General features: G+C 70.3%; 108 protein-coding genes, 1 tRNA gene and 1 pseudogene (1 of these 110 running past the window's edge). 43 read left to right on the top strand and 67 right to left on the bottom strand.

What is annotated here, in order from left to right:
• On the bottom strand, positions 1–951 hold the 5' portion of the coding sequence (locus ACFQU4_RS16155; RefSeq protein WP_377493621.1) for a hypothetical protein. Its footprint begins 3,798 nt before the window's first position; only the first 951 of its 4,749 coding nucleotides appear in the window; it begins with the start codon at positions 949–951; the stop codon falls past the left edge of the window.
• A 236-nt stretch (positions 952–1,187) separates the two neighbouring features.
• Here ACFQU4_RS16155 and ACFQU4_RS16150 point away from each other — a divergent pair, with 236 nt between their 5' ends.
• Positions 1,188–1,799, top strand: a complete 612-nt coding sequence (locus tag ACFQU4_RS16150; RefSeq protein WP_377493619.1) for an ATP-binding protein — start codon at positions 1,188–1,190, stop codon at positions 1,797–1,799.
• 51 nt (positions 1,800–1,850) lie between these two features.
• Complete coding sequence (locus ACFQU4_RS16145; protein ID WP_377493617.1) at positions 1,851–2,072, top strand: hypothetical protein; 222 nt, start codon at positions 1,851–1,853, stop codon at positions 2,070–2,072.
• Between the two features lie 609 nt (positions 2,073–2,681).
• On the opposite strand, the gene ACFQU4_RS16140 is transcribed toward ACFQU4_RS16145, so the two are convergent.
• Genes ACFQU4_RS16140 through ACFQU4_RS16130 form a run of 3 tightly spaced genes read right to left on the bottom strand, consistent with a single transcriptional unit; the run spans position 2,682 to position 5,304 of the window.
• On the bottom strand, positions 2,682–3,944 hold the full coding sequence (locus tag ACFQU4_RS16140; protein WP_377493615.1) for a VOC family protein: 1,263 nt from the start codon (positions 3,942–3,944) through the stop codon (positions 2,682–2,684).
• Positions 3,941–4,690 (bottom strand): DinB family protein, encoded by a 750-nt coding sequence (locus ACFQU4_RS16135; RefSeq protein ID WP_377493613.1) that lies wholly within the window; start codon positions 4,688–4,690, stop codon positions 3,941–3,943. The genes ACFQU4_RS16140 and ACFQU4_RS16135 overlap by 4 nt, the downstream gene beginning before the upstream one ends.
• Positions 4,687–5,304, bottom strand: a complete 618-nt coding sequence (locus tag ACFQU4_RS16130) for a GNAT family N-acetyltransferase (protein WP_377493611.1) — start codon at positions 5,302–5,304, stop codon at positions 4,687–4,689. The genes ACFQU4_RS16135 and ACFQU4_RS16130 overlap by 4 nt, the downstream gene beginning before the upstream one ends.
• An 86-nt stretch (positions 5,305–5,390) precedes the next feature.
• On the opposite strand from ACFQU4_RS16130, the gene ACFQU4_RS16125 reads away from it, so the two are divergent.
• Positions 5,391–5,954: an ArsR/SmtB family transcription factor gene (locus ACFQU4_RS16125; protein WP_377493609.1), complete on the top strand. Its 564-nt coding sequence runs from the start codon at positions 5,391–5,393 to the stop codon at positions 5,952–5,954.
• A 2-nt stretch (positions 5,955–5,956) separates the two neighbouring features.
• Here ACFQU4_RS16125 and ACFQU4_RS16120 read toward each other — a convergent pair whose 3' ends face one another.
• The 4 genes from ACFQU4_RS16120 to ACFQU4_RS16105 form a co-directional block, all read right to left on the bottom strand.
• Positions 5,957–7,072 carry an alkaline phosphatase family protein gene (locus ACFQU4_RS16120; RefSeq protein ID WP_377493607.1) on the bottom strand — a complete coding sequence of 372 codons (1,116 nt, stop codon included), beginning with the start codon at positions 7,070–7,072 and terminating at the stop codon, positions 5,957–5,959.
• A 5-nt stretch (positions 7,073–7,077) separates the two neighbouring features.
• The gene (locus ACFQU4_RS16115) at positions 7,078–7,656 is read right to left on the bottom strand and encodes a DUF5998 family protein (RefSeq protein WP_377493605.1); all 579 of its coding nucleotides are present in this window, start codon (positions 7,654–7,656) and stop codon (positions 7,078–7,080) included.
• A gap of 65 nt (positions 7,657–7,721) precedes the next feature.
• Positions 7,722–10,370: a GNAT family N-acetyltransferase gene (locus ACFQU4_RS16110; protein WP_377493603.1), complete on the bottom strand. Its 2,649-nt coding sequence runs from the start codon at positions 10,368–10,370 to the stop codon at positions 7,722–7,724.
• 10 nt (positions 10,371–10,380) lie between these two features.
• Positions 10,381–11,325, bottom strand: coding sequence for a peptidyl-tRNA hydrolase (locus ACFQU4_RS16105; RefSeq protein WP_377493601.1), 945 nt, complete (start codon positions 11,323–11,325; stop codon positions 10,381–10,383).
• 51 nt (positions 11,326–11,376) lie between these two features.
• Here ACFQU4_RS16105 and ACFQU4_RS16100 point away from each other — a divergent pair, with 51 nt between their 5' ends.
• On the top strand, positions 11,377–13,047 hold the full coding sequence (locus ACFQU4_RS16100; RefSeq protein WP_377493599.1) for a methyltransferase domain-containing protein: 1,671 nt from the start codon (positions 11,377–11,379) through the stop codon (positions 13,045–13,047).
• Positions 13,048–13,079: 32 nt separating this feature from the next.
• On the opposite strand, the gene ACFQU4_RS16095 is transcribed toward ACFQU4_RS16100, so the two are convergent.
• The 7 genes from ACFQU4_RS16095 to ACFQU4_RS16065 all read right to left on the bottom strand — a co-directional run bounded on the left by ACFQU4_RS16095 (position 13,080) and on the right by ACFQU4_RS16065 (position 21,185).
• Complete coding sequence (locus ACFQU4_RS16095) at positions 13,080–13,793, bottom strand: NAD(P)-dependent oxidoreductase (RefSeq protein WP_377493597.1); 714 nt, start codon at positions 13,791–13,793, stop codon at positions 13,080–13,082.
• 48 nt (positions 13,794–13,841) lie between these two features.
• Positions 13,842–16,142, bottom strand: a complete 2,301-nt coding sequence (locus tag ACFQU4_RS16090) for an FdhF/YdeP family oxidoreductase (RefSeq protein ID WP_377493595.1) — start codon at positions 16,140–16,142, stop codon at positions 13,842–13,844.
• An 18-nt stretch (positions 16,143–16,160) separates the two neighbouring features.
• Positions 16,161–17,045, bottom strand: coding sequence for a phytanoyl-CoA dioxygenase family protein (locus ACFQU4_RS16085; RefSeq protein ID WP_377493593.1), 885 nt, complete (start codon positions 17,043–17,045; stop codon positions 16,161–16,163).
• 134 nt (positions 17,046–17,179) lie between these two features.
• Positions 17,180–17,521, bottom strand: a complete 342-nt coding sequence (locus tag ACFQU4_RS16080; protein ID WP_377493591.1) for an iron chaperone — start codon at positions 17,519–17,521, stop codon at positions 17,180–17,182.
• 18 nt (positions 17,522–17,539) lie between these two features.
• Positions 17,540–18,838 carry a cytochrome P450 gene (locus tag ACFQU4_RS16075; RefSeq protein WP_377493589.1) on the bottom strand — a complete coding sequence of 433 codons (1,299 nt, stop codon included), beginning with the start codon at positions 18,836–18,838 and terminating at the stop codon, positions 17,540–17,542.
• Positions 18,839–18,882: 44 nt separating this feature from the next.
• On the bottom strand, positions 18,883–20,403 hold the full coding sequence (gene glpK / locus ACFQU4_RS16070) for a glycerol kinase GlpK (RefSeq protein WP_377493587.1): 1,521 nt from the start codon (positions 20,401–20,403) through the stop codon (positions 18,883–18,885).
• Positions 20,400–21,185, bottom strand: coding sequence for an IclR family transcriptional regulator (locus ACFQU4_RS16065; protein WP_377493585.1), 786 nt, complete (start codon positions 21,183–21,185; stop codon positions 20,400–20,402). Before ACFQU4_RS16065 ends, glpK (ACFQU4_RS16070) begins: the two co-directional genes overlap by 4 nt.
• Before the next feature lie 149 nt (positions 21,186–21,334).
• Here ACFQU4_RS16065 and ACFQU4_RS16060 point away from each other — a divergent pair, with 149 nt between their 5' ends.
• Genes ACFQU4_RS16060 through ACFQU4_RS16035 form a run of 6 tightly spaced genes read left to right on the top strand, consistent with a single transcriptional unit; the run spans position 21,335 to position 29,052 of the window.
• The gene (locus ACFQU4_RS16060; protein WP_377493583.1) at positions 21,335–22,108 is read left to right on the top strand and encodes an MIP/aquaporin family protein; all 774 of its coding nucleotides are present in this window, start codon (positions 21,335–21,337) and stop codon (positions 22,106–22,108) included.
• A gap of 30 nt (positions 22,109–22,138) precedes the next feature.
• Positions 22,139–23,647 (top strand): glycerol kinase GlpK, encoded by a 1,509-nt coding sequence (gene glpK, locus ACFQU4_RS16055; RefSeq protein WP_377493581.1) that lies wholly within the window; start codon positions 22,139–22,141, stop codon positions 23,645–23,647.
• A gap of 14 nt (positions 23,648–23,661) precedes the next feature.
• Positions 23,662–24,651 carry a class II fructose-bisphosphatase gene (gene glpX / locus ACFQU4_RS16050; RefSeq protein WP_377493579.1) on the top strand — a complete coding sequence of 330 codons (990 nt, stop codon included), beginning with the start codon at positions 23,662–23,664 and terminating at the stop codon, positions 24,649–24,651.
• Between the two features lie 54 nt (positions 24,652–24,705).
• On the top strand, positions 24,706–26,424 hold the full coding sequence (locus ACFQU4_RS16045; protein WP_377493577.1) for a glycerol-3-phosphate dehydrogenase/oxidase: 1,719 nt from the start codon (positions 24,706–24,708) through the stop codon (positions 26,422–26,424).
• A 42-nt stretch (positions 26,425–26,466) separates the two neighbouring features.
• Positions 26,467–28,215, top strand: coding sequence for an AMP-binding protein (locus ACFQU4_RS16040; protein ID WP_377493575.1), 1,749 nt, complete (start codon positions 26,467–26,469; stop codon positions 28,213–28,215).
• Between the two features lie 21 nt (positions 28,216–28,236).
• Positions 28,237–29,052, top strand: a complete 816-nt coding sequence (locus tag ACFQU4_RS16035) for a CHAD domain-containing protein (RefSeq protein WP_377493573.1) — start codon at positions 28,237–28,239, stop codon at positions 29,050–29,052.
• Positions 29,053–29,110: 58 nt separating this feature from the next.
• On the opposite strand, the gene ACFQU4_RS16030 is transcribed toward ACFQU4_RS16035, so the two are convergent.
• Positions 29,111–29,686 carry a hypothetical protein gene (locus ACFQU4_RS16030; protein WP_377493571.1) on the bottom strand — a complete coding sequence of 192 codons (576 nt, stop codon included), beginning with the start codon at positions 29,684–29,686 and terminating at the stop codon, positions 29,111–29,113.
• A gap of 186 nt (positions 29,687–29,872) precedes the next feature.
• Between ACFQU4_RS16030 and ACFQU4_RS16025 the strand changes: the two genes are divergently transcribed.
• Positions 29,873–30,859, top strand: a complete 987-nt coding sequence (locus tag ACFQU4_RS16025; RefSeq protein WP_377493569.1) for a hypothetical protein — start codon at positions 29,873–29,875, stop codon at positions 30,857–30,859.
• Here the strand turns inward: ACFQU4_RS16025 and ACFQU4_RS16020 are convergent.
• Positions 30,840–32,129, bottom strand: coding sequence for an amidohydrolase family protein (locus ACFQU4_RS16020; RefSeq protein WP_377493567.1), 1,290 nt, complete (start codon positions 32,127–32,129; stop codon positions 30,840–30,842). The genes ACFQU4_RS16025 and ACFQU4_RS16020 overlap by 20 nt on opposite strands.
• Before the next feature lie 186 nt (positions 32,130–32,315).
• On the opposite strand from ACFQU4_RS16020, the gene ACFQU4_RS16015 reads away from it, so the two are divergent.
• The 3 genes from ACFQU4_RS16015 (at position 32,316) to ACFQU4_RS16005 (ending at position 36,025) form a co-directional block, all read left to right on the top strand.
• A complete protein-coding gene (locus ACFQU4_RS16015) occupies positions 32,316–34,751 on the top strand; it encodes a DNA topoisomerase (ATP-hydrolyzing) subunit A (RefSeq protein WP_377493565.1) in 2,436 nt (811 codons plus the stop codon).
• Between the two features lie 116 nt (positions 34,752–34,867).
• Entirely contained in the window at positions 34,868–35,449 is a 582-nt protein-coding gene (locus tag ACFQU4_RS16010) for an HdeD family acid-resistance protein (protein WP_377493563.1), read from the top strand.
• A gap of 57 nt (positions 35,450–35,506) precedes the next feature.
• Positions 35,507–36,025, top strand: coding sequence for a beta-class carbonic anhydrase (locus tag ACFQU4_RS16005; protein WP_377493561.1), 519 nt, complete (start codon positions 35,507–35,509; stop codon positions 36,023–36,025).
• A gap of 1 nt (position 36,026) precedes the next feature.
• Here the strand turns inward: ACFQU4_RS16005 and ACFQU4_RS16000 are convergent, their stop codons facing one another.
• Genes ACFQU4_RS16000 through ACFQU4_RS15990 form a run of 3 tightly spaced genes read right to left on the bottom strand, consistent with a single transcriptional unit; the run spans position 36,027 to position 39,497 of the window.
• On the bottom strand, positions 36,027–36,785 hold the full coding sequence (locus ACFQU4_RS16000; protein WP_377493559.1) for an isocitrate lyase/phosphoenolpyruvate mutase family protein: 759 nt from the start codon (positions 36,783–36,785) through the stop codon (positions 36,027–36,029).
• The gene (locus ACFQU4_RS15995) at positions 36,782–37,345 is read right to left on the bottom strand and encodes a hypothetical protein (protein WP_377493557.1); all 564 of its coding nucleotides are present in this window, start codon (positions 37,343–37,345) and stop codon (positions 36,782–36,784) included. Before ACFQU4_RS15995 ends, ACFQU4_RS16000 begins: the two co-directional genes overlap by 4 nt.
• Before the next feature lie 58 nt (positions 37,346–37,403).
• Entirely contained in the window at positions 37,404–39,497 is a 2,094-nt protein-coding gene (locus ACFQU4_RS15990; RefSeq protein ID WP_377493555.1) for a type IIA DNA topoisomerase subunit B, read from the bottom strand.
• Between the two features lie 263 nt (positions 39,498–39,760).
• Between ACFQU4_RS15990 and ACFQU4_RS15985 the strand changes: the two genes are divergently transcribed.
• Positions 39,761–39,958: a hypothetical protein gene (locus tag ACFQU4_RS15985; RefSeq protein WP_377493553.1), complete on the top strand. Its 198-nt coding sequence runs from the start codon at positions 39,761–39,763 to the stop codon at positions 39,956–39,958.
• Between the two features lie 89 nt (positions 39,959–40,047).
• Here ACFQU4_RS15985 and ACFQU4_RS15980 read toward each other — a convergent pair whose 3' ends face one another.
• The 3 genes from ACFQU4_RS15980 to ACFQU4_RS15970 all read right to left on the bottom strand — a co-directional run bounded on the left by ACFQU4_RS15980 (position 40,048) and on the right by ACFQU4_RS15970 (position 43,633).
• Positions 40,048–41,580 (bottom strand): RNA polymerase sigma factor, encoded by a 1,533-nt coding sequence (locus ACFQU4_RS15980; RefSeq protein WP_377493551.1) that lies wholly within the window; start codon positions 41,578–41,580, stop codon positions 40,048–40,050.
• Positions 41,581–41,747: 167 nt separating this feature from the next.
• The gene (locus tag ACFQU4_RS15975) at positions 41,748–42,155 is read right to left on the bottom strand and encodes a universal stress protein (protein ID WP_377493549.1); all 408 of its coding nucleotides are present in this window, start codon (positions 42,153–42,155) and stop codon (positions 41,748–41,750) included.
• The gene (locus ACFQU4_RS15970) at positions 42,152–43,633 is read right to left on the bottom strand and encodes a glutamate-cysteine ligase family protein (RefSeq protein WP_377493547.1); all 1,482 of its coding nucleotides are present in this window, start codon (positions 43,631–43,633) and stop codon (positions 42,152–42,154) included. The genes ACFQU4_RS15975 and ACFQU4_RS15970 overlap by 4 nt, the downstream gene beginning before the upstream one ends.
• 67 nt (positions 43,634–43,700) lie before the next feature.
• Here ACFQU4_RS15970 and ACFQU4_RS15965 point away from each other — a divergent pair, with 67 nt between their 5' ends.
• From ACFQU4_RS15965 to ACFQU4_RS15955, 3 genes are all read left to right on the top strand, one after another.
• Positions 43,701–44,489 carry a thioesterase family protein gene (locus ACFQU4_RS15965; protein WP_377493545.1) on the top strand — a complete coding sequence of 263 codons (789 nt, stop codon included), beginning with the start codon at positions 43,701–43,703 and terminating at the stop codon, positions 44,487–44,489.
• Between the two features lie 34 nt (positions 44,490–44,523).
• A complete protein-coding gene (locus ACFQU4_RS15960) occupies positions 44,524–46,677 on the top strand; it encodes a S9 family peptidase (protein ID WP_377493543.1) in 2,154 nt (717 codons plus the stop codon).
• Between the two features lie 161 nt (positions 46,678–46,838).
• Entirely contained in the window at positions 46,839–47,789 is a 951-nt protein-coding gene (locus tag ACFQU4_RS15955) for an RNA polymerase sigma factor RpoD/SigA (RefSeq protein ID WP_377493541.1), read from the top strand.
• Positions 47,790–47,865: 76 nt separating this feature from the next.
• Here the strand turns inward: ACFQU4_RS15955 and ACFQU4_RS15950 are convergent, their stop codons facing one another.
• Complete coding sequence (locus tag ACFQU4_RS15950) at positions 47,866–48,726, bottom strand: acyl-CoA thioesterase (protein WP_377493539.1); 861 nt, start codon at positions 48,724–48,726, stop codon at positions 47,866–47,868.
• A 166-nt stretch (positions 48,727–48,892) separates the two neighbouring features.
• Here ACFQU4_RS15950 and ACFQU4_RS15945 point away from each other — a divergent pair, with 166 nt between their 5' ends.
• Complete coding sequence (locus ACFQU4_RS15945) at positions 48,893–49,621, top strand: alpha/beta hydrolase (RefSeq protein ID WP_377493537.1); 729 nt, start codon at positions 48,893–48,895, stop codon at positions 49,619–49,621.
• Here ACFQU4_RS15945 and ACFQU4_RS15940 read toward each other — a convergent pair.
• Entirely contained in the window at positions 49,549–51,027 is a 1,479-nt protein-coding gene (locus ACFQU4_RS15940; protein WP_377493535.1) for an MFS transporter, read from the bottom strand. The genes ACFQU4_RS15945 and ACFQU4_RS15940 overlap by 73 nt on opposite strands.
• Positions 51,028–51,111: 84 nt before the next feature.
• Between ACFQU4_RS15940 and ACFQU4_RS15935 the strand changes: the two genes are divergently transcribed.
• Entirely contained in the window at positions 51,112–51,531 is a 420-nt protein-coding gene (locus ACFQU4_RS15935; protein WP_377493533.1) for a winged helix-turn-helix transcriptional regulator, read from the top strand.
• Positions 51,532–51,659: 128 nt separating this feature from the next.
• On the opposite strand, the gene ACFQU4_RS15930 is transcribed toward ACFQU4_RS15935, so the two are convergent.
• From ACFQU4_RS15930 to ACFQU4_RS15920, 3 genes are all read right to left on the bottom strand, one after another.
• On the bottom strand, positions 51,660–52,550 hold the full coding sequence (locus ACFQU4_RS15930) for a proteasome assembly chaperone family protein (RefSeq protein ID WP_377493531.1): 891 nt from the start codon (positions 52,548–52,550) through the stop codon (positions 51,660–51,662).
• Between the two features lie 10 nt (positions 52,551–52,560).
• Positions 52,561–56,376 (bottom strand): ATP-dependent RNA helicase HrpA, encoded by a 3,816-nt coding sequence (hrpA, locus tag ACFQU4_RS15925; RefSeq protein WP_377493529.1) that lies wholly within the window; start codon positions 56,374–56,376, stop codon positions 52,561–52,563.
• 67 nt (positions 56,377–56,443) lie between these two features.
• A complete protein-coding gene (locus tag ACFQU4_RS15920; RefSeq protein WP_377493527.1) occupies positions 56,444–57,040 on the bottom strand; it encodes a chorismate mutase in 597 nt (198 codons plus the stop codon).
• Positions 57,041–57,130: 90 nt separating this feature from the next.
• On the opposite strand from ACFQU4_RS15920, the gene ACFQU4_RS15915 reads away from it, so the two are divergent.
• Positions 57,131–57,391: a hypothetical protein gene (locus ACFQU4_RS15915; protein WP_377493525.1), complete on the top strand. Its 261-nt coding sequence runs from the start codon at positions 57,131–57,133 to the stop codon at positions 57,389–57,391.
• Here the strand turns inward: ACFQU4_RS15915 and ACFQU4_RS15910 are convergent.
• The 3 genes from ACFQU4_RS15910 to ACFQU4_RS15900 are packed head-to-tail and all read right to left on the bottom strand — an operon-like array spanning position 57,328 to position 60,618.
• On the bottom strand, positions 57,328–58,299 hold the full coding sequence (locus tag ACFQU4_RS15910) for an alpha/beta fold hydrolase (protein WP_377493523.1): 972 nt from the start codon (positions 58,297–58,299) through the stop codon (positions 57,328–57,330). The two genes, ACFQU4_RS15915 and ACFQU4_RS15910, sit on opposite strands and share 64 nt — an antisense overlap.
• Before the next feature lie 21 nt (positions 58,300–58,320).
• Positions 58,321–58,905, bottom strand: coding sequence for a TetR/AcrR family transcriptional regulator (locus ACFQU4_RS15905; protein WP_377493521.1), 585 nt, complete (start codon positions 58,903–58,905; stop codon positions 58,321–58,323).
• 27 nt (positions 58,906–58,932) lie between these two features.
• Entirely contained in the window at positions 58,933–60,618 is a 1,686-nt protein-coding gene (locus ACFQU4_RS15900; protein ID WP_377493519.1) for a methylmalonyl-CoA mutase, read from the bottom strand.
• 125 nt (positions 60,619–60,743) lie between these two features.
• Between ACFQU4_RS15900 and ACFQU4_RS15895 the strand changes: the two genes are divergently transcribed.
• Positions 60,744–62,147 carry a cytidylyltransferase domain-containing protein gene (locus tag ACFQU4_RS15895; RefSeq protein WP_377493517.1) on the top strand — a complete coding sequence of 468 codons (1,404 nt, stop codon included), beginning with the start codon at positions 60,744–60,746 and terminating at the stop codon, positions 62,145–62,147.
• 49 nt (positions 62,148–62,196) lie between these two features.
• Here ACFQU4_RS15895 and ACFQU4_RS15890 read toward each other — a convergent pair.
• The 6 genes and pseudogenes from ACFQU4_RS15890 to ACFQU4_RS15865 all read right to left on the bottom strand — a co-directional run.
• Positions 62,197–63,210 (bottom strand): annotated as a pseudogene (locus ACFQU4_RS15890) (DUF6716 putative glycosyltransferase); the annotation flags it as partial.
• 16 nt (positions 63,211–63,226) lie between these two features.
• On the bottom strand, positions 63,227–63,736 hold the full coding sequence (locus tag ACFQU4_RS15885; RefSeq protein WP_377493515.1) for a MarR family winged helix-turn-helix transcriptional regulator: 510 nt from the start codon (positions 63,734–63,736) through the stop codon (positions 63,227–63,229).
• Positions 63,737–63,810: 74 nt separating this feature from the next.
• The gene (locus ACFQU4_RS15880; protein ID WP_377493513.1) at positions 63,811–64,353 is read right to left on the bottom strand and encodes a PH domain-containing protein; all 543 of its coding nucleotides are present in this window, start codon (positions 64,351–64,353) and stop codon (positions 63,811–63,813) included.
• A 4-nt stretch (positions 64,354–64,357) separates the two neighbouring features.
• Positions 64,358–64,522, bottom strand: coding sequence for a hypothetical protein (locus ACFQU4_RS15875; protein ID WP_179757933.1), 165 nt, complete (start codon positions 64,520–64,522; stop codon positions 64,358–64,360).
• A 130-nt stretch (positions 64,523–64,652) separates the two neighbouring features.
• Positions 64,653–65,606 carry a methylmalonyl Co-A mutase-associated GTPase MeaB gene (gene meaB, locus ACFQU4_RS15870; RefSeq protein ID WP_377493510.1) on the bottom strand — a complete coding sequence of 318 codons (954 nt, stop codon included), beginning with the start codon at positions 65,604–65,606 and terminating at the stop codon, positions 64,653–64,655.
• Positions 65,603–66,802 (bottom strand): acetyl-CoA C-acyltransferase, encoded by a 1,200-nt coding sequence (locus ACFQU4_RS15865; protein WP_377493508.1) that lies wholly within the window; start codon positions 66,800–66,802, stop codon positions 65,603–65,605. The genes meaB and ACFQU4_RS15865 overlap by 4 nt, the downstream gene beginning before the upstream one ends.
• Positions 66,803–66,954: 152 nt before the next feature.
• On the opposite strand from ACFQU4_RS15865, the gene ACFQU4_RS15860 reads away from it, so the two are divergent.
• From ACFQU4_RS15860 to ACFQU4_RS15850, 3 genes are all read left to right on the top strand, one after another.
• Entirely contained in the window at positions 66,955–68,961 is a 2,007-nt protein-coding gene (locus ACFQU4_RS15860) for a hypothetical protein (protein WP_377493506.1), read from the top strand.
• A gap of 97 nt (positions 68,962–69,058) precedes the next feature.
• Entirely contained in the window at positions 69,059–70,126 is a 1,068-nt protein-coding gene (locus ACFQU4_RS15855) for an AI-2E family transporter (protein WP_377493504.1), read from the top strand.
• Positions 70,127–70,359: 233 nt separating this feature from the next.
• Positions 70,360–71,376 carry a hypothetical protein gene (locus ACFQU4_RS15850; protein ID WP_377493502.1) on the top strand — a complete coding sequence of 339 codons (1,017 nt, stop codon included), beginning with the start codon at positions 70,360–70,362 and terminating at the stop codon, positions 71,374–71,376.
• Between the two features lie 164 nt (positions 71,377–71,540).
• Here the strand turns inward: ACFQU4_RS15850 and nucS are convergent, their stop codons facing one another.
• Complete coding sequence (gene nucS, locus ACFQU4_RS15845) at positions 71,541–72,242, bottom strand: endonuclease NucS (RefSeq protein WP_377493500.1); 702 nt, start codon at positions 72,240–72,242, stop codon at positions 71,541–71,543.
• Between the two features lie 110 nt (positions 72,243–72,352).
• On the opposite strand from nucS, the gene ACFQU4_RS15840 reads away from it, so the two are divergent.
• Genes ACFQU4_RS15840 through ACFQU4_RS15830 form a run of 3 tightly spaced genes read left to right on the top strand, consistent with a single transcriptional unit; the run spans position 72,353 to position 73,563 of the window.
• Positions 72,353–72,625 (top strand): hypothetical protein, encoded by a 273-nt coding sequence (locus tag ACFQU4_RS15840; RefSeq protein WP_377494243.1) that lies wholly within the window; start codon positions 72,353–72,355, stop codon positions 72,623–72,625.
• Complete coding sequence (locus ACFQU4_RS15835; protein WP_377493498.1) at positions 72,622–73,410, top strand: alpha/beta fold hydrolase; 789 nt, start codon at positions 72,622–72,624, stop codon at positions 73,408–73,410. Before ACFQU4_RS15840 ends, ACFQU4_RS15835 begins: the two co-directional genes overlap by 4 nt.
• 24 nt (positions 73,411–73,434) lie before the next feature.
• The gene (locus tag ACFQU4_RS15830) at positions 73,435–73,563 is read left to right on the top strand and encodes a hypothetical protein (protein WP_377493496.1); all 129 of its coding nucleotides are present in this window, start codon (positions 73,435–73,437) and stop codon (positions 73,561–73,563) included.
• Here the strand turns inward: ACFQU4_RS15830 and ACFQU4_RS15825 are convergent, their stop codons facing one another.
• The gene (locus tag ACFQU4_RS15825) at positions 73,564–73,983 is read right to left on the bottom strand and encodes a hypothetical protein (RefSeq protein WP_377493494.1); all 420 of its coding nucleotides are present in this window, start codon (positions 73,981–73,983) and stop codon (positions 73,564–73,566) included.
• Here ACFQU4_RS15825 and ACFQU4_RS15820 point away from each other — a divergent pair.
• Together ACFQU4_RS15820 and ACFQU4_RS15815 are read left to right on the top strand one after the other, a co-directional pair.
• Entirely contained in the window at positions 73,982–74,980 is a 999-nt protein-coding gene (locus ACFQU4_RS15820; RefSeq protein WP_377493492.1) for a hypothetical protein, read from the top strand. The two genes, ACFQU4_RS15825 and ACFQU4_RS15820, sit on opposite strands and share 2 nt — an antisense overlap.
• 20 nt (positions 74,981–75,000) lie before the next feature.
• Positions 75,001–75,834 carry a GNAT family N-acetyltransferase gene (locus ACFQU4_RS15815; RefSeq protein ID WP_377493490.1) on the top strand — a complete coding sequence of 278 codons (834 nt, stop codon included), beginning with the start codon at positions 75,001–75,003 and terminating at the stop codon, positions 75,832–75,834.
• Here the strand turns inward: ACFQU4_RS15815 and ACFQU4_RS15810 are convergent.
• Positions 75,831–76,712, bottom strand: coding sequence for a peptidylprolyl isomerase (locus ACFQU4_RS15810; protein WP_377493488.1), 882 nt, complete (start codon positions 76,710–76,712; stop codon positions 75,831–75,833). The genes ACFQU4_RS15815 and ACFQU4_RS15810 overlap by 4 nt on opposite strands.
• A gap of 68 nt (positions 76,713–76,780) precedes the next feature.
• Between ACFQU4_RS15810 and ACFQU4_RS15805 the strand changes: the two genes are divergently transcribed.
• From ACFQU4_RS15805 to ACFQU4_RS15795, 3 genes are all read left to right on the top strand, one after another.
• Entirely contained in the window at positions 76,781–77,797 is a 1,017-nt protein-coding gene (locus tag ACFQU4_RS15805; RefSeq protein ID WP_377493486.1) for an NAD(P)H-dependent flavin oxidoreductase, read from the top strand.
• Between the two features lie 78 nt (positions 77,798–77,875).
• Positions 77,876–78,502 (top strand): cob(I)yrinic acid a,c-diamide adenosyltransferase, encoded by a 627-nt coding sequence (locus ACFQU4_RS15800; RefSeq protein WP_377493484.1) that lies wholly within the window; start codon positions 77,876–77,878, stop codon positions 78,500–78,502.
• A 5-nt stretch (positions 78,503–78,507) separates the two neighbouring features.
• Positions 78,508–79,563 carry a sugar phosphate isomerase/epimerase family protein gene (locus tag ACFQU4_RS15795; protein WP_377493482.1) on the top strand — a complete coding sequence of 352 codons (1,056 nt, stop codon included), beginning with the start codon at positions 78,508–78,510 and terminating at the stop codon, positions 79,561–79,563.
• 86 nt (positions 79,564–79,649) lie between these two features.
• Here ACFQU4_RS15795 and ACFQU4_RS15790 read toward each other — a convergent pair whose 3' ends face one another.
• The 3 genes from ACFQU4_RS15790 to ACFQU4_RS15780 all read right to left on the bottom strand — a co-directional run bounded on the left by ACFQU4_RS15790 (position 79,650) and on the right by ACFQU4_RS15780 (position 82,651).
• On the bottom strand, positions 79,650–80,555 hold the full coding sequence (locus ACFQU4_RS15790; RefSeq protein WP_377493480.1) for a siderophore-interacting protein: 906 nt from the start codon (positions 80,553–80,555) through the stop codon (positions 79,650–79,652).
• Between the two features lie 13 nt (positions 80,556–80,568).
• Complete coding sequence (locus tag ACFQU4_RS15785) at positions 80,569–81,033, bottom strand: methylglyoxal synthase (protein ID WP_377493478.1); 465 nt, start codon at positions 81,031–81,033, stop codon at positions 80,569–80,571.
• 607 nt (positions 81,034–81,640) lie between these two features.
• Positions 81,641–82,651: a glycoside hydrolase family 5 protein gene (locus ACFQU4_RS15780; RefSeq protein WP_377493476.1), complete on the bottom strand. Its 1,011-nt coding sequence runs from the start codon at positions 82,649–82,651 to the stop codon at positions 81,641–81,643.
• A 105-nt stretch (positions 82,652–82,756) separates the two neighbouring features.
• Between ACFQU4_RS15780 and ACFQU4_RS15775 the strand changes: the two genes are divergently transcribed.
• Complete coding sequence (locus ACFQU4_RS15775) at positions 82,757–83,530, top strand: endonuclease/exonuclease/phosphatase family protein (RefSeq protein WP_377493474.1); 774 nt, start codon at positions 82,757–82,759, stop codon at positions 83,528–83,530.
• Positions 83,531–83,609: 79 nt separating this feature from the next.
• Here ACFQU4_RS15775 and ACFQU4_RS15770 read toward each other — a convergent pair whose 3' ends face one another.
• The 16 genes from ACFQU4_RS15770 to rpmE all read right to left on the bottom strand — a co-directional run bounded on the left by ACFQU4_RS15770 (position 83,610) and on the right by rpmE (position 97,211).
• Positions 83,610–84,092, bottom strand: coding sequence for a DUF2550 domain-containing protein (locus tag ACFQU4_RS15770; protein ID WP_377493472.1), 483 nt, complete (start codon positions 84,090–84,092; stop codon positions 83,610–83,612).
• A gap of 93 nt (positions 84,093–84,185) precedes the next feature.
• A complete protein-coding gene (locus ACFQU4_RS15765) occupies positions 84,186–84,587 on the bottom strand; it encodes a F0F1 ATP synthase subunit epsilon (protein ID WP_377493470.1) in 402 nt (133 codons plus the stop codon).
• Between the two features lie 2 nt (positions 84,588–84,589).
• Positions 84,590–86,041: a F0F1 ATP synthase subunit beta gene (atpD, locus tag ACFQU4_RS15760; RefSeq protein ID WP_377493468.1), complete on the bottom strand. Its 1,452-nt coding sequence runs from the start codon at positions 86,039–86,041 to the stop codon at positions 84,590–84,592.
• Positions 86,042–86,080: 39 nt separating this feature from the next.
• Complete coding sequence (locus ACFQU4_RS15755) at positions 86,081–86,992, bottom strand: F0F1 ATP synthase subunit gamma (protein WP_377493466.1); 912 nt, start codon at positions 86,990–86,992, stop codon at positions 86,081–86,083.
• A gap of 6 nt (positions 86,993–86,998) precedes the next feature.
• Positions 86,999–88,633: a F0F1 ATP synthase subunit alpha gene (gene atpA, locus ACFQU4_RS15750; protein WP_377493464.1), complete on the bottom strand. Its 1,635-nt coding sequence runs from the start codon at positions 88,631–88,633 to the stop codon at positions 86,999–87,001.
• 58 nt (positions 88,634–88,691) lie between these two features.
• Entirely contained in the window at positions 88,692–89,504 is an 813-nt protein-coding gene (locus ACFQU4_RS15745) for a F0F1 ATP synthase subunit delta (protein WP_377493462.1), read from the bottom strand.
• On the bottom strand, positions 89,501–90,055 hold the full coding sequence (locus ACFQU4_RS15740) for a F0F1 ATP synthase subunit B (protein ID WP_377494241.1): 555 nt from the start codon (positions 90,053–90,055) through the stop codon (positions 89,501–89,503). Before ACFQU4_RS15740 ends, ACFQU4_RS15745 begins: the two co-directional genes overlap by 4 nt.
• Before the next feature lie 22 nt (positions 90,056–90,077).
• Positions 90,078–90,299, bottom strand: coding sequence for an ATP synthase F0 subunit C (locus ACFQU4_RS15735; protein WP_179757907.1), 222 nt, complete (start codon positions 90,297–90,299; stop codon positions 90,078–90,080).
• A gap of 44 nt (positions 90,300–90,343) precedes the next feature.
• Positions 90,344–91,144 carry a F0F1 ATP synthase subunit A gene (gene atpB / locus ACFQU4_RS15730; protein WP_377494239.1) on the bottom strand — a complete coding sequence of 267 codons (801 nt, stop codon included), beginning with the start codon at positions 91,142–91,144 and terminating at the stop codon, positions 90,344–90,346.
• A 55-nt stretch (positions 91,145–91,199) separates the two neighbouring features.
• Positions 91,200–91,517 (bottom strand): hypothetical protein, encoded by a 318-nt coding sequence (locus ACFQU4_RS15725; protein WP_377493461.1) that lies wholly within the window; start codon positions 91,515–91,517, stop codon positions 91,200–91,202.
• A gap of 21 nt (positions 91,518–91,538) precedes the next feature.
• Positions 91,539–91,976 carry a hypothetical protein gene (locus ACFQU4_RS15720; RefSeq protein ID WP_377493459.1) on the bottom strand — a complete coding sequence of 146 codons (438 nt, stop codon included), beginning with the start codon at positions 91,974–91,976 and terminating at the stop codon, positions 91,539–91,541.
• Between the two features lie 214 nt (positions 91,977–92,190).
• On the bottom strand, positions 92,191–93,321 hold the full coding sequence (locus tag ACFQU4_RS15715) for an MraY family glycosyltransferase (protein WP_377493457.1): 1,131 nt from the start codon (positions 93,319–93,321) through the stop codon (positions 92,191–92,193).
• A gap of 27 nt (positions 93,322–93,348) precedes the next feature.
• Positions 93,349–94,923, bottom strand: a complete 1,575-nt coding sequence (locus ACFQU4_RS15710; protein WP_377493455.1) for an L-threonylcarbamoyladenylate synthase — start codon at positions 94,921–94,923, stop codon at positions 93,349–93,351.
• A complete protein-coding gene (gene prmC, locus ACFQU4_RS15705; RefSeq protein ID WP_377493453.1) occupies positions 94,920–95,810 on the bottom strand; it encodes a peptide chain release factor N(5)-glutamine methyltransferase in 891 nt (296 codons plus the stop codon). Before prmC ends, ACFQU4_RS15710 begins: the two co-directional genes overlap by 4 nt.
• Before the next feature lie 14 nt (positions 95,811–95,824).
• On the bottom strand, positions 95,825–96,901 hold the full coding sequence (gene prfA, locus ACFQU4_RS15700; protein WP_377493451.1) for a peptide chain release factor 1: 1,077 nt from the start codon (positions 96,899–96,901) through the stop codon (positions 95,825–95,827).
• Positions 96,902–97,001: 100 nt separating this feature from the next.
• A complete protein-coding gene (gene rpmE, locus ACFQU4_RS15695; protein ID WP_377493449.1) occupies positions 97,002–97,211 on the bottom strand; it encodes a 50S ribosomal protein L31 in 210 nt (69 codons plus the stop codon).
• Between the two features lie 235 nt (positions 97,212–97,446).
• Here rpmE and ACFQU4_RS15690 point away from each other — a divergent pair, with 235 nt between their 5' ends.
• On the top strand, positions 97,447–98,043 hold the full coding sequence (locus ACFQU4_RS15690) for an AAA family ATPase (RefSeq protein WP_377493447.1): 597 nt from the start codon (positions 97,447–97,449) through the stop codon (positions 98,041–98,043).
• Between the two features lie 27 nt (positions 98,044–98,070).
• Here the strand turns inward: ACFQU4_RS15690 and ACFQU4_RS15685 are convergent, their stop codons facing one another.
• Positions 98,071–98,736, bottom strand: a complete 666-nt coding sequence (locus ACFQU4_RS15685; protein ID WP_377493445.1) for a hypothetical protein — start codon at positions 98,734–98,736, stop codon at positions 98,071–98,073.
• A 375-nt stretch (positions 98,737–99,111) separates the two neighbouring features.
• Here ACFQU4_RS15685 and ACFQU4_RS15680 point away from each other — a divergent pair, with 375 nt between their 5' ends.
• On the top strand, positions 99,112–99,342 hold the full coding sequence (locus tag ACFQU4_RS15680) for a hypothetical protein (protein WP_377493443.1): 231 nt from the start codon (positions 99,112–99,114) through the stop codon (positions 99,340–99,342).
• Between the two features lie 252 nt (positions 99,343–99,594).
• On the top strand, positions 99,595–99,795 hold the full coding sequence (locus ACFQU4_RS15675; protein ID WP_377493441.1) for a hypothetical protein: 201 nt from the start codon (positions 99,595–99,597) through the stop codon (positions 99,793–99,795).
• Between the two features lie 75 nt (positions 99,796–99,870).
• Here ACFQU4_RS15675 and rho read toward each other — a convergent pair whose 3' ends face one another.
• From rho to lysA, 5 genes are all read right to left on the bottom strand, one after another.
• Positions 99,871–101,784, bottom strand: coding sequence for a transcription termination factor Rho (rho, locus tag ACFQU4_RS15670; RefSeq protein ID WP_377493439.1), 1,914 nt, complete (start codon positions 101,782–101,784; stop codon positions 99,871–99,873).
• Between the two features lie 402 nt (positions 101,785–102,186).
• Complete coding sequence (gene thrB, locus ACFQU4_RS15665) at positions 102,187–103,089, bottom strand: homoserine kinase (RefSeq protein WP_377493437.1); 903 nt, start codon at positions 103,087–103,089, stop codon at positions 102,187–102,189.
• A 6-nt stretch (positions 103,090–103,095) separates the two neighbouring features.
• Entirely contained in the window at positions 103,096–104,181 is a 1,086-nt protein-coding gene (thrC, locus tag ACFQU4_RS15660) for a threonine synthase (protein WP_377493435.1), read from the bottom strand.
• A complete protein-coding gene (locus ACFQU4_RS15655; RefSeq protein WP_377493433.1) occupies positions 104,181–105,497 on the bottom strand; it encodes a homoserine dehydrogenase in 1,317 nt (438 codons plus the stop codon). The genes thrC and ACFQU4_RS15655 overlap by 1 nt, the downstream gene beginning before the upstream one ends.
• 100 nt (positions 105,498–105,597) lie before the next feature.
• Positions 105,598–106,998, bottom strand: a complete 1,401-nt coding sequence (gene lysA / locus ACFQU4_RS15650) for a diaminopimelate decarboxylase (RefSeq protein WP_377493431.1) — start codon at positions 106,996–106,998, stop codon at positions 105,598–105,600.
• 163 nt (positions 106,999–107,161) lie between these two features.
• Here lysA and ACFQU4_RS15645 point away from each other — a divergent pair.
• From ACFQU4_RS15645 to ACFQU4_RS15630, 4 genes are all read left to right on the top strand, one after another.
• Positions 107,162–107,236: transfer RNA gene (locus ACFQU4_RS15645), tRNA-Arg, on the top strand.
• 113 nt (positions 107,237–107,349) lie between these two features.
• Positions 107,350–107,577, top strand: coding sequence for an AbrB/MazE/SpoVT family DNA-binding domain-containing protein (locus ACFQU4_RS15640; protein ID WP_377493429.1), 228 nt, complete (start codon positions 107,350–107,352; stop codon positions 107,575–107,577).
• Positions 107,567–107,989, top strand: coding sequence for a type II toxin-antitoxin system VapC family toxin (locus tag ACFQU4_RS15635; RefSeq protein WP_377493427.1), 423 nt, complete (start codon positions 107,567–107,569; stop codon positions 107,987–107,989). Before ACFQU4_RS15640 ends, ACFQU4_RS15635 begins: the two co-directional genes overlap by 11 nt.
• A 108-nt stretch (positions 107,990–108,097) precedes the next feature.
• Entirely contained in the window at positions 108,098–108,595 is a 498-nt protein-coding gene (locus ACFQU4_RS15630) for a DinB family protein (protein WP_377493425.1), read from the top strand.
• 2 nt (positions 108,596–108,597) lie between these two features.
• On the opposite strand, the gene ACFQU4_RS15625 is transcribed toward ACFQU4_RS15630, so the two are convergent.
• Together ACFQU4_RS15625 and ACFQU4_RS15620 are read right to left on the bottom strand one after the other, a co-directional pair.
• Entirely contained in the window at positions 108,598–109,695 is a 1,098-nt protein-coding gene (locus tag ACFQU4_RS15625; RefSeq protein WP_377493423.1) for a Gfo/Idh/MocA family protein, read from the bottom strand.
• Positions 109,696–109,750: 55 nt separating this feature from the next.
• The gene (locus ACFQU4_RS15620) at positions 109,751–110,734 is read right to left on the bottom strand and encodes a TetR/AcrR family transcriptional regulator (protein WP_377493421.1); all 984 of its coding nucleotides are present in this window, start codon (positions 110,732–110,734) and stop codon (positions 109,751–109,753) included.
• A gap of 91 nt (positions 110,735–110,825) precedes the next feature.
• Between ACFQU4_RS15620 and ACFQU4_RS15615 the strand changes: the two genes are divergently transcribed.
• Together ACFQU4_RS15615 and ACFQU4_RS15610 are read left to right on the top strand one after the other, a co-directional pair.
• Positions 110,826–111,725, top strand: a complete 900-nt coding sequence (locus ACFQU4_RS15615; protein WP_377493418.1) for an ATP-binding cassette domain-containing protein — start codon at positions 110,826–110,828, stop codon at positions 111,723–111,725.
• A complete protein-coding gene (locus tag ACFQU4_RS15610) occupies positions 111,722–112,513 on the top strand; it encodes an ABC transporter permease (protein WP_377493416.1) in 792 nt (263 codons plus the stop codon). Before ACFQU4_RS15615 ends, ACFQU4_RS15610 begins: the two co-directional genes overlap by 4 nt.
• Positions 112,514–113,156 lie beyond the last annotated feature (643 nt).

Genomic DNA, 113,156 nt, shown 5'->3' with positions numbered 1-113,156 from the left:
CGTGACCAGTGGACGCAGCCGGCGCAGCAGCTCGTCCCGGATCCGCCGGGACCGCGGCGTGGCCGGGAATCGCTCCACGAACTCCAGGACGTCGGTCACCGGCCGGTTGATCAACTCCGGCAGCGTCAGGCCGGCGATCCGGTGCGACGAGGTGTCCGTACCGTCGCCGAACGCCGCCGGTCCGAGCGGCCGAACCCAGGCCCCGCAGCCCGGGCAGACCGGGGCCCGCAGAATGGGGGTGCCGCCGAGCCGGACCTCGGGCCGGCCCAGCCCATCGGCCTGCTCCAGCGCGGCCCGGACCTCCGCGACCGCCATCCCCCGCCGCAGGGTCGTCACCCGGACCGCCACGTCGTGCGGTGCCGCCGGGTCGAGCCGGGCCCGGCTCGTCTTAGGCCACGGCCGGCCGTCGACCGTGATCACGTCGAACCGGTCCCGGAGCCCCGCGAGCAGCCGGGCGTGGCTGCCGGTCAGGCCCCGGACCACCGCGACCTCGACGTCCAGCCCGTCGGTCTCCTCGAGCAGGTCGAGCGCCACGGCGAGCCGCTCCTCATCCGACACCGCCCGCACCGCCAGCCCGCACCGCGGACAGCCGACCTCGGCGAACCGCGCGTACAGGATCCGCAGGAACGGATGCAGCCCGACCGACGACGCCACGGTCGAAGAAGGGTTGCGATTGAGGACGTTCTGGGCGACCGCCACCGCCGGCCCGAGCCCGTCGATGCTCCGAACCCGTGCGGCCGGCACCCGCACCCGGTTCGCCCCGAGCGCCAGCGACTCGACGAACCGGCGCCGCGCCTCGGCGTAGACGACATCGAACGCCAGCGACGACTTCCCCGACCCGGAGACCCCGACGACCGCGGTCAGCCCGGGCCCGAACGTCACCTCGAGGTCACGCAGATTGTGCTCCGCCGCACCGCGCACCTCGAGGACGCGCCCCCTCGGGCGCGTCATCCGGTCCCTCGCGGCCGGTCGCGATCCATCCGCACATCCTGGCAGCAACCGCCGACACCGCTCGCGGGACAGACCTGCGCCTCCGTCCCCGGCCGAGATCCGGGCCGCAGTCGGTACGTCGTTCATCGCGCGTACCTTCCACAACGGCGAACGCAGCAACGAGATCACCGCGTGAGTCCGACCGGCGCCGGTCACGACGAAGGTGCACCCGAGCGCCGATTCCTAAACTTAGGGGCGTGGACAACAACGCTGCCTGGGTCGTCACAACTCACGACTGGGCCATCTCGGTCGACGAGGACCACCTCGAGCACATCCGCCAGAATCCCGCCATCTATGCCCAAGGCGGTCTACGGCACATGATGCTGGAGGTGCTTGCCTACGCCGCCGACGAAGCAACCGCAGCCGGTCGAGTGGGCACGGCCACCGTCACCGTTCGACCAGACGGGTCGGTGTCGATCCGCGACGACGGCAGGGGAACCGACACCCGGCGAACCCCTCAGGGACACATCATCCGCAAGCCCGTCATGGCGACCAGAGACGTCCGCTTCTTCGACAACCCGGATCGCTCGGTACTTCCCGACGGACTCCCGCGATGGGGAATGTCCGTCGTCGCGGCGCTGAGCTCCACACTGATCCACCAGAACCGCCGGGCTTCAGGCGGCTGGATCCAGACCTATCACCACGGGATGCCCGCAACCGAGCTCATTGAGATCGCCGACGACGGCACGACAGGCACGACCGTCACCTTCACCCTCGAAACCCCGACCGATACCCACCGGTCCCTCCGGCCGTCAGACCGCTCGGCATTCAGCTCATTGCGAGTCTCACTCGACGACGCACCCAGCTGAGCCACCTCCCACACCGGTTCCTGGGCCATTCGGGGTGACACAGTCAGCCAGGTGCACTCAGCCGCCAGCAGCGCCCACGCGTACAGCCCGAACTCGAGCCCGATGATCGTCGCGACCGCGTGCCGCCGGCCGCGCAGCGCCGACCGCCGCACGATCAGTGCGAAGGCCGGGCCCGGCGTCGCGGTGATCACGACGACGGACAGCAGGAACGCCGGCAGCACCGGCCAGAGTTCGCTCATTCCGCCGATGGCCCATCCTGGCAGTCGGCCCTGACAGCCGCGCTAGCCTCGATATTTCGTGATCTTGGTGGCTACACCTGGGGTTGAAAGCACGGAAGTGCCTGTCCTGCTTGGAAGACTGGCGATTGTCTAAGTCGTTAAATCGTCCAAGAGGTAGGCACTGCGCAGGTGAAGGGTAACCGAGGGCCGGTTGGTTCTTGATTCGGCTCGTCAGTCGTGGATTTCGTCGTCGGGCGTGCTGCTGCTGCGGGAGACGATCCTGGCTGTGGGGGCTGGATCCGGGGCTTCGCCCTTCGACAGGCTGAGCTCAGGGACGTCTTCGGAACCCGCGAACCCGCCGCCGCGAGTTCGCCGACCGCGCGACCGCAGGATCTCCTACGGCCGGGAAGCAAGACTCGCCGAGTGGACGGAAAAACCGCCGCTGCGGCCCTGGCCCGGCCCAAATCGTCCACTCAGTGAAGGCCTGATCGGGACGCCCGACACGTAACCGCAAGATCTTCGGTTGGACGTGACATGGGGCGCTCCGGCCTTGAGTCGAAGCCCTGAGATCGAACTCCAGGTCCAGCTGCGCGAACGGAACCCGGTCTTCGACTCCAGTTAGCCAGCCTCGATCTTTCGCCACCAAGATCACGAAATATCGGGGCTAGCCGGGCGTCGGGTCGGCGAGGCGCCGGCCGATGTCGACCTCGTTACCCTCGGGATCCGCGATGGTGCCGCCCGGCTCTCGGGTGAACCGGCCGCCCGCCGCCAGGGCGGCGTCGATCCGGGCGGCGACCTGATCATGGGGCAGATAGAGGTCGAGGTGGATCCGGTTCCGTTGCTCCCGCCGGGCGGTGTCGTCCGGATCCATCTGCTGGAAGATCATCGGGTGGTTCAGCCGGCGCGGGTCGCCGATGTCGGTGACGAACTCGCGTGGGTCGTCGACATAGCCGAGCACGGCCCGCCAGAACGCCCGTACAGCAGGGATGTCGACCGCGTCGATGCAGACCTGGAAGAACCGCAGCCGGGTCGGATCCGCGGCCAGGCCGAGCTCACGGGCGTGCGCCTGGACCCGGCGCGCCGTCTCGGTGAACCGTTGGTCCTCCCACTGGTCCTTGCCGGTGTCGATCATGACTCCACTCGGCCGCAGGTCGATCAGCAGCGGCAGCCCGACCTCGTCACACGTCGAGGCGACCCGGCCGGCCAGGTCCACCGCCAGCCCAAGATCATCAGTCGGGTAGAACACCATGCCACCGAACGGCAGCCACCAGTCCGCAGTGTCCGGATCGAGGCCGAGCCCGCCGGCCGGGATGTAGTCGACCTCGTTGCCCTCGGCGTCCCGGAGCAGGGCCTTTCCATGATCAGGTGCGTAGTCCGGGCCGGCCTTGATCGCGGCGGCCCGGTCCCGTGCGACCTCGCGCGGTACGGCGACGTCGAAGTGGATCCGATTGCGCAGCGGCCGCGGTGCCGCCTCGTAGAACCACACCCGCGGATCCCGGCGCAGCGGGTCGACCAGGTCGTCCAGCTCGATCTCCTCATAGCCGAGCAGGGTCTGCCAGAACGGCAGCAGAGTCGGCTTGTCCAGCGTGTCGATCCCCCACTCCAGGTTCTGCGGCACCGACGGGTCCGAGGTCAGGCCGAGCTCCCGGGCAGCCGCCGAGATCCCTTGTGCGAAAGAGAGTTTGGCAGTGTCCAGGCCCTCGCCGTACGGGATCCACACCTGCACTCCGGACGCCCGCAGGTCAAGGCTCGGAGTGACGCCGCAGGAGTCCGCGAAGTCCACGATCCGCCGCGCCAGGGCGATCCCGCCGTCATACGAGGGCGCGTCGAACCACGCCCCAGTGCCCGACATGCTGAGCACCCGCCAGTCCGGGGCCGCGTCCTGGAAGTCCCAGCCGCCCACCCGTCGCGGCTCGTCCACGCTCATGCCGGTGCGCCCTGCTCGATCCGATCAAGATCACGGACCGCATAACGCTGGTGCTCCCACTCCTCCTCGAGGATCGTGTGCAGGCAGGAACGTACGGTCTCGGCGTAGTCGGGCTCGTGCGGATTCGGGCGCTGCTCGGCCAGCTGCTCCGCGGTCACGTCGGCGAGGAAGTCGCAGACCATCCCGACCCGGTCCGCCCGGGCCGCGAGCACCTCGGGGTAGCTCGGCTGCTCGGTCGCGAACACGCCGGGGAACTCCTTCGCGGAGTCGGCGTTCATCAGGCCGAGCCGGTGGAACGGCTGCTCCCGCTTCAGCACGGCCTTGCCGAGCCACATGTCGGTGGCCAGCACCAGGTGCCGCAGTGTCTCGGCGAAGGACCACTCGTCGTCGACCGAGATGTCGACCGTCCCGTCGGGCATCGTCGCGACCCGTTCGATGATCACTGCCCAGGCCTGTTCGAGGGCGGCCCAGGCCGCGCGGAGCCCGTCGGGATCGGCGGCCCGGCGCTCGGCCCGGCCGGGGAACCGGCGGCAGAGTTCGGCCTCGACCAGCGGCACCACGTCGACGTCGTTGATCATCAGCGTGCCGTCGTAGAGCCAGGGCGCGTCGATCTCCGCACCGTCGACGTTCACCGCCCGCATCACCACCCCGGCCAGGTCGCTGCGCCGGATCCTGGCGCCGGACAGCTTCACCTTGTGGAAAAGGGAACCCTGCAGGTCCTCGCCGTCGAAGTCGGTCATGATCATCCCCCGTTCTGGTTGGTCGCTGCGACGTCCCGGCTGACGATCCAGCGGTGCTTGCCGATCTGGCGGACGCGCCGGAAGCCGTACTCCTCGTACAGTTCGACGACCATCTGGTACAGGAAGCGGCCGTGCGCGACGCGCCCCGCCGTCGCCTCGGGCAGCGCCTCGACGAGGCCGCCGCCGTCCGCCGCGATCAGCTCCAGGGCGCCGGCCAACGCGGCCCGGCCGATCCCCTGCCGGCGATGCCGCTTGTCCGTGTAGTAGCAGGTGATCCGCCAGTCCGGCGCCGGCGGCGGATCGGCCTGGTACGCCGGCCGGTTGTGCTCGATGATCGGCAGCTCGGCCAGCCGGCCGTACTTCGCCCAGCCCTGCGCCAGTCCGTCCGCGTCGAAGACCAGTGCGGCGTGGGCCCGGCCGGACCGGACCAGCTCCTCCTTCTTGGCCCGCTTGTCGTACCGCTGGTATCGGTAGGTCTCGCCGTTCTCCATCGCATGGTGGCCCATGCACCAGCAGCCGCCGAACACCCCGCCGTTGCGCTCGACCAGTTCGGCGAAGGCGTCCCAGGTCGTGCCGTCGAGTGCGCGGACCGTGTACGGCAGGGCCGGTTCGTCTGGCATCGAGTACCCCTCGGTAGCGGATCCGTCCTTGGACCCGGTACTGTTTGAACTCTTTCAAACAGTGATCGTAGTGGAGTCATCGCGACGTGTCGACCAGTCAGCAGGTGCCGGATTACGAGCTCGACGAGGTACGGATCGTCACGTCGAACCAGGAGCTCCGGGCGATGTTCGACCCGTTCCGGAGCACCCTGCTGCAGCTGCTGCTCGACCGCGCGGCCTCGATCCAGGAGCTCGCCACCGCGGTCGGCCGGCCGAAGGGCACGGTCGCCTATCACGTCCGGCTCCTGACCGAGGCCGGAATGATCAAGGTCGTCCGGACCCAGACCGTACGGGGCCAGCAGGAACGCTTCTACGGAAGGACGGCCCGGCTCTTCGGGGTCGGCCGGATCACGCCCGAACAGACCGCCCTGATCCCCAACCCGATGGCCGACTGGGCCGCCGAGACGACGCCCGCGCATGCCGCCGACGCGCTCCGGGCGATCCGCCGCCACGCCTGGATCGACGAGGCCGACGCCGAGGCGTTCTGGGACCGCGTGCTCGACCTGGTCAGCGAGTTCTCCCAACTCCCCCGCAGCGAGCAGGGCACGGCGCACGCCTTCCTGGTCGCGTTCTATCCGACCGAGTTCCCCAGACTCCCCGAAGGATCCTGAGGTCAGTCGACGAACAGCGGCACGACCATCTCGGCCTCGGTGAGGGAGCCGTGCATGCCGATCAGGCCCATCTCGCGTTCCATCCGGCGGGTCATCGCGGCCCAGTCGTCCCGGAAGGCGGCGACGACGTGGCCGTACCGTTCCTTGATCAACGGATCGACCTGTCCGAACCAGCCCTCCTCGATCGCCTCGTCCCGGGTCCGGACCCAGGCCCGGTCGCCGAGCCGGTCCCGCCAGCGGGCCGCCACGGCCTCCGGCCGATCATGATCGACATAGAGCTGCCGGAACCGGCCCTCGCCGGCCACGTCGGTCACGCCCGCGTCCAGCTCCGGGTCGTCCTCGATCACGATCCGGTGATCATTCGGGACGTCGATCATGCCGTGATCACCCGTGATGATCACCCGGACGTCGTCGTCCAGCCGGTCCCGGATCGCCCGGCACAGCGCGTCGGCGTCGGTCAGCGCGCCGTGCCAGTCGTGCGAGCTGACGCCGTGCGCGTGCCCGGCATGGTCCAGCCGCCGTTCGTACGCGTAGACCAGGCTCCGGTCGCCGCGCCGGGCCGCCCGGGCCACCAGCTCGGCCCGGCCACGAAGATCATCTTCATCGCGGAAGCCGCGGAACTCCGCACCGCGCAGGGCGGCCCGGGTCAGTCCGCTGTCGGTGAAGCGGTCCAGCGAGACGGTCGTCGTCGCCACCCCGGCCGCGCTGGCCCGGTCGAAGATCGTCGGCAGCGCCTGGTACGACTCCGGGTCGACCGCCGACTCCCAGAACAGGTGGTTCAAGATCTCCCCGGTCTGCGGCACCCGCGCCGTCCAGCCGACCATGCCGTGCTGGCCGGGCGGCCTCCCGGTGCCGAGGCAGGTCAGGCTGGTCACGGTGGTGCTCGGCACCCCGGAGGTGATCGACCGGGCCCGGTCCAGCAGCCCGGCCAGGTACGGCGCCTGCCGGATCGCCCGCCGGACCAGTTGATCACCGAGCCCGTCGACGACGATCAGCACATAGCGCTGCGCGTCGGGCAGGTCCAGCGGATCGCTGTCATAGGAGGGAACGCCGAGGTGGGCGGCCAGCCCGGGAAGCAGCTCGGCGAGGGTCGCGGAGCCGTAGCGCGGAATGATCATCGAGCTCAGGAGGTCGCTCGCTGCAGGTTGGTGGCGAACTGGACCAGCCGGGCGACGCTCTCCGACCCCTCGATCGCGGCGCTGATCCGGACCGTCAGGTCGTCCGAGGTCAGATTGCCGGTGTAGCCGTGATCGGCCTCGCAGTTGGGATCGTTGCATCCGGCCGGCTCCAGGTCGAGCCGGTTCATCGCGCCCCAGCCGATGGTCAACCAGGTCTCGACCACCGCGTCCGGAGCGCCGTGGTAGTGCTCCGGCCGGGACACCACCCGGGTCACCACCACGTTGTTGATCTTGGTCAGCCGGATCGACTCGGTCGACGCCGACGCGTACGCCCCGTCGGTCGGCGGGTCCGCCGGATGATCATCGGTGTGCCCGACGATCAGCCGGGTCGGGGTCAGCGCCAGGACGGTGACGTGGCGGTGGATCTCGTCGCCGGAGAACGTGGGCGCGTGGTGCACCACGAAGTCGATGAGCTCCTCGTCGCCGAGTGCCAACAGGACCGAATCCTCGACCAGCTCTGGAAAGTACCCACTGGCGTCGATCTCGGCGCGCAGGCCCTTTCGGGTGCCGGAGTTCACCTTCATGGCGGTCATCCTGCCATGGATCCGCGGCGGCCTCGGACCGGCCGTCGGGCTGGGAGAGGTCGGACTCAGAGAGTCCGCGCCATCGGATCGCGCTGATCGCTGGTCGGGGCGATCAGCACCCGGGCGCCGAGCACGTGGACGCCGGTCACCGACGCGATCACCGGGCTGAGCCGGACCGAGGCCAGCTGCGGTACGTCATCGGCGAGCTGGGCCAGCCGGTGCAGCAGGTCCTGCACCGCCGTCACGTCGACGGCCTGGGTGCCGTCCCGGCCGAACAGGGTCGGCGCCGCGCGCAGGTCGCGCACCATCGCTGCAGCGTCGGCGGTGGTCAGCGGCGGCACCCGGTAGACGGTGTCGCCGAGCAGTTCGCTGGCGATCCCGTCCAGGCCCAGCGACAGCATCGGCCCGAACGCGGCGTCCTCCCGGCTGGTCATGATCAACGGGACCCCGGGCGGCGCCATCGCCTGGATCACCGGGTCGGCCACCACCGGGTCGCCGCCGAGACCGAGCTCGGCGGTCAGCTCGCCCAGCTCCGCCCAGGCGTCCCGGAGCGCCTCCGGAGTGTCCAGGTTCCGGTAGACCCCGGCCAGGTCCGGCCGGCCGCGGACCGCCTTGGAGCGGGCCTTCAGCACGACGTCCCAGCCGAGCCGGGCGGCCACCTCGGTCGCCTGGTCCAGGCTCTTCACCCGGTGCCGCGGCACCAGCGAGATCCCGTACGTGGACAGCAGCGCGGTCGCCTCCGGCCCGGTCAGCTCCCGGCCGGCCCGGTCCCGGGACAGCACCCGGTTGACCACCCGCTTGGCGGCCAGTTCGTCGACGTCGAGCAGCGGCACCGCGCCCGGATCCCGTTCCCGCCAGTGCGCGTACGCACTCAAGGCGGACAGCGCCTGCACGGCGTCGGCCGGCGCGTCGAACGTGGGCAGTCCGCCCGGCTTGTCGTCGTCGCCGCCGTCGTCCAGGTCGGAGTGTTCGTGGAAGTCGATCAAGACGCCGACCAGCGGCTTCTTCGCCTCCGCCGCCAGCTCGGCCAGGGCGCCGTGGATCGCGTCCGTACCGCTGTCGAAGATCGCCACCGCGGCACAAACGACGGCGTCGCAGCCGTCGTCGGCCAGCGCGGCCCGGGTGGCCTCCGCGTAGCGTTCCGGCCCCGCGTCGCCCGGCAGCACGACCGGGTCGCCGCCGGCCAGCAGCCCGACCGCGGTCACCGTATGGGTCAGCTGCTGGACCAGGGTCGCCGAGTTCGCGATCACCCGGACCCGCGGCCCGGCCGGCAGCGGCTGCCGGGCGGCGATCTTGGCGATGTCGAACATGGCACCGCGGCGGTGCACGACGATCACGCCGGCCTGCCGGAACAGGGCGTCGACCGCCTGCTCCGGTGCGTGGCCGAGGCCGCCGCGGACCCCGATGTGGCTGGACCGGCGGGCCTGGCCGGGCGCGAACACGACCACCGGCTTGGTCCGGGTCAGCTGCCGGATGATCCGGAAGAACTTGCGCGGGTTACCCAGCGAGTCCAGCGTCAGCAGGCAGGCCCGGGTCGCGCCGTCGTCCTGCCAGAACTGCATCACGTCGTTGCCGGTGACGTCCGCGTACGCCCCCGAGCTGATGAACGAGGACAGCCCGATCTGCTGCCGCAGCGCCCGGTTGATCAGCGCGACGCCGACCGCGGCCGACTGGCAGAACAGGCCGACGCCACCGGTCCGCGGCATCGGCCCGGGGCTGGCGTTCAGCCCGACCGCCGGGTCGGTGTTGATCAGGCCCAGCGCGTCCGGGCCGAGCGCGCGGACGCCGTAGGCCCGGGCCAGGCTGACCACGGTCCGGTTGTCCTGGGTGGAGTCGGTGCCGGTGAGCACGACCATCGCCGTGGCGCCCTTGTGCGCGGCGTCGATCACGACCGCGCCGAGTTCGTTGGTCGGGATGGACACCAGGACCAGGTCGATCGACCCTTCGATGGTGGCGATGGACGTCGCGGTACGGACGCCGGAGACGGCCGTGGCGTCCGTACTGACGGCGATCACCTCACCCCGGAATCCACCGCTCAGCAGGGAATTGACCAGGCCCTGCACCCGCTTGCCGCGGCCCAGCACGACCACCCGCTCCGGGGTCAGCAGCCGCCGCATCGACGCCGCCTCGGCCCGGTGCTCGCGCCGCTCCATCACGCCGACGGAGGTGTCGGTGGGCAGGATCGGGAACTCGACGGACAGCACGCCGTCCTCGACGTCCTTGGAGACCCGGTAGCCGGCGTCGGCGAACACCTGCGCCATCCGCCGGTTCTCCGGCAGCACCTCGGCGATGAACTTGGTGATCCCGCGCTCCCGGGCTGCTTCGGCCAGGTGCTCCAGCAGCAGCTGCGCGATCCCCCGGCCCTGGTGCGCGTCCTCGATCAGGAACGCCACCTCGGCCTGGTCGTTCTCGATCCGGTCGTACCGGCCGACGCCGATCATCAGCTCGCCCAGGGTGAGGATGAATGCCACCCGGTCCACGTAGTCGACCTCGGTGAACCGCTGCACGTCGCGCTGACTCAGGCGCGGGTACGGGGCGAAGAACCTCAGGTACTTCGATTCCGGCGACACCCGGTCGTAGAACTCGACCAGCAGGTTCGCGTCACTCGGCTTGATCGGGCGCAGCCGAGCCACCCGACCGTCGGTGAGCAGCACGTCGGCCTCCCACTGCGTGGGGTAACCCGGCGGATTGCCGCTCTGCTGTGCCGCTGACACATCGCTGAGCCTATTCGCCTCCACCCGGATCACGAGAGTCGGCGAGGGAGATCTGGCTCTCATCCTCGAACTGGGCGATCACGGTGATGGTCCCGGGCGCGATCTCGGTGAACCCGGCGTCGCGTACGGCGAGCAGCCGATGGTCCTGCCAGGCCGATCCGGCGTCGGCGCACCGCTCCAGCAGCTTCTGCCACCCGGCGGCGTCGACCCGGCGCGCCGTGGCCGGGCAACCGGCGGCCGCCCATGCGGCCAGCGTCTCGGGATCCTCGTCGGCGAGCAGTGCCGCCGCGATCATCCCGGCGTGCCCGGTCTGCGCCATCGTCTTGCCCAGCGTCATCACCGGCTCCGGCGGCACCCACAACCGCAACCCCACGCGCCCTGAGCCCAACTCCCCCACGCGCCCTGAGCCCAACTCCCCCACGCGCCCTGAGCCCAACTCCCCCACGCGCCCTGAGCCCAACTCCCCCACGCGCCCTGAGCCTGTCGAAGGGCCCAAGGCCGGCGCCTCGTCCACCGGCAGATCCGTACCACCGACCTGCAGCCGCGCCACCCGCTTGTCCAGCTCGGCGATCCGGCCCGGCAGCAGGGCGATCACCTCGGTGTCGCCGTCGGCCAGGGCGATCCCGGGCAGGTCGGCCAGCGCGGCCCAGTGGGCGCCACGGGCCCGCCGGGTGACCTTGCGGATGTGCCCGGCGCAGTAGGCCGCGATCGCCTCGGCCCAGGGCCCGCCCGGCTCGGCCCGCGGATCGAGGCAGAGCCGGGCCGCCGCGGTCGCCGCGAGTCCGGCCGCCGCGTGCCAGGACGGCTCGGCGGTCCGTTCCAGCCGGAGCACCAACTGCATCGCCCGGATGTCCTCGGTGGCCTCGTCGCGGTCGTCCAGGATCTCGTCGCCGGAGAGCCCGAGCCAGTGCAGATAGCGACGTCGCAACGGTTCCAGCGCCTGTCCGATCACCACGCCCCCATCCTGGCATCGGGCTCTCATCGTTCACCGCTACCCTCGGCGCCTGTGAGTCGACGGAGCCGGACCCTGCGGACGCTGCTCGGCGGCGTGCGGCGCCGGATGGTCCGCGACCGGACCGTCGCCGGGCATCCGGCCGACCGGGCGCTGGTGGAGACCTTCACCCGGCAGGAGGTCGCCGGCTGGCTCCTGGTGCCGCCGGACACCCCGGCGTGCCGGGTGTCCCTGTGCCTGAACGACGTGGCCGCGACGGAGGTCGTCGCGCACCCCGAACCCGGCCCGGCCGACGGGCTGCAACGCCGCCGGTTCCGGTTCGTGCTGTACGACTTCTGGCGGTTCGCCCGGACCACGGACACGGTCTCGGTCCGGTACGGCGAGCGGCCGATCCTGCTGTCGGTGCGGAACAGCTACGGCTACCACCCGAAGACCGACGGCCTGTCCACGCCGGAGGAGTTGATCACGCTGCTGCGGTCCGGCCACATCTTCGGCCAGGGCGGCAAGATCCAGCTCGGCAAGGTGATCGACACCGGCTGGCAGGACCAGGTGCTGCGGTTGCACGCCGCGGTGCACCGGCAGCTGGAGGCCGAGTTCGGCCTGCGCACCTTCCTCGGCTACGGCACCCTGCTCGGCCACGTCCGCGATCATGGTTTCATCGATCATGATCGCGACTTCGACTGCGCCTACCTGGCCCGGCACCCGGACCCGGCCGCAGCCGCCCAGCAGTTGATCACCATCGCCGAATCGCTGGTCCGGAAGGGATTCCAGGTGATCCCGAAGGCGTCCTGCCTCGCGATCAAGGACGTCGATTCCGGCACGGCCCAGATCGATCTGTTCCATCTGGTCGGCCGGCCGGACGGCAGCGTCGGCTTCCCGTTCGGCAGCGTCGGCTCCGCGCCGTTACCGGTCTCCGCGATCGAGCCGCTGCAGCCGGCGACGCTGGCCGGCCGCCCGGTGCTGGTGCCGGCCGTCCCGGCGGCGGTCGTCGAGCACCTCTACGGCCCGGGCTGGCGGGTGCCCGATCCGGGCTTCAGCTGGCTGACCGCCCGGACCACCCGGGAGAGCCGGGCCCTGCTCGACCATGATCAACAGGACCGGCTCTACTGGACCGACTTCTACGCCCGGCCGGACCCGCTGCCGCCGTCGCCGTTCGCCCGCTGGGTCCTTGATCATCCGGACCTGCCCGGTCGCGCCGTCGACCTCGGCTGCGGCGACGGGAGGGACAGCGGGCTGCTCGCCGCCGGCGGGCGGTCGGTGCTCGGGATCGACCGCATCCCGGCCGCGGTGGCGCTCGCCCGAGGCCGTACCGAGGAGGCGGCGGCGGACTTCGCCGAGGCGGACCTCAACGACGCCGGCGCCCTGACCGCCCTGCTCCGGCAGGCCCGGGGAGAGTCCGACGCACCCCTGCTCCACTACGCCCGCGGCCTGGCCGGCACGCTGACCGAACCCGACTGGCTCACCCTGCTCGACCGGCTGGCGGGGTCCGGCCGGCCGGGCGACGTGCTGGCCCTCGAACTCCGGACCGACGCCGACCGGAACCGCCCCAAGGCCAACTTCCGCTCGGTCCGCCGGTTCCCGCCGCCGGACCAGATGATCAGCCAGCTCGCCGACCGCGGCTGGACCGTCCTCGACCGCGAGGAGGGCACCGGCCTCTCCCCCTACCGCACCGAGGACCCCGCCCTGCTCCGCCTGCTCGCCCGGCTGAGCACCCGTCGCCAGTGAATTCTCGCCGGTCAGTCGCGGCGGAAATTCACTCAAGACCTTCCTGACGAGCCCCGCAGCAGCTCCGTCAGCACGGCGATGCTGTCGTCGCGGTGACCGAGCTCGGCGGCCTTGATCAACAACTCGTGCATCGGCGTGTTCCAGGAGAAGTCGACCCCGGATTCGCGGGCCAGTTCGTCGTCGTACGCGATGGCCTCGTGGAACAGGCCGAGCGCGGACGCCGGGTTGCTGTAGTCCCCGGTGTCGATGTGCTCGGCGAGGCTCGGCAGCACCTGCCCGATCATCTCCAGCCACTTCACCGTGTACGGGATCAGCGAGGCAGCCGGCAATCCGCGCGCGGTGACCAGCGCCGCGCCCTGGAAGAAGCCGAACAGCGCCGGCAGCAGCGTGCCGCCGACGGCCGACTCGAACAGCTTCGCGAGGTCCACCTCTTCGCCGAGGAACACAGTGTCGCCGCCGAGAGCGCGGAGCAGCTCGACGTTGCGGTCGAAGACGGCCCGGTCGCCGCCGTAGTAGAGCAGTGTCTCGGGCTTGCCGACCGCCTCCGGCACGTTCTTGACCGCACCGTCGAGGAACTGGGCACCCTGTGCCGCAGCCCATCCGGCCATCCTCCTGGCCCCGGCCGGAGTGCCGCTGTTCAACGTGATCAAGGTCCGGTCGCGGAGCGTGCCGGTGGCCGGTTCAAGGGCGGAGAGGGTGGCGTCGTAGCCGGTCAGGCAAGCGATGATCACCGGGCTGGCCGCCACGGCACGATCGATGGCAGCGATCTCGTGTGCCGCCAGATCGGGGCACCGTCAGGTGAGTGTCGCCGGCTCCAGCCGGATGATCACCGACTTCGACGTCGGCGTGTTGCTGATCTCGGCGGTCGAATCGACCGGGATCAGCACGTTGGCCTCCGGGAAGTACGCCGCCGCGCACTCCCGCGCGGTCGGATAGGCGACTACCCGGAACCGCTCCGCGCGCCGCTCCTCCAGCCCGTCCGGGCCCGGCCACTCGGAGACCAGATCGACCAGCTGCCCGTCGGCGAAGCCGAGGTCGGCAAGATCATCCGGGTTCACGAAGACCACCCGGCGGCCGTCGGAGATGCCCCGGTAACGATCATCGAGGCCGTAGATCGTCGTGTTGTACTGATCATGGGAGCGCAGCGTCTGCAAGATCAGCCGGCCCGGTCCCGGTTCGAGCACCTCGAGCCGGTTCGCCGTGAACCGGGCCTTGCCGGTCGCGGTGTTGAAGGTCCGGGAATCCCTCGGCCCGTTGGGCAGCGGGAAGCCGCCGGGGTTGTCGATCTTGGTGTTCAGGTCGTCGAACCCGGGCACCACCCGCGCGATCCGGTCCCGGATCCGGTCGTAGTCGGCCCGGAACGTCGACCACGGCACCGGCGAGTCGGGCAGCGTCCGGCGGGCCAGCTCGCAGACGATCGCCACCTCGCTGAGCAGCTCGTCGGACGCCGGCACCAGCCGGCCCCGGCTGGCGTGCACCATCCCCATCGAGTCCTCGACGGTGACCCGTTGATCACCGGTCAGCTGCCGGTCCCGCTCGGTCCGGCCGAGGGTCGGCAGGATCAGCGCTTCCTTGCCGACACAGGCATGCGAGCCGTTCAGCTTGGTGGAGACGTGGACGGTCAGGTCGGCGTTGGCCATCGCCCGTTCGGTCAGCGCCGTGTCGGGCGTGGCCCGGACGAAGTTGCCGCCCATCCCGAGGAACACCTTCGCCGTACCGTCCCGCAGGGCCCGGATCGCGTCGACGACGTCGTGGCCGGGCTCGCGCGGCGTACGGATCCCGAACTCGGTGTCCAGCGCGGCCAGGAACGCCTCGGCCGGCTTCTCGTAGACCCCCATCGTCCGGTCGCCCTGCACGTTGCTGTGCCCGCGGACCGGGCAGGCCCCGGCGCCGGGACGGCCGATGTTGCCGCCGAGCAGCAGCAGGTTGACGATCTCCCGGATCGTCGGCACCGAGTTCTTGTGCTGGGTCAGTCCCATCGCCCAGCAGACGATGATCGACTTCGCGCCCAGCACCAGCTCGGCCGCCTGCTGCAACTGCTCCCGGGTCTGCCCGGTGGCCCGGAGCACCTGGGCCCAGTCGAGCCGGTCCAGCGCCTCGGCGTAGTCCTCGAAGCCGTCGGTGTGGCGGCCGATGAAGTCGGTGTCGAGCACCCCGCGGCCGGCCCGGTCGGCCTCCAGCACCAGCTTGCCCAGGGCCTGGAAGAAGGCCAGGTCGCCGTTCAACCGGAGCTGCACGAACAGGTCGGCCAGTTCGGTGCCGGACCCGATCACGCCGCTCGGCCGCTGCGGGTTCTTGAACCGGAGCAGCCCGGCCTCGGGCAGCGGGTTGATCGCCATGATCTTGGTACCGCCGCGCTTGGCCTGCTCCAGCGCGGTCAGCATCCGCGGATGGTTGGTGCCCGGGTTCTGCCCGGCGATGATGATCAACTCGGCCCGGCCGAGATCGTCCAGGGTGACCGTGCCCTTGCCGATCCCGAGCGTCTCGGTGAGCGCCGAACCGCTCGACTCGTGGCACATGTTGGAGCAGTCCGGCAGGTTGTTGGTGCCGAAGTTGCGGACGAACAGCTGGTAGCAGAACGCCGCCTCGTTGCTGGTCCGGCCGGACGTGTAGAAGATCGCCTGGTCCGGGTCGTCCAGGCCGCGCAGCCGGTCCGCGATCAGATCCAGGGCGCCCGCGTACGAGATCGGCTGGTAATGATCAGCTCCGGCCGGCTTGTACATCGGCGTGGTCAGCCGGCCCTGCGCCCCGAGCCAGTGGTCCGACTTCGTGGCCAGCTCGGCGATCGAGTGCTCGGCGAAGAACTCGGGCGTGACCCGGCGCAGCGTCGCCTCCTCGGCGACCGCCTTGGCGCCGTTCTCGCAGAACTCGGCGGTGTGCGTGTGCTGCGGCTCCGGCCAGGCACAGCCCGGGCAGTCGAAACCGTCCGGCTGGTTCACCCGGAGCAGGGTCAGCGCGCTGCGCCGTACCCCCATCTGTTCCTGGCTCATCCGCAGCGCCGCGGCCACCCCGGGCACGCCGGCCGCCCAGCGCTTCGGCTTTTTGATCTTGAGGTTCGCATCACCCTGGTCCGGCACCGGTGCATCCTTCGCCACGGGCTCACCTCCGCTTCGTCAGCAGGTCACGTCCAGTCCGTCGCCGCCGAAGACGGCCAGCCGTCGTTCCCGATAGGCGGCCCGCTCGTCCCGGGACCGCCAGATCGCCTCCGCCGGCGCATAGTGGAACTGTAACGCCCACCGTCTGCGCTCCGACGTGTTGCGTGGGGTGCCGTGGTGCAGCAGGCCGTCGAAGATCAAACAGCCGCCGGGGTCCAGCGGCACCGCGACCACACTGTCGCGGGCCACGTCGGTGTCGCAGAGCTGGAAGTCGCGCCGGCTGAAGTGCGGCACCGGCCCGGCGCGATGGCTGCCCGGGATGACGTGCATGCAGCCGTTGCCCGGATCGGTACGGTCCAGGGCGATCCACAGCCCGACCACCGGAGCTCCGGGCCGGACGTCGAAGTAGGCGACGTCCTGGTGCCACGGCTTCTCCCGGCCGATCCCGGGCGGCTTCAGCAGCGCCTGGTCGGCGAACAGTTCCGGCTCCGCGCCGAGCAGGTCGGCGGCCAGCGCGAGGATCGCCGGGTCGTGCGCGATCGAGTGCAGCCGCGGTTCATGATCGACGTAGTAGACGAGCTTGCGGACCGCGTGCCGGCGCTGCTCCAGGTCGAGGTCGGCCAGCCGGCCCTTGACCCCGGCCTCCCACTGGATGCCGCGGAACCCGGGCACTCCCCCGCCGATCAGCCGGTCGATCCCGGCGATCGCCTCGCCCACCCGGCGCTCGTCGATCAGCCCGCCGGCGGACAGGAACCCATCCCGCCGATAGCGGTCCCGCAGGCCGTCGGACAGACCCCCGAAAGGCTCCGCCGGTACGGACTCGGCGGCCCGGTAGAGCCCGGGATCGTAGTCGCCACCGCCGCGGTCGACCGATTCGCTGATCTCCTCCGCCTGCCTGCCCATGATCGGCTCCCTCGCCGTACCCGGTCATGATCATCACCCTGATCATGATCAACATCGCCGTCCGGTCCAGTATCGCCCGCGTCCGTACCGTGGTCGAGACGTGCCGCCTGCCGAATCGCAGATATTGGGTCGCGTCAACGGCCCGCGTTCAGCAGAGCGACCCGCCCGATCAGCTGGTACGGAATCGGCCGCCCCAACGGAAAGCGCAGGGTGCCCGGCCCGGACCGGTACGGGGCGAGCTCGTGCTCGAGGTCGGCGTCACCGGCCGGCACCGGGTACACCGAGAGGTGCGTCTTCCAGGCCGCGTAATGGATCACGCTGCGCCCGTCCAGGGTCGCCGTCGGCATCCCGTAGCTGATCCGTTCGGCGGCGTCCGGCAACGCCCGCAGGATCGTGGCCCGCACCTCGGCGAGCAGCGGCCGCACCTCCTCCGGCAGCGCCGCCAGGTAGTCCTCGACCGTCGCGAACGTGACCATGATCAGCAACCCTGCCGGTCAGCTGTGCAGGGGCAGCGAGGTGAGGCCGCGCAGGACGAAGGTCGGCCGGCGCCGGGGCTCGCCGGCCAGCCGGAGATCACCGATCCGCTCCAGCAGCAGCCGGAACACGATGTCAGCCTCCAGCCGGGCCAGCGCTGCCCCGAGGCAGTGGTGCGGGCCGGCGGCGAAGGACAGGTGCTTGCGGGCGTTGGACCGGGTGATGTCGAGCGTCTCCGGGTCGCTGAACACGGCCGGGTCGCGGTTCGCGCCGGCCAGCATCAGCGATACCGGCTGGTCGGCCTCCAGCAGCACGCCGTCGATCTCCACGTCCTCGGTCGGCACCCGCGAGCTGAGCTGGATCGGCGGGTCGAACCGGAGCAGCTCCTCCACCGCGCCCGGGACCAGGTCGTGATCATCGCGGAGCAACTGGAGTTGATCTTGGTGCCGGATCAGGGCCAGGGTGCCGTTGCCGATCAGGTTGACCGTGGTCTCGAAGCCGGCGAACAGCAGCAGCATGCAGGTCGCCAGCAGCTCGTCCGCGGTCAGCCGGTCACCCTCCTCCTCGACCGCGATCAGCTTCGACACCAGGTCGTCGCCCGGGGCGGCCCGGCGGGTCTCGAACAGGTCCAGGAAGTAGACCTGCAGCGCCGCCAGCGAACGGTTCGCCGCCAGCTGCTTCGAGGCCGGCGCCATCGCGTCCAGGTCCGCCGCAAGATCGCTGCCCCACTGCCGGAACCGTTCGTGGTCCGGCTGCGGGATCGCCAGCACCTCGCAGATCGCGAGCACCGGGAAGACGCCGGCGACCTCACGCATCAGGTCGAACGACGGCGCGGTCCGGGCCCGGTCGACCAGCCCAGCGGCGATCTCGGTGAGCCGCGGCTTCAGGGCGCCGATCGAGGCCGGCGTGAACACCTTGCTGACCAGCTTCCGCAGCCGGGTGTGGTCCGGCGGGTTCTTGCTGATCATGGAATCCGGGCCGGTCGGGTCGACCAGGCCGTCCCGGGACGGGCTGCCGAACAGCCACTGCTGGACCCGCCCGGTGCCGGCGGTGATCTCGCGGCGGCGGCTGGTGCCGGTCACCGTCGCCGGGTGCCGGAGCAACCCGTCGCAGATCGCGTACCGGGTGGTCAGCGGCCCCATCGCGGTCCGGGCCACCGGCCCGGCCTCCCGCAGCCGCCGATACATCGGGTACGGATCCGTGATCATCTGGGGCGCCATCAGCTCCCCCAGCAGGTCACCCCGGGCCCGCAACCCCGCCATCGCCACGGCCCGTACCGCGTCCCGTACCCCGCCGCCGACCTGCTCCAGAACCGACATGCTGCATCACTCCCTCGCGACGACAACATGGTAGAGGTGCGCGATCAGCCGCTCCCGCGCGGAGCCCATTCCGACGCCAGCCGGACCGCCCGGCGCCAGTTCTCGTGCTCGACCGCGCGCCGGTCCGGGTCAAGATCAGGTTCCCAGCGGCCGGCCGGGCCGGACCGGCTCGGGATCGCCGCGGGCGTGGGCCAGAACCCGGCGGACACCCCGGCGGCGTAGGCCGCGCCGAGCGAGACGGTCTCCATCATCGAACGCTCGACCGGCACCCCGAGATAGTCCGCCAGCAGCTGCATCAGCAGATGGTTGGCGGTCATCCCGCCGTCCACCCGGAGCAGGGTCAGCCGGGTCGTCGCGTCCAGGCTCATCGCGTCGATCACGTCCCTGGTCTGCCAGGCCGCCGCCTCCAGCGCGGCGCGGGCCAGGTGTCCCTTGGTGATGAAGCTCGTCAGTCCCACCACCACGCCACCGGCCGTCTCCTGCCAGTGCGGCGCGAGCAGGCCGGCGAAGGCCGGCACCAGATAGCAGCCGCCGTTGTCGGGGACCGAAAGGGCCAGCGTCTCGATCTCGGCCGGATGCTTGATCAACTCCAGCCCGTCGCGGAGCCAGGACACCAGTGATCCGGTGACCGCGATCGACCCCTCGACCGCGTACACGGCCGGTTGATCACCGATCTGGTACGCCACCGTGGTGATCAGACCATGATCGGATCGGTGCCGCTCGGTCCCGGTGTTCATCAGCACGAAGGTGCCCGAGCCGAGGGTGCACTTCGCGTCGCCGACGGCGAAACACTGCTGCCCGAAGAGCGCCGCCTGTTGATCACCGAGCACCGCCGACACCTCGATCCCGGGCAGCCCGGCCCGGCACAGTCCGAAGTCGCTCAGCGAGGGCCGGATCTCCGGCAGCATCGCCGCCGGGATGTCGAACGCGGCCAGCAGGTCGGGATGCCAGCGCAGCGTCCCCAGATCCATCAGCAGGGTCCGGCTGGCGTTGGTGACATCGGTCAGGTGCCGGCCGCCGGCCGGGCCGCCGGTGAGATTCCAGACCAGCCAGGTGTCCAGGGTGCCGGCCAGCACGTCGCCCCGTTCGGCCCGGGCGCGCAGTCCCGGCGTGTGATCGAGCAGCCAGCGCAGCCGCGGCGCGGCGTAGTAGTTGGCGACCTCGAGCCCGCTCGCCGCCGTCACGGCCGCCGCGTCGGGACCGGCCCGGAACTCCTCGATCCAGGGCTGGGTTCTGGTGTCCTGCCAGCTGATCGCGTTGGCCACCGGCCGGCCGGTCCGCCGGTCCCAGACGACGACGCTCTCCCGCTGGTTGGCCAGACCGAGCGCGACCACCTGCCCGGGCTCCGCGCCGGCCTTGCGCAACGCCTCCTGGATCGCCCGTTCGGTCCGCAGCCAGGCCTCGTACGCGTCCAGCTCGACCCAACCCGGGCGGGGAAAGGAGGACGGCTGCGGCGTCTGCGCGATCGACACCAGCCGGCCGCCGGGGTCGAACAGCACGCACCGGGTCGACTGGGTGCCGAAATCGACCGCGGCCAGCAGCCGGCGCGGCGCGGTCTCGCTCATCCGTCCGCGAACTCGGCGGAGATCGCGGCCGCCGCGGCGACCACCTGGTCGACCGCCGGCCGCCGGGGCCGGGCCGGCTGCCGCCCGAGCACCATCAGTTCGTCCTCGGGCCCGCTGATCCCGATCGCGCCGATCACCAGACCGCCCGGAGCCCGGATCGGGGCCGCGATCCCGGCCGTCCCGGGGACCAGTTCGCTCACCTCGACCGCGATTCCGTTCCGGCGGACCCCGGCCAGCGCCTCGACGAGCCCGACCCGGTCGGTCAGCGTCGCGGAGGTCATCGCCACCAGCTCCTCGCCGCCGGCCATGATCACCGCGCCCGCGCCGTACGCCAGCAGCACCTTGCCGAGGGCACAGGCGTGCGCCGGCAGCCGGTTGCCGATCTCCAGCCGCTGCGCCGTACGACCGGAGGACGGACGGCCCGGGCGGAAGACATGGTGCACGACCAGCGCCTCGCCGTCCCGCAGCGCGGCGACCCGGACCGCCTGTCCGGTGCGCGCGGCCAGCGAGTCGGCATAGTTCATCGACCGGCTGCGCAGTTCGTTCGGATCGGACCAGGACGCCTTCCTCGGTACCGCGTCGGCGACCGGCCGGTAGCGGGCGGTGGCCGGATCCTTGTCCACCAGGCCCACGTCGTGCAGGGTCTTCAGCAGCCCGTACGCGGTCGGCTTGGCCAGGTCGATCGACCGGGCGATCTCGCCCAGCGCCAACGGGTGCGCGCTTTCCGCCAGCAACCGCATAATCGCCGCCGCCCGCTGGATGGATTGAACCGACCCCGGCACCCGTCGAACATAACTCACGATTCCGCTGTTCGCCGTCACTTCCGTTCGACATTGTCGAACGGTCAAGGTTGCGCGGCCGAATACCCCATTCCTAACGTGCCCACATCGGCTGGAACCGTCGAACGAAGGAACGGTTCCCCACCGACCGAATGAGCAATTCCTGCGCCACCGAAAAGGGAGCCACTGTGGGCACAATTTTCCTTTCCGAATTGCTCGGTACGGCCGTTCTGCTGCTGCTCGGTTGCGGCGTCGTCGCCAACAATGTGCTGGCCGCCACCAAGGGCCAGGCGATCGGCCGCGGCTGGCTGCTGATCTCCTTCGGCTGGGGGCTCGGGGTCTACGCCGGCGTCTACGTCGCCTTCGCCTCCGGCGCCCACCTCAATCCCGCGGTCACCTTCGGACTGCTGGCCAGCGGGGCCGCCGAATACGCCCCCGGAATTCCGATCACCGCCGGGGCGACGTTCGTCTATCTCGCCGGTCAACTGGTCGGTGCCTTTCTCGGCGCCGTGCTGGTCTGGCTTGCGTACAAACAACATTTCGACGACGAGCCCGATCCGGCCAACAAGCTCGGCGCCTTCTCCACCGGCCCGCAGAAGCGGTCGTACGGCTGGAATCTGATCACCGAGATCATCGCGACGTTCGTGCTGGTCTTCGTGCTGCTGAACTTCGGCAAGACCCCGACCCAGGTCGGCCCGCTGGCCGTCGCGCTGCTCGTGCTGGCGATCGGCGCCAGCCTCGGCGGCCCCACCGGGTACGCGATCAACCCGGCTCGTGATATTGGTCCGCGGATCGCCCACGCAGTGCTGCCGATCAAGGGCAAAGGGAGCTCCGACTGGAACTATTCCTGGGTACCGGTGGCCGGCACCCTGATCGGCGGCGTCCTGGGCGGACTGCTCTATCGGGCACTGCCCTACGTAGTCTGACCCCGTACGTGACTATTCGAGAGGACCGAGATGGCTGATTTCGTCGTGGCAATCGACCAGGGCACCACGAGTACCCGGTGCATGCTTTTCGATCATGAAGGGAAAGAGGTCGGAAAGTACCAGTTGGAGCACGAGCAGATCATGCCCAAGCCGGGTTGGGTCGAGCACAACCCGGTCGAGATCTGGGACCGCACCCGCTCGGTGGTGCAGTCGGCGATCAACAACAAGATGATCACCGCCTCGGACATCGCGGCCCTCGGCATCACCAACCAGCGCGAGACCGCGGTGGTCTGGAACCGCCGGACCGGTCGTCCCTACTACAACGCGATCGTCTGGCAGGACACCCGGACCGACCGGATCGCCTCCGCCCTGGAACGGGAGGGCAAGGGCGACGTGATCCGACAGAAGGCGGGGATCCCGCCGGCCACGTACTTCTCGGCCGGCAAGATCCAATGGATCCTGGAGAACGTGCCCGGCGCCCGCGCCGACGCGGAGGCCGGCGACGCGATCTTCGGCAACACCGACAGCTGGCTGCTGTGGAACCTGACCGGCGGCGAGAAGCACGTCACCGACGTGACCAACGCCTCCCGGACCATGCTGATGAACCTGGAGACGCTGGACTGGGACGACGAACTGCTGTCCTTCTTCGACATCCCGCGGCAGATGCTGCCCGAGATCCTGCCCTCCTCCGATCCCCAGCAGTACGGCCACACCCGCGGCACCGGGCCGTTCGACGGCGAGATCGCCATCACCGGGGACCTCGGCGACCAGCAGGCCGCGATGGTCGGCCAGGTCTGTCTCGACCCTGGCGAGGCCAAGAACACGTACGGCACTGGCAACTTCCTGCTGCTGAACACCGGCACCCAGCTGGTCCGCTCGGCCAACGGCCTGCTCAGCACGGTCTGCTACCAGTTCGGCGACCAGCCTCCGGTGTACGCCCTCGAGGGCTCGATCGCGGTCACCGGTTCGGCCGTGCAGTGGCTGCGTGATCAACTTCGGATCATCGGTTCGGCCGCGGAGAGCGAGTCGCTGGCCCGGCAGGTGAACGACAGCGGCGGCGTCTACTTCGTGCCCGCGTTCTCCGGCCTGTTCGCCCCGTACTGGCGCTCCGACGCGCGCGGCGCGATCGTCGGGCTGTCCCGGTTCAACACCGCCGCCCACATCGCCCGGGCCACCCTCGAGTCGATCTGCTACCAGAGCCGCGACGTGGTCGAGGCGATGGAGGCCGACTCCGGCGTCCACCTCGACGTGCTCAAGGTCGACGGCGGGATCACGGCCAACTCGCTGTGCATGCAGCTGCAGGCCGACGTGCTCGGCGTCGACGTGAGCAAGCCGGTGGTCGCCGAGACCACGGCCCTCGGCGCGGCCTATGCGGCCGGTCTCGGCGTGGGCTTCTGGTCCGGGCCGGACCAGTTGCGCCACCATTGGCACGAAGACGCACGCTGGACCCCGAGCTCGTCCGAGGCGGACCGAGAGGCCGGATACGCGCAATGGAAGAAAGCCGTGACCCGTACGCTCGACTGGGTCGACGTGACCTGAGTCATGAGCCCACGATGGAGCGTGTCGTGATTCCGCCGGACCCGGACCGCAGCCTCGCGCTGGAGCTGATCCGGGCGACCGAGGCGGCGGCGATGGCGTCGGCCCGCTGGCTCGGTCGGGGCGACAAGGAACGGGTGGACGGCGCGGCCGTCGACGCCATGCGCCCGGTGCTCGGCTCGGTCCGGATGAACGGCGTCGTGGTGATCGGCGAGGGCGAGAAGGACCAGGCGCCGATGCTCTACAACGGCGAACGGGTCGGCGACGGGACCGGGCCCGAGGTCGACATCGCCGTCGATCCGATCGACGGCACGACGCTGACCGCGAAGAGCCTGCCGGACGCGATCAGCGTGCTGGCGGTGGCACCGCGCGGCGCGATGTTCGACCCCGGCCCGGCGGTCTACATGCAGAAGCTGGTGGTGCCGCCGGCGGCCGCGGGACGCGTCGATCTCGACGCGCCGATCGCGGACACGCTGGCCACCGTCGCAGCTGCACAGGACCGGGAGATCGGCGAGCTCACCGTCGCCGTCCTGGACCGGCCGCGGCACGAGGAACTGGTCGCCGAGATCAGGGCGGCCGGGGCCCGGATCAGGTTCCTGCTCGACGGCGACGTCGCCGGCGCGATCATGGCGGTCTCCCCCGGCACCGGCGTCGATGTCCTGATCGGCACCGGCGGCACCCCGGAGGGCGTCCTGGCCGCGTGCGCCCTGCGCTGCCTCGGCGGCCAGCTGCTCGGCCGGCTGGTGGCCCGCAACGCCGAGGAGAAGAAGGCCCTGCTCGACGCCGGGTACGACCTCGACGGCATCCTCGACACCGAGACCCTGGTCCGCGGCGGCAACATCTTCTTCGCCGCCACCGGCGTCACCGACGGTGCCCTGCTCGACGGCGTCCGGTACGAGCAGCACCGCGTGATCACCCACTCACTGTCGATGCGGTCCAAGTCCGGTACGGTGCGACTGATCGAGGGCCGGCACGACCCGGACCGCTCCTTCTTGATCAACAACTGATCATGATCGGTAAAAGATCTTGATCGACAACAGATCGGAGTTCTGGTGACATCGGTGACCGCACCGCTCAATCCGCAGAGTCGCCGCGAGGCCCTGCAGCGGCTGGCGGCCGACGAACTCGACGTGCTGGTGATCGGCGCCGGCGTGACCGGTGCCGGCGCCGCGCTGGACGCCGTCACCCGCGGGCTGCGGGTCGGCCTGGTCGAGGCGCGCGACTTCGCCGCCGGCACCTCCAGCCGGTCCAGCAAACTGTTCCACGGTGGACTGCGCTACCTGGAGCAGCTCAACTTCTCGCTGGTCTTCGAGGCGCTCAAGGAACGGGCGCTGGCGCTGAACCGGCTCTGCCCGCACCTGGCCAAGCCGGTCCGGTTCCTCTATCCGCTGCGGAAGAAGGTGATCGACCGCGGCTACGCTGGACTCGGCATCGGCGTGTACGACATCATGGGCGCCGGCCGCGGCGTACCGCACCACCTGCGGCACCTGTCCCGGAAGAAGACCCTGGAGTACTTCCCGTCCGCCGATCGGTCGGCGCTGGTCGGCTCGATCGCCTTCTACGAGGGGCAGGTCGACGACGCCCGGCACACGATGATGCTGGCCCGGACCGCCGCCCACTACGGCGCGCTGGTGGCCAGCAGCACCCGGGTGGTCGGCTTCCTCCGCGAGGAGGACCGGGTCGCCGGAGTGATCGTCCGTGATCTTGAAGGCGGCGAGGAATTCGAGATCCGGGCCCGGCAGACGATCAACGCGGCCGGCGTCTGGATCGACGAGATCCAGGCCATGCTCGGCGGCCGCGGCCAGTTCCAGGTCCGCGCGTCGAAGGGCATCCACCTGGTCGTGCCGCGGAACCGGATCAACTCGACCACCGGCCTGATCACCCGGACCGAGAAGAGCCTGCTCTTCATCATCCCGTGGGGCGGCCACTGGATCATCGGCACCACCGACACCGACTGGGACCTGGACAAGGCGCACCCGGCGGCGAGCCAGGCCGACATCGACTACCTGCTGGAGCACGCGAACACGCTGCTCGCCGACAAGCTGGTCCGGGACGACGTGGTCGGCGTCTACGCCGGGCTGCGGCCGCTGCTGGCCGGCGAGTCGGACTCGACCAGCAAGCTGTCCCGGGAGCACGCGGTCGCCTCCCCGGTGCGCGGTTTGATCATGGTCGCCGGCGGCAAGTACACGACGTACCGGATCATGGCCAAGGACGCGGTCGACGCCGCCGTTCATGATCTTGTACCGCCGGGCGCCAGCAGTACGGTGCCGCGGTCCTGCACCGAGAACGTACCGCTGCTGGGCGCGGACGGCTTCGCCGCGCTCTGGAACGGACGCTCGATCCTGGCCGAGCGGACGGGGCTGCGGGTCGGCCAGGTGGAGCACCTGCTGAACCGGTACGGATCCCTGATCGGCGAGCTGACCGACCTGATCGAGACCGACCCGAGGCTGGCCCGGCCGCTGGACAGCGCGCCCGACTACCTGAAGGTGGAGGCGGTCTACGCGGCCTCCCACGAGGGCGCGATGCACCTGGACGACATCCTGGCCCGGCGGACCCGGATCTCCATCGAGACTTGGGATCGCGGCGACGCGGCAGCCCAGGAGGTCGCCGAACTCGTCGCGCCGGTGCTGGGCTGGGACGCGGCCGCGATCGCCCGCGAGGTGGAGCACTACCGCAAGCGGGTCGCCGCCGAACGGGAGTCGCAGCACCAGCCGGACGACCTGTCCGCCGACGCGGCCCGGCTCGGCGCCCCGGACGTCCGGATGGGCGGCGGATCCTGACGCGGGCACACGTACGGGATCGGATTCGGTAACGTCGCCCCCATGGTCCAGCCGGCGGCATTGAGGGCAGCTCGTGACTTCCTGATCCAGCATCGGGACGACTATCCGACGGCCCACGCCGGCTTCACCTGGCCGGACCTGCCGGTGTTCAACTTCGCCACCGACTGGTTCGACGGGCTGGCCGAGGAGAACCCGGACGGCACCGCCCTGTGGGTGATCGACGGCGAGCGCGAGGAGAAGCAGAGCTTCGCCGAACTGTCCGCCCGGTCGGTCGCCGTGGCCCACCTGCTGGCCGAGCTCGGGCTGCGCCGGGGTGACCGGCTGCTGCTCGTGCTCGGCAACATCGCGCCGCTGTGGGAGATCATGCTCGGCGCGATCCGGCTCGGCGCGGTGATCATTCCGGCGGCCCAGCAACTCGCCGCGGCCGACCTGGCCGACCGGGTCGAGCGCGGCGGTGCCCGGCTGCTGGTCGCGCAGGCCGCCGACGCCGAACGGCTGGCCGGGCTGCGGCCGGAGCTGGGCCGGATCCTGGTCGGCGCCGACGGGCCGGTCGACGGCTGGGTCGACTACGGCCGGACCGAGGAATTCCGCGGCGCGGACCCGCACCTGCCCGGCGCCAGCAAGAGCGGCGATCCGCTGCTGCTCTACTTCACCTCCGGCACCACGGCGCAGCCGAAGCTGGTCCAGCACACCCAGATCTCGTACCCGATCGGGCATCTGTCGACCATGTACTGGATCGGGCTGAAACCGGGCGACGTACACCTCAACGCCGCCTCGCCGGGCTGGGCCAAGCACGCCTGGAGCAGCTTCTTCGCGCCGTGGCTGGCCGGCGCCACGATCGTCGTCTACAACTACGCGCGGTTCGACCCGGCCGACCTGATGCGGGTGCTGGAGCGGACCCGGGCGACCACCCTGTGCGCGCCGCCGACCGTCTGGCGGATGCTGGTCCAGGCCGACCTGACCGCGGCCCGGCACACCCTCCGCGAATGTGTGTCGGCCGGCGAGCCGCTCAACCCCGAGGTGATCGAGAAGGTACGCCAGGCCTGGCACCTCACCATCCGGGACGGGTACGGCCAGACCGAGACCACCGCCCAGATCGGCAATCCCCCGGGCCAGCCGCTGAAGCCCGGCTCGATGGGCCGGCCGCTGCCCGGCTACGTGATCAAGCTGATCGACCCGGCGACCGGCGAGCCCGCCGAGCGCGAGGGCGAACTCTGCCTGGAGCTGACCGGGACCGCCCGCAGCGGCTGCGACAGCGACCCCGGCCCGGCGCCGAACCGGCCACTGCCGCTGATGACCGGGTACCAGCACCGGGCCGGCGAGTACGACACGGAGCTCAACGACGGCGCCTTCGCCGGCGGGGTCTACCACACCGGTGACGTGGTGGAGCTCGACGACGAGGGCTACCTGACCTTCATCGGGCGGGCCGACGACGTGTTCAAGGCCAGCGGCTACCGGATCAGCCCGTTCGAGTTGGAGTCGGTGCTGATCGAGCACCCGGCGGTGGCCGAGGCCGCGGTGGTGCCGTCCCCCGACCCGATCCGGCTCGCGGTGCCGAAGGCGTACGTGGTGCTGGCGGCCGGGCACCAGCCCGATGCCGACACCGCGCGCTCGATCCTGGCCTACGTTCGTGATCATGCGGCGCCGTACAAGCGGATCCGCAAGCTCGAGTTCACCGACCTGCCGAAGACGATCAGCGGCAAGATCCGCCGGGTCGAGCTGCGTACCGCCGAGGACGGCCGGGACGGTCGCGGCGACGGCGAGTTCTTCGACTCCGACTTCTCCTTCTGATCGGCGCACGATACTGGCCCTATGGGGGACAAGGCAGGCACCGTGCTGCGCGGCTATCTGGCCGAGCAGTGCCAGGCCGTGACCGGGCTGACGGCGGCGGGGCTGGCCGACGTCGAGGTCATCCACGACACCCGGGTCGCGTTGCGGCGGCTGCGCAGCACGCTGCGGACCTTCGCCCGGCTGTTCGAGCCGGTGCAGGCGGAGTGGCTGGAACGGGAGGCCCGCTGGCTGGCCGAGGTGCTCGGCCAGGTGCGCGACCCTGACGTCCTGGCCGACCGGATCGCGGAGCACGCCGATCGGGAGGCCGGCCTGGACGCGGCCGAGGTCGCGCTGATGCTGACCGACCTGGGCGACCGGCGGGAACGAGCCCGGCGGTCCGCGGCGGTGGCCCTCGAATCGCCGCGGTACGCGGAGCTGCGGGCGGTGCTGGACCGCTGGCGGGTCGCTCCCCCGATCGTCGTCACCGGGGTTCCGGCCGCCGAGCTGCTGCAACTGGTGCGCCGCACCGGCCGTACCGAACGGAAACGGGTCCGGCGCGCGGCCCGGAACGGCTCCGACGACGAGGTGCTGCACCGGGTCCGGAAGGCGGCCAAGCGACACCGGTACGCGCTCGAGCTCGAGGACCGGTTGCCGGTCCGGCGCTCGGCGAAGCAGCGGCGGAAATACCGCCGCCGGGCCAAGCGCAGCCGGCAGCTGCATCAGCGGCTCGGGCTGCACCAGGACGCCGTCGTGGCGGCGCAGTTCCTCGAGGCGAGGCCCGAGGACGGGACCGCCTCGGTCCGGCGCCGGCTGCTCGACCGGGAGCGCGCCATCGCCGACCAAACTCGGCTCCGGTGAGCCGCGAGGGATCGCCCCGCCCCCAGGGGTTGGAGCGAGGCGATCGGCCTGCGGGAGGTCAGGCGTCGCAGTCGGGCGTGTCCTCCGGCGGTACGGACGGCAGGTAGGCCCCGGTCACCCAGTTGCCGCCGGCCAGCAGGAACCAGCGGTGCGCGTCGTCGATCACCTCGCCCTTGGCCCCGCAGACGACGGTCACCGTGGTGCCGCGGCCCAGGATGCCGACGCTCTCGTCCAGCGTGGACGGGCCGCGACGGACGTTCACGTCGGCGCTGGTGATCGCCTTCAGTCCGTCCACCCCACCGTGGCAGGGCTCGACCTCGCCGGCGCCCTCGACCAGGGTCGCCGAGATCCAGCCCTTCTGGTCGGTCAACGCGTACCAGTCGCGGTTGTCGTCCACCGCGGTGCCGGGCGAGACGCAGGCGATCGCGAGCGGGTCGCCGGCCTGCACCACCGCCCGGATCCCGACGTGGGTGCTCGGCCCGATCCGGAGGTTGGCCGCGGTGATCGCGCGTGGGCCGGACCCGGTGTCGGCGCGCGCCAGCGGCGCCGTCGCGGCGATCCCGCCGGCCAGGGTCCCGGCTGCGGCGACGGTGCCCAGGATCGTCATGATCTTGGTGCGAACGGTCGTCTTCATGATCAGTGTGCCTTTCGATTGCTGTCGATGTCGCTGTCTCGAGGCCTCTTGTCCTGAACTACCGCCGAACGGACCGTGTGGTTGCATCCGGGCCGCGATCTCCTTGACTCCCCCGGCCCGGGGAGCCGCTGGCCGCCCGTTCACCCGCGGCGGGGAGCCACCCGGTCCGGCGGCCGGTCCAAGATCATGATCATGGTCGAAGTGACACGTCTGCACGGGCTCGCGGGAGCCGCCGTCGTGGTCGATCTCGGCTACGCCCTGGTTCACCTCGGCTGGTTGATCATGGGCGAACCGGCCTTCGCGCACGGCGTTTCCGTATTCCCGGGCGGCTGGGTCCCGGTCGTCCCGGCCGCGGTCGCGGTCGCGTCGGCCATGATCATGATCTTGGTCCCGCGGGCGTGGCGGCCGGCTGCGGTCGCCGCGGCGGTGGCCGGTGCCGCCCTGCTGGCGTACAGCCTGCTGGCCTGGATCGGCCTGCTGATGCTCCTGATGGTCCCGTTCGGGCTGCCGATGCCGGCCGACGACCTGGCCCGGCTCGCGGTCCGGGTGGCCGGCGCGGCCGGCGGCGGGCTGACCGTGCTGGCCGGACTCGCCCGGTTCCGGGCAGCCCGGCCGGTCTGCCCGCGCTGCGCGGCCCGGCACCCGGAGGTCCGCGGCGGCCCACCGGGCTGGGCCGTCGCCGGCGGCTGGCTGGCCGTTGCCGGGTTCGCGGCCCGGTTCGCGGTCGAACTCCCGGACCTGTTGGCCGAGGGCGTGTCCGGGCCCGGCGGGCTCGGCTTCCAGCTGTTCGTCGGGCTGCTGGTGCTCGCCGGTACGGTGCTGCCGCTGGCGCTGATCCGGCCCTGGGGCCGGAGCTGGCCGCGCTGGGTGCCGGGGCTCGCGGGCCGGCGGGTGCCGCGGCTGCTGGTGCTGGTCCCGGGCCTGCTCCTCGGGGCCGGGCTGTCGGCGTACTTCGGCGTCGGTGGGATCGGTGCCCTGCTCACCGGCGGCACCCCGGCCGAACCGGCGGCCTGGCTGATGATCACCGGCTACACGGTCTGGGGTCTCGGCCTGCTCGCCGCCTCGGCCGGCTACGCCCGGCTGACCGACCCGGTCGCCGCCCGCTGCCCGGCCTCGCCCGCAACCCCCGACGTCGACGACAGCACGGCGGCAATCAAGCCAGCCGGTTCTTGATCATCGTGCCGTTCTTCATGATCATCGCGAACGAGGTCTCCGGGTCGGCGATCAGCGAGAGATCCTCGAGCGGGTTGCCGTCGACGACCAGCAGGTCGGCATAGCCGCCCGGCTCGACGACGCCGAGCGATCCGGCCGGATACGGGTTCCGCGGGCCGGACAGGGCCAGCAGTTCGGCGTTGGTCGCGGTGGCCATGGTGAGCACCTCGGCCGGCGTGTACCAACGCTCCAGCTTGGCCAGCTGCGCACCCTGCCGGTCCGCGAGCTCGGCGGAGAACAGCGTGTCCGAGCCCCAGGCGATCCTGACCCCGTGCCGCCGGCCGAGCCGGTACGCCGTGTCGGTGCCGGCCAGCACCTGCTGCTGCTTGTCCTGGCTCGACACCGGTACCGGCACCGCGTCCTCGTCGTCCAGGAACGGCTGCAGGCTCCACCACACTTGCTGCTCCGCCATCAGCGCGACCGTCTCGTCGTCCAGCAGCTGGCCGTGTTCGATGCAGCGCACCCCGGCCCGGATCGCCCGCTGCACCGAACGCGGCGTGTAGGCGTGCACCATCACATAGGTCCCCCAGTCGGCGGCGGCGTCGACGGCGGCGCGCAACTCCGGCTCCGTGAACTGGGTGCCGTCCAGCGGGTCGTGGCTCGACGACACCCCGCCGCCCGCCATCAGCTTGAGCTGGCTGGCGCCCTGCATCAGCTGCTCCCTGGCCGCCCGCAGCACCTCGGCCGGGCCGTCGGCGATCGCGGCCGCGCCGATCAGTTCGCCGTGGCTGAGCCGGCCGAGCCGCCCGCGCGGCAGTTCGGACAGGGCCCGGAAGTCGCCGTGCCCGCTGGTCTGCGAGATCATCGCGCCGGACGGGAAGATCCGCGGCCCGGTGATCACGCCCTCGTCGACGGCCCGCTTGATCGGGAAGGACGGCCCGCCCGTGTCCCGTACCGTCGTGAAGCCGCGGCGCAGGGTCTGCCCGGCGGCCTGGCCGGCGACGATCAGCAGGTAGCCCGGGTCCGCCCGCAGCACCACCGGGAGCGGGACGGTGGCGAGGGAGGCGTGCCAGTGGGCGTCGATCAGCCCGGGCAGCAGCACCCGGCCGCCGCAGTCGATCGACCGGTCCGCGGGTCCCGGCTCGGGCGGTGCGCCGTCACCGACGGCGGTGATCAGTTCGCCCTCGACGACGACGTGGCCCGGCCCGCCGAGCCGCCCGGCCCGGCTGTCGAAGACCCGGACGTTGTGCAGCACCGTGACCGGCTGACCCGAGGTTCCCTGTGCGTCCATGACGGCTCCATCGTCCGGGCTCTCCATCCTGGTACCCCGATCACCGGCTGTCGAGGGCCGTTCGGCGGCGATGCCACGGCGGGACCAGCGTGCCGGTCCGCGCCGCTGTCGTACCGAACAGGCAGAATGCAGGGAGGGGTGAACCCCGCCCCCGAACAGAGCGCAGTGAGGACCACGAACAACCCCATGGCCCGCAAGACCCCAGCACCCCCGGATGACGATTTCACCGAACGGATCGTCGACATCGACGTCTCGTCGGAGATGCAGAACAGCTTCCTGGAGTACGCGTACTCGGTGATCTACGCGCGGGCGTTGCCGGACGCGCGGGACGGGCTGAAGCCGGTGCAGCGGCGCACGCTGTACGCGATGGACGAGATGCGGGTCCGTCCCGACCGGCCGCACGTGAAGTGCGCCCGGGTCGTCGGTGAGGTCATGGGTAAGTACCACCCGCACGGCGACACCGCGATCTACGACGCCCTGGTCCGGACCGCCCAGCCGTGGAACATGCGGCTGCCGCTGACCGACGGCCACGGCAACTTCGGTTCGCTGGACGCCGGCCCGGCCGCGATGCGTTACACCGAGTGTCGGATGGCGCCGGCGGCGCTGGCGATGACCACCGACCTGGACCAGGAAACGGTCGACTTCAAGCCCAACTACGACGGCAAGGACGTCGAGCCGTCGGTGCTGCCGGCCGCCTTCCCGAACCTGCTGGTGAACGGCACCACCGGGATCGCGGTCGGCATGGCCACCAACATCCCGCCGCACAACCTGATCGAGGTCGTGCAGGCGCTGCGGCATCTGATCAAGCACCCGGACGCCGACCTGGACGCGCTGATGCGGTTCATCCCGGGCCCGGACCTGCCGTCCGGCGGCAAGATCATCGGCCTGGACGGGATCCGGGACGCCTACGCCACCGGCAAGGGACCGTTCCGGATCCGGGCCACCGCGCGGGTGGAGCAGGTGCATCCGCGGCGCAAGGGCATCGTGGTCTCCGAGCTGCCGTACCTGATCGGCCCGGAGAAGATCATCGAGCAGATCAAGCAGCTGGTCACCAGCAAGCGGCTGCAGGGCATCGCCGACGTGATCGACCTCTCCGACATGGAGAACCCGACCCGCCTGGTGATCGAGATCAAGAACGGGTTCAACCCGGACGCGGTGCTCGAGCAGCTCTACAAGCTGACCAAGCTCGAGGACTCGTACTCGATCAACGCGGTGGCGCTGGTCGACGGCCAGCCGCGGACCATGACGCTGCGCGACATGCTGACCGTCTATCTCGCCCACCGCCTCGAGGTGGTACGGCGCCGTACGCAATACCGGCTCGGCGAGGCCAACGACCGGCTGCACCTGGTCGAGGGCCTGCTGACCGCGATCCTCGACATCGACGACGTGATCGCGATCATCCGGGCTGCCGACGACGCGGCGGCGGCCCGGGCCCGGCTGATCGAGGTCTTCGAACTCTCCGAGATCCAGGCCAACTACATCCTGGACATGCCGCTGCGCCGGCTGACCAAGTACTCCCGGATCGAGCTGGAGGGTCAGCGCGACGAACTGCAGCAGACGATCACCGAGCTGACCGCGATCCTGGAGAACGAGGACCAGCTGCGCGCCCTGGTCGGCAACGAGCTGGCCGAGATCGCCAAGCAGCACGGCACCCCGCGCCGGACCATCCTGCTCGCGGCCGACGGCGTCGCCGCCTCGGCGACCGCCGCCCCGCTCGAGGTGGCCGACGACCCGTGCTGGATCCTGCTCTCCTCCGCCGGGCTGCTGGCCCGGACCGACCACGCCGACCCGCTGCCGCCGGCGATCGCCCGGGCCAACCACGACGTGATCACGTCGCGGATCGTCGCGACGGCGCGCGGCGAGTTCGGTCTGGTCACCTCGGCCGGCCGGGTGATCAAGGTCAACGCGATCGACCTGCCGACCGTCCCGTCCACCGCGGCGGCGCCGAACCTGCAGGGCGGGGTGCCGCTGACCGCGCTGGTCACGCTGGAGGACGGCGAGACCGTACTGGCGCTGACGACGCTCGCCGAGGACTCCCTCGGCCTGGCGCTCGGCACCGCGCGCGGTGTCGTGAAGCGGGTCAACCCCGAGGTGCTGGCCAAGGACTCGTGGGACGTGATCCGGCTGGAACCGGGCGACCGGGTGATCGGCGCCCTGGAGCTGACCACCGCCGAGACCGAGCTGGCGTTCGTCTCCTCCGACGCCCAACTGCTGCACTTCCCCGCCTCCGGGGTACGGCCGCAGGGCAGGTCGGGCGGCGGCATCGCCGGCATCAAGCTCGCCCTGGGCGCCAGCGCGGTGTTCTTCGGCGCGGTGCCGGACGGCGAAGCGGTCGTCGTGACCGTGGCCGGCAGTTCCGGTGCACTGCCCGGCACGGACGCGGGAACGATCAAGGTCACCCCGTTCTCCGAATATCCGGGCAAGGGCCGGGCCACCGGCGGCGTCCGGTGCCACCGCTTCCTGAAGGGCGAGGACACCCTGCTGGTGGCGTGGGCCGGTCCCGCTCCCGCGGTCGCGGCGGCGGCCAGCGGCGCGCCGATCGACCTGCCCGCCGCCGACGGCCGCCGGGACGGTTCCGGGGTTGCCGCCGGGCAGCCGCTGTTCTCGATCGCCCCCGCCTGACCCGTACCCATCGATCCGGCGTTTTTCCTTGCCACGGGCGAGTCCCGGGGATTCAATGATGCTTGAGCGTTCAGTCGCTGCTGCGGGAACATCATCGAGGCACCAGGAGGTGCGATGTGAGCACTGAGGCATCCGAGAACCAGGTCTCCAGTTCGCCACCGCGGTTCGGCGGACTGGCCATCGTGCTCGGCGTCCTGACGGCGGTGCTCGGCATCCTGGTGATGGTCTGGCCCGGACAGACGCTGCTGATCATCGCCCTCCTGTTCGGCCTGCAACTGCTGTTCGTCGGCGCCTTCCGGATCATGGTCGCCGTGACCACGAAGGCCGCACCCAACTGGTGGCGCGTGCTGATCGGCGTGCTCGGCGGGCTGACCGTCATCGCCGGCATCATCTGCTTCGTCCGGCCCGGCGCCTCGCTGCTCGTGATTGCGATCCTGATCGCGGCCGGCTGGCTCGCCGACGGCGTCACCTCGATCGTGTCCGGCGTCGTCGACAACTGGACCGGACTGCACCGGGTGGCCCAGATCGGGTTCGGGGTGATCAGCATCCTGGCCGCGATCGTCGTCCTGATCTGGCCGGGCTCCAGCCTGTTGCTGATGACGTCGGTCGGCGGCGCGCTGCTGATCTTGCTGGGGGTGGCGATCATCGTGGTGGCCCTCGTCGTCCGCTCGACGAACCGGCCGGCCCGGGCGGCCTGATCCCGTACCGCGATCCGGTGTGATCGCGGCCGCGGACGGGGCCGTACAGTTTCTGTCGTGGACGACTCTGCACCCGCCGGTGACGACCGGTTCGAGGATCTGCTCGCCGGGAACGTCGAGTTCCAGCGCCAGTTCACCGACGGCGGCTTCGACGGCATCGCCCGCGCCGGCGTCCTGATGCTGACCTGCATGGACTCGCGGATCCTGCCGCTGGAGATGGTCGGGTTGCGGATCGGCGACGCGAAGATCCTGCGTACGCCGGGCGCCCACCTCACCGACGACGCCCTGATCGGCGCGATCGTCGGCGTCCACCTGCTCCAGGTCCGCCGCATCCTGCTCGTCCCGCACACCCGCTGCGCGATGGCGTCCGGTACGGATGCGGACATCGCCGCCAGCGTCCGCGCCTCCACCGGCGCCGACCTCAGCAGCTTGAAGATCGGCGCGACGCCCGACCAGGAGGGCCGGCTGGCCGCCGACGTCGCCCTGCTCCGCGACCACCCGCTGATCACCGGCCGCGCCGAGATCGGCGGCTTCCTCTACGACGTGGACACCGGCGCCCTCAAGCAACTGCTCTGATTCAGGCTCCGTTGAGTTCCTGGACCTGCCGGTACGTCATCGCCGGCGGCACCGCCGCCGACCGCCGGACCGCGTCCGCCGCCTCCCTGATCGCGGTCTGCGCCACCCGGTAGAGCAGCGACCCGGTGCTGATCCGGGCCACCCCGACCGCGGCGAACTCGCGCACCGTGACCCGGGCCGAGGCCAGCACGTTCACCGGCGCCGCGACCGCCCGGACGAACGCCTCCACCACGGACAGGTCGTCGACGCCCGGCAGGAAGATCCCGTCCGCACCGGCATCGACGTACACCCGGGCCCGTGCGACGGCCTCGTCCAGGTCACCGGCGCCGAGCCAGAACACGTCGGTCCGGGCGTTGACGAACACCTCCGGCGCGGCCCGTTTCACGGCGGCGATCCGTTCCGCATGGAGCTGCGGATCGACGAGCGCCTCCTCGGCGGAGTCCTCGAGATTCACCCCGTCGACCCCGAGGTCGGCCACCAGGCTCGCGACCTCGGCCGGATCATCGCTGAACCCGGCCTCCAGATCGCAGGTCAGGAACGCCGGCAGGGCCGCGGCCCGCAGCTCCCGGACCAGGTCGACCGAGTACCGCCGGGTCAGCTGGGCCCCGTCCGGCAGGCCGTGCCCGGCCGCGATGCCGAGGCTCGTCGTCGCGATGGCCGGGAACCCGTCCCGTACCAGCAGCTTGGCCGTGCCGACGTCCCAGACGTTCGGCAGCACCAGCGGATCGCCCGGGCGATGCAGGTCGCCGAACCCGGTCACCGGACCGCCTCCGCGGCCAGTCGCCGGCCGAGGTCCTCACCCGGACAGCGATGGGGACCGGCACCGAACGGCGCGTCGGCCAGGTCGACGGCGACTTCGCCGGCCGGCCCGATCCTGCGCGTGTACGGGATCGGCGGCCCGTCCGTCGCGGCCGTCAGCGCCGCCACACCGGCGTGGGCCTGGACCAGGACGCAGACCCGGGCCGCCGCATCCTCGGTCCGGCCGCCACAGGCTTCGACCAGCCGGTCGGCCGCGGCATCCGCCTCCGCCGACTGCTGCAGGTGGGGCTGATAGGCACCCGCCGCCGCGGCCACGTCGGCTCGCAGCCCGGCCGGCAGCCCGAGCGCCCGCAGCAGCGTCGTCGTCGGGTCGGTGTCGAACGGCGCCTCGGCGAGCTCCGCCAGCACCGCCTCGACCCGGCCGCGCAGCCGGACCTGGTCCGGCCCGTCCGTGAACCGCGGCACATGGTGCCGCAACCAGGCCAGCCCGGAACTCCCGGACGGTCCGCTCGGCACCCGGTACGCGTCGTCCTCGAGGACCCGGCTCGCTGCGATGATCACCCGCTCAGTGTGCAACGGGAAAGCTTCGGCCGCCGCCGAACTGTCAGGCGTCGAACTGTCAGGCGTCGATGGTCGCGGCGTCCAGGGCGTACGCGCCGTCGATGATGAACTCCTTGCGCGGCGCCACGTCGTTGCCCATCAACATCTCGAACGTCGTCTCGGCCAGGATCGCGTCGTCGACGGTGATCCGGCGCAGCGTCCGGTGCCGCGGGTTCATCGTGGTCTCGGAGAGCTGGTTGGCGTCCATCTCCCCCAGGCCCTTGTAGCGCTGCGGCTCGCCGAACCGGATGCCCTTCTTGGTCAGCTCGGCGGCCTTCCGCTGATACTCGGCGTCGGAGTACGTGTAGATGTACTTCGGCTGGCCCTTCTTCGGGTTGGACAGCTCGAACCGGTGCAGCGGCGGCACCGCCGTGTAGATCCGGCCGGCATCGATCAGCGGACGCATGTAGCGGAAGAACAGCGTGGCCAGCAGGCAGCGGATGTGGGCCCCGTCGGCATCCGCGTCGGCCATGAAGATGATCTTCCCGTAGCGCGCCGCGTCCGGGTCGAAGTTGCGGCCGGAGCCGGCACCGACCACCTGGATGATCGAGGCACACTCGGCGTTCTTCAGCATGTCGCCGACCGAGGCCTTCTGCACGTTCAGGATCTTGCCCCGGATCGGCAGCAGCGCCTGGGTGTCGCCGTTGCGGGCCCGCTGTGCCGTGCCCAGCGCGGAATCACCCTCGACGATGAACAGCTCGGTCGAGTCGACGTCGTTACTGCGGCAGTCCTTCAGCTTCGGCGGCAGCGTGGACGACTCGAGCGCGTTCTTCCGCCGCTGTGCCTCCCGGTGCTGCCGGGCGGCGACCCGGGACCGGGACGCCGAGACGACCTTCTCCATCACCGCGCGGGACTGGGCCTTCGTCTCCCGCTTGGTCGAGGTGAGGAAGCTCTTCAGCTCGGCGGCCACGGTCTTCTGGACCAGAGCGGCGACCGGCGGCGTGCCCAGCACCTCCTTGGTCTGGCCCTCGAACTGCGGCTCGGCCAGCCGGACCGTGACGACCGAGGTCATCCCCTCCATCACATCGTCCTTGATCACCTCGTCGCCGTTCTTCAGCAGCCGGGTGCCGCGCATCACCTCGGTGAACGTCTTGGTCAGCGCCCGCTCGAAGCCGGTGACGTGGGTGCCGCCCTTGGGGGTACGGATGATGTTGACGTACGACTGCACCATCGTCTGGTAGCCCTCGCCCCACCGGATCGCGATGTCGACGTCGAGGTCCCGCTCCACGTCGGTCGGCGTCATCGCGCCGCTGTCGTCGAGCATCGGCACGGTCTCGGTGAACCGGCTCTGCCCCTGCAGCCGCACCACGTCGGTGATCCCGCGGTCGGGTGCCAGGAACTCGCAGAACTCGGTGATCCCGCCGTCGTGCTGGAACTTCTCCACCGAGCTCTCCGGCCCGCGGTCGTCGGTGACGAGCAGGGCCAGCCCGGGCACCAGGAAGCTGGTCTGCCGGGCCCGCGCATGCAGTTCCTCGAGCGACAGCTCGGCGTCCTTGAGGAAGATCGACCGGTCCGGCCAGTACGTGATCCGGGTGCCGGTGGCGCCACGCTTGGCCTTGCCGAGCTTCTTCAGGCCGCCGCCCGGGGTGAACTTCGCGTCCGGGCCGGGCCCGTCGAAGCTGCCCGGCACCCCGCGCCGGAACGACATCCCCCAGACCGTCGACTTCCGGTCCACCTCGACGTCGAGCCGGCTGGACAGGGCGTTCACGACCGAGGCGCCGACGCCGTGCAGGCCGCCGGTCGCGTTGTACGACCCGGCCCCGAACTTGCCGCCGGCGTGCAGCTTGGTGAAGACCACCTCGACACCGGTCAGGCCGGTCCGCGGCTCGGTGTCGACCGGGATGCCGGCGCCGTGGTCCTGGACGGACACACTGCCGTCGGCACCCAACGTGATCAAGATCTCGTTTCCGGATCCGGCCAGGGCCTCGTCGACGGCGTTGTCGATGATCTCCCAGACGCAGTGCATGAGCCCGCGGGTGTCGGTCGAACCGATGTACATCGCGGGCCGTTTCCGGACCGCCTCCAGTCCCTCCAGGACGAGCAGATGCCGGGCCTCGTAATCACGGCTTTCCGTTGCAGGCTTGCCGATTGTGGACTTTGCGGGACTTGGCACTCTGTGAGCTTACCGGCGCCGACCGGCGGTTCCCGGGAGGCGCTCGCGGTGTCCCCCGATCAGGCCTCCGGAGAGCCTTTCCTGACGTTCGCTGGGCGGATCCTGAGGTGATCGTTACTGGACTTTCACGATCATGAGCCGAAATGGGGAACATTCCACCCCCGGAAGGATGTTCACTAGATATCGACGCCCTGTACTGGTCGCCGACTCGGGATGACTCACACCCGGGGGAGGACCGGACTGTTGAGAAAGAGAGGCCTATCGTGAGCACATCCGTGATCGAAGACCCAGCACTCAACGCGGCAGATCGCTGCGACCGCTGTGGTGCCCAGGCCTATGTACGTGTGACCTTGGCGACCGGCTCCGAACTCCTGTTCTGCGCCCACCACGGAAAGCAGCACGCCGACAAGCTGAAACAGGTCGCACTGGAGATCCATGACGAGTCCGAGCGCCTGACCTAACCGCACGAGAGACCTCATCGACGACCCGAGTCAACGACCAAGCAGAACGGCCCCCGATCTTCGATCGGGGGCCGTTCCGCGTACCGGGATCAGTCGAGGTAGTCGCGCAGCACCTGGGACCGCGACGGGTGGCGCAGCTTGCTCATCGTCTTCGACTCGATCTGGCGGATCCGTTCCCGGGTCACGCCGTAGACCTTGCCGATCTCGTCCAGCGTCTTCGGCTGGCCATCGGTCAGGCCGAACCGCATCGACACCACGCCGGCCTCGCGCTCGCTGAGCGTGTCCAGCACGTCGTGCAGCTGCTCCTGCAGCAGGGTGAAGCTGACCGCGTCGGCCGGGACGACCGCCTCGGAGTCCTCGATCAGGTCGCCGAACTCGGAGTCGCCGTCCTCACCCAGCGGGGTGTGCAGGGAGATCGGCTCGCGACCGTACTTCTGGACCTCGACGACCTTCTCGGGCGTCATGTCCAGCTCGGCGGCCAGCTCCTCCGGGGTGGGCTCGCGGCCCAGGTCCTGCAGCATCTGCCGCTGGACGCGGGCGAGCTTGTTGATCACCTCGACCATGTGGACCGGGATCCGGATGGTCCGGGCCTGGTCGGCCATGGCCCTGGTGATCGCCTGCCGGATCCACCAGGTGGCGTAGGTGGAGAACTTGTAGCCCTTGGTGTAGTCGAACTTCTCGACCGCACGGATCAGGCCCAGGTTGCCCTCCTGGATCAGGTCCAGGAACAGCATCCCGCGGCCGGTGTAGCGCTTGGCCAGCGAGACGACCAGCCGCAGGTTGGCCTCGAGCAGGTGGTTCTTGGCGCGGCGCCCGTCCTCGGCGATCCACTCCATGTCGTCCCGCTGGGCCGGCTTGACCTTGGCGGCCGTGTCGTTGATCTTCTCGTCCGCGAACAGGCCGGCCTCGATCCGCTTCGCGAGCTCGACCTCCTGCTCGGCGTTCAGCAGCGCGACCTTGCCGATCTGCTTCAGGTAGTCCTTGACCGGGTCGGCGGTGGCGCCGGCCGTGACGACCTGCTGCTCCGGCTCGTCGGCGTCGTCGGCGTCCGACAGGCTGAAGCCCTGGTCCTCGGTCAGTTCCTTCTCAAGGGTGGCCTCCTTGCCCGGCTCGAAGGTCGACTCGTCGACCTGGTCCAGGGCGCGCCGCTTGTCGTCGGTGGTGAGCTTCTTGCCCACGGTGAGCACGACATCGTCGCCGTCGACCTCGACCAGCAGATCGGCCTCGATCTCCTCGTCGGTGAGCTCGGCGTCGTCATCGTCGTCGTCGGACTTGGACGACTTCTTGGCGGTGGCCTTCTTCGCCGCGGCGCCCTTCGTGGCGGCCTTCTTGGCCGTCTTCCTGGCTCCCGGACTCGCGCCCTCCGCCTCGTCCGGCTCGTCGGTGACGGCCTTCAGCTTCGCCTTCTTGGCTGCCGCCTTCTTGGCCGGTGGACGGCCGGGCCGCTTGGCGGCCGGCGCCTCGTCCTTGGCCACCGCGGCGGACACCTGGCTGGCCCGCGTCGCGCCGGCAGCGGCAACGCTGCCGTTCGACTGGTGCGGAACCGAAGGCTCGATGGCTTCGACGGTGGATTCGGACGTGATTCCCTCGCGCGCAGCGTTGGGAGTTGAAGAGGATGACACTAAGGACCTCTCGGGCGTACCGGATCGGATCTAGGGCAGGCGCGGCCCGTCGGAAGTCAAGAGCCGTTCCTGAACGTATTCTTACACGCCCACCCAAAATGGCTGAATCGGCACGGCGGTACGGGCTCCGACGGCAACCCCGCCGCACCAAGATCAACTTCCTGCGATCAACTCCCGGCCACGGGCTCGGCCTTGACCGCGAGCACCGGGCAGGAGGCGTCCAGCAGGACCCGCTGCGCGTTGCTGCCGAGCAGCAGCTTGCCGACCGGCGAACGACGGCGCAGCCCGATCACGATGAACACCGCGTGCGACTCCTCCGCAGCGTTGATCACCTCGTCGGCCGGATCCAGCTCGTCCGGAGCCTTGCGCACCTCGTACGGCACCCCGGACTGGTCGAGCTCCTCCGTGAGCGCGACGACTTCGTCGGCGCTCGACGTGTGCACGACGATCAGCCGGGCGTCGCGCCGCCCGGCCTCGACGATGGCGGTCCGCAGCGCCGCGCTCCCCTCAGGCTTGGCCGAATAGCCGACCACGATCGTCGGCGTCGTTGTTGCCTGCGCATCGGTGTCGCTCATCCGCTCGGGGCCTCCCAGGTGTGGACCGGTTCGTTGCTGTGCATCAGTTCCAGGTAGCGGGCGAGCATGGCGCGCAGGGCCGCTCCCCGGTCACGACCGGCCGCCTCCAGCCCGGACACCTCCGCAGTCTGCCACGTCGCGCCGTTGGCCGCACGGACGCAGCGCCGCTCGATCACCTGGAGCAGGCGGTCGGTCTCCTCGCCGTTCACCCGCCACAGCCGCAGCCCCTGCTCGGCCAGCGGCAGCAGTTTCCGCAGCACCAGTTCGACCACGCTGACCCGCCCGACGCCGGGCCAGTAGACCTCCGCGTCGATCCCGTGCCGGTAGCCGGCGACGAAGTTCTCCCGGGCCGCCTGGAACGACATCGCCGACCAGAGCGGCCGGTCGGCGTCGGCCAGCGCCCGGACCAGCCCGGCGAAGAAGGCGGCGTTCGCCATCGTGTCGACCACGGTCGGGCCGGCCGGCAGCACGCGGTTCTCCACCCGCAGGTGCGGCACCCCGCCGGCGATGTCGTACACCGGGCGGTTCCAGCGGTACACGGTGCCGTTGTGCAGCCGCAGCTCCTCCAGCTTCGGCACTCCCCCGCCGTCCAGCACGGCCACCGGGTCCTCGTCGGTGCAGATCGGCAGCAGCGCCGGGAAGTAGCGGGTGTTCTCCTCGAACAGGTCGAAGATCGAGGTGATCCAGCGCTCGCCGAACCACACTCGAGGCCGTACCCCCTGGGCCTTCAGCTCGTCGCTGCGGGTGTCGGTGCTCTGCTCGAACAGCGGGATCCGGGACTCCGCCATCAGTCGGTGCCCGAAGAGGTACGGCGAGTTGGCCCCCACCGCGATCTGCACGCCAGCGATGGCCTGGGCCGCGTTCCAGTAGCCGGCGAAGTCGTCCGGGCTGACCTGCAGGTGCACCTGGGTCGAGGTGCAGGCCGCCTCCGGCATGATCGTGTCGGACACCATCCGGAGCCGTTCGGTGCCGTCGATGTCGATCTCCATGTCCTCGCCGCGGGCGGCGAAAATCTCCTCCTCCAGTAGCGAGTAGCGCGGGTTCTCGCTCAGGTTGTCCCGGGTCGCGTGTTCCGGGGCGAGGGTGGGCAGGATGCCGACCATGGCCAGCCCGACGCCGGCCTCGGACGCCCTCTTCTGGGCGTGGTTGAGGGCAGCCCGGACCGAGTCCTCGAAGGACGACAGCCCGCGCCCGGCCAGCTGCCGCGGCGGCACGTTGATCTCGATGTTGAACCGGCCCAGCTCGGTCTGGAACTGCGGGTCGGCGATCGCCGCCAGCGCCTCGGCGTTCCGCATCGCCGGTTCCTGGTCCTGGTCGACCAGGTTGAGCTCGATCTCCAGGCCGGCCATCGGCTGGTCCGCCTCGAACCGGGACTCGGTCAGCATCAGGGCGAGCACGTCCAGTCCGGTCCGCACCTTGGCGCGGTAGCGAGTCCGGTCCGCCCGGGTGAACTCCCGCCGTTCGACCTCGTCGCCCATGCGATCAATCGTCACCCATCGGCGCCGCAATGTCAGCACGATCGGGCGGTCCCACTACTGTCGGCCCGTGGATCCGAACTCCTACTACGTCGACCTCGGTGATCACCGATACCGGCCCACCGTGCACGTGCAGGGCGCCTGGCGGGACACCGAACAGCACATGGCGCCGGTGGCCGGCCTGCTGGCGCACGTGATCGAGACGCACCAGCCGCGGCCGGACCTGCAGCTGTGCCGGCTGACGTACGAGATCCTCGGGGTGATCAGCGCCGAACCGTTCCGGGTCGAGGTCTCGGTGATCCGACCGGGCCGCACCATCGAACTGGTCGAGGCGACGATGATCATCGACGAGCGGCCGGCGGTCCGGGCGACCGGCTGGCGGTTGGCCGGCACCGACACCTCGGCGGTGGCCGGCGGCGGGCCCGATCCGCTGCCGGCACCGGACGGGCTGCCGGCCTGGCCGATCACCGACACCTGGGGCGGCGGCTACATCGACAGCCTGGAGTTCCGGATCGTGCCCGGCTCGGAGCCGGGCCGTGCCCGGGCCTGGCTGCACTCCCGGACCGCGCTGCTCGACGGGGTCGAGGCGTCCGACCTGGTCCGGTTCGTCGGCCTGCTGGACACCGCGAACGGGATCGCCGCCCGGCTGCCGCCGCGGCAGTGGATGTTCCCGAACACGGACCTGACGATCCACCTGACCCGGAGCCCGCGGCTGTCCGGCCCGGACGCCTGGGTCGGCTTCGACGCCCGGTCCGAGATCGGGCCGACCGGGATCGGCCTCACCTCCGCGATCGTGTACGACCTCGACGGCCCGGTCGGCCGGACCGAACAGATCCTGACCGTACGCAAGATCGGCTGAGCCCCGTCGGAGGCAGGGGTTAAGGTCGGCAGCTATGACCGACCAGCTCGACCGCGCTTCCGCGACCGCCCCGACGGCCGCCTTCCGTCCGATCGTCCGGAGCCACCACGGCGACGACTTCGCCGATCCGTACGAATGGCTGCGGGACAAGGAGAATTCCGAGGTGATCGGCTACCTCGAGGCGGAGAACGCCTACACCGAGGCGCGCACCGGGCACCTGGCCGAGCTGCGCGAGGCGATCTTCACCGACATCAAGTCGCGGACCAAGGAGACCGACCTCAGCGTGCCGACCCACCGCCGGCACGGCGAGCGCGGCTACTGGTACTACACCCGGACCGTCGAGGGCCAGGACTACCCGATCCACTGCCGGGTGGTCGCGGCCGATCCGACCACGCCGCCCGACCCGGAGCGCCCGATCGACGGCGAGCAGGTGCTGCTGGACTGCAACGCGGAGGCCGGCGACGCCGAGTTCTTCTCGGTCGGCGCCCTCGGCGTGTCACCGGACGGCACCCTGCTGGCGTACTCCACCGATCTCAGCGGCGACGAGCGCTACACGATCAAGATCAAGAACCTGGACACCGGTGAGCTGCTGCCCGACGAGATCCCGGACACGGTGTACGGGATCGCCTGGGCCGGCGCCGGGCACCTCTTCTACACGCGGGCCGACGCCGCTTGGCGGCCGCACCTGGTCCGCCGGCACCACCTCGGCACCGACGTCGCCGAGGACGTGGACGTGTTCAGCGAGCCGGACGAGAAGTACTGGGTCGGGCTGGAGCCCAGCCGCGACGAGCGCTGGATCCTGATCGGCGTCGGCAGCAAGCTCACCACCGAGTACCTGATCCTGGGCACCGACGACCCGACCGCGGAGCCGCGGTCGATCGCACCGCGCCGGCAGGGCATCGAGTACAACGTCGAGGTCGCCGGCGACCGGCTGCTGATCCTGCACAACGACCCGGACCGGGAGGGCGGCCCCGACTTCGCGCTGGCCGAGGCCCCGCTGGACGCGACCTCGCCCGACCAGTGGCGGACCGTGCTGCCGCACCAGGCCGGGGTCCGGCTCACCGACGTCACGGCCTACGCGGGCCATGTCGTGCTCGGGCTGCGCCGGGACGGGCTGACCGGACTTCGGCTGCTCCCCCGCGGAGCCGACGGCACGCCGGGCGCCGGCACCGACCTCGCGTTCGACGAGCCGCTCTACACGGTGGACCACGTGGCCGGCCGGGACTACGACAGCAGCACCGTCCGGTACGCCTTCACCTCGCTGGTCACGCCCGACTCGGTGGTCGACCTCGACGTGCCGACCGGCACCCGGACCGTACGCAAGCGGACCGAGGTGCTGGACCACCCCGAGCACGGGCCGTACCGGTCCGAGGACTTCGTCCAGGTCCGCGAGTGGGCGACGGCCGCCGACGGCACCAAGATCCCGATCTCGATCGTGCACAAGGCCGGCCTCGAGCTGGACGGCAGCGCGCCGGGCCTGATCTACGGCTACGGCTCGTACGAGATCTCGATCGACCCGACCTTCCGGATCTCCCAGTTGTCCCTGCTGGAGCGCGGCTTCGTGTACGCCATCGCCCACATCCGCGGCGGCGGCGAACTCGGCCGGGCCTGGTACGAGAACGGCAAGGAGCTGACCAAGAAGAACACCTTCAGCGACTTCGTCGCCTGCGCCGAGCACCTGATCGCGCGCGGCTACACCAGCGCCGACCGGCTGGCGGCCCGCGGCGGCAGCGCCGGCGGACTGCTGATGGGCGCGGTGGCCAACCTGGCCCCGGAGACGTTCCGGGCGATCCACGCGGCGGTGCCGTTCGTCGACGCGCTGACCACGATCCTCGACCCCGAGCTGCCGCTCACCGTCACCGAGTGGGAGGAGTGGGGCGACCCGCTGCACGATCCCGAGGTGTACGCGTACATGAAGGCCTACAGCCCGTACGAGAATCTGCGCGAGGTCGGCTACCCGGCGATCCTGGCCACCACGAGCCTCAACGACACCCGGGTCTTCTACGTCGAGCCGGCCAAGTGGGTCGCCGCGCTGCGCCGGGTCGCCCGGAACGGCGAGGACCGGCCGATTCTGCTCAAGACCGAGATGACCGCCGGCCACGGCGGGGTCAGCGGACGCTACAAGGCGTGGCGTGAACAGGCCTTCGAATACGCCTGGATCATCGACCAGGTGACCTCGACCAAGTGACGCAGATCTCAGTAAAGTAAGACTTGCGGCCTATCGGGGTTCCACCGAGGTAGGTCTCAGGGATTCTTCAGGGCTACGAAGGAATCCTTTCGGCGTCCGGTGGCGTTGACTCCTGTGTACGGCAGAGACAACGCCGGCCCGGACACGGAAAGGGGCCAACTGTGGTAGCTCAAGCAACGCGAACCCGCGTCTCCGAAGGTATCGACGGCAAAGACGCGGTTGGACTGTATCTCGACGGAATCGCCAAGACTCCGCTGCTGACCGCCGCGGAGGAGGTGGAGTTGGCGAAGGCCATCGAGGTCGGCCTCTACGCCGAACGCATCCTCACCGGCACATTGGACGACGAACGCGGCAAGAAAGCCGTGTCGGCCTCGACCGAGGAACTCGAGTTCCTGGCCGACGAGGGCCGCCGGGCCCTGCAGCGCTTCATCACCGCCAACCTCCGGTTGGTGGTATCGGTGGCGCGCAAGTACGGACGGTCCCAGATGCCGTTGCTTGATCTGGTCCAGGAAGGCAACACGGGCCTGATCCGTGCGGTCGAGAAGTTCGACTACACGAAGGGCTTCAAGTTCTCCACCTACGGCACCTGGTGGGTGCGGCAGTCGATCAGCCGCGGCATCGCCCAGCAGGGCCGGATCGTCCGGCTGCCGGTGCACGTCGCCGAGCAGGTCAACCAGGTCGGCGCGGTGCGCCGCACTCTGGAGCGGCGACTCGGCCGCGATCCCGAGATCACCGAGATCGCCGACGAGATGGGGATCGACTCGGACCGGGTGATCGACCTGATGCGGTACGGCCGGGAGCACGTGAGCCTGGACGCGCCGGTCGAGGAGGGTGGCGACACCGCCCTCGGTGACCTGATCGCCCGCGAGCCGATGCCCGGCCCGGACGAGGTCTATCTCGACGCCGAGGAGCATGCCCGGCTGGAGGCTCTGCTGGATCAGCTCGACGACCGCTCCGCCGACGTGGTGCGCCGCCGGTACGGTCTGTTGGACGGCCGCCAGGCCAAGCTCGCCGACATCGGTGCCGTCTGGGGCATCACCGCCGAGCGGGTTCGCCAGATCGAACGGCACGCCATCGCCAAACTGCGCGGCAAGTCAGTCCTCGCCGCCTGACCCCCAAGGTTCTCTTCCCTACCCACAAAGAGAAACGAACGGCCCCCGACGCCCACTCGGGGGCCGTTCGCTTTATTCAGCGGGTGGGCCGGATCAGGCCTTCCTGCGCGACGTCGGCGACCAGCGTGCCCTCCTGGAACAGGCGGCCGGTGGAGAGCCCGCGGGCGTTCGACGCCGACGGCGAGACCTGGTCGTAGAGCAGCCAGGTGTCGGCGCGGAACTCGCGCAGGAACCACATCGCATGATCGAGCGACGCCGCCTGCAGCCGCGGGTCGCCGATGAAGACGCCGTGCGGCACGGTCGCGGCGGCCAGCAGGGTCAGGTCGCTGGCGTACGCGAGCGCGGCCTGGTGGATCCACCGGTCGTCCGGCAGCCGGCCGTCGGCGCGGACCCAGACCCGGGCCCGGGCCGGGTGCCGCGGATCGGACAGAGTGCCGCCCGGCCGGGAGTCGCCGGCGAACCGCACGTCCAGCGCACCGTACTCGCGCTGCCAGACCGCCGGTTCCCGCCCGGTCGCCTCGGCCAGCAGGTCGACGTAGCGCGGGCAGTCGTCCGGCGCCGGCACGTCCTCGGGCAGCGGATCCTGGTGCTCGAAGCCTTCCTCGGCGATCTGGTACGACGCCGAGAGGTAGAAGATCGTCTTCCCACCCTGCCGGGCCACCACCCGCCGGGACGAGAAGGAGCGACCGTCCCGGACCTGCTCCACGTCGTAGACGATCGGGATGTCGGTCCGGCCCGGGATCAGGAAGTAGCCGTGCATCGAGTGCAGCGACCGGTCCGCGCCCACCGTCCGTACCGCCGCACACAACGCCTGCGCCAGCACCTGTCCCCCGAACGCGCGCTGCATCCGGGTGTCCGGCTGCCGGGCCCGGAACAGCCCGACCTCGATCTCCTCGAGCTCCAGCAGGTCCACCAGTTCATCGATCGACTTCGGCACACCCTGACCCTAACCAATCCCCCCACCCCGCCGACCCGGCACAAAAGCAGCCGATTCTGCGGCGTGTCGCTGCGGACCTGCCCGGTCGGCCATGTGGTGGAAGAGCGGTGTCGGCTGCCCCGGCGTGCAGACCGAATCCCGGGCGTGACCTGCAAGCCTGTGTCGCATGGCCGAACCCGATCACCTCCGACCGTTCGTGCTCGACGTCGCACCGGTATCGCCCGAGCGGCTGGGGCGGATCGACGTCTACCGGCCCGGTCCGTTCACCACGCCCCGGCCGGCGGTCGTGCTCGTCCACGGCGGGCCGCTGCCCGCCGATCTTCGACCGGCCCCGCGGGACTGGCCGGTCTATCAGGGGTACGGTGCCGGGCTCGCCCACCGCGGTCTGATCGGCATCACTCTTGATCATCGGCTGCACGATCGCGACTCCTACCCGTCGGCCGCAGCCGACCTGGCCGCGGCGGTCGATCAGGTCCGGGGCCTCGACGGAGTCGACTCGACGCGGCTCGCGCTCTGGTTCTTCTCGGGCGGCGGGCCGCTCGCCGCCGACTGGCTCGCCGACCCACCGGCCTGGCTCCGCGCGGTCGCCCTGACCTATCCGGTGCTCGGGCCCCGGCCCGGTCGTCCGCTGCCGGTCCGGTTCCAGCCGGGCCGGGCGATCACCCGGGCGACCGGGCCGCCCGTGTTGATCACTCGGGTGGGCCGGGAGCAGCCGGCGGTGGCGGCGACCGTCGCCGAATTCCTGGCCGCCGCCGATGCCGCCGGCCGCCGGGTCGAGGTGATCGACGTGTCAGCCGGGCGGCACGGGTTCGACTCTCTTGATCATGATGCGGGCTCGCGCGGGGCGGTCGAGGCTGCGCTCTCCTGGGTCGCCGGTACGGTCAGCGGCGGCTGAGCGCGGCGGCGGAGCAGGGCGGAGCCGACGATCAGGACTCCGAGAGCGGCGGCGACCGGCGGGACCAGCAGGGCGGACCGGTAGCCGGCCAGTTGCTGCTGCGGGTCATGGGTGCCGCCGGCGACGGCGGTGATGATCACCGACGCGGCGGCGATGCCGAGGGCGGCACCGAACTGGAACGAGGTGTTGACCAGGCCGCCGGCCAGGCCCTGCTCGGACTCGGCGACGCCGTCGGTGGCCAGGATCGTCGTCGGGCCGTACACCAGGGCGAACGAGACGGCGATGATCACCATCGCCGGGAGCATGGTCAGGTAGCTCCGGTCCAGGTCGAGCGGCAGGAACAGGGCGTACCCGAGCGCAGCCAGGGCGAGGCCGGTCGCGATCACCCGGACGTTGCCGAACCGGGCCACCAGCCGCGGCGTCAGGGTCGGCGCCAGGACGGCGTCGAAGCCCAGCACGACCAGGGCGAGGCCGGTCTGCAGCGGCGTCCAGTCACGCAGTTCCTGCAGGTAGAGCACCAGGATGAACTGGTACGCGTTGAACCCGCCGAGCACCAGCACCGCGGCCAGGTTGGCCCGGACCACCGACGCCGAGCGCAGGATGCCGAACCGGATCAGCGGGGCGGCGACCCTACGCTCGATGATCACGAAGACGATCCCGAGCAGGGCCGCCGCACCGAAGGTGATCAAGGACTCGGCGACCGGCACCTCGTGCACCCGGACCAGCGCCAGCACCAAGATCAACATCGCCCCGGTCAGGGTGACCGCGCCGGCCAGGTCGAGATCTCGGAGCCGCGGCCGGCGTTCCTCGGTCGGCCCGGCGGGCAGCACCCGTACCGCGGTGATCAACAACAGCAGGGCCGCGATCACCGGAGCGAAGAAGACCCAGCGCCAGTGCATGGCGGCCAGCGCACCGCCGACCATCATGCCCAGTGAGAAGCCGGCCGCAGCCATGCCGGCGTAGACGAGCAGCGCCTTGTTGCGCCGCTCCCCCTCCTCGAACATCGTCGTGATGATCGACAGCCCGGCCGGTGTCATGAAGGCGGCGGCGACACCGGTGACGAAGCGGGCCGCGATCAACATCCAGCCCTCGCCGGCCATTCCGCCGAGCCCGGACGCGACCAGGAACACGGTCAGCCAGAGCAGGAACATCCGGCGCCGGCCGAGCAGGTCGGCGGCCCGCCCGCCGAGCAGCACGAAGCCCGCGTAGCCGAGCACGAACGCGCTCATCACCCACTGCAGCTCGGGCGTGGACAGCCCGAGGTCGGCCCGGATGGACGGCAGCGCGACGCCCATCATGGACAGATCGATACCCTCCAGGAAGATCGCCCCGGACAGGACGAAGACGACGGCCCGGGCGCGGGGCGGCATCCGTACCTCCGCGCGTCGTGGACTCGAAAGACTCACCGGCACTCCTGTGATTTCTGGTCGGTTACTTCTTGTAACTGACACAACCATCCGTCACTATGGGGAGTTGTGGAAGAAGGCACTTTGAAGTCACCCGGTTCCGCCTGTGATACCGAGGACGGCGACCCGTTCCAGTGGGACACCCGCGAGGACTGCCAGGTGCGCCAGATCCTGGACCGGATCGCCGACAAGTGGTCCCTGCTGGTGATCGCCCTGCTGGACCAGCAGTGCCTGAGATTCACCGAACTGCGGCGCAAGATCGACGGGGTCAGCCAGCGGATGCTGGCGGTCACGCTGCGGCATCTGGAGCGGGACGGTCTGGTCAAGCGCACGGTGCACCCGGTGGTGCCGCCCCGGGTCGACTACGAACTCACGCCGCTCGGCCGGTCCCTGCACGCGACGATCCAGGCGCTGGTCGACTGGACCGAGACCCATCAGCCCGAGATCATCGCGGCCCGGACCAGCTACGACGAACGCGCGACCGAGCCCGTCCTGGCCACCTGAAGCCACCGGGCCTCAACCGGCGCACGCCGTAAGGCCCGATCCACACCCGACCCCCGGCCCCATCGACCGGGCACCTCCGCAGCGACACGCCGGCCAAACGCCTGCTTTGGTGCCGGGTCGGCGGAGGGTTATTCGGGGTTCTTGTCGCGTTCGGCGAGGAAGCGTTCGAACTCGGCGGCGATCTCGTCGGCGCTCGGGACCTGCTCGACGCCCTCGGCGGTCATCGCGTCGTACTGCTGCTCCAGTGAGCCGACCAGCTCCTGCACCTCGGTGGAGCCGGAGACCTCCTCGGCGATGTCGGACATGGTCGATGCTGACGCCTTCTCCAGCGGCTCCATCGGTGCGACCAGGCCGGTGACCTGGGTGACTGCCCGGGCCAGGGCGACGGCGGACTCCGGGAACGCGGACTGGGCCAGATAGTGCGGTACGTGGACCGCGAAGCCCATCGCCTTCCGATCCTGCTGGCCGAGCCGGAACTCGACCAGGCCGGTGAAGCTGGCCGGCACCTCGACCCGGTCGATCCAGCTCCGGTAACCGGTGACCAGCTCCGGGTCGGTGGCGTGCGCGGTCAGCGTCACCGGCCGGGTGTGCGGCACCGCCATCGGGATCCCGTGCAGCGACACCGTCAGCCGCACCCCGAGCTGATCGATCAGCCCGAGCACCGCTGCGGCCAGCCGCTCCCACTGCACGTCGGGTTCCGGGCCGGACAGCAGCAGGAAGACCTCGCCCTGCTCGTCGACGACCCGGTGCAGCTGCAACTGGACGTCCGCGTACGACTTCCAGGTGTTCGTGTCGAAGACCATCGCCGGCCGCCGGCTCCGGTAGTCGTGCAGCTGATCATGATCGAATTCGGCCAGCAGTTCGTGATCAAGATGTTCCAGCAGGTGCGCGCCGTAGAGCCGGCCGGCCTGACCGGCGTCGACGAATCCGTCCAGTTGAATGATCAACACTGGATGGTGCCCGGCGAGCTTGGCCACCACGTCGTCCCGCAAGGTGTACAGCTCCCGTGGATCCATCATGCGGCCCAATCTACCCGCGCGCCTCTCGCTCAATCGCGCGCATGATCCGCTTGGCGGACACCGGCGCCGCTGTGCCCAACCGCTGGGCGAACAGGCTGACCCGCAGTTCCTCGATCAGCCAGCCGATCTCGGCCACCTCGTCCGGCAACGGGCCCGGCGGCAGGCCGGCGCACAGCTCCGCGTACGCGTCCTCGCAGTCCAGCACCGTCGCCAGCGCCTGGTCGTCCCGCGCCACGTTGCCCGGCAGGGCCTCGGTCCGCAGCGCGGCGGCCCGCAGGTAGCGCGGCACCTGGACCAGGTGCCGGGACGGCGTCGCCGCCAGGAACCCGGCGAAGACGAGGTTCCGCAACTGCTCGGTCAGGTCGTCGGCGGCGGCCGGGCTGACCCGGCGGACCCGGTCCAGGCCGGCCCGGGCCTGCTGCCAGAGCCGTACGCTCTCGGCGGCCAGGACGACCAGCTCGAGCGACCGCTCGGCCGCATCCGCCCGGACCCGATCGCAGAGCGGCCGGAACGCCGCCTCGGCCCGGATCCCGTCGGAACCGCCGGCCCGGTCGATCAGCTCGCCGACCGCGGCCAGCCGGGCGTCCACCAGCAGGTCCGGCACGCTGGCGTACGGACTCGAGCCGAGGGCCAGCTTGTCGGTGTTGGACAACCGGCCGACCAGCCACCGGGTCGGGTCGGGGATGTTCATTAGCACCAGCCGGCGCAGCCCGAGCCGGTGGCTGTGCCGTTGCCGCAGCGGCGAGTCGAGCACCGTGACCGCGACCGCGTCACCGGCGTCGGACAGCGCCGGGTAGCCGACCGCGCCGTCGCCGAGCCGCAGCTCGGCCGGGATCTCGCCGAACTGCCAGGTCGTGGCGGGCGGGCTGAGCCGGTCGGCGGCGGCGCTGCGCAGGGTCTTGGTGACCTGGCCGACCAGCTTGTCCCGGAGCTCGGTCAGGTCCTTCCCCTCGGCCACCGTACGGTCGCCGTCCTTGATCACGAACGTCGTCTCGACATGGCCCGGCACCGCGCCGTTGCGCCAGTCCCCCGGCTGGATCAGCTCGCCGGTCAGTCCCCGCACCGCCAGGGCCAGCCCGTCGGTCAGCGATCCGGACCGCTGCTCGGGGTGGGCGTCCAGCCAGGCCAGCGCCCGCTCGGCGTACTCGCGGGCCGGGACGAGGTTGCGCCGCACCGCCTTGGGCAGGGAGCGGATCAACTCGGTGGCCAGCTCCACCCGGGCACCGGGCACCTGCCAGCTGAACGGCGCCGGATCCACCTGGTTCAGCAGCGCCAGCGGCACCTCGACGCTGACCCCGTCCCGCTCGGTGCCCGGGTCGAAGCGGTAGCTGACCGAGTAGTCGTGACTGCCGACCGACCAGACGTCCGGGAACTGGTCCCGATCCGCGCCGCGGTCGTCCAGCACCAGGTCCGACAGCGTGAGCGTGAGCAGCTCCGGCGTCTCTCGTTGCGCGTCCTTCCACCACCGGTCGAAGTGCGCGCCGGAGACCACCTCGGCCGGGATCCGGGCGTCGTAGAAGTCGAAGATCACCTGGTCGTCGACGACGATGTCGCGGCGCCGGGTCCGCTCCTCCAGCGCCTCCGCCTCGGCCCGGGTCTCGACGTTGGCCGCGAAGAACGTGTGCCGGGTCCGCCAGTCCCCCTCGACCAGCGCGGACCGGATGAAGATCTCCCTGGCCTCGACCGGGTTGATCTTGCCGTAGCCCACCTGCCGGCCGGCGATGATCGGGATCCCGTACAGGCTGACCGTCTCGGAGGCGACCACCGAACCGGCCCGCGCCGACCAGTGCGGCTCGGCGTAGCTGCGCTTCAGCAGATGGCCGCCGACCTCTTCGATCTGCTCCGCCTCGACCGGCGCCACCGTACGGGCCCAGAGCCGGGTCGTCTCGACGATCTCGGCCGCCATCACCAGCGGCGGCTGGGTCTTCGCGACACTGGAACCGGGATTGATCGCGAACCGGGTCCCGCGCGCGCCCAGGTACTCCCGGGGTCCGCGCTGCCGGCGACCGCGGGAGCCCCGGTCGGGCTGGCCGCGGGCCGGCTTCTGGTCCGGTTCGGCGAGCCCGACGTGGGACAGCAGCCCGGACAGCACCGCGGTGTGGATCGCGGCGTGCGACGCCGGGACGGTGTTCCGGCCAAGATCGAGATCGCGGGCGATCTGGCGCAGCTGGCCGTGCAGGTCCTGCCACTCCCGGATCCGCAGGAAGTGCAGGAACTCGTCCCGGCAGAGTCGCCGGAACGCGTTGCCGGACAAGGCTTTCTGGCGTTCCTTGAGGTAGTCCCAGAGCCGCAGGTAGGCGACGAAATCACTGCCGTCCGGCTCCGTCTCCTGATCATCGGAGGCGCCGCCCGATCCCTGCGACAGGGGTGCCCAGAACCGCCGGTGCAGGGCGGTCGCCCGCTCGGCCTGGTCGGCCGGCCGTTCCCGCGGGTCCTGGATCGACAGTCCGGCGACGATGATCAACATCTCGGTCAGGCAGCCGTTCCGCTCGCCGGCCAGCAGCATCCGCCCCATCCGCGGATCCAGCGGTACGGCAGCGAGCCGGCGGCCGATCTTGGTCAGCCGCGGCCGATCCCGGCTCCCCTTCTCCTGACCACGCAGGGCACCCAGCTCGTCCAGCAGCCGGATGCCGTCGGTGATCTGGGCCGCGTCCGGCGCCTCGACGAACGGGAACGACCTGATCTCGCCGAGGTCGGCCGCGGTCAGCTGCAAGATCACCGAGGCCAGGTTGGTGCGCAGGATCTCCGGCTCGGTGAACTCGGGCCGGCCGAGGTAGTCCTCCTCCTCGTACAGCCGGATGCAGATGCCCGGCGCCACCCGGCCGCAGCGACCGGCCCGCTGGTCGGCGGAGGCCCGGGAGATCGGCTCGATCGGCAGCCGCTGCACCTTGGTCCGGGCCGAGTAGCGGGAGATCCGGGCCAGGCCGGTGTCGATCACGTACCTGATGCCGGGCACGGTCAGCGAGGTCTCGGCGACGTTGGTGGCGAGCACGATCCGGCGCCCGGTGTGGGAGCTGAACACCCGGTGCTGCTCGGCCGCCGAAAGCCTTGCGTACAAGGGAAGGACCTCGGTGAACCGCAAGCCGAGCCCGTTGATCGTCTCGGCCGCGTCGCGGATCTCCCGCTCGCCGGAGAAGAAGATCAAGATGTCGCCGTCGCCCTCCGCGGCGAGCTCCTTGACCGCCTCCGCGACCGCGGCCGACTGGTCCACGTCGGGGTCCTCGAGCAGCGGCCGGTAGCGGACCTCGACCGGGTAGGTGCGGCCGGACACCTCGACGATCGGCGCCGGATTCCCTTGCTCGTCGGCGAAGTGGGCGGCGAACCGCTCGGTGTCGATGGTGGCCGAGGTGATGATCACCTTCAGCTCGGGCCGCTTCGGCAGCAGCGTCCTCAGGTAGCCGAGCAGGAAGTCGATGTTGAGACTGCGTTCGTGCGCCTCGTCGATGATGATCGTGTCGTAGGAACGCAGCTGGCGATCATGGGCGATCTCGGCCAGCAGCACGCCGTCGGTCATCACCTTGACCCGGGTGTCCTTGGACGCCTTCCGGGTGAACCGGACCTGGTAGCCGACCAGCTCGCCGAGCTCGACCTGCAACTCCTCGGCGATCCGTTCGGCGACGGTACGGGCAGCGATCCGCCGCGGCTGGGTGTGCCCGATCCGTGTTCGGCCGAGCTTCAGGCAGATCTTCGGGAGCTGGGTGGTCTTGCCGGACCCGGTCTCGCCGGCGACCACCACGACCTGGTGATCGCGGACCGCTGCGGCGATCTCGTCGACCCGATCGCTGATCGGGAGCTCCGGGGGGAACTCGATCCGCGGGTCGCACATTCCGGCCATCCTAGGCGTCGCCCGGGGAAGACGACGAACCGATTAATGCCCAGGTCCGCGTTGTGGCTCAGCCGCAGACCGAGTCGACCGAGCGGTCCAGGGCCCGGCGATGCAAGGCGTCCAGGTCGCGCTCGTGGTCGACCCGCACTTCCGCCAGCACGACGCCGACCCCGCAGAGCAGCGAGCCCCGGGCGCGCTCCGAGTCGGCGACCGCATCGACGATCCCGACATTGAGCCGGTTGATCTCCGCCCGCACCTGGTCCAGGTCGGGCCGCTCGGTCGCCGCCTGCTCGGGATGCCGGGTCCACTGCCGGAACAGGCCTCGCTGAACGATCTTGCTCGCCTCGATCTGGTCGCGGAAGATCGCCACCACGCGGTCCGGGTCGGTGCCGCGCTCCCGGGCCAGCTCGGCGACCGCAGCGAGCACCGCCTGTTCCCGGGCCGGATCGTCGATCGGTTGGTCGGTGCCCCACTTCGAGGCGGCGACCAGGTCCCCGACCAGCACCCGCTGCGCGGACAGGTCGACCACCGGCCGCAGCCCGCCGGCGATCCGTTGAGCGGGGGCTTCGGAGGCGGGCTGGGCGGCCGCCGGTGTCGCCGTACCGAGCACGGCGGTGAGGACGAGCAGCAACGCGAGCCCACCGGCCCGCAGCAGGTGACGCATGAGTTCTCTCCCAGGTCGGGGTCGGTTCTCCGGAACAGTGTCGGGCCGGGATCGCTGTGCCGGCAAGGGTTCCGGACGTACGATCCGATCATGGCCCGCTACGGCCGTTGGATCGCCGGTGCCCTGGTCGCCGAGGTGGCGACGGTGGCGCTGCTCGCCGCGAACAGCACCGGACACTGCGTGGACACGCCGGCCGGCACGGGGGTCCCGAGCACCTGTACGCCGAGCGCCGGCAGCTCGCTGCTGTTCGACGCCGTCGTCCTGACGCTCGGCCTGGCGATCCTGATCTACTGCGTCGCCCGCGCCGTCATCGAGGGCCGTGCCGAGCCACCCCGGTCGCCGTCCGGCTGACCCGGCCCGGCCAGGAACCGTACCGACCGCTCGACCACGTCCGGGTCGCGTAGGATCCGGAAGTGGCCCAGCCCGTCGGTGCCGACGAACTCGGTGGCCGGCCAACGCTCGGCCAGCCGCTCCCCTTCCCGGTACGGCGTGTCCCGGTCCCCGCGGTCGTGGATGATCAAGGTCGGCGGCCGCGGCACCGAGTCCGGTACGGCGAGGGCGTTCAGGTCGGTCAGCGGCCGGCCGGCCACCTGGTGCAGCCGGACCAGGAAGGCGACCGCCGACCGGCGGCCCAGCCCGAGCTGGTCGCGGAACCGGTCCACCACCAGCATCGGGTCCGCGCTCGGCGACAGCAGGACCAGCCGACCCGGCGCCAGTCCGTCCCGCAGCGCGAGGACCGTGGTGGCCGTCCCGAGCGAGTGCGCCACGATCCCGGCCGCCGGCCCGTGCACCGCGACCACCGCGCGCAGCGCCTCGGCGAACTCGATACCGCTCGCCTGATCACGACCGAGCCGGCCCGGACCGGAGTCGCCATGGGCCGGCGCATCGAACCCGACCACCCGGAAGCCGGCCGCCCGGAGCGGCTCGATGAACGCGCCCAGCTGGCCGCGCCAGCCGCCCCAGCCGTGCACCAGGTAGATCGTTCCGGCCGGTTCGGGCGCGGCCGGGGCCCAGGTCTCCACCCGGATCCGGTGCCCGCCCGCCAGAGTCACGTCCGACTCCTGACCCGGCCCGGGCCGGTTGTCCTGCCGGCGCCCGGCCGCGCTGGGCGGCGTGCACCAGAGTCGGGCCGCCACCCGTCCGGCCAGCCGCGGCGCGACCCGCTCCCCCAGGCCCAGGCCCCGCCTGATCCAGCGGAGCCGGCCCGGCTCCGATTTCCGTACGACCGTGCTTTTTTCTGCCGATGATTCTGCGCTCATGGTGGAATCTCTCCTGAAGGGTTATCCGGCGTCGGCGAGCAGGCGCTCGAAGGCCTGCCGCGCCCGGCGTTCTGCGTTCGGGTCGGCGAGCAGTTGGGAGCTGAGGTAGAAGGCGAGCATGATGCCGTAGAGGTCGGTGGCGAGCTGCTCCGGATCGGTGTCGGGCCGGAAGTGGCCCTCGGAGATCCCGGTCCGGGCGATCTGGGCGATCGAGTCGAGCAGATCCTGATGGGCCTGCACCAACTCGTCCCGGACCGGCCCTTCCTGTTGGTCGAATTCATTGGCAGCCTTGACGAACAGGCAGCAGCCGGGTCGCCCGACGGCGGCCCAGGACGACCAGTGCTCGAACAGCGCCCGGAGCCGCGGGATGCCGCGCGGAATCGCCAGAGCCGGCCGGACCACCCGATCTCCGAAGTCGGTCCGCGCCTCCGTCAGCACGGCCAGCTGCAGGGCCTGCTTGGACCGGAAGTGGGCATAGAGGCCGCTCTTGGACAGCCCGGTGACGACGGCCAGGCTGCCGATGGTCAGCCCACCCAGCCCGATCCGGTACGCGGTTTCGACGCCGCGCTGCAGGATCAGTCGACGGGTCTCGTCCCCCTTGGCCACGGGTCCAAATTTAGCACGGTCGTGCGACTAGAAACGAGCAGGTTCCTGATAGCTACCCCACACTTCGCGCAGGGTGCCACAGATCTCACCCAGCGTCGCCTCGGCGCGGGCGGCCGCCAGCATCGGCTCGATCAGGTTCGCGTCGCCGGCAGCCTGACGCTTCAACTCGGCCAGCGTCGCGTCGACCTCCCCTTGGTCCCGGGCCGCCCGCCGCTCGGCCAGCGCCGCGCGCTGCTGCTCCTCTACCTCGTGGCCGACCCGGAGGATCTCGACCGGGCCGGTGACCGACTCGAGCTGGCTGTTCACGCCGACGACCAGCTTGTCGCCCTTCTCGACCGCGGCCTGGTAGCGGAACGCCGACTCCGCGATCTCCCCGGTGAACCAGCCGTCCTCGATCCCGCGCAGCAGGCCGGCGGTCATCGTCTCGCCGCCGCCCAGTTCGAGGATCCTGGCGAAGATCTGTTCCGCCTCCGCCTCCATCCGGTCGGTCAGCTCCTCCACGTACCAGGAACCGCCGAGCGGATCGACGACGTTGCTCACGCCGGTCTCCTCGGCCAGCACCTGCTGGGTCCGCAGCGCGATCTCCGCGGACCGCTCGGTCGGCAGCGCCAGCGTCTCGTCGAGCGCGTTGGTGTGCAGCGAGTTGGTCCCGCCGAGCACTGCGGCGAGCGCCTCGACGGCGGTCCGGACGACGTTGTTGTACGGCTGCTGGGCGGTCAGCGACACCCCCGCGGTCTGGGTGTGGAACCGCAGCCACTGGGCCTTGGCCGTCTTCGCCCCGTACCGGTCCCGCAGCCAACGGGCCCAGATCCGCCGCGCCGCGCGGAACTTGGCGATCTCCTCGAAGAAGTCGATGTGCGCGTCGAAGAAGAAGCTCAGCCCGGGCGCGAACAGGTCGACGTCGAGCCCGCGGGACAGCCCCAGCTCGACGTAGCCGAACCCGTCCGCCAGCGTGTACGCCAGCTCCTGCACCGCCGTCGAACCGGCCTCACGAATGTGGTAGCCGGACACGCTGAGCGGCTTGTACGCGGGCATCCCGGCGCAGGTGTACTCCATCAGGTCACCGATCAGCCGCAGGTGCGGCTCCGGCCCGAAGAGCCACTCCTTCTGCGCGATGTACTCCTTGAAGATGTCCGTCTGCAGCGTCCCGTCCAGGATCGCCGGGTCGACGCCCTGGCGCTCGGCCGCGACCACGTACATGCAGAAGATCGGCACCGCCGGACCCGAGATCGTCATCGACGTGGTCACCGCACCGAGATCGATCCCGTCGAACAGCACCTCGAGGTCGGCCGCCGAGTCGATCGCGACGCCGCAGTGGCCGACCTCGCCGAGGCTCTCCGGCTCGTCCGAGTCGCGGCCCATCAGGGTCGGCATGTCGAACGCGACGCTCAGCCCGCCGCCGCCGCGGGCCAAGATCATCTTGTACCGCTCGTTGGTCTGCCGCGCGTTGCCGAAGCCGGCGAACTGCCGGATCGTCCACTGCCGGCCGCGGTAGCCGGTCGGATACAGCCCGCGGGTGTACGGATACTCCCCCGGCCAGCCGATCCGCTCCAGCCGCACGTCGGCGGCCTCGTCGGCCGGCCCGTAGACCGGATCCACCTCGGCCCCGGACAGCGTGCTGAAGTCCGCGTCCCGGACCCGGCCGGCCCGCTCGGCCTCCGCATAGGCGGCCCGCCAGCGGTCGTACCCGGGGCGTCGGTCAGACTGGTTCATAACGAGATACTAGGACGCCCTACTAAATCTCTCCACTGGACTAAAGCGGCGTCTCCACCCACCGTTCCCATGACATCTACCCGGGGTTAACCTCAGCGACGCCGAACCGTCCTAGCGTCCCCGCCGTGATCAGTGTTGAAGAGCCAAGGGGGACGACCCCCTTGAAATCCCCCGCACGCTCCGCGAACGGACAGGAGCACTTCGACTCCGAACAACTCCGCGTCGTTGCGATCATCCCGGCCCGAGGCGGCTCCAAGGGCGTACCGGGCAAGAACCTGCGCCGGGTCGGCGGCGTGCCGCTGGTGGCTCGCGCGGTCGCCGCCTGCCGCCGGTCGCAGTTCATCGACGCGACCTTCGTCAGCACCGACGACCCGGAGATCGCCGAGATCGGCCGCTCCGCCGGCGCTCGGGTGATCGAGCGGCCGCCGACCATCGCCGGCGACCTGGCCAGCTCAGAGTCGGCGCTGCTGCACGCGCTGGAGGAACTCGCCGCCAACGGCCACACCCCGGACGTGCTGGTGTTCGTCCAGTGCACCAGCCCGTTCATCCAGCCCGACGACCTCGACAACGGGGTGTCGCTGGTGCTCGACGACGACTGCGACAGCGCGTTCTCCGGCGTCGCGACGTACGACTTCATCTGGCGCGACCGGGCCGACGACGCGCTGCCCGGCGGCGGCGCCATGATCGGCCAGAACCACGACGCTGCGGTACGGCCCCGGCGGCAGGACCGCCGGCCCGACTTCCGCGAGACGGGCGCGTTCTACATCATGAAGGTGGCCGGCTTCCGGGCCCACCAGCACCGCTTCTTCGGCCGGACCCGGGTGGTCGAGGTGCCCGAACTGACCGCGATGGAGATCGACACGCCGCAGGAGTTGATCATGGCCGAGTCACTGGCCAGCCTGGTCGACCCGCCGAGCACCGAGCTGGTCGGCGTCCGCGCCCTGATCACCGACTTCGACGGCGTGCACACCGCGGACACCGCCTACGTCGACCAGGACGGCCACGAGACCGTCCGGGTCAGCCGCAGCGACGGCTACGGCATCGCCGAACTGCGCCGGGCCCAGGTGCCGATCCTGATCTTGTCCAAGGAGCGCAACCCGGTCGTCGCGGCCCGCGCCGCGAAGCTCGGCGTGGAGCACCTGCAGGGCATCGACGACAAGATCAGCGCGCTGTCCGCGTGGCTGGCCGAGCGCGGCATCGACAGCCGCGACGTGGCCTACCTCGGCAACGACGTGAACGACCTCGGGCCGATGTCCCTGGTCGGCTGGCCGGCCGCCGTCGCCGACGCGCACCCGCAGGTCAGGTCCGCGGCGCGGGTGATCTTGAACCGGTCCGGCGGGAACGGCGCAGTCCGGGAGATCTGCGACCGGATCCTGTCCGGCCGCCGACTCGACGATCCGGTCAGCGCGGCCGATGCCGGAGCTTCGTCAGCCGCCGGACCCGACGAATCATCGGCCAGGTCCGAGCCGGCAGTTCCAGCCGGAGCCGCCGCTTCAGCCGGGCCGAACGGGAGTCGACCGGCATCGTGATCGACGGGGCCAGGCCGTGCAGCTCGCGGATCGCGAGCAGGTCGTCCAGCCGGTCCAGCCAGTCCGACTCCGCCTCCGGGTGGAAGTAGTTGTCCATCAACCACTCCTTGTTGGGCGTCTTGAACTCGCCCCGGCGCAACTCGTCCAGGGTGCCCAGGCAGCCGGACTCCGCGTAGACGGAGTTGATCATGGTCCGGTTGACGCCGAAGTCGTTCAGGATCAGCACGCCGACGCCGGCCGCCATCGCCTCCAGCGCCGCCGTCGACGACACCGTGACCAGGCCGTCCGCGCCCTCCAGCGCCGCCCGCATCGAACCCTGGGTGAACGACACCCGGCGCCGGGACAGCTGCTCGTTCTTGACCAGCTGCTTCCACAGTCCCTGATACGGATACTGCTCGTTGTGGGTCTGCTGTTCGTCCGCGGCGGCCCGCAGCTTGACCACCGGCCGCACCTCGCCGGGCAGCTCCGCGAGGGCCCGCAGGATCTGCCGGCGCTGCTCGGCCTTCGGCGGCACCATCGCCTGGCCGGCGAACAGCACCCGGGCCGGCGATTGCGGCGCGATGCCGTCCGGGCTGTCGGCACCGGGCTCGGTGTCGACCAGGAACGGCAGTCGGGTCAGCCCGACCCGGAGCCCGGGCGCCATGGTCTGGGCCAGCGCGGTGAACTCGCGGCGTTCCCGCCGGGAGTGCACGATCATCAGGTCGCAGCCGGCCCGGAACCGAACCGCCCGCGGGCTGGCCGGGAAGCTGATCCCGGGCAGCCCGGTGATCAACACCGGCCGCCGCAGCGACTCCGACAGCCCGCGTTGCGCCGACAGCTGGCCGACCGTGGGCCCGGTGCAGCCGAGCAGTACGGCGTCCGGCCGCTCGAACCCGATCCGGTGGACCAGCTCGCGGCGGGACAGCACCTCGACCGGCTCATCGGTGACGGCGGCGATCTGGGCCGCCGACGGCTGGGCGGGGTTACGGACGATGATCGTGTCGCAGGTCCAGCCGTACGGCAGGCGCGCGGCGGTCGCGTGGGTCCATTTGAGGTACGAGTCGGAGTCGGCGACCGCAATCATCCGCGGCATCGTGGCCTCAGAAGTCTCCGGCCGCGGCGCGTGGCGTGGTCAGCAGCTCGGTCAGCCGGTCGCAGTCGTCCTCCGACATCGCGCCCAACGCGAACCGTGCCCCGACGATCAGGTCGGTGGCCTGCTGCAACACCTCGCGGCCGGCCGGAGTGATCGCGGCGAGCACGGCCCGCCCGTCCTCCGGATGGCGGTTCCGGGTGATGAAGCCCGAATTCTCCAGCCGCTTCACCAGCGGCGTGACCGAGGTGGCATGCACCTGCAGTCGTTCCCCGATCTTGCCCAGCGGCAACGCGCCCCGCCGGGAGAAGGCGAGCAGCACCAGCACCTCGTACCGGGCGAAGGTCAGGCTGAGCGGCCGGAGCAGTTCGTCCAGTTCCGTGAGCACCAGCTGGTGCACCCGCATCAGTGAGGTGACCGCGCGCATCCGCGGCGTCTCGGCCCAACGCCGGGACCACTGCTCGGCGGCCGCCTTGATCGGATCGAACGGCAGCCGGTGGCGGTCGGACGACTCGCGCACCGGCTGCGGGACCAGCCTCGGACGCTCCGGACGGTCGGGACTGTGTCCCCCCGTTTCCGCGCGCGAAGCCTGGCTCACGTTTCTTCCTCTTTACTGACCTGCATGCTGGCCCGAAGCCCGGACCGCTGGATCACGGTTTGGATCGTAGCGTCTCGCTCGTCCGGCCGCCCAACCCACCTGATGTCGCGCAGGCCCTGGTCCTGGGCCGCCGACTCGAACACGAGGTGTCCGTACCCGAAGATCCGGCCGATCATCGGCTTCTCCACCGTGATGTCGAGGATTCGCGCCATCGGCATCGTGGCCCGGTTCTGGGTGAACACGCCATGCACGCGGAACACGCGCATGGTCGTGATCACGAACCGGTCCATGTGGGCCGTCAGGATGCGCCAACCGGCGTGAGTGGCGATGATCAGGGCCGCCACCATCAACAGGGCACCGGCCAACGGGCCGATGAAGATCGACACACAGGCCAGAACCACGGCGATGATGACCCGCGTCACCGGCCAGGCCACGGCCATCCAGTGCCGGCGCACTTCGTCGACGACCTGCTCCCCCTCACCATGCAGCAGGTAGTTCTCGACGTGGGGATCGATCAGCCGGCTGAGTGCGCCGAACACCTAGTCACCCGGCAAGGGCGCTGAAGAACACCACGAAGGAGTTGAGCGCGTTGGCAACCGCGTCGACCCCGCTACGGACGGCACCCGCAGCACCGTTCGGATTGCCGATCAGGTAGAAGGCGACGAATGCCACCACCATGACCAGCAAGATTCGCTTGATCCACTTCATTCAGATCAACACCTTCTGCTCGACGCGGGGCCTGGGTCCCCACCATTGTCACCTCAGTCGCCCCGATACGCAGCCCTGCCACGCCGACCTTCCTGCCTCACCCGAGACCACCCGCAGCGCATTGTCCGGGTCACTCCCGCGCAGCGACCAGTCTATCGGCCGCAGCGTACGGGTCCAGCCTTCCGTCTCGTACGTCCTCGGCGAGTTCGACCAGCCGGTCGCCGCCGCCGGAGTCCGCGGCGACGAGCCTACGTCGGAGCGAGGCCAGAGCCAGCGCCGACACCTCGGTCTCGGCGCGCCCGAGTCGCCGGTCCAGCCACCGCCCGGTCCGCTCGGCCTCGGCGCGGAACCGGTCCAGCCGCTCGACCAGCTCGGCGATTCCCTCTCCGGTCACCGCGACGGTCCGGACGATCGGCGGTTTCCAGTCGTCCGGGCCTGTTTCGGCGAGCGCGACCATGCCGCGGAGTTCCCGGATCAGGCTCTGGGCGCCGTCCCGGTCCGCCTTGTTCACCACGAAGAGATCGCCGATCTCCAGCACGCCGGCCTTGGCCGCCTGAACCCCGTCGCCCATCCCGGGCGCGAGCAGGACCACGCAGGCGTCGGCGATCCGGGCCACCTCGACCTCGGACTGGCCGACGCCGACCGTCTCCACCAAAACGACGTCGTAGCCGGCCGCGTCGAAGCCGCGCAGCGCCTGCGGTGCCGCCGCCGACAGCCCGCCGAGGTGGCCCCGGCTCGCCATCGAGCGGATGAACACACCGTCGTCCAGCGCGTGCTCCTGCATCCGGACCCGGTCGCCGAGCAGGGCGCCGCCGGAGAACGGCGACGACGGGTCCACCGCGAGCACCCCGACCCGGTCGCCGCGGTCCCGCAGCGCCCCGATCAGTTCCGTGGTCACCGAGGACTTGCCGACGCCGGGCGCGCCGGTCAGTCCGATCACGTACGCGTGACCGGTGGCCGGGGCCAGCGCCGCGGCCAGGTCGCGCAGCACCGGAGCGTCGTCCTCGATCGCCGACAACACCCGGGCCAGCAGCCGGCGGTCGCCGGCTCGCAACCGCTCGCGTACGGTCTCGGGGTCGATCACGCGTCGCCGACGGTGAGCAGCAGCGCGTCGCCCTGACCCCCGCCGCCGCACAGCCCGGCCACCCCGGTCCCGCCGCCGCGGCGGCCGAGCTCAAGGGCGAGGTGCAACACCAGCCGGGCCCCGGAGGCGCCGATCGGGTGGCCCAGCGCGACCGCGCCGCCGTTGACGTTGACCCGCTCGTCGATCGCGGAGTCGGACAGTCCGAGGTCGCGGGCACTGGCCACCGCGACGGCGGCGAAGGCCTCGTTGATCTCGATCAGGTCCAGCGCGGCGACGTCGACGCCCTGCCGGTCGCAAGCCCGCCGGATCGCGTTGGCCGGTTGCAACTGCAGGGACGAGTCCGGGCCGGCCACCTGGCCGTACGCGCCGATCGTGGCGAGCACCCGCCAGCCGTTGCGACGGGCGACCTCGGCGTCGGCGACGATCACCGCGGCGGCACCGTCGGAGATCTGGCTCGAACTGCCGGCCGTGATCGTCCCGTCCGCGCCGAACGCGGGCGACAGCGCGGCCAGCGACTCGGCCGTGACCCCGGGCCGGATCCCCTCGTCAGCGGCGACGAGCGCGGGCGCGCCGCGACGGTGCGCGACCTCGATCGGCTCGATCTCCTCGGCGAACACCCCGGACTGGGTCGCGGCCAGCGCGCGCTGGTGCGAACGGGCCGCGAAGGCGTCCTGGTCGGCGCGGCTGACCTGGGCCGCGCCGGTGTTGCAGCTCTCGGTCAGCGCGCCCATCGCCTGATCGGTGAACGGGTCCCAGAGCCCGTCGTGGGCCATGTGGTCGACCAGCCCGGCCGGACCGAACTTCACGCCGGTCCGCGAGGTCGGCAGCAGATGCGGCGCCAGGGACATCGACTCCATGCCGCCGGCGACGACGACCTCGGCCTCGCCGGATCTGATCATGAGATCGGCCAGCGCGACCGCGTTCAGGCCGGACAGGCAGACCTTGTTCACGGTCAGCGCCGGCACGTCCATCGCGACGCCGCCGGCGACGGCCGCCTGCCGAGCCGGGATCTGGCCGGTGCCGGCCTGCAGCACCTGGCCCATGATCACGGAGTCGACCGCGGCCGGGTCGACCCCGCCCCGACGCAGGGCCGCGGCGATCGCGTGCCCACCCAGTTTCGTTGCGGGCAACCCGCTCAGCCCGCCGAGCAGCCGTCCGATCGGCGTACGCGCTCCGCCAACGATCACCGAGACCACGACGCGCCTCCCCTCAGTCGTCGAAGGGTGCCGCACGCACCCGCTCCAGGTCAGTCTGACACCGGTCGTCTTGGGCGTGACCGCCGATGAGGATACGGTAAGGAGAACGCACTCGGGTGCGTTCTCATCAGCGTGCACGGAGAGGACCGGATGTGGCTTCGGAAGAAACCGGCCTGAATCTCTTTGACGATACGGCAAGTGCGGTCGGCAACTTCCCGTCCGCGATCCGCGGGTACGACAGGTCCGCGGTTGACGACTACGTGCGGACCCTCGAAGCAACCGTCGTCAATGCACGTCGTCAGGCCAGGGACCTCGAGGACCAGTTGGCCGCCGTCAGTGATCAACTGAACCAGGCCAACAGTCGACCGGCGCCGGACAACGTCGACTACGCCAATCTCGGCGGACGCGCGACGGACATCCTGCGGCTCGCCGAGGAGCAGTCCCGCGAGATGGTCGACCGGGCGTCGGTCGACGCGGACCGGATCCGCGAGGTGGCCCGGCGGGAGGCCGACGGGATCCGGCAGGCCGCTGCCCGCGAGGGCAGCAACATCAAGAACTCCGGCAAGTCGGAGATCGATCAGATCCGCAGCCGGACCCGCGAAGAGGCCAAGTCCCAGGTGGAGAAGGCCTCGGGCGAGGCGGCCAACATCGTGGCCGCTGCCCGGCGCGAGGCCGAGGCGCATCGCCGCCAGGCCGAGCAGGAGGCCCAGACACTGCGGCAGAAGGCCTACCTCGACACCGAGACGCTGCGCCGGCAGGCCGAGCGCGAGGTCGCCGAGACCCGGCAGCAGATCGCCAGCGAGCGGGAGGCGGCGATCGGCCAGTTGAAGGCCACCCACGAGGAGCACGTCGGCAAGACGACGTCCCTGCTCGCCGAGGCCACCCAGCACAACAAGGAAGCCACCGCCCGGCTGGAGAAGGACATCGCCGAGGCGGAGCGGATCCGGTCCGAGGCCAGCGCGGAGGCCGAGCGGATCCGGACCGAGGCGATCGCCAACGCCGAGGAGCGGATCGCCGCGGCGAAGAAGCAGGCCGCAGCGATCAACGAGCGCACCCAGCAGGAGTTCTCCTGGCGCAAGCAGCAGTTGAAGCGGGAGACCGACCTGCTCGGGCAGCGCAAGCAGGCGGTGCTGAACCAGCTGGCGAGCCTCTCTGCGCTGGCCGAACAGACCGCGCAGACGTTCCCCGACCTGGACGAGCTCGAGGGCTTCGAGGCCGAACACGGCGACACCACGCTGCTCCGGCCGGCGAACCTGCCGCCGTCGCTGCCCGAGGGCTCGAGCGGTGACGCCGAGGACACGATCGACGCGACCAAGTCGGACGACAAGGCCGACGCCAAGCCCGCGGCGAAGTCCGACCCGAGCCCGAAGTCCGAGGCCGCCGCCGAACCGGCGTTCGACCCGGACACCACGATCGTCCAGGCTGCCGTCCGGGCCGACCTGCCGGCCGGTTCGCCGTCCTCGGCCGGCGGCCCGCAGCGGCCGGTCGCTCCGGCGCCGGGCTCGGCCGGGTCCCCGGCTGCGTCGGCGACCTCGCCGGCCGCGAAGTCCGACGACGACGGCACGCTGATCCGCGACTCCGACCGTCCGGGCCAGCCGCAGAATCAGGCCCGGCCGCAGGGCCAGTCCGGTCCGAACCAGTCCGGTCCGAACCAGTCCGGTCCGAACCAGTCCGGTCCGAACCAGCCCGGTCCGAACCAGCCCGGCCCGAACCGGCCGGGCGGGAACCAGTCCGGTCCGGCTCAGCCTGGCCCGAACCAGTCCGGCCCGAATCAGCGGCCGAACCAGTCTCAGCACCCGCAGTCCCCGCCGGGGCAGCCGCAGCAGGGCCCGCGGCCGCAGAACCAGCAGGGTCTCGGGCATCCAGGACAGGGCCAGCCGCCGCGGCACGCCCAGCAGGGTCAGCCGCCGCAGGGTCAGCCGGGTCCGGGTCCGCAGGGTGCCGGCCAGCAGGGTCCCGGCCAGCCTCAGGGTCCCGGCCAGCGGAGCCCACAGAGCCCGCAGGGTCAGCCGCACCCGCAGGGCGGTGGCGACCACACCGTGCTCGCTCCGCCGCCGGCGCGTCCGGCCGGCACCGAGCATCTGCCGCGTCCGGGTGCGAACCCGTACCCCGAGCAGACGGGCGGGAGCGGCCAGGGGCCGCAACCGTATCGTGGCTGAACCGGCCGACCCCGCACCTGCCGAACCCTCGCGAGCTGAACCCTCCAAAGCACCTCGGCGGCCACCGACCGCCGAGGTTGCCCCGGGTCCGGATGCGGTGACCGAACCGCAGCGACGGTTCCTGTTCCAGATGCCGCCGTTCTGGATCGGCTTCTCCGGGACGTTGGGCGCGCTGATCGCGTTCGGCCTGGCCAACCTGGTGTTGCAGGCCCGGTCGGTGTTGATCTTGATCTTGGTCGCGATGTTCATCGCGCTCGGCCTGAACCCGATGGTCGAGATCCTGCGGCGGCGGGTGAAGCGGCGCTGGCTCGCGGTGCTGATCGTGGTCCTCGGACTGCTGGTCGTGCTCGGCCTGGCCAGCTTCGCCATCGTGCCGGTGTTCACCCAGCAGATCACCAACCTGGTGGTGCAGGCGCCGACGATCTTGAACGACCTGCTGCAGAACCCGCAGATCGATGCGTTCGACAAGCAGTACCAGGTGATCTCCAACCTGACCCAGTTCCTCGGCTCGGGCGCCTGGGTCAATCAGCTGTTCGGCGGCATCCTCGGTGCCGGTCAGATCGTGATCGGGGCGGTGTTCTCCGGGTTCACGCTGTTGATCTTGACCCTGTGGTTCCTCGCCTCGCTGCCGGCGATCAAGGCGGGCATCTACCGGCTGGCGCCGGCCTCCAAGCGGGATCGGGTCGCCGAGCTGGGCGACATGGTGTCGGACCGGATCGGCTCGTACCTCTCCGGGCTCTTCGTCGTCGTCACCTGCGCCGGCATCGGCTCCTTCATCTTCCTGTGGATCGTGGGGATCTGGGTGCCCGAGCTGCGCAACTTCGCGCTGGCCCTGGCGGTGCTGGTCGCGCTGTTCGACTTCATCCCGATGATCGGCCCGCCGATCGCCGCGGTGATCGTCTGCGTGATCGCGTTCGTCCAGTCGCCGGTGAGCGGAGTCGCCGCGGTGATCTACTACTTGATCTACCTCCAGTTCGAGAGCTACGTCCTCTCGCCGCGCGTCATGAAGCGGTCGGTCAACGTTCCCGGCGCGTTGGTGGTCATCGCTGCCCTCATCGGCGGTACGCTGCTCGGCGTGGTGGGAGCCCTGATCGCGGTACCCACCGCTGCCGCTGTCCTGCTCCTCCTGCACGAAGTCGCGCAGCCGAAGTTGGACACTTCCTGACCAAAGCGGCCCCCCCTGAACCCGATTCCGTGCGAATCCTAAGAAAAATCGCCGCAGACCCTCGTCGAATCGGCGTTCTCTCAGTAGCATAAGCCGGGCTCGGGGGAAGCATTTTGGCGTCAGGTGGCGCCCGTCCACACGTACCACAAGCCCCGAGGATTCGAGTGAGTGCATTCGCCCAAACCACCACCCCCCAGTTTCCGCTGGTCCGTAAGGGATACGACCCGACCGCCGTGTCGAGTCAACTCCAGAAGCTGGAAAGCCGGATTGAGGTTCTCTCCGGGTCGTCCGATCAGCTGAACCAGCAGATCGCGGACCTGACCGAGGAGAACGAGCAGCTTCGCAAGGCACTGGACGAGACCTCCAAGGGTGGCGAGGTCAACTTCACCAATCTCGGCGGTCGCGCCGGCGACATCCTGCGGATCGCCGAGGAGCAGGCCAAGGACGTTACTGAGCGGGCCACGGCCGAGTCCGAGGAATCGCTGCAGAAGGCCCGTGCCGAGATCGAGATGCTCAACCAGCACGCCGCGGAAGAGCGCGCCGAGCTGAAGGCCTCCGGCACCGCCGAGATCGAGCGGCTCCGCCAGCAGGCGGCGGCCGACGCCGACAAGCTGCTCAGCAAGACCCGTGGCGAGACCGAGCAGTTGATGACGGCGGCCCGGCTGCAGGCCGAGGCCGTCACCACCGAGGCCGACCGCAAGGCCCGGGCCCTGGTCCAGTCCTCCGAGATCAAGGCGAAGTCGATCGTCGCCTCGGCCGAGAAGGAGATCGCGGACGTACGCCAGCAGGTCGCCACCGAGCGCGACGAGCTGCTGACCGAACTCCGGACCACCCAGCAGGAATCCGAAGCGAAGCTGTCCAAGCTGCTGTCCGAGGCCACCGAGCACCATCGGACCTCGTCGCAGCACCTGGCCGAGGAAGCCGAAAACGCCGCCAAGCTGCGTTCCGACGCCCTCGCCGAGGCCGAGCAGATCAAGGTCGCCGCGGTGGCCGAGGCCGACCAGCTGGTCGCCCAGGCACAGCACCAGGCCGCGACGATCGACGAGCGGGCTCGGCAGGAGTTCGCGTGGCGGAAGCGTCAGATGCGCAGCGAGTACGAGCTGCTCGGACGTCGCAAGCAGGAGATGCTCAGCCAGCTCGCCTCGCTCTCGGCGCTCGCGCTGGAGACCGCGGAGAAGCTGCCGGAGGTTCCGGAGCTCGACTTCACCGATCTCGAGCGGCAGGACTCCAAGACGGCGGACATCTCGTGAGCCCGGTCAACTTCTGAGCTTCACCGCTCACTCTTCCCCACCTGCACGTCACAACGCGGCGGGCCCCGGTTTCGGCCGGGACCCGTCGCGTTGGTGTGTTCCGGGACCGCAACGTTCCCTGAGCTTGTCGAAGGGCACTCAGGGGACGTTGTGGTGTACGGGATTCAGAAGAGGCGCTCGGTCGGGTCGTCCAGACCGCGCAGCAGGTCGTAGTCGACCGTGACACAGGTGATCCCGCGATCGGTCGCGACGACCTTGGCCTGCGGCTTGATCAACTGCGCGGCGAAGACGCCCTGGACGTCGCCGAGCAGCGGGTCGCGACGGAGCAGTTCCAGATAGCGGGTCAGCTGCTCGACCCCGTCGATCTCGCCGCGCCGCTTCACCTCGACCGCGACGTAGCCGCCGTCGGCATTGCGGCAGAGCAGGTCGACCGGGCCGATCGCGGTCGGGTACTCCCGGCGGACCAGGCTCCAGCCGGCGCCGAAGGTCTCCGGGTGTTCGGCCAGCAGCTCCTGCAGGTGCGCCTCGACGCCGTCCTTGCGCAGGCCCGGATCGACGCCGAGCTCGTGGCTGGAGTCGTGCAACACCTCGGCGAGCGCGATCCGCAGGGTCTCCCCCTCGGCGTTCTTGACCTCCCAGACGGCCGCCAGCGCCTCCAGTCCGGGCAGCGGCTCGTCCGCCTCGGCCGGCAGCTCGGTGAGCGTGCACGGCGGGCTCATCCAGTTGAGCGGCTTATAGGCCCGGTCGTCGGCATGGATCGACACCGACCCGTCGGCCTTGACCAGGATCAGCCGGGTCGCCATCGGCAGATGGGCGGTCAATCGACCGGCGTAATCGACCTGGCAGCGAGCAATCACCAAACGCACCCGGACACCGTACCGGCGCGGGCCGCCCGCACCGCAGCCGAACCGCCGCCGACGGTCTGGCAGACTGCAGAGGTGATGATCAACTCCCCCGCCGCGCTCTGGTCGTGATCATGGTGCGTCGCCGCAGCAAGCACACCCAGCCGGTCCGGCCGCTGGGAGCCCATCACGCCCACGCCGAGATCAAGGCCGACGGTCGCTGGATCGTCCGGACCGTGCCGGGAGCCCGGGCCGAGAAGGAATACCGCTGCCCGGGTTGCGATCAGGCGATCCGTCCCGGCACGCCGCATGTCGTCGCCTGGCCGGAGGATCCGGGCTGGCAGGCCGAATCCGGGCTGGAGGCCCGGCGGCACTGGCACACCGCCTGCTGGCAGCGTCGCCGATGAGTACCGCCCTCAACACCATGATCGTCGGCGACCACGGCCGGCCGGTCGTCTTCTGCCACGGGCTGTTCGGCCAGGGCCGGAACTGGACCGCCGTCGCCAAGGCGCTCTCCGATGATCACCGCAGCCTGCTGGTCGACCTGCCCAACCACGGCCGGTCCCCGTGGACCGACGACGTCGCGTACCCGGCCGTCGCCGATCTCGTCGCCGGCCGACTGGCCGAACAGACCGACGGCGAGCCCGTTGCGCTGGTCGGTCACTCGATGGGCGGCAAGATCGCCATGTTGATCGCGCTGCGGCATCCCGAGTTGGTCGAACGGCTCTGTGTCGTGGACGTGTCGCCGCGGCCGCTGGCCCTGGACGGCGACAGCCCGTTCGCCCGGTACGTCCGCGGCATGCGATCGCTCGACCTGGACCGGCTGCCCGACCGGGCCGCGGCCGACCAGGCCCTGGTCCCGTACGTGGCGGATCCGGTGGTCCGCGGCTTCCTGCTGCAGAACCTGCGCCGGGACGGCGATCACTGGCGCTGGCAGATGAACCTGCAGGTGCTCGGCGACAAGCTGGACGTGATCGGTTCCTGGCCGGAGGTGCCGGAGCCGCCGTACCGGGGCCGGGTGCTCTGGGTCGCCGGCCAGCGGTCCGACTACATCACCGACGCCGATCGGGAACCGATGCGGGCGCTGTTCCCGGCCGTCCGCAAGGTCGTGATCAAGAACGCCGGGCACTGGGTGCACTCCGAGCAACCGGAAGCCTTCCTGGCCACCCTGCGGGTCTTCCTCGCCGACTGACCCGGGACGGGCCAAGATGGTCCCATGCACCTGCTCCCGCTGGACATCGCGCCGGAACCGGCGACCCAGGTCGGCCCGGTCGTGATCATCGTCGTGCTGGCGGTGATCGCCGCCGCGGTGGCCGTCCTGCTGATCCGCTACCTGCGGCGTTGATCACAGCCGGTCCATGATCAGCGACAGCAGCGCCGAGCCGGCCAGTACCGACAGCGCGTTCACGCCGAGCGCCACCGGCCAGGCCCAGACCGGCCCGGCCCACGGTGCCGGTGCGCCGAACCGGGCCGAGCGGTGCCGGACCACCAGCGCGACGATCAGACCCTCGATCGCGACCGCCAGCAGTTCCAGCGGAATGATCAACCAGGGCAGCGCCGCGGCGGTCAGCCAGAGCAGCGGATGGGTGGCCAGGTTGACCACGATGACGAGCAGCACGGCCGCCGGCACCCGCAGCACCACCTGGCGGCCCAGCCACCCCAGCGTCGCCCAGCCGAGCAGATAACCGGGGATCTCGATGGCACAGGTCAGGACGAACGCCGGCAGCAACCCGCCGGACCAGCTCAGCACCGCCTCGACCACCATGCCCAGTCTGCCCGTTCCCGGCCCGCGCGGGGCGCTGCCCGCCCCGATTCTGCTGAACGCCGCGATGATCATCGCCGCGGCCGGAGCACTGGCCCTCGCTCTCCGGGCGCCGCTGGCCCTGACGGTGCTCGGGCTGATCGCGTTCGGCGTGCTGCACAACGTGCTGGAACTGCGCTACGTCGCCGGCCGGTTCGCCGCCGTCCTGACCGGCCGGTTCCTGATCCTGCTGGTGATCTTGATCAGCGGCATCGTGGCCTGCCGGCTGATCGCCGGCTACCAGCCCGCGATCGCCAAGTACGCCGAGGTGGGGCTCGGCTACCTGGTCCTCGGCGTCGGCTGCTGGTACGGACTCCGCGGCCGGCGGCTCGTCGTCGCGCTGCTGGTGCTGGCCGTCGCCGCGGTCGGCTCGTTCGGCTGGCCCTCGTATCACTTCGTCATGTTGACCCACCTGCACAACCTGGTGCCGCTGGTCTTCCTGTGGGAGTGGGCCCGCCGGATCCCGGGGCCGGCCCGGGGCTGGTTCCGGGCGTCGCAGGTGCTCTGGGTGCTGGTCGTCCCCGCGCTGATCCTGGCCGGTGCCGTCGACCCGCTGATCGTGGCCGACCCGGGCGTCGTCGCCGGCTTCGTCGGGGACGGGACCCGGGTGATCGCGGCCAGCGCTCCCCCGGACGCGTCCGTCACGATCGGGCTCCGGCTGCTGGTGATCTTCGCCTTCCTGCAGACGATGCACTACGTCGTCTGGGTCGGCTTCCTGCCCCGGTTCGCGCCGGAGGCGGCCGCCGCCTTCGACGCCCGGGTGCCGTGGCTGCGCGGCTGGCGGACCTGGGCGGTCGGCGCGGCCGGCGGCGTCTTCCTGGCCGCCCTGTTCCTCTCCGACTACTTCGCCGGCAAGGCCCTGTACGGAGCCCTGGCCAGCTACCACGCCTACCTCGAGTTCCCCGTCCTGCTCGCCCTGCTGATGACACCAGTGCCGCAAACCCGTACCAACTTATCTTGATGTCAAGATAGTCTGTGATCATGCTGCATCACGTCCTGCTCGCCAGCCCGCCCGACTCCGAAGCCGCGTCCCGTGCCTACTACGCCGACCTGCTCGGCCTGACCGAGATCCCCAAACCGCCCGCGCTGGCCGCTCGCGGCGGCTGCTGGTTCCGCGGTCCCGGCTACGAGCTGCATCTCGGCATCGAGAGCGAGTTCCGGCCGGCCCGCAAGGCCCATCCGGCGATCCGGGTCCCGGACCTGGACGCGCTCGCGGAACGACTGGCGGCGGCCGGCCACCAGGTCCGGATCGACGACGAGCTGCCCGGCTTCCGGCGGTTCTACGCCGACGACCCGCACGGCAACCGGCTCGAGTTCGTCCAGCCGATCGAGGAGGAATGGCCCCTCGGCGACGGCCTGATCGTCCGGCGGGCCCGCGCCGCGGAGGTCGGAACGATCATCGCGCTGCTCCGGGACGACCCGCTGGGCCGGAACCGGGAGGCCGACGCCTCCGACGAGGCCGGGTACGCCGACGCGTTCGTCCAGATCGACCGCGACCCCAACCAGTTGCTCGCCGTGGTCGAGGACGAGGGCCGGATCGTCGGCACCTGCCAGCTCACCTTCATCGCCGGCCTGTCCCGCCGCGGCGCCCTCCGGATGATCATCGAGGCGGTACGGGTCGCCGCGGAACTGCGTGGCCGGGGGCTCGGCGGACGGCTGATCGGCTGGGCGATCGAGCGGGCCCGCGAGCGCGGTGCCGGGCTGGTCCAGCTGACCACCGACAAGTCACGGGTCGACGCGCACCGGTTCTACGAGCGGCTCGGTTTCGTGGCCAGCCACGAGGGGATGAAGCTCCAACTGGAGCCGCGGTCCTAGTCGCTGAGCTTGATCACCTTGCTGATCTTGGCCGGGTTGTTCGGCTTGCCGCCCCCGTACGGGTTCGTGCCGTCCTGGCCCTCCGCCGCGATCCGCTGCACGATCGCGACCGACGCCGGGTCCATCGTGCCGAAGATCGTGTACTTCTGCTCCATCGCGTCCAGGCCGGTGGAATCGTTGTAGACAAGGAAGAACTGCGACCCGTTGGTGTTCGGGCCACCGTTCGCCATGGCGATCACGCCGGTGCCGTACGACTCCGTACCGTCGACCTCGTCGGCAAAGCTGTAGCCCGGATTGCCGCCGCCGTCACCGGCCGGGTCGCCGCACTGCAGCACGTAGATGCCTGAGTCGACCAGCCGCGGGCAGGCGGTCTGGTCGAAGAAGCCCTGCAGCACCAGCGACTCGAACGAGTTCACCGTGCACGGGGCCTTCGCCCGGTCCAGGGTGAGCTTGATCTCGCCCTCGTTCGTCGTCATCGAGAACACCGGCTGCCCGGCGTTCGCAACCCCGGTGATCTTGGGCGGCTGGACCGGCTTCGACGGCTGGCCGGTGGCCGGGTACTCGCAGGTCTCGGGGCCCTCCGGGACGGTCGTCACCCCACCGGTGGCCGGCGGCTGCGGGCCGGCCTGGGTCGACCCGCCGGACGGCGGCGCCGAGCCGGACGGGACCGGTGATCCGGATCCGGCCGGCGTGGACGGTGCGCCCGGGCCCACGGGCGGCTGGCTCGACGACGTGCCGTCGGACGGCGCCGCGCTCGAGGCGGGGTCGTCCGGCGCTGCCGTACCGGAGCTGAGCGGGTCGCTGACCGGGATGGTGCCGCATCCGGTGAGGAAGAGCGCCGCCAGGGCCAGGGCGATACGGCGCGGGACGGGATTCACGTGCCTACCTTGCCACGCGGCCCGGCCCGGTCCGGAGCCGACTCGCGCGCCGGTGGGAGGATGCCGCCATGGCCCGCCTGCTGGAGTCCGAGCTGCCCGTCGTCGCGGCCCCGATGGCCGGCGGTCCGACCACCCCCGCCCTCGCCGCGGCGGTCGCCGGCGCCGGTGGATTCCCGTTCCTGGCCGGCGGCTACCTCTCCCCCGAGACGTTCGCCGCACTCGTGGCCGAGGCCCATCCGCTGGGCGGTTTCGGGGTCAACCTCTTCCTGCCCCAGGACCGGCCGGTCGACCGGGTCGCGTTCCGCCGTTACGCCGAACGGCTGGCACCGGAGGCCGCGGCGCTCGGCGTCACCCTCGACCCCGTACCGGTCGAGGACGACGATGCCTGGCCGGCCAAGCTCGAGCTGTTGCTGGCCGACCCGGTGCCGGTGGTCTCGACGACGTTCGGGCTGCCCGAGCGGACCGCGGTCCGTGCGTTGCAGCGCGTCGGCACCGCGGTGCTGGCCAGCGTCACCACGCCCGCCGAGGCCGCGGCCGCGGACGAGCTCGGCGTCGACGGGCTGGTCGTCCAGGGCGTCGAGGCCGGCGGACACAGCGCCCGCTTCGACCCGGGCGCGGTCACTCCGGCGATCTCGCTGCCTGATCTCGTCCGCGCCGTCCGGACCACCACCGGCCTGCCGGTGATCGCGGGCGGTGGCGTGACCGGGCCGGCCGGTGTGCGCGACCTGATCGCGGCCGGGGCCGAGACCGTCGCGGTCGGCACCCTGCTGCTGCGCTGCGACGAGAGCGGCACCTCGGCCACCCACCGGGACGCCCTCGCCGATCCGGCCTTCACCGAGACCGTGATCACCCACTGCTTCACCGGCCGGCCCGCCCGCGCGCTGCGGAACGACTTCGTCGACCGGCACCACCCCGCGGCCCCGTACGGCTATCCGGCGCTGCACCACCTCACCCGGGACCTGCGCCGCGCCGCCGCCCGGGCCGGCGACCCGCAGCGGCTGCACCTGTGGGCCGGCACCGGCTTCCGGCACGCCCGGTCCGGACCGGCCGCCGAGGTCGTCCGGGCCCTCGCCGCGGGGCTCTGACCCGCCCCGTGGACCCGCACGTGCACGACCGGCCCGGCCCTCGTAGGGTTTGATCATGGCTCCCGCGGCGAGGCGATCATGGTTCGGCTGACCAGGATCTACACCCGGACGGGCGACGGCGGCCGGACCCGGCTGGTCGACTTCTCCGAGGTGTCCAAGACCGAACTCCGGGTGGCCGCGTACGGCGACGTCGACGAGGCCAACTCCGCGATCGGCGTGGCGCTGGCCAGCGGCGAACTGCCGGACCGGGTCCGCGACGTCCTCGGCCTGATCCAGAACGAGTTGTTCGACGTCGGCGCCGACCTGGCCAACCCGGTGCCGCCGCCGGAGACCAGGCTGATGCCGGGCCAGCACCATCCGCTCCGGATCACCCAGGAGTCGGTTGACCGACTGGAACGCTGGTGCGACGAGTTCACCGAGGGGCTGCCGAAGCTGGAGTCTTTCGTGCTGCCCGGCGGCACCCTCGGCGCCGCGTACCTGCATGTGGCGCGGACCGTCGTCCGGCGGGCCGAGCGGACCGGTTGGGCGGCCCGGGAGGCCGAGGGCGACCGGCTCGAGGTGCTGCCGCTGACGTACCTGAACCGGCTGTCCGACCTGCTCTTCATCCTCACCCGGTACGTCAACGGTCCCGAGCGCGAGGTCCTATGGGTGCCGGGCTCCGGCCGGACCGATCAAGATCATCCCTCTCACACAGTTCAGGAGTGACAACGATGACCGCACCGAACACGCTGCCCGAGGCGACCGGCAAGGCGAACCCGAAGCAGGCCCGCCCCGTGACCCTGTTCACCGGCCAGTGGGCCGACCTGCCGTTCGAGGAGATCTGCAAGCTCGCCTCGGACTGGGGTTACGACGGCCTGGAGATCGCCTGCTGGGGTGATCATTTCGACGTCGCGAAGGCCGCCGAGGACGACGCGTACGTGCAGGACCGCAAGGACATCCTGGCCAAGTACGGACTCGGCTGCTGGGCGATCTCGAACCACCTGAACGGGCAGGCGGTCTGCGAGGCGATCATCGACGACCGGCACAAGTCGATCGTCAACGCGCGGGTCTGGGGCGACGGTGAACCGGAGGGTGTCCGGCAGCGGGCGGCCGAGGAGATGAAGCTCACCGCGCGGGCCGCCGCCCGGTTCGGTGTGGAGACCGTGATCGGCTTCACGGGCTCGTCGGTCTGGCACTACGTGGCGATGTTCCCGCCGGTCGGCGACGACGTGATCAAGGCCGGCTACCGCGACTTCGCCGACCGCTGGAATCCGATCTTGGACGTGTACGACGAGGTCGGCGTCCGGTTCGCCCACGAGGTGCACCCGTCCGAGATCGCGTACGACTACTGGTCAACGGTCGCCACCCTGGAGGCGATCGATCATCGGCCGGCGTTCGGGCTGAACTTCGACCCGTCGCACATGGTCTGGCAGGGCCTGGACTACGTCGGTTTCCTGGACGACTTCAAGGACCGGATCTACCACGTGGACTGCAAGGACACGAAGGTCCGGATGAACAACGGCCGCAACGGTGTGCTCGGCTCGCATCTGCCCTGGGCCGACCAGCGGCGCGGCTGGGACTTCATCTCGACCGGCCGCGGCGACACCCGCTGGGAGGACATCTTCCGGATGCTCAACCACATCGGCTACGACCGGCCGATCTCGATCGAGTGGGAGGACGCCGGGATGGACCGGCTGGCCGGTGCCCCCGAGGCGCTCGCGTACGTCCGCGCACTGAACGGGATCACGCCGCCGGAGGCCGCGTTCGACGCCGCCTTCTCCAGCTGAGTCGACCGACTGTGCAGCACCCGGCCGAGGCCCGGCTGATCGTTCTCGCCGACGGCCGGGTGTTCGGCCGCTGAGCCTCGCCCCGGTCAGGAGGCGCCGAGCTCGGCCAGCTCCCGGGTGTCGGGGTCGGTGGCGCTGGCGCCGTCCGCGACCAGTCGCTGGTACGCCGTGAGCAGGGCCTCGTCGCGCACGGTCGAGTCCTCGCCCGCCTTCCAGTACGCCGACGCGTGCAGGTCGTCCCGGACCACCAACTGCCGGTCCAGCACGTACCGGCGCACCTCGCGGACGACGCCGGCCTCGGCACCGATCCAGACCTGGAGCCGCTCGCCGGCCGGCTCCGGCAGGATCCGGCGGACCGCCGCAGCCAGGTCCGTCCCACTGCCGGCCGGGGCGCTGCTCGACGTCCAGTGCAGGTCGAGTCCGGACCGTTCCGGCAGCACGGCCCGGTCCCCCGCATCGGCGACGCCGAGCACGGCCGTCACCGGCGTTCCGCCGGGCAGCGACTCCACGATCGCGGCGACCGCGGGCAGGGCGCAGGCGTCGCCGACCAGCACGTGCCGCTCCACGCCGGCTCCCGGGACGAACTCGCGGCGCATCCCGGAGATGCCGATCTCGGTGCCGGCCGGAGCCCGGCGGAGCCAGCCGGCCGCGTACGCGTCGCCGTGCCACCACGCGTCGAAGTCCAGCCAGGACCGATCCTCGGCGACCCCGCGGACGGTGAAGGCGCGCAGCAGCGGCCGCGGCCCCTTGTTCCAGATCGGCAGCCGATCCCCCCGGCGCCCCGGGAAGTCGACCGGCCCGCCGTGGACCGGGATCGCGATCTTGAACGCGTCGGCCGGCCGCGGGTCGTGGTAGTCCGCCAGCCCCGGGCCGGTGACCCGGACCCGGAGCAGGCCGGGCGAGACGGTCGTCACGGAGTCGAGCCGGACCGGACAGCTGAACACGTCACCCCGGTTCGACAGCTCGCGGACGGCCTGGCGGATCGAGGACATGCAACCTCCCGAGTTAGGTTGCCCTAATCTTAGTCCACTCGCGCGGGGAGTCCACCGTGGGCCGGTGCGGGCGGTAGCCGTTGTCCAGCAATGGCGAGGAGATCATCAGATCCGCGCTGGCCCGGTTGCAGGCGACGCCGATGTTCCAGACGTTCGCCAGCCGCAGCAGCGCCTTCACGTCGGGGTCGTGCGGCTGCGCCTCCAGCGGGTCCCAGAAGAAGATCAGCAGGTCGATCACGTTCTCGGCGATCTTGGCGCCGATCTGCTGGTCGCCGCCGACCGGTCCGGAGAGGAACCGGGTGACCTCCAGTCCGAGTTCGTACGTGAGCATCGTCCCGGTCGTACCCGTCGCGTACAGGGTGTGCCGGGACAGCGTGCGCCGATTGAAATCGGCCCATTGGAGGAGTTCGATCTTCTTGCTGTCATGCGCCACCATCGCGATGTGGCGACGGCGCGCCAGCTCCTGGAAGTCGTCCATCGGGCCAGTGTGCCGCCGGATTGATACGGCCGCGTGAAGGCGATGTTGCGTCCGTGAATAGGCGGAATTCACCTGGTAATGCCGAGCCCGAGTTCTATTCACGAAATTCGGTCGAACATATTCTTGCTACCGACTGAACGGAATGGCAGGCTGAGGGTGCGGTACCGCACGGGCCACCGATTTCTCGGGTGACCTCGGGCCGCCCCACCTCCACCCCCCGGTAGGTGGGGCGGTTCCCACCAGCCCGAATTCCGCCTGATCAAGTGGCGAAACGGAGCGGCGCCTCACCTCCTATGGACGAAGGAGGTGAGGCGGCGAGCGGTCGTTCTCCGGGCGACCGCCCGCTCCGAGGATTCCGGGCCGAACCTGGGCGAACGACACCCGGAATTTGGTTCCCCGCCGCGATGGAGTCTTGCGGGATCGGTCGACACTGGCAACCCGCCACACGGAGTATCTCGTTAATCGTGACACAACTGTCCGCGCCGACAATCGGGGCTGGCACTTGGCACAGAATGGCGTGGAATTCTATAGAATTCCTGATGGCCGGATTTGTGTCCGGGACGGTCTCGATTCGCACACCCGGCAAAGTGTGCAGAATCCCGCCCGCTCAGGTCGGGACGAGTTGGCCGTCCTCGACCAGGGCACGGTAGTTCCATTCGTTGCGCTCTTCGGCCGTGTAGTTCCAATAGGTCCAGGCAGCCGCGCCGGCGTACCCCTCCTGCTGGGCGGCCGCGTAGTCCCGGCGCAGCGCGTGCCGCTGTTCCTCGGAGAGCCCGGCGATGGTCCGGCCCGGCAGCGCCACGCTCCACTCCCCCACCATCACCGGGTGCCGGCGGTTCAGCCAGTTGATCAAGGCGGCCCGGCTGCGCCGGGCCTTGCGCAGGTGGTGGTCGATCGAGTTGTGCTGGTCCCACGGGTAGAAGCACTGGTAGAGGTGACAGTCCATGATCACCGGGAAGCCGGGCACCGGCTTGATCGCACCGCGGGTCAGCCAGGGTACGAACCCGTCCGAGAAGACGATCTTGGTGCCGGGTCGCAGGATGGTGACCAACCGCCCGTACGCCTCGCGGTAGAACTTGATCAAGGTCCAGACCCGCGGGTCCATCGGCTCGTTGAGCAGCTCGATCCCCCACAGGTGGTCGGCGTCGCGATAGCGACGGGCCAGCCGCTCCAGCACGTCGACGGTCCGGCGCCGGTAGTCCGGGCGGTCGTACCACTCCCGTCGGCCGCTTTTGCCGCTGTGATCACGGCCGTTCTGCGACCCCGGTGCGCCATGCAGGTCGAGCAGCACCCGGAGCCCGTACCGCCGCGACTGTTCCATCGCCCAGTCCAGCTCGTCCAGGCAGCCGAGCAGCAGCTGCCGCCCGTCCGGGCCGGTCTCCGGCGCATCGCCGAACACCCAGTGGCCGACCGGGATCCGGACCAGCTCCAGACCATGATCGGCGATCCAGGCGAAGTCGTCCTCGGCGAGGAACTCGGCCCGGTGCCGGCGCAGCTTCTCGGCAGCGCCCGGGGTGGTCATGAACTGGTACTCGTCCTCGGCGTCCAGCCCCGCGAACAGGGAAGGGGTGAGCCACTTCTCCAGCACCAGCCAGCCGCCGAGATTCACGCCACGCATGGGCAAACCGTACCCGGGTCCGCGCGGCACGGTTCGGGAACGTCCGAAGTGTCCCGCGGCACCCGGGCCGAGGCCGCCGGTCCGGCCGAACTACGATCGTGAACCGTGCAACCGCTCACCGTCGTCAGCTACAACCTGCGCACGAGTCACGCCTTCGATGATCATCCGTGGTCGGTCCGCCGCGAGCCGCTGGCCGCCCTGATCCGGGAGTTGGCGCCGACGGTGCTCGGCACCCAGGAGGGACACCCGGAGGCGATCGCGGACCTGGCCGGGCTGCTGCCCCGGAACTACGCGTACCTGGCCGAGGGTCGGCGCGGCCGGAGCTCGGACGAGACCGCGGCGATCTTCTACGACACCGCCCGGCTGACCGTGCTGGACGTGGCTCACCGCTGGCTGTCCGACACCCCGGAGCTGCCCGGATCGGCGACCTGGGGCAACGAACTGCCGCGGATGATCACCCGGGCGAGGTTCGTCGACGCCGTGTCGGGCGTACGTTTCGTGGTGATCAACGGCCATCTTGATCATGTCAGCGAGCCGGCCCGGGTCCGCTCCGCGACCTGGCTGGCCGAGCAGGCCGCCCGGATCGAGGAGCCGGTGCTGTTGCTCGGCGACTTCAACGTCGGCACCGGAACGCCCACCCACCGGATCCTGACCCAGAGCGGGCTCCGGGACGCGATCGACGAGGCGGCGACCGGCCCGGCGATCGGCACCTTCGGAAACTACGCACCGCCGCAGCCCGGCGCCGACCGGATCGACTGGATCCTGGTCGGCCCGGGGATCGGTGTGATCGACGCCGAGATCGTGGACCGGATGGTCGGCGGCCGCTATCCCTCCGACCACGTACCCGTCCGGGCCGCCCTCGCCCTGCCGGTCACCTGAATCGACCCGGCACCTCTGCAGCGACACGCCGCAGAAACGCCTGCTTTTGTGCCCGGTCGGCGGGTTCTTGGGGAGGGCGTTAGAAGCCGTTGATGGCGGTGCCGGGCGGGGCGGCTTCGAGCCAGGCCAGGAAGCCGGTCAGGGAGTCGGAGCTCATGGCGAGTTCCCAGACCTCGATGGACTCCTGGTGGCCGATGGCGATCCGGACGACCCGCTGACCGTCGTACAGGGCGACGGCCTCGGCGGGGTCGGGATCGCGGGTGTCGACGACGCGGGAACCGTTGCGGCGGAAGGTCATCCGCGGGAACGGCGAGAAGGAGAAGAAGCGGAACCACTCCACCCGGTCGTGGCTGTAACGAGCGACTCCGAGCACCCAGTTGGTGCTCGGAGTCTGATCGGCCTGAAGCTGGCCCACGGCCACGGGTCGCAGGCGCATGCTGCATTCGAACGCACTACCCTGCCTGGTCACCCAACGTTGCCGGAGGGCGAGGGAGACCAGTGGCAGGACCACGAGCACCAAGATCACCAGCGCGACAACGACGGCGCCGATCCAGCCTGCCATCGTCGTCTAGGGGCCCTGTCTCTCGGTGGTCGGTCTCGGCATCCCGCCACCGGTGTCCGATTCCTTGAACCGGACACATTCGGGCGGAAGTCCTCAGCGTACCTTGTGTGCCGCCCGCACCTGAGCACTGGCGCGCATCACGTGCTGACGTACCTCCTCGGTGTCCTCGCCGGCATCCAGCCGGGCCTGTGCGTCGGCGAGTTCCCGCTCCGCCTGGTCGACGCTGATCTCGTCGGCCATCCGCGCGTACTCGCTGAGGATCGACACCCGGCCCTGGGCGACGGACAGGAAGCCGCCGTCCACCGCCACCACCTCGCGGGAGGCGTCGGGCGTGACGATCTCCACCCCGCCCGGCGCCAGTACGGCCAGCACCGGCGCGTGCCCGGGCATGATGCCCATGTCGCCGTCGACCGTCCGGGCGATGATGAGGGTGCCCTGGCCGGACCAGACCACCTCATCCGCCGAGACGACCTCGACCTGCAACGCGTCAGCCATGATCAGTTGTCCTGCTGCAGCTCGGACCAGCGACGCTCGACGTCTTCCATGCCGCCGACGTTGAAGAACGCCTGCTCGGCGATGTGGTCGACCTCGCCGTCGCAGATCATCCGGAACGACTCGATGATCTCCGCCAGCGGAACCGTCGAGCCGGGCACGTTGGTGAACTTCTCCGCCATGTACGTGTTCTGGCTCAGGAACTGCTGGATCCGGCGAGCCCGGGCGACGACGATCTTGTCCTCCTCGGACAGCTCGTCCACACCCATGATCGCGATGATGTCCTGCAGTTCCTTGTTCCGCTGCAGGATCTGCTTCACCTGGGTGGCCACGTCGTAGTGCGTCTGGCCGACGTACTGCGGGTCCAGAATCCGGCTGGTCGAGGTCAGCGGATCGATGGCCGGGTACAGACCACGGGCCGCGATCTCACGGGACAGCTCGGTGGTCGCGTCGAGGTGGGCGAACGTGGTCGCCGGTGCGGGGTCGGTGTAGTCGTCGGCGGGCACGTAGATCGCCTGCATCGAGGTGATCGAGTGACCGCGGGTCGACGTGATCCGCTCCTGCAGCTGGCCCATCTCGTCGGCCAGGTTCGGCTGGTAACCCACCGCGGACGGCATCCGGCCGAGCAGCGCGGACACCTCCGAGCCGGCCTGGGTGAACCGGAAGATGTTGTCGATGAAGAGGAGCACGTCCTGGCCCTGCACGTCCCGGAAGTACTCGGCCATGGTCAGCGCCGACAGCGCCACCCGCAGCCGGGTGCCCGGCGGCTCGTCCATCTGGCCGAAGACGAGGGCGGTGTCCTTGAACACGCCCATCTCTTCCATCTCGTTGATCAGGTCGTTGCCCTCACGGGTGCGCTCGCCGACGCCGGCGAACACCGAGGTGCCGGAGTGCAGCTGGGCGATCCGGTAGATCATCTCCTGGATCAACACGGTCTTGCCCACGCCCGCGCCGCCGAACAGGCCGATCTTGCCGCCCTGCACGTACGGGGTGAGCAGGTCGATCGACTTGATGCCGGTCTCCAGCATCTCCGTCTTCGACTCCAGCTGGTCGAACGCCGGGGCATGCCGGTGGATCGGCCAGCGCTCGGTGATCTCGAGGCTCGCGGGATCGGCGTTCAGCACGTCGCCGGTCACGTTCCACACGCGGCCCTTGGTGACGTCACCGACCGGCACCGAGATCGCCGCGCCGGTGTCGCGCACCTCGGCCCCGCGCTGCATGCCGTCCGTGGGCTTCAGCGCGATGGTCCGGACCAGGTTGTCGCCGATGTGCAACGCGACCTCGAGGGTCATCGTCCGGGACTCGTCGCCGACGGTCACGTCGACCAGCAGCGCGTTGTAGATGTCCGGCATCTGATCGGCGGGGAACTCCACGTCCACCACCGCGCCGATCACCCGGGCAACCCGCCCGACGCCGGCGGTGCCAGAATCCTTCTTCTCCTCAACTGTGGCGGTCATGCCTACCTCGATCTACTCGTCTCACTTGATATGTCTCGGTCAGTCGTTCTCGGCCGTCGCATCGGCCAGCGCGCCGGCGCCGCCGACGATCTCGCTGATCTCCTGCGTGATGCCGGCCTGGCGGGCCTGGTTGGCGTCCCGGGTGAGCTGCTGGATCAGTTCCTCGGCGTTGTCGGTCGCCGCCTTCATCGCCCGCTGCCGGCTGGCCAGCTCGGACGCGGCCGACTGGAGCAGGCAGTACTGGATCCGGCTCGCCACGTAGAGCGGCAACAACTCGTCCAGTACGGTCTCGGCGTTCGGCTCGAACTCGTACAGCGGCAGCAACTCCTCCGTCGGCGGCGCTTCCGTGCCCTCCACCACTTCGAGCGGCAGCATCCGGATCACCTCCGGCCGCTGGGTCACCATCGAGACGAACCGGGTGTAGACGACATGGATCTCGTCCACCCCGCCCTCCTCGTACGGCGTGAGGAAGGCGCTGATCAGCGTGTCGGCGATCTCCCGCGCATCCGAGTACTGGGGCGCATCGGAGAACCCGGTCCACTCCTGGGCGACCTCGCGCCGGCGGAAGCCGTAGTAGGCGGCCGCCTTGCGCCCGGTCAGGTACGGCACGACCTCGCGACCCTCGTCGGTGAGCAGCCGCGTCAGCGACTCGCCCTCCCGGATGGCGTTGGTCGAGTAGGCACCGGCCTGGCCACGGTCGGAGGTGATCAACAGCATCGCCGCCCGGCGCGGATTCTCCGACTCGGTGGTGAGCGGGTGATCGGTGTTGGAGAAGGTCGCCACCGCCGACACCGCCCGGGTCAGTTCCCGGGCGTACGGTGCCGCCGACTGAGCCCGGTGCCGGGCCTTGATGATCCGCGAGGCAGCGATCAGCTCCATCGCCTTGGTGATCTTCTTGATGTTCGACACCGAGGCTTTTCGCTGGCGCAGTTCGCGCAGGCTAGCTGGCATCGACGATCACCTCTTCTGCTTGACGATCTGCTCTTGCTCGACCTCGTCCTCTTCCAGCGCCTCGTGCTCCTCGCGCCCGGCCAGCAGTCGGCCGTCGGAGGTCTGGAAGCCCTGCTTGAAGTTGTCGATGTCCTTGGTCAGCGCCGCGGCCGTGTCGTCGTCGAAGACCTTGGTCTCGCGGATCGTGCCGAGCACGCTGGAGTTGTGCCGGAGGTACTCCAGCAGCTCCGTCTCGAAGCGCAGCACGTCGTCGACCGGGACCTCGTCGAACTTGCCGGTGGTGCCGGCCCAGACGCTGACCACCTGCTCCTCGACCGGGTACGGGTTGCCCTGCGCCTGCCGCAGCAGCTCGGTCAGCCGCTCGCCCCGCTCCAGCTGGCGCCGTGTGGTCGCATCCAGGTCGGAGGCGAACATCGCGAAGGCCTGCATGTCGCGGAACTGGGCCAGGTCGACCTTGATCGAACCGGACACGGTCTTCATGGCCTTGACCATGGCGGCCGTGCCGACCCGGGACACCGAGATGCCGACGTCGATGGCCGGCCGCTGGTTCGCGTTGAACAGGTCGGACTGCAGGAAGATCTGGCCGTCGGTGATCGAGATGACGTTGGTCGGGATGAACGCCGACACGTCGTTGGCCTTCGTCTCGATGATCGGCAGACCGGTCATCGAGCCGCCGCCGAGCGCGTCGGAGAGCCGCGCGCAGCGCTCCAGCAGCCGGGAGTGCAGGTAGAACACGTCACCGGGGTACGCCTCGCGGCCCGGCGGGCGGCGCAGCAGCAGCGACATGGCCCGGTACGCCTCGGCCTGCTTGGACAGGTCGTCGAAGACGATCAGGACGTGCTTGCCCTGGTACATCCAGTGCTGGCCGATGGCCGAGCCGGTGTACGGGGCGATGTACTTGTAGCCGGCCGGGTCGGACGCGGGGGCGGACACGATCGTCGTGTACTCCAGCGCGCCGGCCTCCTCCAGCGAAGCCCGGATGCCGGCCACCGTCGAGGCCTTCTGGCCGATCGCGACGTAGATGCAGCGGACCTGCTGCTGCTCGTCGCCGGACGCCCAGTTGTCCTTCTGGTTGATGATCGTGTCGACCGCGATCGCCGTCTTGCCGGTCTTGCGATCACCGATGATCAGCTGCCGCTGACCGCGACCGATCGGGGTCAGCGCGTCGATCGCCTTCAGGCCGGTCTGCAGCGGCTGACGTACCTCCTGGCGGTCCATCACACCGGCGGCCTGCAGCTCGAGCGCACGCCGCTCGTCGAGCGGGGTGACCTCGCCGAGGCCGTCGATCGGGCGGCCCAGCGCGTCCACCACGCGGCCGAGGTAGCCGTCGCCGACCGGGACCGAGAGGACGTTGCCGGTCCGCTTGACCGGCTGTCCCTCCTCGATGCCCTCGGAGTCACCCATCACCACGACGCCGATCTCGCGGACGTCGAGGTTCAGCGCGATGCCCAGGGTGCCGTTCTCGAACTCGAGCAGTTCGTTGGCCATCGCCGAGGGCAGCCCCTCGACCCGGGCGATCCCGTCACCCGAAGTGGCGACCGTGCCGACCTCTTCGCGGCTGGCGGTCTCGGGCTGGTAGTCGCGGACGTAGCGGTCCAGTGCGTCCCGGATCTCCTCCGGGCGAATCGTGAGTTCTGCCATCGTTTCCTGCTCTCGCCTACGTTGCCTAGTAAGTGATCTTGGACCGCTGTCTCAGCGGTTATTCGAAAAGCCGTCGAGCCTGGTCGAGTCGGCCGGCCACGGTGCCCTCGATCACCTCGTCGCCGAGTTCCACCCGGATCCCACCGAGCACCTCGGCGTCGACGATGACCTGGACCGAGATCTCCCGGCCGGCCTGCCGGCTCAGCGTCTGCTGCAACCGCTCCAGCTGAGTCTGGTCGAGCGGCCGCGCCACCCGTACCGTCGCCAGCAGCCGGCTGCGCTCTGCCGCCGCCAAGGATACGTAGCCGGCGATCGTGTTGGCGAACGTCCGCTGCCGGGCCGCGACGGCCCGCCGGGCCAGCGCGATCGTGGCGTCGTTGGCCTTGCCGGACAACAGTTCGGAGACCAGATCCTGCCGCCGGTTCAGCGCCGCCGACCGGTCACCCAGCGTCGAGCGCAGCGCCCCGTCGGAGTCGACCAGGCGGCCGAACCGGAACAGTTCGTCCTCCGTCTCCCCCAGGCTGGACGACCCGATCGAACGCAGTTGCGCCCGGACCGCCTGCCGCTCCAGCGCCGCCGTGAACGTGCGGCCACCGGCCCAGCGGAACCGGACCGCCGCGACCAGCACCTCGACCGCAGCCGGGTTGACCTTGCCGTCGAAGAGCGACCGGACGATCCCGGACCGCGCCTCCTCCGACGTCCCCGGGTCGGTCAGCGCCCGCCGCAGGGCCGGTTGCGCGTCGAGCGCGTCGACCACCGCGAACAGGTCCGAACCCACCGTCAGCCCCTGCTCGGTGCCGGCCGCAGTGGCCAGGATCGAGTCCAGGGACGAGTCGAGCGCGCTCAGTCGGTCCTCGGCGGCGGAGCTCATCGGGAAGCCCCGGTCTCCGACGCCGCGACGTCCTGGCCCTCGAGATCGGTCAGGAACCGCTCGACGGTACGGCGAGCGCGCTCGTCGTCGTCCAGCGACTCGCCGACGATCCGGCCGGCCAGCGTGGTGGCCAGGCCACCCACCTCGCGACGCAGTTCGCCCAGCAACTGGGTCCGCTCGGCGGCCAGCTGCGCCTCGGCGGTGGCCTTGATCCGGGCCGCCTCGGCCTGAGCCTGCTCGCGCATCTCGGCGAGGATCTGAGCACCCTGCGCCTTGGCGTCCTCGCGGATCTTCGCGGCCTCGCCCCGGGCCTCGGTCAGCTGCGACTGGTATTCCTCCAGCGCGGCCTGAGCCTCGGCCTGAGCCTTCTCCGCCTTCTCCATTCCGCCTTCGATCGACGCACGACGCTCGTCGTACATCTCCTCGAAGCGCGGCATCACCTTGGCCCGGATCACCAGATAGAGCACGATCATGAGGAGGATCCCCATGATCAACTCCGACAGGTGGTGCGGCAGCAGCGGGCCGAGATCGATTCCCTCCATCGGCACCATGATCATGTTCTCGTTTCTGGGATCAGGTGAGGAACAGCGCGAAGGCGAGGCCCAGGATGGCGAGCGCCTCGACGACGGCGAAGCCGATCCAGGCGGTGCCCATCATGGCGCCGCGGGCCTCGGGCTGCCGAGCAGTGCCCTGGATGACGGAGGCGAAGATCAGCCCCACGCCAATACCGGAGCCGATGACGGCGAGGCCATAGCCGACCAGGTTGATCGAGCCGTTGATTTCCATCGGGGTCATGCTTGTCGGTTCCTTTCGATTTCCTGTTGCCGTTGCCGGGCAGGTCAGTGTTCGTCCGCCGTGGCCGAGGCCACGTACGAGGCGGTCAGGACGGTGAAGATGTACGCCTGGAGGGAGACCACCAGGAGTTCCAGCGCGAAGATCGCGAAGGTGAACAGCAGCGTGAAGCCGCCGGCCGCGTTGAGCAGGATCCCATCGGCCTGCGTCAGCAGATAGGTGCCGCCGACCACGAACACCAGCACGACGAGGTGACCGCCGAGCAGGTTGCCGAAGAGTCGGAGAGCCAGCGTGATCGGCCGGATGATGAAGTTCGACAGGGCTTCCACCGGAATGATCACCGGTGCCAGCCACAGCGGGACGCCGGCCGGCAGCACGCTGTTCTTGAAGTACATCAGGCCGTGCTTCTTCACACCGGCCGCGTTGTAGATGATCCAGCTGAGCAGCGCCAGGCCCCACGCGTACCCGATGTTGGAGAACGTCGGGAACATGAACACCGGGAACAGCCCGAACAGGTTGTTCACCCAGATGAAGCAGAACAGGCCCAGCAAATACGGGAAGTAGGGCTTCCAGTTGTGCCCGATGGTGTCCCGGGCGACCCCGTTGCGAATGAACGAGTACAAGAACTCAGCGACGAACTGGCCCTTGCCCGGCACCACCTTCAGGCGCCGGGACGCGATCAGCCAGAACGCCAGAATGACGATCACCGAGATCAGCGCCTGGACCAACGGCTTGTTGAACCAGTCGACGCCCGGGATGAACCCGCCGTTGAACTCGAAGTCCTCCAGACCCGGCGGTACGAATCCGCCTTCGCCGCCCGTCTCGAGCGGAACCAGAACGGGAATCAGTGAACCCACCGACCCTCCTCTCCCAAGGTCCTATGAACCGACCGGTCAGAGACGGTCAGCGTTTGTTCCGCGGATCCGGCGTGCCGCCGTACCGCCTGATGATCAAGAAAATGGCCCCGGCCGCGCCGAGGATGATGCCGATCGGAAGCAGGAATCGCGTCTTCAGCAACTGATCGCCGATCCAGCCCAGACCGCCGTAGAAGAGCATCCCGGCGATCAGGTACGACAGCACCCGAAGGCCCTGGTCCGTTCCCGTCGCCTTGTCGGACCGCTGCCGATCCTTCGGTGAGGTCGAGCGGTCCTCCTCCGGCGGTTGTTCCGGCGGTGTGCCCGCCGGCGGCTCGCCGCTGCCGCCGTCGTTCCGATCCGTCATGGCGAGACCGACGATAGCGTGTCATGGCTGATCACCGCTCACCGCCGGGGCGACGTACTCGCGGTCGTAGGCGCCGATCCGCAGCCGGGAGAAGACGAAGATCTCCACGGCCAGCCAGCCGACCACCACGGCGACCGCGGTCGCGGTCACCGCCTGCGGCGTCAGTGCGGCCCATCCGGCCCCCTTCCTGGCGACCAGCAACAGGAACAGGCCGACCACACAGAACCGAGCAAAGTAGCTGGTCATCGAAACGATCATCAGCGTGCGGGCCCCGGCGTCGGCGGTCCGCACCATGACGTACTGCCCGACGGCGTAGAAGGCGAGCACGATGCCGCCGCCGACGGCCGCCGAGAGCAATCCGGAGGGACCGCTCAGCAGGCCGAACACGACCAGGCAGATCAGCGTCGCGGCAGATCCGCCGATCAGACCACCGATCAGCAACTTGCGCGCCCGGACCACGTGAATGCTCGGCCCATTGCCAACAGCAGTCTCGGCTGTCGAGGGAGAGTGTTCAGTCGTCATGATGGCGGCTGTCCTAATCTGCGACCCACGGTGCTGGGCCCTAGTCGGGCGATCCCCGGCCTTGGGGTGTCTCTCCGGCCGGCCGATCTACTCGGCGTTGCGATGCTTGTGAAAAATAGCACAAGGTCTCCCTCGAGCTCCAATCGGGACCCTACTTCGCGACCCGGCGCGCCTTCAGCCGGGTACGGCCGTTGAGCGGCCGGCCGAGCGTCGCCACCAGCAGCACCAGTGCGAGCCCGAGCAGGCCGACCGCGACCAGCACCGAGATCCGGTCCTGGACCAGGCCGAGGCCGATCATGCCGAACGAGACCAGCGCGGACCAGCCGTACATCAGCATCACCGCGCCGCGCTGGCTGTGCCCGCGCTCCAGCAGTCGGTGGTGCAGATGCTGCTTGTCCGCGGCGAACCACCACTTCCCCTGATAGGTACGGCGGATGTAGGCCATCACCAGGTCCAGCAGCGGTAACGCGAGGATCGCCACCGGCAGCACCAGCGGCAGCACGGTCGGCAGCAGGCCGCGGTCGCTCGGCATCTGCGACGGATCGATCTGCCCGGTCAGGCTGACCGTCGAGGTGGCCAGCAGCAGCCCGAGCAGCAGCGCGCCCGAGTCACCCATGAACATCTTCGCCGGGAAGAAGTTGTGTGGCAGGAAGCCGAGACAGGCACCGGCGACGGCGACCGTGATCAGGCTCGCCGTGGTGGCCCGGGTCAGGTCCTGGGTCACGGTGAGCAGATAGCAGTACGCGAAGAAGGCGAACGCGCCGATCCCGACCACGCCGGTGGCCAGCCCGTCCAGCCCGTCGACGAAGTTGACCGCGTTGGAGCAGAGCACGATGAAGAACACCGTGATCGCGATCGAGGCGGAACTGTCCAGGGCGATGGTCTGCCCGGGCAACGGGATCCAGAGCATCTTCACGCCGAGCGCGACGACGACGCCGGCCGCGACGATCTGGCCGGCGAACTTGGCCAGCGCCGAGAGCTCGAACAGGTCGTCCAGCACGCCGACCAGGCAGATGATCGCCGCCGCGATCAAGATCGCCCGGGAGTCCTGGATGACCAGCTCCTGGGCGCCGAGGAACGGCAGCTGCCAGGCCACGACCACCGCGACGGCGAGCCCGCACAGCATGGCCAGGCCGCCGAAGTACGGCATCTCGATCGTGTGCACGTCCCGGTCCCGGACCTTCGCCAGCGCCCCGAACCTCAGCGCGAGCTTGCGGCACAGGCCGCTGACCAGAAAGGTCGCAGCCGCCGCGATCAGCAGCACCAGCAGGTATTCGCGCACGCTCGGTCTTCCGGGTGGATTGCGGAACTAGGTTTTGGGACTCGCCTCGCTCGGCGACGGCGCGGCATGATCATCAGTGGCGTCTTGATCATCGGTGGGCACAGGATCGTCAGCGGGCACAGCGTCGTCGGCGGGTACGGGTTCGCCGGCGTGCTGCTCGATCAGCCGCTCGATGTCCTCGCTGCTGTCCGGCTCCTCCGAGGTCGTCGACTCGTCCGACGCGGCGGCTGCCTCGGCCGCCGGACCAACATCGGTCGGCTCGGGGTCGGTGGACTCCCCCGCCTCGGCCGGTGCAGCGTCGGTCTCTGCAGCGTCGGTCTCTGCAGCGTCGGTCTCTGCAGCGTCGGTCTCTGCAGCGTCGGTCTCGGCAGCGTCGGTCGGCTCCGCGTCGGCGGCGGCCTCGGCCTCGGTGGGCTCGGGATCCTCGGGTGGTGCGGTCAGGTCCTCCATCTCGGGCAGCGTCTCCCGGAGCACCTCGACGCTGATCGCGCCGGAGCGGAGCAGCTCACCATGATCATTCTGGGAGAAGTCGACCATCGAGGAGGGTGCGCCGTCCGGGCTCGCGACCGGACCGCCGTCCAGGTAGACCGCCACCTTGTTGCCGAAGTACTCGATCGCCTGGTCGCAGGTCAGGGCCGACGGCCGGCCGCTCAGGTTGGCCGAGCTGACCGCCATCGGACCGGTCTGCCGGAGCAGGTCCCGGGTCAGCGCGTAGTCCGGCACCCGCAGCCCGATCGTGCCCCGGGTCTCGCCCAGGTCGATCCGCAGCGACTCCCGGGCCTTGACGATCACGGTCAGCGCGCCCGGCCAGTGCTTCTCGGTGAGCGGCGTGACCAGTTCGGGCACATCTTCGCCAAGGGCCCGGATCAGCGAGGCGTCGCCGATCAGCACCGGCGGCGGCATGTCCCGGCCGCGCTCCTTGGCGTCCAGCAGGCGCTGCACCGCGTCGGTGTCGAACGCGTCGGCGCCGATCCCGTACACGGTGTCGGTGGGCAGTACGACGCACTCGCCGTTCTCGATCGCGATCCGGGCCGCCTCCGCCGCCTCGGCCAGCACGTCCGGATCCGTACCCGTGACGTCGAACCGCTGGTAGGCCGGCAGCGGCGGCTCTTCGGGCTCCGCGGCGTCCTCGGCCTCGGCCGAACCCTCCGCGTCCTGATCCTCCGCCGTCTCGCCGGCCTCCGCCGGTTCGGCACCGCTCTCGGCGACCGCCGGCTCGTCGGCGCTCGCCGCGTCGCCCGACTCCTCGGCGCTCTTCGCGTCCGCGGACTCGTCAGCGCTCTTCGCTTCGGCGGGATCCTCGGCAGCCGGATCCTCCGTGCTCTGAGCCTGTCGAAGGGCCGGGTCCGATTCGGCCTCGCCTACCTCCGGCTCGGCCTTCGGAGCCGTCACCTCGGAGACGGCGACCCGGCCGGCCATCTGGTCCTTGATCCACTGCTCGGTCTCGGCCCGGCGCTCTTCCTCGATCGACTCCGCCTCGGTCGGCTCGGGTCGGGGGTCCACGGCAGCCTGAACCGGCTCTGCGGACTCGTTGGGCCCCGTCGGGTTCAGCGGCTCGTCGGCCGCGGCGCCGGCGCCCTGCTCACGGCGTACTTCGTTCACTCGGCCCATCCTGCCAGAGGCCCGCCGGCGGATCCGTCCCGCACGGCGGTGGTGAACCGGGAGCGTCCGGTCAGGTCCTGATGGTCGCGGACCGAGCCGAATCCGCCGTGCCCGGCGAAGATCGCGACCACGGCCTCGCCCTGCAGGTCGGAGTGCTCGGTGGCGAGCAGTCCGCCCGGCTTCAGCAGCCGCGCCGCGAGGCTGGTCAGCACCCGGATCGCGTCCAGGCCGTCGGCCCCGGAGTACAGCGCCAGTTCCGGGTCATGATCACGAGCCTCCGGCGCGACGGACTCGTACGCCTCCAGCGGGATGTACGGCGGATTGCTGATCACCAGGTCGCAGCGCCCGTCCCAGTCCCCCGGCAGGTCGGCCATGTCGGACTCGATCAGCTCGACGCCGGTCCCGGCCAGGTTCCCGGCGGCCCACTCGGCTGCCCGATGATCACGCTCGACGGCGATCACCGTACAACCCGGTGCCTCGTCGGCAAGGGCCTTGGCGATCGCCCCGGATCCGGTGCCCAGTTCGATCACCAGCGGCCGCCCGCCGTCCATGATCGACTTCTGCAGCCGTTCGACCGCCCAGCCGGTCATCACCTCGGTCTCCGGCCGCGGTACGAACACGCCGGGCCCGACGGCCAACTCCACGTGCCTGAAGAAGGCCCGACCGGTCAGGTGCTGCAACGGTTCCCGGCCTTCCCGCCGGATGATCAACTCCCGATACCGCTGAAGTTGATCATCGTCGATCCGGTCCATGATCAACAGCCGGCTCGGCTCGACGCCGGCGACGTGGGCCAACAGCAGCCTTGCGTCCGTGTCCGGACTCGGCACGCCCGCCGCGCTCAACCGGCCGGTCGCCTCCGCGATCACCGTACGCACGGGAGTGCCCATGATCATCTTCTGGTTCATGCCGGACCGGCGAGGGACAGTCGCTCGGCGGTGTCCGCCTCCTGCAGCGCGGTGATCACCGGGTCCAGCTGGCCGTTCAGTACCTGGTCGAGGTTGTGCGCCTTGAAGCCGATCCGGTGGTCGGCGATCCGGTTCTCCGGGAAGTTGTAGGTCCGGATCCGTTCCGAACGGTCGACCGTGCGGACCTGGCTCCGGCGGGCCGCCGAGGCGGCGTCCGCCGCCTGCTCCTCGGCCAACGTGGTCAGCCGGGCCCGCAGCATCCGCATCGCCTGTTCCCGGTTCTGCAGTTGGGATCGCTCGTTCTGGCAGGAGACCACGATGCCGCTGGGCAGGTGGGTGATCCGGACCGCGGAGTCGGTCGTGTTGACGCCCTGGCCGCCCGGCCCGGACGACCGGTAGACGTCGATCCGAAGATCATCGTCGTTGATCTCGATCTCGGTCTCCTCGACCTCCGGCATCACCAGGACGCCGGCCGCGGAGGTGTGCACCCGGCCCTGGGACTCGGTCACCGGCACCCGCTGCACCCGGTGCACGCCACCCTCGAACTTGAGCACCCCGTACGGCATGTCGTCCGGCGAGCCCACCTTCGCCGCCTTCACCGCGACGGTGACCGACTTGTAGCCGCCGAGGTCGGTCTCCTGGCTGTCCAGCACCTCGACCTTCCAGCCACGCAGCTCGGCGTAACGGCTGTACATCTTCAGCAGGTCGCCGGCGAACAGCGCCGACTCCTCGCCACCCTCGCCGGACTTGATCTCGATCAGCGCATCGGACGAGTCGTTGGGGTCCCGCGGCGCCAGCAGCCGGGTCAGTCGCTCGGTCAGCTCGGCCAGCCGTCCCTCCAACTGCTCGGCCTCGGCGGCGAACGCGGGATCGTCGGCGGCGAGCTCGAGGGCCGCCTCCCGATCCTCGGTCAGCCGGTCGTGCTCGGCCAGGCCGCTGACGATGGGGGTCAGCTCGGCGTACCGGCGGCCGAGGCGCCGGGCCAGCGCGGGATCGGTGTGAGTCGCCGGGTCGGCGAGCTGGCCTTCCAGCTCGGCGTACTCCTCCCGCAACGGCTGGGCTGACTCGAACATGGACCCTCCACGGGAGCTGACGAACGGGCAAAACTTGGGCGGGCACGCAAACGGGCGCCGGGAAGGCGGGTCTCCCCCGCCTCCCGGCGCCCGGTCGAAGCTACTTCTTCTTCGCGTACCGCTTCTCGAACCGGGCCACGCGGCCGCCGGTGTCGAGGATCTTCTGCTTGCCGGTGTAGAACGGGTGGCACGCCGAGCAAACCTCGGCGCGCATCACGCCTTCCGACGCGGTGCTGCGGGTGGTGAACGTGTTGCCACAGGTACAGGTCACCTGGGTCACCCCGTACGCGGGATGGATGTCAGCCTTCATTTCTCTCCTCGGTCTCTCGGCACCGGGTCGCCCACCACTCGCGGACGTGAACCGGCACCACCGGGCAAGTTTGCCGTACTTGCCTCCACCCGCCAAATGCGCCACGCCCCGCAGATATTCCCGCCGCGCGCCCCGCTGGTCCGGTCTCGTCGAACGCCGACTTTTCGACCTCGATTCTCCTGCGCCCAGCACGATCTCGGACCGAATCGCGCGACCCGTGAGCGAGAATGGCGCCGTGCTCGCTGCTGCGAACGACGGACGGCCGCCAACAGGCATGCTTCTCGTCATCTCCGGGCCCTCGTCCGCGGGCAAGACCAGCGTCGGACACGCACTGGCCGAGCGCAGAGAACGTGCGATCCACATCGACGGCGACGTCATCCAGCGGCTGGTCGTCTCCGGCTCCGTCACCATGGAGATCCCGCCACCGCCGGGTGCCATCGACCAGTTGCGACTGCGCTTCAAGGCCGCACTCACCGTGGCCAACCTCTATCGCGCCGCCGGCTTCGACGCGGTCCTGAGCGACAACCTGTTCGAGGACGAAGCGCGCCGGTTCCTCGACTCGGCGCTCGAATCACAGCCCTCCCGCCCGGTGCACTTCGTGATGCTCAATCCGTCCGTCGACGCGATCTGGACGAGATACCGGCAACGCCCCGGAGGCGGCTACACCGACACCCTCACTCCGGAGATTCTCAAGACGGCGGTCGAACGCACGCCCCACGTCGGGCTCTGGCTGGACACCTCCGACCAAACCCTCGCGCAGACCGTCGACGAAGTCCTCGGGCGGCTGGAGGACGCGGTGGTCGATCCCGCTGCGCTTCGCATCGCAACCTGACCGCTGTGGTCGATGGTTCGGACGCGGCTACCGTTCACCGGGCCCCGGCGTGGCGGGCGGGCCGGGGTTGTCCAGCATCACCCGCTTCCGGCGCTGCCACGGATCCAGGTGCAGGTACGGCTTCGCGAACGGATCGACCTCGGTCTCGGCGAGGATCCGCCCGACCTCGTCGACCGATCGACCGACCACCTCGACGGCCTCGAAGCTCCGATCGTCTGGCGGAGCCTGAACCGCCGAGTCGACCACGGGCAGGGTGCGCAGGATGATCAACTCCGGTTCGCCGGTCTCGCCCAGATCGGCATACAGGACGACCGCGAGGCAGGTCTGCCCCACCTCGAATCCTCGCTCCCAGCCGACGGTGAACGTCTCCGGCATCGCGATCCCCGGGTTCCGGGACGGCCGGCTCCACACGACCCGGTCCGTGCGCCACTCCATCCGACCGGGCACATCGCTCGCCTGCGGCGCGGGTTCGTCCTCGGACCGCACGGTCAGCAGCACGAGGAAGTCGCCGTAGGTCACCCAATCCTCAACCGTCCCGTCCGGGAACGCCTTCAGCCCCATCGACGGGGCACCGCAGTGGCCGGCGACTGCGGCGCGGGGACCCGGGCTCGCTCCGGCACAGGCCGACAACGCAAGAGCGAGGGCCAGCCCCAGGGCCGCCGCCACCAGGGGCAACCGCGACGTCGTTGTCATGAATCGAGACTAGGAGCGGCGGCGATTCCGGCCCATGGCCATAGGTCCCACGGCGGCTGCGAAAACCATTGGCCCGCTGTCGGTGGCCGACTCTAGACTCGTCCGCGACGTAGAAGGAGGTGCACACACCTTGTTGACGAAGGACATTCCCTCGACTCGCTGGTCGGCCGGTCCCGGCTGGCCCGCGCCGGCTGAGTTCGGCGCGCCCGGTTGTGCCTCCGCCGATTCCGTCGCTTGATTCGGCCCCAGCTCTGACCGTCCGCCGCGACCACGCGGCCCACCTCCGCTGACCCTTCGGGGTCGGCCGCGCCGACTTCCGCTTCCCGATCTCGTACGACCTCTCTGCTTTCAACGCCCTCGAAAGGAGGACGACCCATGAACACGCACGACCACGATCCGCGCGAGACCGCCGTCTGGGTTCCCGGATCGCTGGTATTCGTCCGGACGGAGCAACGCCAGCACGGGCTGGCGGCCGAGGAGGCTCTGTTCCTGCGCACCCTGGAGCAGGTCCAGACCGACCGGCGCCGGCGGCCCAGGCCCCGGCCCATCGCCCGGCTCCGGCTGCTCGCCGCCCGTCGGCTCGGTGTCGCCAGCCTCACCGACTGAGAAAGACTGCGCCGCGCGGAATACCTTCCGAGGTTCGCTCGTTGGTGCTGTTGGTCGAGCTGAAAACGCTCGGTCCAGCGGCGCCGGAGCCTCATCCGGTAGCCGAACCCCAATGACGCTGCCAGCCCCGACCGGGGCGGGCTGTGCGCTGGGCACCCACTCTCACAGTGCAGTGACCGGACCAAGCCTGCCCAGGCTCCGGTCCGGGCCGCCACGACCACAAGCAAGACCCCTCGAAGGGAGGGAAATACGATGAACTTTTCCCAGTACGATCCGCGAGATGTAGCGCTCTGGACCCCGGGTTCCGTGACGGTCGACCGTCCGGCCCTCGGCCGCTTCGGCCGTCCGAGCGAGGAGGCCCTGATCCTGCAGGCACTCGAGGGGCGGCGCGCTGCGCGCGCCCGTCGGCCGCGCCGGTTCGGGCGGCTCCGTCTGATCGCCCGTAACGCCTGATCTCAGATCAGGCCCTAGAAACGACTCGATCCCCGGACCTCACGGTCCGGGGATCGAGTTGTTTCTGCTTGTGGCTCAGTCGTCGTCGGAGCCGGTGGTGACACCGGTCCGGGCGCCGGCGCCGGGCACGGTCCGGGTGATCGCCACCAGGAACTCGTTGTTGCTCTGCGTCTTGCGCATCCGGTCCAGCAGCATCTCCAGACCCTGGACGCCCTCGAGGCCGGACAGGACCCGGCGCAACCGCCAGATCACGTTGAGCTCTTCCTTGCTCATCAGCAGCTCTTCGCGGCGGGTGCTGGAGGCGTCGACGTCGATCGCGGGGAAGATCCGCTTGTCGGCGAACTCGCGGCGCAGCCGGAGTTCCATGTTGCCGGTGCCCTTGAACTCCTCGAAGATCACTTCGTCCATCTTCGAGCCGGTCTCGATCAGCGCGGTGGCCAAGATCGTCAGCGAGCCGCCGTTCTCGATGTTCCGCGCGGCACCGAAGAACCGCTTCGGCGGATACAGCGCATTGGAGTCGATACCGCCGGACAGGATCCGGCCGGATGCCGGCGCCGCCGTGTTGTACGCACGGCCGAGGCGGGTGATGCCGTCGAGCAGGATCACCACGTCCTTGCCGAGCTCCACCAGCCGCTTCGCGCGCTCGACCGCCAGCTCGGCCACCGTCGTGTGATCATCGGCCGGGCGATCGAACGTGGACGAGATCACCTCGCCCTGAACGGTCCGCTCGAAGTCGGTGACCTCCTCCGGACGCTCGTCGACCAGCACCACCATCAGGTGGACTTCCGGGTTGTTCGTGGTGATCGCGTTCGCGATGGCCTGCATGATCAACGTCTTGCCGGCCTTCGGCGGCGAAACGATCAAGCCACGCTGGCCCTTGCCGATCGGCGACACGATGTCGATCAGTCGGGTGCTCAGCTTGTTGGCCGTGGTCTCCAGCCGGAGCCGCTCCTGCGGATACAACGGGGTCAGCTTGCTGAACTCGAGCCGGCCCTTGCTGGCCTCGGGATCCGTGCCGTTGACCGTGGTCAGCTTCACCAGCGGATTGAACTTCTCCTTCCGCTCCCCATCCTTCGGGGTACGGATCTCGCCGGTGATGATGTCGCCCTTGCGCAGGCCGAACCGCTTCACCATGGAGAGCGAGACGTACGCGTCGTCGGGCCCGGGCAGGTAGCCGGTCGTCCGTACGAAGGCGTAGTTGTCCAGCACGTCGAGGATGCCCTTGGTCTCGACCAGGACGTCGTCCTCCGACACCACCGGCTCGTCGAAGCGCTCCGCGCCACCGCCGAGCTGGCCCGAGCCACCGCGGCGCCGGCTCTGCCGGTCCCGGCTGCGCCGCCGCCGGCCCCGACGACCGCCCTGCTCGTCGTCGAAGTCGTTGCCACCGCGATGTTGATTGTTGTTGTTGTTCTGGTTGCTCTGGCGGCGTCCGCGCCGGCCGTCGTCACCGTCGTTGCGGTCGCCGTCGGCGTTGTTGTCGGACCGGCCTTCGGCGTCGCCGCCGCGCTGGCGCGGTTCCCGGTCGCCGTCGCCGTCCCGCTGGGAGCGGCGCTCGACCTGGGCCTTGATCTCCTGCTCGACCCGGGCCTGCACCTCCGGGTCGACGGACGGCCGCTCGGCCTGACCGTCGCGAGACTGGGCCTGGTCACGCGGCTCGCGCTGCTGGTTCTGCTCGCGCGGCGGGTTCTGCTCGCGGCGCGACTGGTTCCGCTCCCGCGCCGGTTCATGGGTGCCGTTGCTGCTCGGCTGTTCGATCGACGCCTCCAGCGTCGGCTGATCGGCCGGCGCCGACTGGCGGGCCTCCCGGCGGCTCCCGTTCCGAGGCCGCTCCGTCGCGGATTCGGTGGCCGGAGCCTGCTCAGCGGCGGCCGGGCGGCTCGAACCACCCTGCGCCGCCTTGATGGCGTCGATCAGCTGGCCCTTGCGCATGGCGCCCAGGCCCTTGATTCCGAGTGAGCCGGCAAGCTGCTTCAGCTCCGGGAGGACCATGGCCTCCAGACCAGAACCCTTGCGCTTGCGGGGAGCGTCGCCCTCAGCGGGCGCGCTCGTCACTTCGGCGGTATCTGTCACGAGTTTCCTTCTCGGTTCGGGTGGTCTTCACCCTTCCTGACCCCACAGGATTCGCCTGGGGGAACGTTTCTTGAATACCCCCGCCACCTTCGCCTATGCCAAGGCCGTGGACGCGGGATTCATCAGTGGGTCATCGACAGCGATCAGGTCGGAACTCTCATCGACCTCTGGGTGATCGCCGTTGCGCCAGACCCGGGGCGCTGCCGGGGAAAAGACCCGCAAGCCAAACCGCGTGCTCTCTTCACCGTCGGCACAATCAGGCTAGCACCATCGGAGCAGAAAGGGAGATTTTCCGCGGCCTGACACCGAAAGTCGTGTTCGTCACACTACTGCGGACCGGTCTTCGACCCGGGCTCCGGTGCCCACCGACAGGTTCCTCCGGCGGAACCCGGGCTGGTCCGGAAGATGGGTCAGCGACGGCGCCCGGCCGAGCACCAGGACGGACGGCCCGGCCCCACTGACCACGGCCGCAAATCCCTTGTCTCTAAGGGATTCCAGGAGATCGTACGATTCCGGCATGGCGGTCCGGCGATACCTTTGGTGCAGCCGGTCCTCGGTCGCCGGCAGGAGCAGCTCGGGGCTCCGGGACAGCGCCTCGACGAGCAGCGCGGCCCGGCCGGCGTTCGCCGCGGCGTCACTGTGCGGCACCTCGGCCGGCAACAATCCGCGCGCCTCGCTGGTCGGCACCGACGTGTCGGGCAGATAGACCATGGCCGCGAGGTCGGGATGTACGGGCACCTGCACGGCGCCGACCCGGTCCGGGCCCGGATAGGCGATCACCAGTCCGCCCAGCAGCGCCGCCGCGACGTTGTCGGCGTGGCCCTCGATGTCCGTGGCGAGGCCGAGCAGCCGCTCCGGCTCCGGGTCCGCGCCGGCGAGCACCGTACCGGCGAGCAGACCGGCGACGATCGCCGCCGCCGACGAGCCGAGGCCGCGGCCGTGCGGGATGACGTTGTCCGCGGTCAGCGCCAGGCCCGGAACCTCGCAACCGAGGTCGGCCAGCGCCGCGACCGCCGAACGAAGGATCAGGTGCGAGCCGTCCCGCGGCACGTCCTCGGCGCCCTCACCGGTCACCTCGGCGCTGAACCCGCTCGCGACCACGCGCAGCGTCGCCGCCTGGCGCAGGTCGAAGGCGAGCCCGAGATGGTCGAAGCCCGGCCCGAGATTCGCGCTGGTCGCCGGTGCCGAGACGGTCACCGTGCGCCCGACCAGGTCCGCGGCCAAGGCGACTTACTCCAGCCCGCAGACTGCGGCGACCTCGGCCAGCGCTGCCGGCACCACCGGAGCGGCCTCGACCGTGTGACCGGACAGGGCGGTGTCGATGTCCTTGAGTCCGTTGCCGGTCACCGTGATCACGATCCGCAGCCCCGGCTCCAGCTCGCCTCGCTCCGCCTTGGCCAGCAATCCGGCCACGCCGGCCGCGGACGCCGGCTCGACGAACACGCCCTCCTTGGCCGCCAGGAACTGCTGCGCCGCCAGGATCTGCTCGTCCGGTACGGCCTCGAACAGGCCACCGGACTCGTCCCGCGCGGCGACCGCGAGCGCCGCCGACGCCGGGTTGCCGACCCGGATCGCGGTGGCCAGGGTCTCCGGGTTCAGGACCGGGTGCCCGAGCACCAGCGGCGCCGCACCGGCAGCCTGGAACCCCCACATCCGGGGCTTCCGGGTGGACCGGCCGGCGTCGGCGTACTCCACGTAGCCGCGCCAGTAGGCGGGCAGATTGCCGCCGTTGCCGACCGGCATCGCGTGCACGTCCGGCGCGTCGCCGAGCACGTCGACGACCTCGAACGCGGCCGTCTTCTGGCCCTCCAGGCGGATCCTGTTCACCGAGTTGACCAGGGACACCGGGTAGTGATCGGCGAGCTTCTGGGCCAGCCCGAGACAGGCGTCGAAGTTGCCGTCGATCTGGACCACCCTGGCACCGTGCACGACCGCCTGGGCCAGTTTGCCGGCGGCGATCCGCCCGGCCGGCAGCAACACGATCGGCAGCAGTCCGGCCTTCGCCGCGTACGCGGACGCAGAGGCCGAGGTGTTCCCGGTGGAGGCGCAGACGACCGCGGTCGCGCCCTCGTGCGCGGCGGCGGTGACGGCGACGGTCATGCCGCGGTCCTTGAACGAACCGGTCGGGTTGGCGCCCTCGACCTTGAGCCAGACCTCGCCGCCGAGCCGGGCGGACAGGTTCTCCGCGGCGACCAGCGGTGTGTTGCCCTCGCCCAGCGTGATCACCTTGGCGGCGGGATCGATCGGCAACCAGTCGCGGTAGCGCGCGATGATCCCGGAGGTCGTCACCTGCCCTCGGTCAGCAGACACCGTCATCACTCACCCTCGACTCTCATCACGCTGGTCACCTCGACGACCTCGTCCAACTCCCGCAACGATTCCACAGTGGCACTCAGCGCCGCATCCGGCGCCGGGTGGGTGACGATCACCAATTGGGCGTCGGCGCCGCGGCCCTGCTGCCGTACGGTCTGGATGGAGACGCCGTGGTCGGCGAAGCAGTTCGCGATCGTGGCCAGCACGCCCGCGACGTCGGTCACCTCGAGGGACAGGTGATAGCGGGTCACCACCGTGTCGATCGTCGAGATCGGCCGGGCCGCATAGCTCGACTCCCCCGGTCCGGACGCGCCGCGGAGCCGGTTCCGGGCGACCGTCACGACGTCGCCGAGCACCGCGCTCGCGGTCGGGGCACCGCCGGCGCCCGGCCCGTAGAACATCAGCCGGCCGGCCGACCGGGATTCGACGAAGACCGCGTTGTAGGCGCCGCCGACCGAAGCCAGCGGGTGGTTGCGCGGGATCATCGCCGGATGGGTCCGGACCGAGACGGACCGTTCGCCGTTCGCCCCGGGCGCGGTGAGCTGACAGATCGCGACCGCCTTGACCACGCAGCCCATCGCCTTGGCCGAGGCGATGTCGGTCGACGTGACGTCGGTGATCCCCTCGCGGTAGACATCGGCGCTGGTGACCCGGGTGTGGAAGGCCAGGCTGGACAGGATCGCGGCCTTGGCGGCGGCGTCGAACCCCTCGATGTCGGCGGTCGGGTCCGGCTCGGCGTACCCGAGTTCCTGGGCCTCGGCCAGCGTCTCGGCGAAGCCCGCGCCGGTGGTGTCCATCTTGTCCAGGATGAAGTTCGTGGTGCCGTTCACGATGCCGATCACGGCGGAGATCTCGTCGCCGACCAGCGACTCCCGCAGCGGCCGGATGATCGGGATCGCTCCGGCCACCGCCGCCTCGAAGTAGAGGTCGACGCCGGCCTCCTCCGCCGCCGCGAACAGGTTCGAGCCGTCCTGGGCGAGCAGGGCCTTGTTGGCCGTGACCACCGAGGCGCCGTTCTTCAGCGCGGTCAGGATCAGGTTCCGGGCGGGCTCGATGCCGCCGATCACCTCGATCACCAGATCGGCACCGGAGCTGACCAGCTTCTCGGCGTCCGTGGTGAGCAGCGCCGGATCGATCCCCGGGCGCTCCCGGCCGGCCCGGCGGACCGCGATGCCGATCAGTTCGAGCGGCCGGCCGATCCGGGCCCGCAGGTCATCGGCCGAGTCGGTGAGCAGGCGGACCACCTCGCTGCCGACGGTGCCGCAACCCAGCACGGCGACCTTCAGCGGCGTGGTGGCGAGCGGCTCGGCTGTGCTCATCGATGACCTCGTGAATTCTGATGGTTGTCGCGGACCGCGCCGACTCGGTTCGGCCGCCTCGGTCCTGGCGGTTCATTCTGTCCTATCGAGCGAAGCTGACTCACCCGACGTCGAGCCGCAGCAGGTCCTCGATGGTCTCCCGGCGGACCAGGGTGGTCAGCCGGCCGTCCCGGACCCCGATCACCGGTGGCCGCGGGACGTGGTTGTAGTTGCTGGCCATCGACCGGCAGTACGCGCCGACCGCAGGCACCGCCAGCAGATCACCCGGCGCGATGTCGGCCGGCAGGAACTCGTCCCGGACCAGGATGTCGCCGCCCTCGCAGTGCACGCCGACGACCCGGGCCAGGACCGGGTCGGCACCGGACCGGCGGGAGGCCAGGGTGGCCGAGTAGTCGGCGCCGTAGAGGGCGGTCCTGATGTTGTCGCTCATGCCGCCGTCGACGGACACGTACAGCCGGGTGTGGCCGCCGTCCAGCTCGACCGGCTTCACCGTTCCGACCCGGTAGAGGGCCAGCGTCGACGGGCCGCTGATCGCCCGGCCCGGCTCGATCGACAGGTGCGGCACGGTCGCCCCGAGCGCCTCGCACTCGGACTCGATGATCTTGGTCAGTGCGCCCGCGAGCTGATCCGGCGTAGCCGGCGCATCCTCTGACGTGTAAGCGATTCCGAAGCCACCACCAAGATCAAGTTCGGGCAGTTCGACGCCGATGATCTTGGCCGCCTCGGCCCGCAGCCGGAGGGTACGGCGAGCCGCGACCTCGAACCCGTCCGGCTCGAAGATCTGCGACCCGATGTGGGAGTGGATGCCGATCAGCTCGAGCCGCGGTTGATCATGACACTCCCGCAGCGCCCGCAGCGCGGCACCGCCGGCGATCGAGAAGCCGAACTTCTGGTCCTCGTGCGCGGTCGCGATGTACTCGTGGGTGTGCGCCTCCACGCCGGTGGTCACCCGGACCATCACGCGGGGCGTCCGGTCCAGCTGCTCGGCCAGGCTGGCGAGCCGGCCGATCTCGTCGAACGAGTCGACGATGATCCGGCCCACGCCCGCTTCGATGGCGGTACGGAGCTCGGCGATGCTCTTGTTGTTGCCGTGCAGGCCGATCCGGCCCGGGTCCACGCCCGCCCGCAGCGCGACGGCCAGCTCTCCGCCGGAGCAGACGTCGACGCCCAGCCCCTCCTCCGCGACCCAGCGGGCGACCGCCGTACACAGGAAGGACTTGCCGGCGTAGTAGACGTCCCAGCCGTCGAACGCCGTACGGAAGGCGCGGGCCCGGGACCGCAGATCGTCCTCGTCGAGCAGGTACGCGGGCGTACCCATCTCCTCGGCGATCTCCGTCACGGTGCGCCCGGCGACCGTCAGCACCCCCTGGTCGTCCTTTGCCACGCGCCGGCTCCACAGGCCGGGCAGCAGCGCGTTGACGTCCTCGGGTACGTCGAGCCAGCGCGGGTGCGGCCCGGCGGCGTCGGCATGGATCGCGCCGGCGATGTGCGACGCGATCATCGGTGGGACCCGGATCGGAGCGGGCCGGAGGGGCACGAGATCACGGCGGAACTCTGCCAGAACCGGCCGGCCGATGCCCCGCCTTTTCAACTCGTGGACCTCCCCGCCGGATCCGAGTGCGCATCCTCGCTCGATCACTGATACATTTCTCTTCGGCCATCCGGCCCCCGTAGCTCAGGGGATAGAGCACCGCCCTCCGGAGGCGGGTGCGCAGGTTCGAATCCTGCCGGGGGCGCCAGCATCTCACCTGATCAGGTGAGGATCGCAGCGCCGAATTCACCTTCAACCGATCGCCGATCACGGCGCCCGCCACGTATCATGTAGGACAAGCGATACGTGTCAGGAGGCCGAATGAAGCTCAACAGCAAGGGACAGGTCACCATCCCGGCCGAGCTCCGCGCCAAGCACGGCTTCGCCGAGGGCGACGAGGTCGACGTGGTCGAGGACGGCAACTCCCTGCGGATCGTTCACCGCAACCCGGGCCAGAGCCGCGGCGCCCGAACCGTGCACCGAATGCGCGGCCGCGCGACCACCAACCGGACCACCGACGAGTTGATGGACCTGTTGCGTGGCGAATGAGCGCGGCGGAACGACTCTGATCGATTCGAATGTGCTGCTCGACATCCTGACCGACGACCCGACCTGGTCCGAGTGGTCGGGCACCCAGCTCGCCAACGCACTCGATGGCGGCACGGTGATCATCAATCCCCTGATCTACGCCGAGGTGTCTGTCGGCTTCGAACGGATCGAGGAGCTCGACGAAGCCCTGCCCGAAACGATCTTCCGGCGGGAGCCGCTGCCGCATTCCGCCGGATTCCTTGCTGGGAAGGCGTTCCTGGCCTACCGCCGTCGCCGCGGCTCAAGGTCGACGCCACTGCCCGACTTCTACATCGGGGCACACGCGGCCGTTGCCGATCATCGTTTGCTGACCAGGGATGCCCGCCGGTACCGGACCTACTTCCCGAGTGTCGACCTCATCGCTCCCGCGTAGTCGCCGGCCTCGCCGCTCCTTGCCGATTCCGCAAACGGCCGTGCCCGCTCGGCGAGTGCCGACGAGACTGGTGGCTGTACCGCCCGGTCGTCGTCGAAGGAGTCCAACGTGCCCACCACCACCCGCCGCGCCCGTCGCCGGGACACGCCGCCGCCCCGGACCGGAGGAAGCGAGACCGAGGTGCTGCGAGGTTTCCTCGACTACCTCCGGACCTCGATCGCGGCGAAGGTCGACGGCGCTCCCGAGCCGGAGGTGCGAACGGCCATGGTGCCATCCGGTACGAACCTGCTCGGCCTGCTCAACCACCTGACCTTCGTCGAGCGGGCCACCTTCCTCGGCGCCAAGATCACCAACTGGCCGGCGACCTTCCGCGCGGCGCCCGAGGACGCCGTCGCCGACGTCGTCGCCCGCTACCGGGAGACGATCGAGCAGGCGAACGCGGTGCTCGACGGCTGCACCGAGCTGGCCGCGACGCTCCCCCGGCCCGACGGCAAGCCCGGCCCGAGCGTCCGCTGGGCGCTCACCCACCTGATCGAGGAGACCGGCCGGCACGCGGGCCACGCCGACATCCTGCGCGAACTGATCGACGGCAGCACCGGCCGCTGACCTCAGACCGGCAGCGGCAGGTCCACGGTTCGCCCCGGCGGGGTCAGCCGGTAGGCGTCGAACAGGTGCATGATCGCCAGCGACTCGTCCAGGGTGCCCTTGGTCGGCGCGGTGCCGGCCAGCACACTGTCGCAGAAGTGCCGCACCTCCGGAACGTAGCCGAGATAGAACAGATTCTTGTTGTAGAGCTGGCCGAGCGAGAACTCGGGCTGCCAGACCAGCGGCGCCACCTCGTCATCCACGACGTAGCTCGGGTTCCGGCCGTAGCCGAGCCGGGCACCGGGCCGGTAGTAGGTCAGCCGGACGCCGTTGTCGATCACCAGATTGGCGTCCCGGCCGACCACCTCGACCCGTTCCAGCGGGCTGGTCGCCGCCGCCCCGGACGCCAGGTGCAGCGAACCGACCGCGCCCGACTCGAACCGCAACATCGCCACCGAGCCGCCCGCCGGCTCCCGCTCGTAGCCGAACCGGGTGATCGCACCACCGAGATAGCCGAGCACCGCGCCGGGATGGTAGATGTGATCAAGAAACCCGATCAGCTCCCGCGGGTCCTGCTTACGCTCTTCGTCGGGCAGCCCCTGCGGATACCGTACGGTGATCGACGCGACCGGCCCGAACTCCTCGGACTCGATGATCGACTTCGCCTTCTCCATCGCCGGCGTGAAGATCTTCTTCAACCCCGTCATCACGAACCGGCCGGCCGACTCGGCGGCCGCCTTCAGCTCCAGCACCTCCGCCGCCGAGGCCGCGGTCGGCTTCTCCATCCAGACGTGGCTGCCGGCCGCCAGGCACTCCAGGGCCAGGTCGGTGGCCTGCACTCGGCCGTCCTCGTCGTAGCTGGTCACGATGAAGACGGCGTCCGGCCGCTCCCGTTCCAACATCGCGCGATGATCATCGTAGGACTGCGCCGCGCCGAACGTCCGCGCGTACGCCGCCGCCCGGTCGGCGGCCCGGTCGCACACCGCGACCAGGTCGACCGGTGCGTACTGGAAGGTCGGATAGACGTTGCGGTACGAGTGCCCGCCGGCGCCGATGAACGCGCACCGGACCCGCTGCTCGTACTCGAACTGGTAGGTGATCTCTGCACTCCCCTGGGCCATCCCACCAGTCTGGCAGTGATGATCACCGATGCGGAGAAGTCCGATTAGGACAGTGCTAGCCGGATTTGATCTTGGCGGCCCGCTCGACGGCCTTCGCGATCGCGTCCCGCTCCCGCTGGACCGCCTCGCGCACCTTGAGGTCGGCCTCCCGCCGTTTCGCCTCGGCCTCCCGCCGTTTCGCCGCCGCGACCTTGACCGCCTTGTCGCGGCGCACCTCGTCGCGGGCGAACTCGCCGATCTCCGGCGGGTCCGGCGGAGCGGCTGCGTCCGGCCCCGTCCGGTCCCCGACCCGTTCCAGGTAGCGCTCGAACCCGTCCAGCAGCCGGTCCAGGCCGAACCGGAAGTCCGCGTCCTCGAGCCCCGCCTCCGACGAGCCGAAGTACTCGCCCGACACGACCATCGGATAGAGATCCGGAAACCGGTCCGCCGTCACCAGCTCCCGCAGCGCGCCGGCCTGCGCCTCCGCCGCCCACGCGTCGCGGGCCAGGTCGATCTCCTCGTCCGCGACCTCCTGCTCCAGCTCGCAGTAGCTGCGCACGTACATGCTGACGACCATGATCACCGAGACCTTCTCCGGCAGCTCCAGCCGGGCCGGCCGGAGCGCGCGCAGACCAAGATCGACGACCGCCATGTTGTTCGGCGTCATCAGCAGCGACGGGGTGCGGTTGATCTCCAGCATCCATGGGTGATCGCGATAGCAACCGCGGAGCAGCGTCGCCCAGTCCCAGGTGTTCGCGCGCCAGTCGTCGCCCCAACCGTCCTCCGGGTACGAGATCTCGCTGGCCGCGTCGGCCATCAGGACCAGCAGGTCGTCCTTGCTCGAGACGTAGCGGTAGAGCGACATCGTGGTGAAGCCGAGCGACGACGCCACCCGGCTCATCGTGACCGCCGCCAGCCCTTCGGCGTCGGCGATCCCGATCGCCGCCTCGACGATCAACTCGTGGCTCAACTCCCGCTTCGGACCGCGCTGCGGGTTGGCCGCGATCCCCCAGGCCATCGCCACGGCACGCGGCAGTTCCTGCTCCACCGGATCGCTCATCGGGCCAGGATAGTGCCCCGTACTCGTACTGTGTGCCATGCATACTGTTTACGTGATACGCTGCGTATCCAGTACACAGTTAGGAGACGTGATGACACCCGCCGTCGAGATCTCCGGTCTCGCGAAGTCGTACGGGAAGACCACCGTGCTTGACGGGATCGACCTCGCCGTCCCGACCGGGACGATCTTCGCCCTGCTCGGCCCGAACGGCGCCGGCAAGACGACCTTGATCAACATCCTCAGTACGCTGATTCCGCCGGACCGCGGCCGGGCCACGATCCTCGGCCACGACGTGGTCACCGAGGCGGACCAGGTCCGCCGGTCGATCAGCCTGACCGGTCAGTACGCCGCCGTCGACGAGCTCCTCACCGGCACCGAGAACCTCCAGTTGATGGGCCGGCTGTCCGGACTCACCCCGGCCGACGCCCGCCGCCGCGGCGCCGAACTGCTGGCCGACTTCGACCTGGTCGACGCCGGTGCCCGCCGGGTGAAGACCTACTCCGGTGGCATGCGACGCCGGCTGGACCTGGCGATCAGCTTGATCATCACGCCACCGGTGCTGTTCCTGGACGAGCCGACCACCGGCCTGGACACCCGCAGCCGGCTGGCGCTCTGGCAGGCCATCCGCGGCCTGCTCGACGCCGGTACGACGATCTTCCTGACCACTCAGTACCTGGAGGAGGCCGACCAGCTCGCCGACCGGATCGCGGTGATCAACCACGGCCAGGTGGTTGCCCAGGGATCGGCGGCCGAGTTGAAGGCCCAGGTCGGCACCGAGCTCGTCGAACTGCGCGATCCGGCCGGCCGGCTGCTCGCCGAACATCACACCGACGGAACCATCGACGGCCTGCAGGCGGTGCTCGCCGGGCTCGACCGCTCCGCGTACCCGGACGCCCAGGTCACCCTCCGCAAACCGACCATGGACGACGTGTTCCTGGCCCTCACCGGGGACGCGACGGCCGACCAGAACCGATGGGAGCTGGCCCGATGACCACCCTGACCGTACCGGCGCCGCGCGCGGTGCCCACCCCGCTGGCGACGAACCTCGCCTTCATCGGCCGCAGCGTGAAGCATTCGCTGCGCGAGGTCGACGCGCTGCTGATGGCGATCGCCCTGCCGGTGATGTTGATGTTGGTCTTCACGTACGTCTTCGGCGGCGCGATCGAGACCGGCGGCGACTACATCAACTACGTGGTGCCGGGGATCATCCTCACCTGCGCCGGCTTCGGAGCCAGCAGTACCGCGGTCAGCGTGAACACCGACATGACCGAGGGCATCATCAACCGGTTCCGGACCATGCCGTTGCAGGCGTCCGCGGTGATCACCGGCCATGCGATCGCCAGCCTGCTGCGCAACCTGGTCGCCACCGGGATCGTCTTCGTGGTCGGCCTGCTGATCGGCTTCCGCCCGTCCGCCGGCCCGCTCGGCTGGCTCGCCGCGTTCGGCGTGATCGCCCTCTACATCCTCGCGATCACCTGGATCTTCGCCGTCCTCGGGCTGCTCGCCCGGAGCCCCGGCGCGGCCAGCGGCTACGGTTTCGGCCTGCTCTTCCTGCCGTACGTGTCCAGCGCGTTCGTCCCGGTCGACACGATGCCGTCCTGGCTCCGCGCCTTCGCCGAGCACCAGCCGCTGACCCCGATCAACGAGACCATCCGCGGCCTGCTGATGAACCTGCCCCTCGGCAACCAGCCCTGGTGGGCCCTCGGCTGGTGCCTGGTCATCCTGATCGCCGGCTACCTCTGGGGCCGCTGGCTCTTCCCCCGCCGCCTCGCCCACTAACCCCCGCCCCCCCGCTCCCCCCGCTGACCGGGCACAAAAGCAGCCGTTCTGACGGCGTGTCGCTGCTGTTGTGCCCGGTCGGCGGTTGGGTTTGGGCGGGTGGAACCTCGACGGGTTCGGGCGAGACGAGGACGGACCGGGCAAATCTCGTCGGGGTGAACCGGTCCGACAGATCCGGTCGAAGCCAATCCCACCGACAGTTCCCGTCGAGATGAAGCCGTACCGACAGATCCCGTCGAAACGAAGCCCGCCGACAGATCCCGTCGAAACGAAGCCCGCCGACAGATCCCGTCGAGATGAAGCCCACCGACAGATCCCGCCGAGATGAAGCCCACCGACAGATCCCGCCGGTGCGAAACCCAAGCAACAGACCCCGCGGCCCGAAACCCAACCAACACCCGCCGAGGTGAAGCCAGGCCGGTTGACTTGATCAGCGCGATGCCCTGGACCAGCGGACTCCGTCCCGGAGCTCCGAGCACAACCCGCCGAATCCCACATCCCATCCCCGAACCGACCGGATGCCCCTATGTTTGTCAAGGGGTCGCGGGTGTGGGTTCTGCGGGTCGGAGGGCTTTGGTGATGATCTTGTGGACGTCGCGGGCGATGTAGCGTTTGAGGCGGCGGATGATGTCGCGTTTGGACT

Source organism: Microlunatus sp. GCM10028923 (genome assembly GCF_042666975.1).
Taxonomy (GTDB): Bacteria; Actinomycetota; Actinomycetes; order Propionibacteriales; family Propionibacteriaceae; genus Microlunatus.
Note: the sequence above shows the minus strand (reverse complement) of the source record. Positions and strands in the feature narration are given on the sequence as shown.

What these genes read in the sequence shown, in the direction of transcription:
- ACFQU4_RS16140 (WP_377493615.1), bottom strand. Translation starts at nt 3,944, where the DNA reads ATGAGCGTGGACGAGCCGCGACGGGTGGGCGGCTGGGACTTCCAGGAC.
- ACFQU4_RS16135 (WP_377493613.1), bottom strand. Translation starts at nt 4,690, where the DNA reads ATGATCATGACCGACTTCGACGGCGAGGACCTGCAGGGTTCCCTTTTC.
- ACFQU4_RS16130 (WP_377493611.1), bottom strand. Translation starts at nt 5,304, where the DNA reads ATGCCAGACGAACCGGCCCTGCCGTACACGGTCCGCGCACTCGACGGC.
- ACFQU4_RS16120 (WP_377493607.1), bottom strand. Translation starts at nt 7,072, where the DNA reads ATGATCATTCCGCGCTACGGCTCCGCGACCCTCGCCGAGCTGCTTCCC.
- ACFQU4_RS16115 (WP_377493605.1), bottom strand. Translation starts at nt 7,656, where the DNA reads ATGAAGGTGAACTCCGGCACCCGAAAGGGCCTGCGCGCCGAGATCGAC.
- ACFQU4_RS16085 (WP_377493593.1), bottom strand. Translation starts at nt 17,045, where the DNA reads ATGGGCAGGCAGGCGGAGGAGATCAGCGAATCGGTCGACCGCGGCGGT.
- ACFQU4_RS16080 (WP_377493591.1), bottom strand. Translation starts at nt 17,521, where the DNA reads ATGGTCACGTTCGCGACGGTCGAGGACTACCTGGCGGCGCTGCCGGAG.
- ACFQU4_RS16075 (WP_377493589.1), bottom strand. Translation starts at nt 18,838, where the DNA reads ATGTCGGTTCTGGAGCAGGTCGGCGGCGGGGTACGGGACGCGGTACGG.
- glpK (WP_377493587.1), bottom strand. Translation starts at nt 20,403, where the DNA reads ATGAGCGAGACCGCGCCGCGCCGGCTGCTGGCCGCGGTCGATTTCGGC.
- ACFQU4_RS16060 (WP_377493583.1), top strand. Translation starts at nt 21,335, where the DNA reads ATGAGCAATTCCTGCGCCACCGAAAAGGGAGCCACTGTGGGCACAATT.
- glpK (WP_377493581.1), top strand. Translation starts at nt 22,139, where the DNA reads ATGGCTGATTTCGTCGTGGCAATCGACCAGGGCACCACGAGTACCCGG.
- glpX (WP_377493579.1), top strand. Translation starts at nt 23,662, where the DNA reads ATGGAGCGTGTCGTGATTCCGCCGGACCCGGACCGCAGCCTCGCGCTG.
- ACFQU4_RS16040 (WP_377493575.1), top strand. Translation starts at nt 26,467, where the DNA reads ATGGTCCAGCCGGCGGCATTGAGGGCAGCTCGTGACTTCCTGATCCAG.
- ACFQU4_RS16035 (WP_377493573.1), top strand. Translation starts at nt 28,237, where the DNA reads ATGGGGGACAAGGCAGGCACCGTGCTGCGCGGCTATCTGGCCGAGCAG.
- ACFQU4_RS16030 (WP_377493571.1), bottom strand. Translation starts at nt 29,686, where the DNA reads ATGAAGACGACCGTTCGCACCAAGATCATGACGATCCTGGGCACCGTC.
- ACFQU4_RS16025 (WP_377493569.1), top strand. Translation starts at nt 29,873, where the DNA reads ATGATCATGGTCGAAGTGACACGTCTGCACGGGCTCGCGGGAGCCGCC.
- ACFQU4_RS16020 (WP_377493567.1), bottom strand. Translation starts at nt 32,129, where the DNA reads ATGGACGCACAGGGAACCTCGGGTCAGCCGGTCACGGTGCTGCACAAC.
- ACFQU4_RS16015 (WP_377493565.1), top strand. Translation starts at nt 32,316, where the DNA reads ATGGCCCGCAAGACCCCAGCACCCCCGGATGACGATTTCACCGAACGG.
- ACFQU4_RS15975 (WP_377493549.1), bottom strand. Translation starts at nt 42,155, where the DNA reads ATGAGCGACACCGATGCGCAGGCAACAACGACGCCGACGATCGTGGTC.
- ACFQU4_RS15970 (WP_377493547.1), bottom strand. Translation starts at nt 43,633, where the DNA reads ATGGGCGACGAGGTCGAACGGCGGGAGTTCACCCGGGCGGACCGGACT.
- ACFQU4_RS15960 (WP_377493543.1), top strand. Translation starts at nt 44,524, where the DNA reads ATGACCGACCAGCTCGACCGCGCTTCCGCGACCGCCCCGACGGCCGCC.
- ACFQU4_RS15945 (WP_377493537.1), top strand. Translation starts at nt 48,893, where the DNA reads ATGGCCGAACCCGATCACCTCCGACCGTTCGTGCTCGACGTCGCACCG.
- ACFQU4_RS15930 (WP_377493531.1), bottom strand. Translation starts at nt 52,550, where the DNA reads ATGATGGATCCACGGGAGCTGTACACCTTGCGGGACGACGTGGTGGCC.
- hrpA (WP_377493529.1), bottom strand. Translation starts at nt 56,376, where the DNA reads ATGTGCGACCCGCGGATCGAGTTCCCCCCGGAGCTCCCGATCAGCGAT.
- ACFQU4_RS15920 (WP_377493527.1), bottom strand. Translation starts at nt 57,040, where the DNA reads ATGCGTCACCTGCTGCGGGCCGGTGGGCTCGCGTTGCTGCTCGTCCTC.
- ACFQU4_RS15915 (WP_377493525.1), top strand. Translation starts at nt 57,131, where the DNA reads ATGGCCCGCTACGGCCGTTGGATCGCCGGTGCCCTGGTCGCCGAGGTG.
- ACFQU4_RS15910 (WP_377493523.1), bottom strand. Translation starts at nt 58,299, where the DNA reads ATGAGCGCAGAATCATCGGCAGAAAAAAGCACGGTCGTACGGAAATCG.
- ACFQU4_RS15900 (WP_377493519.1), bottom strand. Translation starts at nt 60,618, where the DNA reads ATGAACCAGTCTGACCGACGCCCCGGGTACGACCGCTGGCGGGCCGCC.
- ACFQU4_RS15875 (WP_179757933.1), bottom strand. Translation starts at nt 64,522, where the DNA reads ATGAAGTGGATCAAGCGAATCTTGCTGGTCATGGTGGTGGCATTCGTC.
- ACFQU4_RS15840 (WP_377494243.1), top strand. Translation starts at nt 72,353, where the DNA reads ATGGTGCGTCGCCGCAGCAAGCACACCCAGCCGGTCCGGCCGCTGGGA.
- ACFQU4_RS15835 (WP_377493498.1), top strand. Translation starts at nt 72,622, where the DNA reads ATGAGTACCGCCCTCAACACCATGATCGTCGGCGACCACGGCCGGCCG.
- ACFQU4_RS15830 (WP_377493496.1), top strand. Translation starts at nt 73,435, where the DNA reads ATGCACCTGCTCCCGCTGGACATCGCGCCGGAACCGGCGACCCAGGTC.
- ACFQU4_RS15820 (WP_377493492.1), top strand. Translation starts at nt 73,982, where the DNA reads ATGCCCAGTCTGCCCGTTCCCGGCCCGCGCGGGGCGCTGCCCGCCCCG.
- ACFQU4_RS15825 (WP_377493494.1), bottom strand. Translation starts at nt 73,983, where the DNA reads ATGGTGGTCGAGGCGGTGCTGAGCTGGTCCGGCGGGTTGCTGCCGGCG.
- ACFQU4_RS15815 (WP_377493490.1), top strand. Translation starts at nt 75,001, where the DNA reads ATGCTGCATCACGTCCTGCTCGCCAGCCCGCCCGACTCCGAAGCCGCG.
- ACFQU4_RS15805 (WP_377493486.1), top strand. Translation starts at nt 76,781, where the DNA reads ATGGCCCGCCTGCTGGAGTCCGAGCTGCCCGTCGTCGCGGCCCCGATG.
- ACFQU4_RS15800 (WP_377493484.1), top strand. Translation starts at nt 77,876, where the DNA reads ATGGTTCGGCTGACCAGGATCTACACCCGGACGGGCGACGGCGGCCGG.
- ACFQU4_RS15795 (WP_377493482.1), top strand. Translation starts at nt 78,508, where the DNA reads ATGACCGCACCGAACACGCTGCCCGAGGCGACCGGCAAGGCGAACCCG.
- ACFQU4_RS15790 (WP_377493480.1), bottom strand. Translation starts at nt 80,555, where the DNA reads ATGTCCTCGATCCGCCAGGCCGTCCGCGAGCTGTCGAACCGGGGTGAC.
- ACFQU4_RS15785 (WP_377493478.1), bottom strand. Translation starts at nt 81,033, where the DNA reads ATGGACGACTTCCAGGAGCTGGCGCGCCGTCGCCACATCGCGATGGTG.
- ACFQU4_RS15780 (WP_377493476.1), bottom strand. Translation starts at nt 82,651, where the DNA reads ATGCGTGGCGTGAATCTCGGCGGCTGGCTGGTGCTGGAGAAGTGGCTC.
- ACFQU4_RS15770 (WP_377493472.1), bottom strand. Translation starts at nt 84,092, where the DNA reads ATGGCAGGCTGGATCGGCGCCGTCGTTGTCGCGCTGGTGATCTTGGTG.
- ACFQU4_RS15765 (WP_377493470.1), bottom strand. Translation starts at nt 84,587, where the DNA reads ATGGCTGACGCGTTGCAGGTCGAGGTCGTCTCGGCGGATGAGGTGGTC.
- atpD (WP_377493468.1), bottom strand. Translation starts at nt 86,041, where the DNA reads ATGACCGCCACAGTTGAGGAGAAGAAGGATTCTGGCACCGCCGGCGTC.
- ACFQU4_RS15755 (WP_377493466.1), bottom strand. Translation starts at nt 86,992, where the DNA reads ATGCCAGCTAGCCTGCGCGAACTGCGCCAGCGAAAAGCCTCGGTGTCG.
- atpA (WP_377493464.1), bottom strand. Translation starts at nt 88,633, where the DNA reads ATGGCAGAACTCACGATTCGCCCGGAGGAGATCCGGGACGCACTGGAC.
- ACFQU4_RS15745 (WP_377493462.1), bottom strand. Translation starts at nt 89,504, where the DNA reads ATGAGCTCCGCCGCCGAGGACCGACTGAGCGCGCTCGACTCGTCCCTG.
- ACFQU4_RS15740 (WP_377494241.1), bottom strand. Translation starts at nt 90,055, where the DNA reads ATGGTGCCGATGGAGGGAATCGATCTCGGCCCGCTGCTGCCGCACCAC.
- ACFQU4_RS15735 (WP_179757907.1), bottom strand. Translation starts at nt 90,299, where the DNA reads ATGACCCCGATGGAAATCAACGGCTCGATCAACCTGGTCGGCTATGGC.
- ACFQU4_RS15725 (WP_377493461.1), bottom strand. Translation starts at nt 91,517, where the DNA reads ATGACGGATCGGAACGACGGCGGCAGCGGCGAGCCGCCGGCGGGCACA.
- prmC (WP_377493453.1), bottom strand. Translation starts at nt 95,810, where the DNA reads ATGGGCACTCCCGTGCGTACGGTGATCGCGGAGGCGACCGGCCGGTTG.
- prfA (WP_377493451.1), bottom strand. Translation starts at nt 96,901, where the DNA reads ATGTTCGAGTCAGCCCAGCCGTTGCGGGAGGAGTACGCCGAGCTGGAA.
- rpmE (WP_377493449.1), bottom strand. Translation starts at nt 97,211, where the DNA reads ATGAAGGCTGACATCCATCCCGCGTACGGGGTGACCCAGGTGACCTGT.
- ACFQU4_RS15685 (WP_377493445.1), bottom strand. Translation starts at nt 98,736, where the DNA reads ATGACAACGACGTCGCGGTTGCCCCTGGTGGCGGCGGCCCTGGGGCTG.
- ACFQU4_RS15680 (WP_377493443.1), top strand. Translation starts at nt 99,112, where the DNA reads ATGAACACGCACGACCACGATCCGCGCGAGACCGCCGTCTGGGTTCCC.
- ACFQU4_RS15675 (WP_377493441.1), top strand. Translation starts at nt 99,595, where the DNA reads ATGAACTTTTCCCAGTACGATCCGCGAGATGTAGCGCTCTGGACCCCG.
- rho (WP_377493439.1), bottom strand. Translation starts at nt 101,784, where the DNA reads ATGGTCCTCCCGGAGCTGAAGCAGCTTGCCGGCTCACTCGGAATCAAG.
- thrC (WP_377493435.1), bottom strand. Translation starts at nt 104,181, where the DNA reads ATGACGGTGTCTGCTGACCGAGGGCAGGTGACGACCTCCGGGATCATC.
- ACFQU4_RS15655 (WP_377493433.1), bottom strand. Translation starts at nt 105,497, where the DNA reads ATGAGCACAGCCGAGCCGCTCGCCACCACGCCGCTGAAGGTCGCCGTG.
- lysA (WP_377493431.1), bottom strand. Translation starts at nt 106,998, where the DNA reads ATGATCGCGTCGCACATCGCCGGCGCGATCCATGCCGACGCCGCCGGG.
- ACFQU4_RS15640 (WP_377493429.1), top strand. Translation starts at nt 107,350, where the DNA reads ATGAAGCTCAACAGCAAGGGACAGGTCACCATCCCGGCCGAGCTCCGC.
- ACFQU4_RS15625 (WP_377493423.1), bottom strand. Translation starts at nt 109,695, where the DNA reads ATGGCCCAGGGGAGTGCAGAGATCACCTACCAGTTCGAGTACGAGCAG.
- ACFQU4_RS15620 (WP_377493421.1), bottom strand. Translation starts at nt 110,734, where the DNA reads ATGAGCGATCCGGTGGAGCAGGAACTGCCGCGTGCCGTGGCGATGGCC.
- ACFQU4_RS15615 (WP_377493418.1), top strand. Translation starts at nt 110,826, where the DNA reads ATGACACCCGCCGTCGAGATCTCCGGTCTCGCGAAGTCGTACGGGAAG.
- ACFQU4_RS15610 (WP_377493416.1), top strand. Translation starts at nt 111,722, where the DNA reads ATGACCACCCTGACCGTACCGGCGCCGCGCGCGGTGCCCACCCCGCTG.